The sequence below is a fragment of the Halomicrobium mukohataei DSM 12286 genome, from assembly GCF_000023965.1.
GTDB lineage: Archaea > Halobacteriota > Halobacteria > Halobacteriales > Haloarculaceae > Halomicrobium > Halomicrobium mukohataei.
Genome location: NC_013202.1, coordinates 612012 through 725042 on the forward strand (window position 1 = coordinate 612012; position 113031 = coordinate 725042).

The 113031-nt window shown below is 66.4% G+C and carries 101 protein-coding genes, 3 tRNA genes, 3 rRNA genes and 1 pseudogene (2 of these 108 running past the window's edge); 42 read left to right on the forward strand and 66 right to left on the reverse strand.

What is annotated here, in order from left to right; translation table 11 throughout:
- Positions 1-138: the 3' end of an ATP-grasp domain-containing protein gene (locus tag HMUK_RS03105; RefSeq protein WP_015761637.1), read on the forward strand. 729 nt of this gene lie to the left of the window's left edge; only the last 138 of its 867 coding nucleotides appear in the window; its start codon lies beyond the left edge, outside the window; its stop codon occupies positions 136-138.
- A gap of 9 nt (positions 139-147) precedes the next feature.
- On the opposite strand, the gene HMUK_RS03110 is transcribed toward HMUK_RS03105, so the two are convergent.
- Entirely contained in the window at positions 148-540 is a 393-nt protein-coding gene (locus HMUK_RS03110) for an Hsp20/alpha crystallin family protein (protein WP_015761638.1), read from the reverse strand.
- Between the two features lie 939 nt (positions 541-1479).
- Here HMUK_RS03110 and gap point away from each other — a divergent pair.
- On the forward strand, positions 1480-2487 hold the full coding sequence (gap, locus tag HMUK_RS03115; protein ID WP_015761639.1) for a type I glyceraldehyde-3-phosphate dehydrogenase: 1008 nt from the start codon (positions 1480-1482) through the stop codon (positions 2485-2487).
- Positions 2488-2603: 116 nt separating this feature from the next.
- Here the strand turns inward: gap and HMUK_RS03120 are convergent.
- From HMUK_RS03120 to HMUK_RS03145, 6 genes are all read right to left on the reverse strand, one after another.
- Positions 2604-2679, reverse strand: a tRNA-Cys gene (locus HMUK_RS03120).
- A 244-nt stretch (positions 2680-2923) separates the two neighbouring features.
- Positions 2924-3045: ribosomal RNA gene (gene rrf, locus HMUK_RS03125) — 5S ribosomal RNA — on the reverse strand.
- Positions 3046-3154: 109 nt separating this feature from the next.
- Positions 3155-6077: ribosomal RNA gene (locus HMUK_RS03130) — 23S ribosomal RNA — on the reverse strand.
- 207 nt (positions 6078-6284) lie between these two features.
- A tRNA-Ala gene (locus HMUK_RS03135) sits at positions 6285-6356 on the reverse strand.
- A 109-nt stretch (positions 6357-6465) separates the two neighbouring features.
- Positions 6466-7938: ribosomal RNA gene (locus tag HMUK_RS03140) — 16S ribosomal RNA — on the reverse strand.
- Together the 16S, 23S and 5S rRNA genes with 2 tRNA genes alongside form the textbook arrangement of a ribosomal RNA operon.
- A 798-nt stretch (positions 7939-8736) precedes the next feature.
- Complete coding sequence (locus HMUK_RS03145) at positions 8737-9048, reverse strand: non-histone chromosomal MC1 family protein (RefSeq protein ID WP_015761640.1); 312 nt, start codon at positions 9046-9048, stop codon at positions 8737-8739.
- Positions 9049-9272: 224 nt separating this feature from the next.
- Between HMUK_RS03145 and HMUK_RS03150 the strand changes: the two genes are divergently transcribed.
- Positions 9273-9470, forward strand: a complete 198-nt coding sequence (locus HMUK_RS03150) for a hypothetical protein (protein ID WP_015761641.1) — start codon at positions 9273-9275, stop codon at positions 9468-9470.
- A gap of 55 nt (positions 9471-9525) precedes the next feature.
- Entirely contained in the window at positions 9526-10578 is a 1053-nt protein-coding gene (locus tag HMUK_RS03155) for a quinone-dependent dihydroorotate dehydrogenase (protein ID WP_015761642.1), read from the forward strand.
- A gap of 100 nt (positions 10579-10678) precedes the next feature.
- Here the strand turns inward: HMUK_RS03155 and pheT are convergent, their stop codons facing one another.
- The 8 genes from pheT to HMUK_RS03190 form a co-directional block, all read right to left on the reverse strand.
- Positions 10679-12490, reverse strand: coding sequence for a phenylalanine--tRNA ligase subunit beta (gene pheT / locus HMUK_RS03160; RefSeq protein ID WP_015761643.1), 1812 nt, complete (start codon positions 12488-12490; stop codon positions 10679-10681).
- Positions 12490-13998, reverse strand: coding sequence for a phenylalanine--tRNA ligase subunit alpha (gene pheS, locus HMUK_RS03165; protein ID WP_015761644.1), 1509 nt, complete (start codon positions 13996-13998; stop codon positions 12490-12492). Before pheS ends, pheT begins: the two co-directional genes overlap by 1 nt.
- Positions 13999-14040: 42 nt before the next feature.
- Complete coding sequence (locus HMUK_RS17460) at positions 14041-14181, reverse strand: hypothetical protein (RefSeq protein ID WP_164731984.1); 141 nt, start codon at positions 14179-14181, stop codon at positions 14041-14043.
- A gap of 105 nt (positions 14182-14286) precedes the next feature.
- Positions 14287-15909 carry a tryptophan--tRNA ligase gene (locus tag HMUK_RS03170; protein WP_015761645.1) on the reverse strand — a complete coding sequence of 541 codons (1623 nt, stop codon included), beginning with the start codon at positions 15907-15909 and terminating at the stop codon, positions 14287-14289.
- Positions 15910-15988: 79 nt separating this feature from the next.
- Entirely contained in the window at positions 15989-16999 is a 1011-nt protein-coding gene (gene endA / locus HMUK_RS03175) for a tRNA-intron lyase (protein ID WP_015761646.1), read from the reverse strand.
- Between the two features lie 57 nt (positions 17000-17056).
- Positions 17057-17824 (reverse strand): topoisomerase DNA-binding C4 zinc finger domain-containing protein, encoded by a 768-nt coding sequence (locus HMUK_RS03180; protein WP_015761647.1) that lies wholly within the window; start codon positions 17822-17824, stop codon positions 17057-17059.
- Positions 17825-17924: 100 nt separating this feature from the next.
- Complete coding sequence (locus tag HMUK_RS03185; protein WP_223270970.1) at positions 17925-18164, reverse strand: hypothetical protein; 240 nt, start codon at positions 18162-18164, stop codon at positions 17925-17927.
- A gap of 182 nt (positions 18165-18346) precedes the next feature.
- Positions 18347-18601: a hypothetical protein gene (locus tag HMUK_RS03190; protein ID WP_015761649.1), complete on the reverse strand. Its 255-nt coding sequence runs from the start codon at positions 18599-18601 to the stop codon at positions 18347-18349.
- 275 nt (positions 18602-18876) lie between these two features.
- Between HMUK_RS03190 and HMUK_RS03195 the strand changes: the two genes are divergently transcribed.
- Positions 18877-19521: an HAD family hydrolase gene (locus HMUK_RS03195; protein WP_015761650.1), complete on the forward strand. Its 645-nt coding sequence runs from the start codon at positions 18877-18879 to the stop codon at positions 19519-19521.
- Positions 19522-19524: 3 nt separating this feature from the next.
- Here HMUK_RS03195 and HMUK_RS03200 read toward each other — a convergent pair whose 3' ends face one another.
- Entirely contained in the window at positions 19525-21909 is a 2385-nt protein-coding gene (locus HMUK_RS03200; RefSeq protein WP_049940726.1) for a DEAD/DEAH box helicase, read from the reverse strand.
- A gap of 144 nt (positions 21910-22053) precedes the next feature.
- On the opposite strand from HMUK_RS03200, the gene lipA reads away from it, so the two are divergent.
- The 9 genes and pseudogenes from lipA to HMUK_RS03240 all read left to right on the forward strand — a co-directional run bounded on the left by lipA (position 22054) and on the right by HMUK_RS03240 (position 31841).
- On the forward strand, positions 22054-22980 hold the full coding sequence (lipA, locus tag HMUK_RS03205) for a lipoyl synthase (protein ID WP_015761652.1): 927 nt from the start codon (positions 22054-22056) through the stop codon (positions 22978-22980).
- 58 nt (positions 22981-23038) lie between these two features.
- Positions 23039-23620 carry a zinc ribbon domain-containing protein gene (locus HMUK_RS03210; protein ID WP_015761653.1) on the forward strand — a complete coding sequence of 194 codons (582 nt, stop codon included), beginning with the start codon at positions 23039-23041 and terminating at the stop codon, positions 23618-23620.
- Between the two features lie 131 nt (positions 23621-23751).
- Positions 23752-24858 (forward strand): pyruvate dehydrogenase (acetyl-transferring) E1 component subunit alpha, encoded by a 1107-nt coding sequence (gene pdhA / locus HMUK_RS03215; RefSeq protein WP_049940865.1) that lies wholly within the window; start codon positions 23752-23754, stop codon positions 24856-24858.
- Positions 24855-25838, forward strand: coding sequence for an alpha-ketoacid dehydrogenase subunit beta (locus HMUK_RS03220; protein ID WP_015761655.1), 984 nt, complete (start codon positions 24855-24857; stop codon positions 25836-25838). The genes pdhA and HMUK_RS03220 overlap by 4 nt, the downstream gene beginning before the upstream one ends.
- A 3-nt stretch (positions 25839-25841) precedes the next feature.
- Positions 25842-27464, forward strand: a complete 1623-nt coding sequence (locus tag HMUK_RS03225) for a 2-oxo acid dehydrogenase subunit E2 (RefSeq protein ID WP_015761656.1) — start codon at positions 25842-25844, stop codon at positions 27462-27464.
- 345 nt (positions 27465-27809) lie between these two features.
- A complete protein-coding gene (locus HMUK_RS03230; RefSeq protein ID WP_223270971.1) occupies positions 27810-29075 on the forward strand; it encodes an outer membrane protein assembly factor BamB family protein in 1266 nt (421 codons plus the stop codon).
- A pseudogene (locus HMUK_RS17840) lies at positions 29072-29389 on the forward strand (2-oxo acid dehydrogenase subunit E2); the annotation flags it as partial. The gene HMUK_RS03230 and the pseudogene HMUK_RS17840, both read left to right, overlap by 4 nt.
- A 114-nt stretch (positions 29390-29503) precedes the next feature.
- A complete protein-coding gene (locus tag HMUK_RS03235) occupies positions 29504-30265 on the forward strand; it encodes an ABC transporter ATP-binding protein (protein ID WP_015761658.1) in 762 nt (253 codons plus the stop codon).
- Positions 30252-31841 carry a hypothetical protein gene (locus tag HMUK_RS03240; protein WP_015761659.1) on the forward strand — a complete coding sequence of 530 codons (1590 nt, stop codon included), beginning with the start codon at positions 30252-30254 and terminating at the stop codon, positions 31839-31841. Before HMUK_RS03235 ends, HMUK_RS03240 begins: the two co-directional genes overlap by 14 nt.
- Here the strand turns inward: HMUK_RS03240 and HMUK_RS03245 are convergent.
- Positions 31838-33199 (reverse strand): oxidoreductase, encoded by a 1362-nt coding sequence (locus tag HMUK_RS03245; protein WP_015761660.1) that lies wholly within the window; start codon positions 33197-33199, stop codon positions 31838-31840. The genes HMUK_RS03240 and HMUK_RS03245 overlap by 4 nt on opposite strands.
- A 142-nt stretch (positions 33200-33341) precedes the next feature.
- On the opposite strand from HMUK_RS03245, the gene leuS reads away from it, so the two are divergent.
- Together leuS and HMUK_RS03255 are read left to right on the forward strand one after the other, a co-directional pair.
- Positions 33342-36134 (forward strand): leucine--tRNA ligase, encoded by a 2793-nt coding sequence (gene leuS / locus HMUK_RS03250; RefSeq protein ID WP_015761661.1) that lies wholly within the window; start codon positions 33342-33344, stop codon positions 36132-36134.
- An 80-nt stretch (positions 36135-36214) separates the two neighbouring features.
- The gene (locus HMUK_RS03255) at positions 36215-38467 is read left to right on the forward strand and encodes a bacterio-opsin activator domain-containing protein (protein ID WP_015761662.1); all 2253 of its coding nucleotides are present in this window, start codon (positions 36215-36217) and stop codon (positions 38465-38467) included.
- Positions 38468-38604: 137 nt separating this feature from the next.
- Here HMUK_RS03255 and HMUK_RS03260 read toward each other — a convergent pair whose 3' ends face one another.
- From HMUK_RS03260 to HMUK_RS03280, 6 genes are all read right to left on the reverse strand, one after another.
- A complete protein-coding gene (locus HMUK_RS03260; RefSeq protein WP_015761663.1) occupies positions 38605-39399 on the reverse strand; it encodes an NAD-dependent epimerase/dehydratase family protein in 795 nt (264 codons plus the stop codon).
- A 41-nt stretch (positions 39400-39440) separates the two neighbouring features.
- A complete protein-coding gene (locus HMUK_RS03265) occupies positions 39441-40226 on the reverse strand; it encodes a DUF7089 family protein (protein ID WP_015761664.1) in 786 nt (261 codons plus the stop codon).
- A complete protein-coding gene (locus HMUK_RS18210) occupies positions 40227-40316 on the reverse strand; it encodes a hypothetical protein (protein WP_018256810.1) in 90 nt (29 codons plus the stop codon). It lies immediately after the preceding gene.
- 39 nt (positions 40317-40355) lie between these two features.
- Positions 40356-41852 carry an MATE family efflux transporter gene (locus HMUK_RS03270; RefSeq protein ID WP_015761665.1) on the reverse strand — a complete coding sequence of 499 codons (1497 nt, stop codon included), beginning with the start codon at positions 41850-41852 and terminating at the stop codon, positions 40356-40358.
- An 81-nt stretch (positions 41853-41933) separates the two neighbouring features.
- Complete coding sequence (locus HMUK_RS03275; RefSeq protein WP_015761666.1) at positions 41934-43322, reverse strand: FAD-dependent oxidoreductase; 1389 nt, start codon at positions 43320-43322, stop codon at positions 41934-41936.
- 190 nt (positions 43323-43512) lie between these two features.
- Positions 43513-43758, reverse strand: coding sequence for a ferredoxin (locus HMUK_RS03280; RefSeq protein WP_015761667.1), 246 nt, complete (start codon positions 43756-43758; stop codon positions 43513-43515).
- Between the two features lie 101 nt (positions 43759-43859).
- Here HMUK_RS03280 and HMUK_RS03285 point away from each other — a divergent pair, with 101 nt between their 5' ends.
- The 3 genes from HMUK_RS03285 (at position 43860) to HMUK_RS03295 (ending at position 47866) form a co-directional block, all read left to right on the forward strand.
- Positions 43860-46286: an ATP-dependent DNA helicase gene (locus HMUK_RS03285; RefSeq protein WP_015761668.1), complete on the forward strand. Its 2427-nt coding sequence runs from the start codon at positions 43860-43862 to the stop codon at positions 46284-46286.
- Positions 46286-46786, forward strand: coding sequence for a KEOPS complex subunit Cgi121 (gene cgi121, locus HMUK_RS03290; RefSeq protein WP_015761669.1), 501 nt, complete (start codon positions 46286-46288; stop codon positions 46784-46786). The genes HMUK_RS03285 and cgi121 overlap by 1 nt, the downstream gene beginning before the upstream one ends.
- A 129-nt stretch (positions 46787-46915) precedes the next feature.
- Positions 46916-47866, forward strand: a complete 951-nt coding sequence (locus HMUK_RS03295) for a hypothetical protein (protein ID WP_015761670.1) — start codon at positions 46916-46918, stop codon at positions 47864-47866.
- Between the two features lie 29 nt (positions 47867-47895).
- On the opposite strand, the gene HMUK_RS03300 is transcribed toward HMUK_RS03295, so the two are convergent.
- The 3 genes from HMUK_RS03300 to HMUK_RS03310 form a co-directional block, all read right to left on the reverse strand.
- Entirely contained in the window at positions 47896-49299 is a 1404-nt protein-coding gene (locus tag HMUK_RS03300) for an adenylosuccinate synthase (RefSeq protein WP_015761671.1), read from the reverse strand.
- Between the two features lie 68 nt (positions 49300-49367).
- Positions 49368-49910, reverse strand: a complete 543-nt coding sequence (locus HMUK_RS03305; RefSeq protein WP_015761672.1) for a DUF1684 domain-containing protein — start codon at positions 49908-49910, stop codon at positions 49368-49370.
- A gap of 90 nt (positions 49911-50000) precedes the next feature.
- Positions 50001-50071, reverse strand: a tRNA-Gly gene (locus HMUK_RS03310).
- 253 nt (positions 50072-50324) lie between these two features.
- Here HMUK_RS03310 and HMUK_RS03315 point away from each other — a divergent pair.
- Positions 50325-50768 (forward strand): reverse transcriptase-like protein, encoded by a 444-nt coding sequence (locus HMUK_RS03315; protein WP_015761673.1) that lies wholly within the window; start codon positions 50325-50327, stop codon positions 50766-50768.
- 15 nt (positions 50769-50783) lie between these two features.
- Here HMUK_RS03315 and HMUK_RS03320 read toward each other — a convergent pair whose 3' ends face one another.
- The 3 genes from HMUK_RS03320 to HMUK_RS03330 form a co-directional block, all read right to left on the reverse strand.
- The gene (locus HMUK_RS03320; RefSeq protein ID WP_015761674.1) at positions 50784-51452 is read right to left on the reverse strand and encodes a cell surface protein; all 669 of its coding nucleotides are present in this window, start codon (positions 51450-51452) and stop codon (positions 50784-50786) included.
- A gap of 10 nt (positions 51453-51462) precedes the next feature.
- Positions 51463-54153 (reverse strand): alkaline phosphatase PhoX, encoded by a 2691-nt coding sequence (locus tag HMUK_RS03325; protein ID WP_049940727.1) that lies wholly within the window; start codon positions 54151-54153, stop codon positions 51463-51465.
- A 238-nt stretch (positions 54154-54391) separates the two neighbouring features.
- Positions 54392-54805, reverse strand: a complete 414-nt coding sequence (locus tag HMUK_RS03330) for a hypothetical protein (RefSeq protein WP_015761676.1) — start codon at positions 54803-54805, stop codon at positions 54392-54394.
- A 162-nt stretch (positions 54806-54967) separates the two neighbouring features.
- Between HMUK_RS03330 and HMUK_RS03335 the strand changes: the two genes are divergently transcribed.
- Positions 54968-55288: a cupin domain-containing protein gene (locus tag HMUK_RS03335; RefSeq protein WP_015761677.1), complete on the forward strand. Its 321-nt coding sequence runs from the start codon at positions 54968-54970 to the stop codon at positions 55286-55288.
- Between the two features lie 1211 nt (positions 55289-56499).
- Here HMUK_RS03335 and thsA read toward each other — a convergent pair.
- The 4 genes from thsA to eif1A all read right to left on the reverse strand — a co-directional run bounded on the left by thsA (position 56500) and on the right by eif1A (position 60244).
- Positions 56500-58176, reverse strand: a complete 1677-nt coding sequence (gene thsA, locus HMUK_RS03340) for a thermosome subunit alpha (RefSeq protein WP_015761678.1) — start codon at positions 58174-58176, stop codon at positions 56500-56502.
- Positions 58177-58386: 210 nt separating this feature from the next.
- Positions 58387-58935, reverse strand: coding sequence for a KH domain-containing protein (locus HMUK_RS03345; RefSeq protein WP_015761679.1), 549 nt, complete (start codon positions 58933-58935; stop codon positions 58387-58389).
- A 55-nt stretch (positions 58936-58990) separates the two neighbouring features.
- Entirely contained in the window at positions 58991-59911 is a 921-nt protein-coding gene (rio1, locus tag HMUK_RS03350; protein ID WP_015761680.1) for a serine/threonine-protein kinase Rio1, read from the reverse strand.
- A gap of 45 nt (positions 59912-59956) precedes the next feature.
- Entirely contained in the window at positions 59957-60244 is a 288-nt protein-coding gene (gene eif1A, locus HMUK_RS03355; protein WP_015761681.1) for a translation initiation factor eIF-1A, read from the reverse strand.
- 107 nt (positions 60245-60351) lie between these two features.
- Between eif1A and HMUK_RS03360 the strand changes: the two genes are divergently transcribed.
- The gene (locus HMUK_RS03360) at positions 60352-60762 is read left to right on the forward strand and encodes an SCP2 sterol-binding domain-containing protein (RefSeq protein WP_015761682.1); all 411 of its coding nucleotides are present in this window, start codon (positions 60352-60354) and stop codon (positions 60760-60762) included.
- A 573-nt stretch (positions 60763-61335) separates the two neighbouring features.
- On the opposite strand, the gene HMUK_RS16600 is transcribed toward HMUK_RS03360, so the two are convergent.
- The gene (locus HMUK_RS16600; RefSeq protein WP_079979639.1) at positions 61336-62109 is read right to left on the reverse strand and encodes a hypothetical protein; all 774 of its coding nucleotides are present in this window, start codon (positions 62107-62109) and stop codon (positions 61336-61338) included.
- A gap of 244 nt (positions 62110-62353) precedes the next feature.
- On the opposite strand from HMUK_RS16600, the gene HMUK_RS03370 reads away from it, so the two are divergent.
- A complete protein-coding gene (locus HMUK_RS03370; protein WP_015761684.1) occupies positions 62354-62554 on the forward strand; it encodes a DUF7470 family protein in 201 nt (66 codons plus the stop codon).
- Here the strand turns inward: HMUK_RS03370 and HMUK_RS03375 are convergent.
- The 3 genes from HMUK_RS03375 to lrp form a co-directional block, all read right to left on the reverse strand.
- Positions 62551-64527 (reverse strand): DUF460 domain-containing protein, encoded by a 1977-nt coding sequence (locus tag HMUK_RS03375; protein WP_015761685.1) that lies wholly within the window; start codon positions 64525-64527, stop codon positions 62551-62553. The two genes, HMUK_RS03370 and HMUK_RS03375, sit on opposite strands and share 4 nt — an antisense overlap.
- A 167-nt stretch (positions 64528-64694) precedes the next feature.
- On the reverse strand, positions 64695-66251 hold the full coding sequence (locus HMUK_RS03380) for an MATE family efflux transporter (protein WP_015761686.1): 1557 nt from the start codon (positions 66249-66251) through the stop codon (positions 64695-64697).
- Between the two features lie 154 nt (positions 66252-66405).
- Positions 66406-66864, reverse strand: coding sequence for an HTH-type transcriptional regulator Lrp (gene lrp / locus HMUK_RS03385; protein ID WP_015761687.1), 459 nt, complete (start codon positions 66862-66864; stop codon positions 66406-66408).
- Between the two features lie 126 nt (positions 66865-66990).
- Between lrp and glnA the strand changes: the two genes are divergently transcribed.
- Positions 66991-68340 (forward strand): type I glutamate--ammonia ligase, encoded by a 1350-nt coding sequence (gene glnA, locus HMUK_RS03390; protein ID WP_015761688.1) that lies wholly within the window; start codon positions 66991-66993, stop codon positions 68338-68340.
- A 54-nt stretch (positions 68341-68394) separates the two neighbouring features.
- On the opposite strand, the gene HMUK_RS03395 is transcribed toward glnA, so the two are convergent.
- Positions 68395-69294, reverse strand: coding sequence for a phosphatase PAP2 family protein (locus HMUK_RS03395; RefSeq protein WP_015761689.1), 900 nt, complete (start codon positions 69292-69294; stop codon positions 68395-68397).
- Between the two features lie 2 nt (positions 69295-69296).
- A complete protein-coding gene (locus tag HMUK_RS18115; protein ID WP_015761690.1) occupies positions 69297-69872 on the reverse strand; it encodes a hypothetical protein in 576 nt (191 codons plus the stop codon).
- A 27-nt stretch (positions 69873-69899) separates the two neighbouring features.
- Between HMUK_RS18115 and HMUK_RS03405 the strand changes: the two genes are divergently transcribed.
- Positions 69900-70295 (forward strand): hypothetical protein, encoded by a 396-nt coding sequence (locus HMUK_RS03405; RefSeq protein WP_015761691.1) that lies wholly within the window; start codon positions 69900-69902, stop codon positions 70293-70295.
- Here the strand turns inward: HMUK_RS03405 and HMUK_RS03410 are convergent.
- Positions 70292-71401 (reverse strand): tRNA (guanine(26)-N(2))-dimethyltransferase, encoded by a 1110-nt coding sequence (locus tag HMUK_RS03410; RefSeq protein ID WP_015761692.1) that lies wholly within the window; start codon positions 71399-71401, stop codon positions 70292-70294. The genes HMUK_RS03405 and HMUK_RS03410 overlap by 4 nt on opposite strands.
- Before the next feature lie 87 nt (positions 71402-71488).
- Here HMUK_RS03410 and HMUK_RS03415 point away from each other — a divergent pair, with 87 nt between their 5' ends.
- The gene (locus HMUK_RS03415; RefSeq protein WP_015761693.1) at positions 71489-71836 is read left to right on the forward strand and encodes a hypothetical protein; all 348 of its coding nucleotides are present in this window, start codon (positions 71489-71491) and stop codon (positions 71834-71836) included.
- 59 nt (positions 71837-71895) lie between these two features.
- Positions 71896-73752 carry a histidine kinase N-terminal 7TM domain-containing protein gene (locus tag HMUK_RS03420; RefSeq protein WP_015761694.1) on the forward strand — a complete coding sequence of 619 codons (1857 nt, stop codon included), beginning with the start codon at positions 71896-71898 and terminating at the stop codon, positions 73750-73752.
- 9 nt (positions 73753-73761) lie between these two features.
- Here HMUK_RS03420 and hisH read toward each other — a convergent pair whose 3' ends face one another.
- The 6 genes from hisH to HMUK_RS03445 form a co-directional block, all read right to left on the reverse strand.
- Positions 73762-74463 (reverse strand): imidazole glycerol phosphate synthase subunit HisH, encoded by a 702-nt coding sequence (hisH, locus tag HMUK_RS03425; RefSeq protein WP_015761695.1) that lies wholly within the window; start codon positions 74461-74463, stop codon positions 73762-73764.
- A gap of 162 nt (positions 74464-74625) precedes the next feature.
- Positions 74626-75213, reverse strand: coding sequence for a uracil-DNA glycosylase (locus tag HMUK_RS03430; RefSeq protein WP_015761696.1), 588 nt, complete (start codon positions 75211-75213; stop codon positions 74626-74628).
- A gap of 39 nt (positions 75214-75252) precedes the next feature.
- Positions 75253-75696: a DUF3592 domain-containing protein gene (locus tag HMUK_RS03435; protein WP_015761697.1), complete on the reverse strand. Its 444-nt coding sequence runs from the start codon at positions 75694-75696 to the stop codon at positions 75253-75255.
- Between the two features lie 63 nt (positions 75697-75759).
- Positions 75760-75909, reverse strand: coding sequence for a 50S ribosomal protein L40e (locus HMUK_RS16605; RefSeq protein ID WP_015761698.1), 150 nt, complete (start codon positions 75907-75909; stop codon positions 75760-75762).
- Between the two features lie 74 nt (positions 75910-75983).
- Positions 75984-76355, reverse strand: coding sequence for a DUF7473 family protein (locus HMUK_RS03440; protein ID WP_015761699.1), 372 nt, complete (start codon positions 76353-76355; stop codon positions 75984-75986).
- Between the two features lie 78 nt (positions 76356-76433).
- Entirely contained in the window at positions 76434-76994 is a 561-nt protein-coding gene (locus HMUK_RS03445) for a TATA-box-binding protein (RefSeq protein WP_015761700.1), read from the reverse strand.
- Between the two features lie 232 nt (positions 76995-77226).
- On the opposite strand from HMUK_RS03445, the gene HMUK_RS03450 reads away from it, so the two are divergent.
- Positions 77227-78231, forward strand: a complete 1005-nt coding sequence (locus HMUK_RS03450) for a methyltransferase domain-containing protein (protein ID WP_015761701.1) — start codon at positions 77227-77229, stop codon at positions 78229-78231.
- A 108-nt stretch (positions 78232-78339) separates the two neighbouring features.
- Here the strand turns inward: HMUK_RS03450 and HMUK_RS03455 are convergent, their stop codons facing one another.
- On the reverse strand, positions 78340-78696 hold the full coding sequence (locus HMUK_RS03455; RefSeq protein ID WP_126967145.1) for a hypothetical protein: 357 nt from the start codon (positions 78694-78696) through the stop codon (positions 78340-78342).
- A 110-nt stretch (positions 78697-78806) separates the two neighbouring features.
- The gene (locus HMUK_RS17005; RefSeq protein WP_126967146.1) at positions 78807-79811 is read right to left on the reverse strand and encodes a hypothetical protein; all 1005 of its coding nucleotides are present in this window, start codon (positions 79809-79811) and stop codon (positions 78807-78809) included.
- A 269-nt stretch (positions 79812-80080) separates the two neighbouring features.
- On the opposite strand from HMUK_RS17005, the gene HMUK_RS17010 reads away from it, so the two are divergent.
- Positions 80081-80230, forward strand: coding sequence for a rubrerythrin-like domain-containing protein (locus HMUK_RS17010; protein ID WP_015761704.1), 150 nt, complete (start codon positions 80081-80083; stop codon positions 80228-80230).
- A gap of 9 nt (positions 80231-80239) precedes the next feature.
- Here the strand turns inward: HMUK_RS17010 and HMUK_RS03460 are convergent, their stop codons facing one another.
- From HMUK_RS03460 to HMUK_RS03485, 6 genes are all read right to left on the reverse strand, one after another.
- Entirely contained in the window at positions 80240-80776 is a 537-nt protein-coding gene (locus tag HMUK_RS03460; RefSeq protein WP_015761705.1) for a GTP-dependent dephospho-CoA kinase family protein, read from the reverse strand.
- Position 80777: 1 nt separating this feature from the next.
- On the reverse strand, positions 80778-80975 hold the full coding sequence (gene spt4 / locus HMUK_RS03465; protein ID WP_015761706.1) for a transcription elongation factor subunit Spt4: 198 nt from the start codon (positions 80973-80975) through the stop codon (positions 80778-80780).
- The gene (locus HMUK_RS03470) at positions 80975-81553 is read right to left on the reverse strand and encodes a DNA-directed RNA polymerase (protein ID WP_015761707.1); all 579 of its coding nucleotides are present in this window, start codon (positions 81551-81553) and stop codon (positions 80975-80977) included. The genes spt4 and HMUK_RS03470 overlap by 1 nt, the downstream gene beginning before the upstream one ends.
- A gap of 1 nt (position 81554) precedes the next feature.
- Complete coding sequence (locus HMUK_RS03475; protein ID WP_015761708.1) at positions 81555-81932, reverse strand: DUF188 domain-containing protein; 378 nt, start codon at positions 81930-81932, stop codon at positions 81555-81557.
- Positions 81929-83161 carry a translation initiation factor IF-2 subunit gamma gene (locus tag HMUK_RS03480; protein ID WP_015761709.1) on the reverse strand — a complete coding sequence of 411 codons (1233 nt, stop codon included), beginning with the start codon at positions 83159-83161 and terminating at the stop codon, positions 81929-81931. The genes HMUK_RS03475 and HMUK_RS03480 overlap by 4 nt, the downstream gene beginning before the upstream one ends.
- A gap of 110 nt (positions 83162-83271) precedes the next feature.
- Positions 83272-83685: a response regulator gene (locus HMUK_RS03485; protein WP_015761710.1), complete on the reverse strand. Its 414-nt coding sequence runs from the start codon at positions 83683-83685 to the stop codon at positions 83272-83274.
- Positions 83686-83779: 94 nt separating this feature from the next.
- Here HMUK_RS03485 and HMUK_RS03490 point away from each other — a divergent pair, with 94 nt between their 5' ends.
- The gene (locus tag HMUK_RS03490; protein WP_049940866.1) at positions 83780-84727 is read left to right on the forward strand and encodes a DUF5787 family protein; all 948 of its coding nucleotides are present in this window, start codon (positions 83780-83782) and stop codon (positions 84725-84727) included.
- A 16-nt stretch (positions 84728-84743) separates the two neighbouring features.
- Here HMUK_RS03490 and HMUK_RS03495 read toward each other — a convergent pair whose 3' ends face one another.
- From HMUK_RS03495 to HMUK_RS03505, 3 genes are read right to left on the reverse strand one after another with little or no spacing between them, the layout of a single operon-like run.
- The gene (locus HMUK_RS03495) at positions 84744-85940 is read right to left on the reverse strand and encodes a DUF418 domain-containing protein (protein ID WP_015761712.1); all 1197 of its coding nucleotides are present in this window, start codon (positions 85938-85940) and stop codon (positions 84744-84746) included.
- On the reverse strand, positions 85937-86773 hold the full coding sequence (locus HMUK_RS03500) for an MBL fold metallo-hydrolase (protein ID WP_015761713.1): 837 nt from the start codon (positions 86771-86773) through the stop codon (positions 85937-85939). Before HMUK_RS03500 ends, HMUK_RS03495 begins: the two co-directional genes overlap by 4 nt.
- 39 nt (positions 86774-86812) lie before the next feature.
- The gene (locus HMUK_RS03505) at positions 86813-88192 is read right to left on the reverse strand and encodes an ATP-binding protein (protein ID WP_015761714.1); all 1380 of its coding nucleotides are present in this window, start codon (positions 88190-88192) and stop codon (positions 86813-86815) included.
- A 137-nt stretch (positions 88193-88329) separates the two neighbouring features.
- Here HMUK_RS03505 and HMUK_RS03510 point away from each other — a divergent pair, with 137 nt between their 5' ends.
- Together HMUK_RS03510 and HMUK_RS03515 are read left to right on the forward strand one after the other, a co-directional pair.
- The gene (locus HMUK_RS03510) at positions 88330-89469 is read left to right on the forward strand and encodes a thiolase family protein (protein ID WP_015761715.1); all 1140 of its coding nucleotides are present in this window, start codon (positions 88330-88332) and stop codon (positions 89467-89469) included.
- Positions 89470-89826: 357 nt separating this feature from the next.
- Positions 89827-90291, forward strand: a complete 465-nt coding sequence (locus HMUK_RS03515; RefSeq protein WP_015761716.1) for a PaaI family thioesterase — start codon at positions 89827-89829, stop codon at positions 90289-90291.
- 27 nt (positions 90292-90318) lie between these two features.
- Here the strand turns inward: HMUK_RS03515 and HMUK_RS03520 are convergent, their stop codons facing one another.
- The 3 genes from HMUK_RS03520 to HMUK_RS03530 all read right to left on the reverse strand — a co-directional run bounded on the left by HMUK_RS03520 (position 90319) and on the right by HMUK_RS03530 (position 94538).
- Positions 90319-91566, reverse strand: coding sequence for an ArsR/SmtB family transcription factor (locus HMUK_RS03520; protein WP_015761717.1), 1248 nt, complete (start codon positions 91564-91566; stop codon positions 90319-90321).
- 88 nt (positions 91567-91654) lie between these two features.
- The gene (locus HMUK_RS03525; RefSeq protein WP_015761718.1) at positions 91655-93547 is read right to left on the reverse strand and encodes a cation:proton antiporter domain-containing protein; all 1893 of its coding nucleotides are present in this window, start codon (positions 93545-93547) and stop codon (positions 91655-91657) included.
- Between the two features lie 76 nt (positions 93548-93623).
- The gene (locus tag HMUK_RS03530; protein ID WP_015761719.1) at positions 93624-94538 is read right to left on the reverse strand and encodes an MBL fold metallo-hydrolase; all 915 of its coding nucleotides are present in this window, start codon (positions 94536-94538) and stop codon (positions 93624-93626) included.
- A 95-nt stretch (positions 94539-94633) separates the two neighbouring features.
- Here HMUK_RS03530 and katG point away from each other — a divergent pair, with 95 nt between their 5' ends.
- Both katG and HMUK_RS03540 read left to right on the forward strand, forming a co-directional pair.
- On the forward strand, positions 94634-96835 hold the full coding sequence (gene katG / locus HMUK_RS03535) for a catalase/peroxidase HPI (protein ID WP_015761720.1): 2202 nt from the start codon (positions 94634-94636) through the stop codon (positions 96833-96835).
- Between the two features lie 186 nt (positions 96836-97021).
- Positions 97022-97297, forward strand: coding sequence for a DUF7571 family protein (locus HMUK_RS03540; protein WP_015761721.1), 276 nt, complete (start codon positions 97022-97024; stop codon positions 97295-97297).
- A 38-nt stretch (positions 97298-97335) separates the two neighbouring features.
- On the opposite strand, the gene HMUK_RS03545 is transcribed toward HMUK_RS03540, so the two are convergent.
- Positions 97336-98184, reverse strand: a complete 849-nt coding sequence (locus tag HMUK_RS03545) for an alpha/beta fold hydrolase (protein ID WP_015761722.1) — start codon at positions 98182-98184, stop codon at positions 97336-97338.
- A gap of 408 nt (positions 98185-98592) precedes the next feature.
- Between HMUK_RS03545 and serS the strand changes: the two genes are divergently transcribed.
- The 3 genes from serS (at position 98593) to HMUK_RS03560 (ending at position 103042) form a co-directional block, all read left to right on the forward strand.
- Positions 98593-99978, forward strand: coding sequence for a serine--tRNA ligase (gene serS, locus HMUK_RS03550; protein WP_015761723.1), 1386 nt, complete (start codon positions 98593-98595; stop codon positions 99976-99978).
- A gap of 137 nt (positions 99979-100115) precedes the next feature.
- The gene (locus HMUK_RS03555; protein ID WP_015761724.1) at positions 100116-100595 is read left to right on the forward strand and encodes an Lrp/AsnC family transcriptional regulator; all 480 of its coding nucleotides are present in this window, start codon (positions 100116-100118) and stop codon (positions 100593-100595) included.
- Positions 100596-100891: 296 nt separating this feature from the next.
- Positions 100892-103042: an amino acid transporter gene (locus HMUK_RS03560; RefSeq protein WP_015761725.1), complete on the forward strand. Its 2151-nt coding sequence runs from the start codon at positions 100892-100894 to the stop codon at positions 103040-103042.
- An 83-nt stretch (positions 103043-103125) separates the two neighbouring features.
- Here the strand turns inward: HMUK_RS03560 and HMUK_RS03565 are convergent, their stop codons facing one another.
- Together HMUK_RS03565 and HMUK_RS03570 are read right to left on the reverse strand one after the other, a co-directional pair.
- Positions 103126-103458: a nuclear transport factor 2 family protein gene (locus tag HMUK_RS03565; protein WP_015761726.1), complete on the reverse strand. Its 333-nt coding sequence runs from the start codon at positions 103456-103458 to the stop codon at positions 103126-103128.
- 123 nt (positions 103459-103581) lie between these two features.
- Positions 103582-105135, reverse strand: a complete 1554-nt coding sequence (locus HMUK_RS03570; protein ID WP_015761727.1) for a redoxin domain-containing protein — start codon at positions 105133-105135, stop codon at positions 103582-103584.
- An 89-nt stretch (positions 105136-105224) separates the two neighbouring features.
- On the opposite strand from HMUK_RS03570, the gene HMUK_RS03575 reads away from it, so the two are divergent.
- Positions 105225-105734, forward strand: a complete 510-nt coding sequence (locus tag HMUK_RS03575; protein ID WP_049940867.1) for a DUF367 family protein — start codon at positions 105225-105227, stop codon at positions 105732-105734.
- A gap of 67 nt (positions 105735-105801) precedes the next feature.
- Here HMUK_RS03575 and HMUK_RS03580 read toward each other — a convergent pair whose 3' ends face one another.
- Positions 105802-106845, reverse strand: a complete 1044-nt coding sequence (locus HMUK_RS03580; RefSeq protein WP_015761729.1) for an enolase-like domain-containing protein — start codon at positions 106843-106845, stop codon at positions 105802-105804.
- An 86-nt stretch (positions 106846-106931) separates the two neighbouring features.
- Here HMUK_RS03580 and HMUK_RS03585 point away from each other — a divergent pair, with 86 nt between their 5' ends.
- Complete coding sequence (locus HMUK_RS03585) at positions 106932-108074, forward strand: matrixin family metalloprotease (RefSeq protein ID WP_126967147.1); 1143 nt, start codon at positions 106932-106934, stop codon at positions 108072-108074.
- Positions 108075-108322: 248 nt separating this feature from the next.
- Here HMUK_RS03585 and hisG read toward each other — a convergent pair whose 3' ends face one another.
- Together hisG and HMUK_RS03595 are read right to left on the reverse strand one after the other, a co-directional pair.
- Positions 108323-109171: an ATP phosphoribosyltransferase gene (gene hisG, locus HMUK_RS03590; RefSeq protein WP_015761731.1), complete on the reverse strand. Its 849-nt coding sequence runs from the start codon at positions 109169-109171 to the stop codon at positions 108323-108325.
- 100 nt (positions 109172-109271) lie between these two features.
- The gene (locus HMUK_RS03595; protein ID WP_015761732.1) at positions 109272-109802 is read right to left on the reverse strand and encodes a hypothetical protein; all 531 of its coding nucleotides are present in this window, start codon (positions 109800-109802) and stop codon (positions 109272-109274) included.
- A gap of 158 nt (positions 109803-109960) precedes the next feature.
- On the opposite strand from HMUK_RS03595, the gene HMUK_RS03600 reads away from it, so the two are divergent.
- The 3 genes from HMUK_RS03600 to HMUK_RS03610 all read left to right on the forward strand — a co-directional run.
- Positions 109961-111259, forward strand: a complete 1299-nt coding sequence (locus HMUK_RS03600) for an amidohydrolase (protein ID WP_015761733.1) — start codon at positions 109961-109963, stop codon at positions 111257-111259.
- 138 nt (positions 111260-111397) lie between these two features.
- Positions 111398-112213 carry an ICP22 family protein gene (locus HMUK_RS03605; protein ID WP_126967148.1) on the forward strand — a complete coding sequence of 272 codons (816 nt, stop codon included), beginning with the start codon at positions 111398-111400 and terminating at the stop codon, positions 112211-112213.
- 45 nt (positions 112214-112258) lie between these two features.
- Positions 112259-113031, forward strand: partial view of an adenosylhomocysteinase gene (locus HMUK_RS03610; RefSeq protein WP_015761735.1) — the 5' portion only. 505 nt of this gene lie beyond the right edge of the window; the window shows 773 of its 1278 coding nt (coding positions 1-773); the start codon lies at positions 112259-112261; the stop codon falls past the right edge of the window.

The window sequence follows — 113031 nt, forward strand, 5'->3', positions numbered from 1 at the left end:
GATCTGCTCGTGACCGACGACCGCACGGTCGTCAACGAGACCAACGCGCGCCCGACGATCGACAGCGCCACGAAATACGAAGACGGGTTCTGGGACGACGTAGCAGCGCTGATCGAAGCGACGGCAGCGAGTCAGTAGCCCAGCGATTCAGTTCAGACTGATGTCGCTGGGATCTTCTGCACGGTCGAACGTAACTTCGAGAACACCGTTGTTGTACGTCGCGTTCGCGGAGTGCTCGTCGACGCGGGCGGGCAGCGTGATCTGGTCGTCGTAGTCGCGGTGGGTTCCGGCCGCCTCGATCGTCAAGACCGTTCCGTCACACTTCAGATCGATATCGTCCTTGTCGACGCCCGGCACGTCGGCGACGACCCGGAGCTGATCGTCCGTCTCGTGTACGTCGAGGTGCATATCTGTGCCTCTCGAACCGCCGCCACCCTGTTCGATGTGGACGTCGCCCTCCGGTCCCATCACGTCGTTCATCATCCGCTCCAGCTCGCGGAAGAACTCGTCGAAGGGGTCGTCGCGGTCGTCGCGTCTCATCCTACCTACCCTAGACGGACGTTGGGGAATAAACCTTCGGCCCACCCGTCGAGTAGTGTTCAGATAAGCAACTGCGTCAGTGGACTTGTAGACACCGAAAGCCCTCGTGCAGTTGCGGTCCCGGGACCCACGCTGCGCTCCAGTAGGTGCTTGCGGGGTCCGGGTTCCCGCAAGGGCCGGCCGGTGGAACCGGCCGGCTATAACGTGACGGCTCCGCCGTCACGCAGCACTCGCCCTTTCATCCGCCAGGGCTCAGACGATCAGATAGCCGATACCTGGCGGATGAAAGGGCGAGGCGCGGTCGGCGGTTCTGCGGCGGCACTATCCGAGCGGAGTGAGGATATCCGCCACAGAACCGCCGAGCGGGCCGAGGGCTTTCGGTGCTTCACTTCCGCCACTCTCGATCTCTTATCTGAACACCGTCACCCGTCGGGAACCCGAACGCCAGTCTACAACGAGCACGATCGAGAGCCACGGTGAGCGCCCGTGTACGCAGAGACGCTGATGGGCACCACATCGATGGCCGTACTGTCGGGACGGTGTCCGAACAGACTATCCAGCTATCGACACCGAAACGCACACCGTAGACATCGACGCGACGAGTGTGAACGAAACGGTCCGGTTACGATTGTTTGAGATCGATTCTGATTGGGATATATCGGCCAGACAACGTTCAGAGACGCAGCCACGAACTCACTCCGTGAATAGCAGTATAACGTCGACACGCCTCGCAGATGAAACCCCATTGCCGGCGGAGAACAGATTTATAATACCAAATGAACTATCTTGCACCCATATATTGACAATCCGAATAGAATACCGGCTATTTCAGTGAGAACAGCGACCAGTTGCGGTGCCAGACGTTGACAACAAGAGGTAACAGTACCGAATCACGTCTACTTCGAAAACCATTTACTGACGGTGGACGGGCTATGTACCATGAGCGAAGAAACCGTTCGCGTCGGAGTCAACGGCTTCGGCCGCATCGGTCGCAACGTGTTCCGCGCATCGCTGGACAACGACGCCATCGAGATCGTCGGCATCAACGACGTGATGGAAGACGAGGAGATGGAGTATCTCGCCAAGTACGACTCCGTCATGGGACGACTCGACGGTGCCAGCCTCGACGACGGAACTCTGACCGTCGAGGGGACCGACTTCGAGGCGGGCGTCTTCCACGAAACCGATCCAACCCAGCTCCCCTGGGAGGAACTGGACGTCGACATCACCTTCGAGTCGACCGGCATCTTCCGCAGCCACGAAGACGCGAGCCAACACCTCGACGCGGGTGCCGACAAAGTCGTCATCTCTGCACCGCCGAAGGGCGACACGCCGGTCAAACAACTCGTCTACGGCGTCAACCACGACGAGTACGACGGCGAAGACGTCGTCTCGAACGCCTCCTGTACGACAAACTCCATCACCCCGGTCGCGAAGGTACTGCAAGACGAATTCGGAATCGAGTCGGGACAGTTGACGACGGTCCACGCCTACACGGGCACCCAGAACCTCGTCGACGGCCCCAACAGCAAGCCCCGCCGTCGCCGCGCTGCGGCCGAGAACATCATCCCGACGACGACGGGCGCTGCCCAGGCCGCGACCGAAGTCCTCCCCGAACTCGAAGGGAAACTCGACGGGATGGCAATGCGCGTCCCAGTCCCCGACGGTTCGATCACCGAGTTCGTCTGTACACTCGAAACGGACGCCACCGAGAGCGACATCAACGCCGCCTTCGAGGCCGCCGCCGACGGAGAACTCGAAGGCGTACTGGGCGTCAGTGACGACCCGATCGTCTCTCGGGACGTGCTGGGCCAGCCCTACTCGACGATGGTCGACCTCGAGAACACGAACGTCGTCGGCGACCTCGTCAAAGTGCTGACCTGGTACGACAACGAGTTCGGCTTCGCCAACCGCATGCTCGACCTCGCAGCGTTCGTCGCCGAGTAATTCCCCTTTCCAGCTGATTCTACCGTCTTCCCGATCAACTGCACTGACTCGTCACTGAGAGCTCTTGAGCAGATAGTCGAGATTCGAACGACTCTCTCCGTCCGTGCGTCGTAGAAAGCCAAGGGTCGGATTTGAACCGACGATGGGCGGCTCTGCAGGCCGCTGCGTTAGGCCGAACTCTGCCACCTTGGCGCAGTTTCAGGTAACGGGGTGGTTCGCTTAAGCGTAGCGGTCTCGGTTCGACTCTCCTCCGTCGACCCTCGTTCGATCAACGAAACCGCAACCGCTGCCGTGGCGTGTCTACGATCACAGAGCTGCGCCGAAGCTGCTGATCGACACAGTGTCACCACTTCTCGGCTCGAAGCGAGCACTGCCGCTATCGATCGACATGAAAAAAGCCCGCAGCCACGGTGGCTGCGGGCTCTGTAGTATGAATGGCAGGCGGCGAACCGGCTTTCCCAGGGGTTCGCACACCCCAGTACTCACCGCAACGCTGGCAGGCTTAACGTCCGTGTTCGGGATGGGTACGGGTGTTTCCCTGCCGCTATGGCCGCCTTTACGCCGAGTCGTGGAATCGAACCACGAGGATACCTGTCTCGGTCTCCGCGTCTACGTGCGATCCAGTGAACGCCTGGACTCGTGCAACGCAATGAGTCACAGTGCAATGAGTGTGTGGCTTCGGTCGATTAGTGCTCGCGGGCTCAACGTCTCGTTGCCTCGACGCGTACACCCCGAGTCTATCTATCTCGTCTTCTACGAGTGACCTCGGTGGAATCTCTTTTCCAGGTGGGTTTCGAGCTTAGATGCATTCAGCTCTTACCCCGTGTGACGTGGCTGCCCGGCACGTGCCCTCTCGGACAACCGGTACACCAGTGGTCACCAATCGGAGTTCCTCTCGTACTATACGATCGTTCCCGTCAGATTCCGTTACACCCCCAATAGATAGCAGCCGACCTGTCTCACGACGGTCTAAACCCAGCTCACGACCTCCTTTAATAGGCGAACAACCTCACCCTTGCCCGCTGCTGCACGGGCAGGATGGAGGGAACCGACATCGAGGTAGCAAGCCACCGGGTCGATATGTGCTCTTGCCGGTGACGACTCTGTTATCCCTAGGGTAGCTTTTCTGTCGTAGATCGGCCCGCATCAAGCAGGCGCATCCGTTCGCTAGACCACGCTTTCGCGTCAGCGTCACCGTGTTGGTAGTGACACTGTCAAGCTATCTTTTGCTCTTGCGCTCTTCGCCGCGTCTCTGTCACGGCTGAGATAGCCTTAGGGCGCGCTCGATATTCTTTCGAGCGCGTACCGCCCCAGTCAAACTGCCCGGCTATTGGTGTCCTCCGCCAGGAGTGAGGGTCACAGTCACTACCGGGTAGTGTTTCATGTGTGTCTCGGTGGTCCGCTAGCGCGGATACCTGTGTAACGACTCCTACCTACCCTGCACAGTAGCGACCATGTCCCAGCAACAGCCTGCAGTAAAGCTCCATAGGGTCTTCGCTTCCCCTTGGGGGTCTCCAGACTCCGCACTGGAACGTACAGTTCACCGGGCCCAACGTTGGGACAGTGACGCTCTCGTTAATCCATTCATGCAAGCCGCTACTGAAGCGGCAAGGTACTACGCTACCTTAAGAGGGTCATAGTTACCCCCGCCGTTGACGGGTCCTTCGTCCTATTGTACTAGGTGTTCAGATACCCGCACTGGGCAGGATTCAGTGACCGTACGAGTCCTTGCGGATTTGCGGTCACCTATGTTGTTACTAGACAGTCGGAGCGTCCGAGTCACTGCGACCTGCTCCTGTCAGGAGCAGGCATCCCTTATTCCGAAGGTACGGGACTAACTTGCCGAATTCCCTAACGTCGGTTGTTCCCGACAGGCCTTGGCTTTCGCCGCCACGAGCACCTGTGTCGGATCTCGGTACGGATCGTATGCTCCCTTTTCACGGGCCCCAGGTTGAACCGGTTTTCACTATCTCACCGTTCGTCCGCTTCCTGCCATTACGGCTTCCACGGATTTGGATGATTTGACTGGGCGAAGGCCCAGCTCGGTCGACCCCGAGGCGTCGGTTTCGTTGCATACGAGCGCTGGAATATTAACCAGCTTCCCATGTCGTCCCCTTCGAATTACGGGGGGACTTAGGACCGGCTAACCCTCAGTTGACGAACAGTGCTGAGGAACCCTTGCTCGTTCGGCCGTCGGAATTCTCACCCGACTATCGCTGCTACTATGGCCAGAATTGTCGTCACCGATCGGTCCACAGGAGTTCTCACCCCTGCTTCCATCCAATCGGAGCGCCAACCTACTCGATCTCCCTTTCACGGGAGCGGCCAGGTCTCGGTGGTGGATTTGAGTCCCGATCATTTTCAGCGCCTCAAACCTCGGCCGGTAAGCTGTTACGCTATTCTTAGAGGGTAGCTGCTTCTAAGCTCACCTCCCGGCTGTCTAGGGCTTGAGACCACTTTCGATCACACTTAATCCACACTTTGGGACCTTAACCCGGCGCTGGGTTGTCTCCCTTACGGTACACAGGCTTACCCCGCATACCGGACTGCCCGCGTCGACAGCGTTCGTAGGTTCGGAGTTTGACAGAAGTGTTCACTTCTCTCGAAGTGAAGCACCTCAATCGGTCGCTCTACCCCACGAACTACCTCGGCGGACGTCATGCTTCGACATGTTTTGGTTGGAACCAGCTGTTTCCGGGTTCGATGGGCCTTTCACCCCTACACGTAGGTCACGGGAGGGTATTGTAGGACACCATCCCTAACGGGCCTCCACGTGCCTTTCGGCACGCTTCACCCTGCCCACGCGTAGATCACCCGGTTTCGGGTCGTGCTCGTTTGACTCCCCGCCCTTGAAGACGGCGGCCCTTGCGCAAAGCGCTGCGGCCATGTCGGTTTCCCTATGCCTTCCCCGATTATCGGGTTAGACTCGCCAAACAGGCACACTCTCTGGCTCGTTTTTCAAAACGCACGACGGAACTTCGGCTTCCTGTAAGTCCTACTGACGGCTCGCGCCGCTCTCGTTTGTTACAGGACCTTGTAAGCCCCGTCGCTCGATCGCCACCTGATTTCAAGCCCTATTGCAACCCCCGTCTGAGGGTGCTTTTCAGCGTTCGCTCACGCTACTTGTTCACTATCGGTCTCGGAGAGTATTTAGCCTTGGCAGTCGATGCCTGCCGTCTTGACGAGGGATTTCCAACCCCCGCTACTCTGGAGTTACCACACGACGTACTGACCTTCACTACGGGGTTGTCACCCTGTATCACGCTTCGTTCCAGAAGACTTCGTGAAGATGGTCGGCCGATGAAAGGTAGTCCGTACACCACATTGCCCGTGAGGGCTTCGGTTTGGGCTGTGTCGCGTTCACTCGCGGTTAGTAACGACATCGCATTGCGCTTTCTGTTCCTCTCGATACTAAGATGTTTCAATTCTCGAGGTTCCCCATTGCGCGAAGCAATTGTAAGAGGGATTCCCATTCGGAGATCCATGGTTCTTCGCCTCCGTGCGGCTCCCCATGGCTTTTCGCAGCTTGGCACGTCCGTCATCGGCTTCCGAGCCGAGCTATCCACCAGGCGGCACAGTAGCCAACGTCAAATTTGGTTGTGACTCGATGAAATTGCACGAGTCCAGTGGACGCCTGGATCGCACGTACACGCGGTGTCATCAGTACAGCCGGTGCGACCCGGTCTGTACATCGACCCTTCCTACCCACGCTTGCACGGAGTAGTGCACTGGTCTGCCGTACATCGTTCGAGCGCCGTCCCACACTTAAGGGGCACGGTTCGAACACGTACGGGGTATGGACCCACTGGGATTTGAACCCAGGGCTTCCTCCTTGCAAAGGAGGTGCTCTGCCGCTGAGCTATGGGCCCGACGCCTCGTCCGCAACGTTAGCCCTAGTAGTTCATAGGTGCCCGGTCGACGGGTGTCGGTGGACGCTGCCAAAGGTGGGCCAGGCTCGTCGGCCTGGTCCCGATCGTTAGGAGGTGATCCAGCCGCAGATTCCCCTACGGCTACCTTGTTACGACTTAAGCCCCCTTGCGAAGCCCAGATTCGACCATCGCATGATGGCCTCATCCGGACCTCACTCGGGTGCTTTGACGGGCGGTGTGTGCAAGGAGCAGGGACGTATTCACCGCGCGCTTCTGACACGCGATTACTACCGAATCCAGCTTCATGTGGGCGAGTTTCAGCCCACAATCCGAACTACGACCGAGTTTAGGGGATTAGCTCCACCTCTCGGTGCCGCATCCCACTGTCTCGACCATTGTAGCCCGCGTGTTGCCCAGTCCATTCGGGGCATACTGACCTACCGTTGCCCGTTCCTTCCTCCAACTTAGCGTTGGCAGTCCTCCTAGTGTACCCAACTACCACAAGGGTATTGCTGGCAACTAGGAGTGCGGGTCTCGCTCGTTGCCTGACTTAACAGGACGCCTCACGGTACGAGCTGACGGCGGCCATGCACCTCCTCTCAGCAGCGTCGGGTAAAGTCGTCAACCTGACCGTCATTACTGCTGTCGGGACTGGTGAGATGTCCGGCGTTGAGTCCAATTAAACCGCAGGCTCCTCCGGTTGTAGTGCTCCCCCGCCAATTCCTTTAAGTTTCATCCTTGCAGACGTACTTCCCAGGCGGCTCGCTTCTCGGCTTCCCTACGGCACAGCGCAGGCTCGTAGCCTGCGGCACACCTAGCGAGCATCGTTTACAGCTAGGACTACCCGGGTATCTAATCCGGTTCGAGACCCTAGCTTTCGTTCCTCACCGTCGGGTCCGTCTTTCTGAGGCGCTTTCGCTACCGGTGGTCCGTCCAGGATTACGGGATTTCACTCCTACCCCGGACGTACCCCTCAGATCTTCCGGCCCCAAGCCAGTCAGTTTCCGCTGGACGCCGACGCGTTGAGCGCGTCGATTTCCCAACAGACTTGACCGGCCGGCTACGAACGCTTTAGGCCCAATAATAGCGGCCATCACTCGTGCTGCCGGTATTACCGCGGCGGCTGGCACCGGTCTTGCCCAGCACTTGTTCCTGTACCACCTTACGGTACAGAAAAGCGAGGGCTATATGCCCTCGCACTCGGAGTCCCCCTATCGCACTGTCGTGCAGTGTAAAGGTTTCGCGCCTGCTGCGCCCCGTAGGGCCCGGTATCTTGTCTCAGATACCGTCTCCGGGTTCTTGCTCTCACAACCCGTACCGATTATAGGCACGGTGGGCCGTTACCCCACCGTCTACCTAATCGGCCGCAGCCACATCCTATGGCGCCGGAGCGTTTCCAGCTCTCGACACTCCAGTCTGAGAGCTGTATCGGGGATTAGCCTCAGTTTCCCGAGGTTATTCCCGTCCATAGGGTAGTTTGGCCACGTGTTACTGAGCTATCTGCCGCGGGTCTAAACCCGCGCGACTAGCATGGCTAAATCGGACTCCGATAGCAATGGCCTCCGGCAGGATCAACCGGAATGTCCCCTGCAGAGCAGGGGGGTTAGGCGGGATCACACCCATAAGGGTGTGGTCGCTATCGAAGAGCGTCCGACGACACTCGTCGACCGAGTGTCACCGAACTACTAGGGCTAACATCAGATCCCATCTTGACGGCGGACCGCAGGGGTGGAATCCTCATTCTTCCGGACTTGGATATACTCCCGAAGGCATCATAAAGCCTTCGAGTCGTGTCCGGCGAGAGGGACTCGCCGTGTGGTCCGTGTGGCCAGGGGTTCGTCCCTAGCCAAGCATCGATTGCGTCCAAGCCGAACACCCTGTTACACTTAAGGGCGTCGGATGAGCGCGAGGCCCGGCAAGGGCGATCTGCCCTGCACCGCTTCGTATTACATCCGAGGAGCAGGGATAACTTAAGGGCGTCGAACGAACCCCGCTACGGCATGCGATTACATGGGTACGTCGGGGTCGTACGGTAGTACACCGATACTGCCGGCTGTAACTGTCTCAGGATATTCGCGACCACGGGGTCGCGAAATTCTGTACAGACGTACGGTCGCTGATATGAAAGCGGCCAGCAGGTCGACGAACAGAGAGACCGGCGACTGCACTGTGTCGGGATAGTCCCTCACCACGGACGACGGAACGCACCAGAGACGGACGGCAAACTGTGTGAGTATCGCGCGGCTGGAGGTCAGCCGGTCATCCCGCGCAGCGTGCGTCGGTCGGACCGAGTGTGGCCGCGCACGTGTACGTGAGCGCCCGGGTTGTAAATGTCTCTCGACACGGACCGATCGGCGCAAAAATAGCGGGGCTCGAACGGCTAGATCTCGTCGAGGTGCTCTACGCCCTCTTTGGAGACGTTCCCTTTCGTGATGTCACCCGGCATCCAGCCGGGCTTGTCGTCGGGAGCCTCCTCTTCCCAGGCCCATCCCTCGTAGATGTGGACCTTGTGGGTTCCCTTCTCGCGGAGCCGAATCTCTTCGGGATCTGCGTCGTCTTCGCTGTCGGCGGGATCGAGACGCCGGGCGGCCTTCAGTGCCGCCTGACGTGGTGTTCCACCCGAGAAGACGCTCGTTTCGTCACCGTCCTGTGTTCGGAGCGCAAAATTGCGCTTGTCCTTGTCGCGTGCCATGGTTCTCACCGCTCCATGTCAATGGAACACATGGCTCAACATAAATATACCCCCAAATCGACCGCTCCCGCCACGGTACATTTATATGTGATAACGAACGGAACCCCGAAACAGGGTACAAAAGCGGCCGTGTCCCGTGCTCGCGCGCGGTGACGCGTGAACGATACGCCTCGCACGGTAGACTTAAGTATATCCTACGGCGATGCACGGAGTAGGATAGCGCGATGGTGCGAAAGAAGAAGCTCAGCCCAAGTGGCGCCAAAGACGACGATGGCGAGTACCACAACGTTCACATCAACATCCACGAGGACGAACTCGCAGTCGCTGGGATGGAGATCGGTGACGAAGTGTTCGTCCGCGTCCGGGACAACAAGATCATCATTCAGAAAGCAGACCCAGAGGACGTCGAACACGAGTTTTAGCAGCACCATCACGGCGGATCGCGGTTCACTGAACCGCGACTGCCAGACGAGACACATGAACCTCTACGACATCGCACGACCGCTGTTGTTTCAGTTGCCGGCAGAGACCGCCCACCGAACGGTACACCGACTGCTCGAAGTGGCCGACGAGACGCCTGTGACGGAGTTGCTCGAACGACGGTACCGGGTCGACGACGACAGACTCGCCGTCGACGCGTTCGGCCAGCAGTTCGACAGTCCGGTCGGCGTCGCGGCGGGGTTCGACAAGAACGCCGAGATCCCCGGCGCGCTCGGTGCGCTGGGATTTGGCTTCGTCGAGGTCGGGGGCGTCACGGCCGAGCCACAGACCGGGAACGCCCGCCCCCGGATGTTCCGTCTGCGCGAAGACGAGGCGATCATCAACAGGATGGGGTTGAACAACCACGGCGCAGACGCCGTCGGCGAGCGGCTGACGGCGACGGACGCCGCGGTGCCCGTCGGCGTCAACATCGCCAAGAGCGAGCACGTCGGCACCGACGACGCACCGGACGACTACCGCTACACCTACGAGCGGGTGGCCGACGGCGGCGATTTCTTCGTCGTCAACGTCTCCTGTCCGAACTCACAGGGGTTCGAAGAGCTCCAGAACAGGGAGTCGATGGCGGCGATTCTCGGCGAGCTGAAAGACGCTGGCGCGGCTCCGATACTGGTCAAACTCGCGCCCGACCTTCCGGAGCCGGCGATCGAGGACGCGCTGGCGATCGTTCGCGAACTGGATCTCGACGGCGTCGTGGCGACTAACACCTCCACCGAGCGGCCCGCATCTCTGCAGAGCGGGCACCGCGTCGAGACCGGTGGCCTCTCGGGCAAGCCCATCGAGGATCGGGCGACGCAGATGGTCAAGTTCGTCGCCGAGCGCGTCGACGTACCGGTCGTCGGCGTGGGCGGCGTCTCCAGCGCGGAGGGTGCCTATCGGAAGATACGGGCCGGCGCGACGCTGGTCGAGCTGTACACGGCGCTGGTCTACGAGGGACCGACGCTGGCCCGAGAGATCAACGAGGGGCTGGTGGCGCTGCTCGAAGCGGACGGGTTCGAGACGATCGAGGACGCCGTCGGCGCAGATCTGTAGAGTATAGTCGGAGCGGGCAGCCAAGTTTTGCCGTCGGCTCACTCTGCTCACGGCTCGTTCCTCACCGTTCGGCTTCGAGGCCCGCCGAGAGCGCGCCTCGCTACTCCAGAGCGTCCAGACGGAACTCGAAGGCGGCCACCGGTACTTCGAGGTCGTGTTCGACGAGCACGGCCGGGTCGACCTCACCGACGACGCCCACGGCCTCGCCGTCGAGTTCGACCGCCGCGGTCCGGCCGTCGATGAACGTCGGGTGGTCGATCGGCGGCGTCGCGAGTTCTGTGTCGAAGTTGGCGGCGATGGCCTGCAGGCGCGTCTTGGCGTCCTCGTAGGAGGCGTCGTGACGCGCGACCGCGGCCGCGACCGTGCGGTGCTCGGCGACGTTGGTGTTGGTCGATTCGTCGACCTCGACAGCCAGACCGATCTCTGCGAGGTCCTGTGGGTACGAGCGATGCGTGTTGTTCTCGAGGACGAGCATGATGGAGGGCAGCGCCCACGACCGCAACATCGTGTAGTCCTCGCTGTAGGGCTCCTGGATCGTCACGGGATCGCCGCCGCCGACGACGTCGCTGCCGGGAGTCACCTGCAGGCGCTCGTAGTTCGCTTCCTCGCTGATCATGTAGAAGTTCAGCAGGTCCTCGAAGCCCAGACCGACCAGCACGTCTCGGGTCGCCCGTTCGAGCTTCGAGCGGTCGTGACGGCCCCCAACCGTCGACACGTCGGGGTACCGCGGCTCCAGCGTGTTGAAGCCGTAGGCTCGACCGAGGTCGTCGATCACGTCGATCGGGTGGAGCACGTCGACGCGGTAGGGCGGGATCTCGAACTCGTAGACGCCGTCGGTGTCGGTCTCGCTGGCGTCGAGACCGGCCCGGTCGGCGAGATCGCCGATCTCGCGCTTGTCGAGGTCGACGCCCAGAATCGTCTCGATGCGGTCGTGGGCCACGGTCTTGGTCTTGGTCCCGAGATCCGGGCGGAGGAACGACTGACCCGCGTACTCGCCGGGCGCGCCGTCCGTGTACTCGACGGCGACCTCCTCGACGGTGCCACCGCGAGCGTCGAGCGCGTAACAGACGATCGACAGCATGTGGTCGATCGTCCACTGGTCGGTGCCGGTCATCTCGATGAAGAGGTCCCGCGAGCCGGTGTCGACTTCGGTCCGCTTGCCGTTGATGACCGGCGGGAACGAGAACAGCCCGATCGAGTCGTAGATCGCCGGGACGCGATCCATCTCGGCGACGAGGTCGGCGTACTCGACGCCGATATGGTGGGTTTCGGTCACCTCGGCGGGGGTCATCGCACGGTCGCCTTCGAGGGGGACGAACTCCTCGCTGTCGGGGTCGATGCCCGTGTAAGTGATCGTCTTCGTGACCGAGTCGGCGTCAGCACCCTCACCGGTCGGGTCGGCGTCCGGGCGGGCGAGATCGTCTACCGCCCCGTCCTGTGGCGGTGAGGCGGTGACGTTCGCCGCGCCGCCCTTCAGCATCGTCAGGTCGTGGACGCCGATCGCGCCCTTGGCGCGCTTGCGCCCCATCGTGGCGTGGAGCTTCTCCTGGAGCTGGATCAGCGAGTCCAGCGACGACTGGTCGAGGTCAAGCCCGCGGACGATCGCGCCGGTGACGTAGGGACGTTCCGGCGGCGTGTCTTCGACCTCGATGGTCCACTCGGCGTCGTTGGTGCTCGGGACGTACACGCCGCGGTCGTCGCCGTAGTCGTAGCGCAGCGAGCGGGCGATCCCCTCGACGGAGAGTCTGTCCAGCCGGTCGGGGGCGAACTCCAGTTCGAAGTGGCCCTCGTCGGTCTCGCCCTCGTACTCCAGGCCCAGCGAGAACAGGTCGTCTCGGAGTTCGTCGTCGCTCTTGTCGCCGTGGCCGGTCAGTTCGCGCAGTTCGTCGGGGTCGATGTCGACAGTTGGCATCAGTAGAGCACCTCCTCGGATCGCAGGAAGTCGAGATCGACGAGCGTCCCGTGGACGTCTCGGATGTCCTCGGCACCGGTCACGAGCATCAGCAGCCGTTCCAGGGCCAGCCCCCAGGCCATCACGTCACAGTCGACGCCGAGCGGTTCGAGCATCTCCGGTCGGAAGATTCCGGAGTTGCCGATCTCGATCAGTTCGCCCGTCTCGGGGTGGCGACCGAACAGCTCGAAGCTCGGTTCCGTGTAGGGGTTGTAGTGGGGCTTGAACTGGACGTCGGTGATGCCGAACTGCTCGTAGAACTCGGTGAACGTCCCCATCAGGTCCCGGACCGACAGCTCCTCGGCCATCACCCATCCCTCGATCTGGAAGAACTCCAGCAGGTGGGTCGCGTCCAGCGTGTCGTTGCGGTAGGCCTTCTCGATCGAGAAGAACCGCTGGGGCGGCTCCAGCTCGCCGAGCGCTTCGCCCGAGAGGTGGCGAGCAGTCAGAGACGTGGTGTGACCCCGCAGGGCCAGGGCCTTGGCGAAGTCCAGATCCCACGGCGAGTGGTACCCCTCGCCGTCGGGACCGACGCCCTCTCGGTGGGCCGACTCGACGCGCTCGACGAGGGCCGCCGGCAGCTCGTCGATCTGTGCCGGCTGGTCCAGCGCGAAGCGGTCCCAGTGGTTGCGCGCGGGGTGGTCCTGTGGCATGAACAGGCAGTCGTTGATCCAGAAGTCCGCGTCGACCGTCGGACCCTGCATCTCCTGGAAGCCCATGCCGACGAGCGTGTCTTTGACGTTCTCGGCCTGCCGGCGGAGGACGTGGGTCTTGCCGGTCCGGACCTCGTCGGCGTCGGCCTCGACGTTGTACTCGGCGAACTCCACGTCACGCCACTCCCCGGAAGTCAGCAGCTCCGGGGTGACCTGTCCGACCGTTTCCGCGACTTCGACGCCGGCCATCAGCGTCGTCACACCGTCGTCAGTGAGCCGCGCGGAGCGGACCGTGGTCTCGGAGATCTCGACAAGTCCGCGGCGGTCGAGCTGTGCGAGCACGTCCTCGTCGGCGACCGACTCGCCGTCCGCCAGCGCGGCCAGCGCCGCGGCCTCCGGGTCGCTGTCGGGATCGGCCCCGGGGTCGGCCGACACGGCACCGCTGTCGATCTTGCCGTACCCCTTGCGCGCGAAGTTCGAGAGCGCGATGTCGACGGCCGCGCCGTCGAGGCCGGCCGCGCCGATGACCGGTCCCATCTCCGCGGGCTCGTCGTCCGCACCGGCGTCGATCGCACCGCGGTAGAAGCGAACTTCCGGGAGCCCCTCGTCGAGGTACGCACGGCCTTCGTCGGTCAGTGTGGCGGACTCGACGGTCTCCTCGGCGAGTGCGAGCAGTCCCTCGTCTTCGAGTGCGAAGGCGGCACCGGTCGCCGTCTCCGGTTTCAGGCCGGCCTCGTCGGCCAGCGCGTCGATACGTCTGGCGTCGTCTGCGTCGGCAGCCTCCAGCAGGGCCACCTGCGCGTGTGGTAGTCGCATGTTCGTTGTCGGATACACGGCGGGTTCGTCAGTTAACGGTTCTCACTTGCCGCGGACGGTTTCGTCGGGGCCGGCCTCTCGACGCGCCCCGAATCCGCCGCCCGGCGAGGCGAAAACGGAGTCGAATCCCATCGGCGTCGCTGACTGGCGAGCGGATCTTCCGGTCTGGGATTCGGATGCCATGTGCGAACGGATAGCGTGGCCAGTCAAAAGCGTTGCGGGACCTCGTCGGGTCGTGTTCGGGCGAGAGCGTCCCGTGAGACGGGGGATCGAGGAGTGAGCGAGCGATCAGCGCTTGCGATCGCTGTCGAGGTCGATGTCGAGCTCGTCGAGTTTCGCTTCCCACTCGGCGCGTTTCTCCTGGTGGTCTTCGAGGAACGACTCCATCAGTTCGGCGGCCTGTTCCTTGCAGCCCCCACAGAGCCGTTCGCCCCCGACGCACTCGTCGTAGACCTCCTTGGCGAACTCGTCGTCGTCACCGGCGAGCAGGTAGGCGTACAGCTCGTAGACCGGGCACTCGTCGGCCTTGCCGCCCTTCTCGCGCTGTTCCTCGGCGGTCGATCGGCCGCCGGTCGTCGCCGACTTCACCTTGTCGTAGCCGTCTTCGGGGTCGTCCAGCAGCGAGATGTGTGAGGCGGGAATCGAGGAGGACATCTTGCCGCCGGTCAACCCCGTCATGAAGCGGTGGTAGATCGACGACGGTGCGCGAAAGCCGTAGCCGCCGTGGTCGATCGCGATCTCGCGGGCCAGTTCCGTGGCGGCCTCGCGGTCCATGTCGAAGGCGTCGACGTGCTCGTCGTAGACGCGCTTCTCGCCCTCGACCGCCTCGATCAGCGCCTCGAAGGCCTCGTCGGTGGCGTTGCGATCGAGGAAGCGAGTCCGAGGGCGAAGTGGTTCCTTGCCCGCAGCGCGGAGCTTCTCGACGGTGCGCTGGCGCACGTCGTCGGGCGCGATTTCGGCCTCGATCCAGTCGGCGGCCGCTTCACAGCGGACGCGCTCGTCGGCCGAACGGTCGGCCTGCAGGGCCTCGTGGGCGGCACCGAGCAGCTCCCGCTCGGCGTCGTCGACCTCGAAGCTCGCGTACGCGCGAGTGACGCCGAAATAGCCCATCCGGGCCGCCAGGTCGCGGGCGAGTCGCATGTGTGGGTCCTGGTCGGGACCGACCGGGATCACCGTCGGCTTCGGCCCGTCGAGTTGCGGGTAGAGGATGTCGGCCATCTGGGTGACGACCGACTGCATGTGACTCACGTCGGTCTCGCCGTCGAAGTCGTAGATCGCCTGGAGCTCCGAGAAGTTCGCCTCGGCACCGAGTTCGAAGGCGAGATCCTGTACGTCGCGGTTCTCGGACTGGCGGTACAGCTCTCCGTCCTCGGGATCGAAGCCCAGCGCCAGCAGCGAGAGAACGTAGTTCCTCGCGTGCTCGTCGATCTCCTCCCAGGTCAGGCCGCGGGCGCTGTGGGCCTCCAGGTCGGCGATCAGTCCGTACGCGTCGCCGCCCCGCTCCTGGTGCCAGATGATCTCGTCGAAGACGAGTTTGTGACCGATGTGAGGGTCGCCCGTCGGCATGAACCCCGACAGCGCGGCGAACGGCTCGCCCTCGCGCATCGCGCGAGCCACGGGGCGGTAGTCGCGGTGCCCGAAGATGACGCCCCGTCGCATCAGGTAGTGGGGCTCCGGGACCTCGGGCAGGACCTCGTCGAAGGACTCGATGCCGAACTGGTCGAACAGCTTCCGGTAGTCCGAGACCGTCGAGGAGCCCCACGGATCGAGAGCGACAGCATCGGGGCCTTCTGCCTCCGTTCCACCGTCCGTTCGGACGGAGGTCCCCGAGCGCTCGCGCCAGTCCGAACCCGACGCGGCGCTGTGGTCGTCGGGCGATCCCTCGTCGCGGGTGCGATCTGGGTCACTCATGGTCGAACTGACTGGCGCGAGCCAATCTATTCATGCGTAGGCAGTCGTCGGCGCAAAAAGGGTTCGTTTCGGGCCGCGGTCAGGGCGTCAGCCGCTCGACGGCCAGCCAGTCGATCCCCTCGTCGCCGACGAACGCGTAGGCCATCGTCTTGCGCACGCCGTGGGCTAGGCGCACGTCCAGTGCGAGATCTCGGGGCTCGAAGACGTGGCCGGCGTCGAACGCCCGCACGAGCAGTTCGGAGTGGCCCAGGTCCGCGACGCTCTCGACGTCCGCGTAGGTCCGGAAGTCAGCGCCGAACTTGAAGCCCGTTTTGGGCGCGACACCCTGCTCTCGAAGCCGTTCGTACACCGCGAGCCGGCGGTCGAACCGATCGCCCTCGACGGCGCGACCGCGTTCGATCACCGCGTCGGCATCGCCCTCGACGTGGAGGGTGCCCGTCCCGGCGAGGTACGCGGCCTCGACCAGCGAGAGCTGGATCGCCTGTGCGTCCTGCTCGTCGAGCGGTTGCCCGTAGAAGGCCGCTTCGTACAGTTCGGCGGGCGGGTCCCAGCAGACGACCCTGTCTGCGAGCAGATCGCCGTCGGTTTCGGGGACGGACGACCGACTCGTCCCGGTCACGTCCGGACGGTGGGTCTCGAAGTAGCTGATCTCGCTCTCCTCGTCGACGACGGCCAGCGCACACGCCCCCAGATCGGCTGCCGGGACCGTCTCGCGCTCGCTGACGACCCGGATCCGGTGGGCGACGGCGTCGTCCCACGGCCCCTTGCCCCGTGGATAGACGACGAAGTCACAGCCGTCGGGGTCCGCGACGCGCTCCGAGCGGGCCGGCGAGCAGTAGAACCCCCGGTCGCGCAGGTCCTTGTAGACGAAGAAGTCGACCTCCGACAGCAACGCGGAGTTCAGTAGCTCCCGAAGTCCCATCCCGTCGACACCGTCGAGGTCACCGCGATACAGCAGGTGTGCCGCCTCGACGGGTGCCAGTTCGAGCTTCCCGGCGTCGACCGGCCGACCGTACCCGCTGGAGTCGTAGAACTGCTCGCGGGCCTGCTTGCCGGCCCGGACGACCCCATCGGAGAGCGTCGCATCCATACTCCTGCCTGCGCGTGGGCGAGTAAAGCCCCTGCGGGTCGTATCGGAGACGGAGCGTCAGGGTCCGGAGTACGTCGCCGGCTCGCTCACCTGCGCCTGCGAGCACGTCGCGTCGAGACAGCGACGACCTCCGGCGGTCTCGAACAGCGGGAGTCCGCAGGCACAGGTGTCGACGACCACACCCGTGGGGATGGCGAAGGCGGCCTCGCAGTCGGGGTGGTGCTCGCAGCCGGCGAACAGCCCGCCCTTCCGGACGATGCGGAGGTCGCCGTCACACTCCGGACACGCCCACTCGCGGTCGAAGGCGTCGATGACGCGGTCGTCCAGCGATTCACACTCCCGGTCCAGACACAGTTCGAACGCTCGGCCCCGTTCGGTGCGGATGGTGGGGAGGCGACAGTCCCGGCAGCGACCGCCGGTGATCGTCGCGTCCGCGGGGAGGCCGTAGCGCTCCGCACAGTTCGAGCACCGGACCGCGCCGTTCGACCGGACCAGCGTGCCCGCACACGCCGGGCAGTCGCCGACGGGGATACCGGCCTCCGAGACCGGGTAGCTGGCACTGCCGTGCTCGTCGTGGGTGACCACGCGCAGGAGGTCGTCGCCGTCGCGGGCGACCACGGTCCCGCCATCGATGGTGACGCTGTCGGGCCGCGTGAGCCACGCGACCGGCTGGTAGCCGTCGGCGTCGTGGACGAGAACGGTGTTGTCGGGTTTGACCACCACGAGGACCTCGCCGCGTTGCTCGCGGGTCCGCTGTGTCTGTGCGCCGGTCGTCTCGAACAGCGTGGTACAGTCGCCGGCCAGCACGCGAGTGTCGTCGTGCATGGGCGGGGCTGGTCGCGTCTCGGTACTTGAACGCTCGGACGGGCAGCAGGGACCAGAGGGGAGGAAAGCGGGACCGCGGGGAGTCGGGCGGCCGGCGGGATCAGTCGTCCCGGCCGTGTCCCCGGCCGAGACGGAGAGCGGCGACGTGGAGCGCGAGCGTCGCCACGAGGAGGAACAGCTCCTGTCCGCCGAGTCCACCGAACATGAGGGCGGGGTAGACCAGCGGGAGCGCCACAGCGGTCCAGAACGCCGTCGCTTCGACGGGACGGAAGGCGAGCGTTCGGATGGACTGTGCGTCGAGGGCGACCGTGTCGGAGTCGAAGGGCGGTGCGATGGACATTGGAGCGTTCTCCTCGCTCGTCGCTATGTCCGACACCAGCATATAATGGGCCGACGGTTGGGTAGAATTTAGCTCGTTTCAGCGGAGGTAGTCGGTATTTTACACCGCCGCGGCGGTGTTTCACGCGTTTCGAGACCGGTCGAGAGCGCCGGAGAAAATTTATCGGCGCTGTTAACACTGTATCAGCCGTTCGGGTCGTAGCCACTGCCGGCGAGGACCGTGAGCACGTGCGCGACGAGCAGCGCCGACACGGCGAGAGTGGGCCAGTGACCGTCGACGAACAGGAGCGGAACGTAGACCACTGGCAGGACGACGGCCAGCCAGAACGCCAGTCGGCGAGCGATCAGGACGGAGCTACGCAGGACCGTCCGCACCCGACAGACGAGCGCGGGTGCGCGGTCGACCCCACGCCGCTCGGTGGTTTCGGGTTCCGACATCGTGGACGATCACATATTGTCTGTCCAACCATTTAACAGTGAGGTGTGATAGCAATAGACATGCAAAAGTGATCGACGCCGTCAGGAGTTGGGAAGTAAATTGCAGTGGCCGAACCAGTGTCGGGCCACCAGACGACCGATACTGCCGGCGACGACTTCGTGAGGAGAGTCGCCGCCCCCGAGGCGGCGAGGCCGTTCACGCCGACAGCCGGTAGTGGGACGGACACGCAGGCGCGAACGCTACGCATTTGTCACTGCGAGAGAACCAGACGAGCATGGACGCCGCGTGTTTCGACATGGACGGAGTGCTGGTGAACTCGGAGGACTACTGGATCGAACTGGAGCGCGAGGAGATCCTGCCGACGGCGGTCCCCGACCAGGAGGTGCCGGTCGAGGAAGTGACCGGGATCTTCTACGAGGAGCAGTACGACGTGCTCGACGAGAGCTACGACCTGGCCGTCGACTACGAGGCGTTCGTCTCGCTGTACGAGGGAGCGGCCGACGAAATCTACGGCGACCAGGTCGAACTCACGCCCGGCGTGCGAGCGCTGCTGACGGAGCTGCGCGAGGCCGGCGTGCCCGTCGCCATGGTGACGGCCTCGCCGCCCGAGTGGTACGAGATCGTCCTCGAACGGTTCGACCTCGGGGAGCTGTTCGACACCGTCGTCAGCTCCGCGGACCTCGACGGCCCCGGGAAGCCCGAGCCGACGATCTACGAGCGCGCCGCCGCCGAGCTGGGCGTCGATCCAGCGACCGCGCTGGCCGTCGAGGACTCCCACCACGGGACGACCGCGGCCCACCGTGCGGGGATGACCGTCGTCAGCTTCGGCGTCGGTGCGGCCGCAGGTGCGACCGAGAACGCCGACCTCGTCGCCGAAACGCCCGCGGAGATGGCCGAGATCGTCCGATCTCGACTCTGAGCGTCATCGTTCGACACTGACGGTCCGAGATTCCCTGACCGGCGGGATCGGCAACTCGGGGAAGGTGACCTCGATCGCGAAGGTGAGTTCGTCGGCGTCACCGCCGAACGCGGCGACCGGGACCGTCGCCTGACCGAGGTACGACGGTTTGGTGGTCATCTCGTGGCCGTTGACAGTCACGCGGATGCCGGCGCGGGCGCTGCCGGCGACCGAGCGGACCGTCACCTCGTGGAGTTCGCGCTCCCCGGCCGCGATCTGGTCCGGGAACTCGCCCCACTCGACGACGACGTTTGGCAGGTCGGTCGCGTTGTCGCGGACGCGCTCGGCGACGCTCTCGGAGAGCCCGGCCGCGACGAGTCCGGCGACGCCAGCGTCGACGACATCCGCAGGGGTGCGAAAGCCCTCGGCGGCGAGCGTGCGCGCCCGCCCGGGGCCGACCCCGTCGATCGCCGTGAGGCCCGCCGCGTCCGCGCTGACGCCGTTCTCGACGCGCGCCTCGACGCGGCGTGCGAGGTTCGCGCCGCGAGCGCCGGCAAAGCGGTCGAGGAAGGCCCGCAGCGCGGCGAGCATGCGGAGCGCGTTCTGCTTGATCACCCAGGCGTCGCTCTGGAGCTCTGACGGCGTCGTTCCGGACATCGAGGAGCGGAGGATCGCGAGCACCTTCCGCTGGCCGGCGGTCAGCTCCTCGCCGCGAGAGCCGATCACCGCCGCGACGGCGTCTTCCTCGTCGCTGCGGGCGCTGACGCTGTCGAACTCCGTCGCACCGGCGACCGTCGAGAGGATCGCGTCCTCGTCGAAGCCGTCCGGGTCGGTCGCCGCCCGGTCGGCGCAGTCCTTGAACCGACGGGCCGTCGCCAGCCGGAGGTAGAACTTCGAGGCCAGTCGACCGAGCGGGGTCCCCTCGACCGAGAGGTCGTCCATCTCGACGAAGCCGTCGGCGACGAGGTCTCCGAGCGTGTCCGAGACCCGCTCGCGGAGGTCGGTGCCGGCGGTGTACCGCTCGGGAGCGCGCTGGGCGCGCCGGTAGTAGAACGTGGTTTCGAGCCAGTCCATCACGTCCTCGATGTCGCCCAGCGTCCCCAGCGCGATCTCGGCGTTGAGGTGTGCGTCGAGGTCGTCGGCGAGTCTGGACTCGATCTCCTTGCCCTCCCGCAGGAGAGTGCGGTACTTGTCGGCGTCGGCCCGATCACAGACGATCCAGGCGTAGCCCATGTCGTCGTACCCCGGCCGACCCGCGCGCCCGAGCATCTGGAGCACGTCCAGCGGACTCATGTCGACCTCGCCCTCCAGGGGGTCGTGGAGCTTCGTGTCTCGAATGACGACACAGCGGGCCGGGAGGTTCACGCCCCAGGCGAGCGTCGAGGTCGAGAACAGCAGCTGGATGAGCCCCCGTTTGAACCACTCCTCGACGCGGTCCTTGTCCTCGCGCGAGAGACCGGCGTGGTGGAAGCCGACGCCGTCCAGCACCGACTGCCGGAGCGTGTCGTTGTCGAGTTCGGCGGCTTCGGTGTGGAAATCGTACTCCCCGCGAGCCCCCATTGGCACGTCGCGCTCGACGATCTCGTCGCGGGCCTTCTTCGCGGCCTGGACGGTGTCCTGTCGAGAGGAGACGAACACGAGGGCCTGGCCCTCCTCGCGAATGTGTGGCTCGGCCAGATCCAGCGCCCGGTAGAGCCGCCGGTACTTGTCGGCGAAGGCGTTCTCGCCGTGGCTGTAGGTCTTCACGTCCGCGTTGAGTGGAACGGGTCGGTAGTCGTCGCCGAACTGGAACGTGGTCGCATCGGGCGCGTCGAGCCACGCCGCCACGTCGTCGACGTTCTCCATCGTCGCCGACAGCGCGACGACGCGGGGATCACACAGTCGACGGAGCCGCGAGATAGTCACCTCGAGTACCGATCCACGTCGGTCCGAGTCCAGCAGGTGGACCTCGTCGATGATACAGCAGTCGACATCGGTGATAAAGCCGTAGCGCCGCGAGTCGTGCTTGCGGGTGGCCGAATCGGCCTTCTCGGGGGTCATCACCAGCACGTCGGCCCGCTCGGCGCGTCGGGGGTTGAGGTCGCGCTCGCCGGTGACGACGTACACGGAATACCCCAGGTCCTCGAAGCGCTCCCACTCGCTCTCTTTCTCGTTCGTCAGCGCTCGCAGCGGGGCCAGAAAGAGCGCGGTCCCGCCCGCCTGCAGGGTCTTGCAGATCGCGATCTCGGCCAGCGCGGTCTTGCCACTCGCCGTCGGCGCACTGACGACGACGTTGTCGTCGCGATTCAGGAGCGCCGGGAGCGTCTCCGACTGCATCCGGTTGAACTCCTCGAACGGAAAGGCGTCGGCGAACTCGGGGAGCACGTCCGCGACCGCGACGGCTGGCTCCCCGTCGGCGCTCGGTGACACGTCAGATGGCGGGGGCCGTGTGCTCAAAGGCGTTTCCATACTCGTGATCGCGGTGACCCACTCGGTCCCCGGTCGGTACCCGAGAGCGACGCGAGTGGACGGTCGTTCCGTACGTTTTTGCCCGCCCGTGCCTAATCTCCGTCAATGAGTCGCGCCCGCAAGCCCGACTGGCTCAAGAGCCGGCCGCCGTCGGGACGGCGTTTCACGGAGATCAAACAGTCGTTGCGCGAGCGGGACCTCCACACGGTCTGTGAGGAGGCCAACTGTCCGAACATGGGCGAGTGCTGGAGTGGCGAGGACGGGCCGGGGACGGCGACGTTCATGCTGATGGGCGATCGCTGTTCGCGCGGGTGTAACTTCTGTGACGTGGAGACCGGCGGGATGGAGCCGCTCGATCCCGACGAGCCCGAAAACGTCGCCGACGCGGTCGCGGACATCGGGCTGGACTACGTCGTGCTCACGAGCGTCGACCGCGACGACCTGCCCGACCAGGGCGCGGGCCACTTCGCCGAGACGATCCGGGCGATCAAAGAGCGTGACCCGTCGATTCTCGTCGAGTGTCTGATTCCGGACTTCCGGGGCGAGGAGCGGCTCGTCGAGCAGATAATCGACGCCGGCCCGGACGTGATCGCTCACAACGTCGAGACCGTCCAGCGCCTCCAGTGGCCAGTGCGAGACCGCCGGGCCGGCTACGAGCAGTCGCTGTCGGTGCTCGGCCAGGTCGACCGGGAGTCGGACATCTACACGAAGACGAGCCTGATGCTCGGCGTCGGCGAGTACGCCCACGAGATCTACCAGACGCTCTCGGACCTGCGGGAAGTGGGGGTCGACGTGGTGACGCTGGGCCAGTACCTCCAGCCCTCCCGCTCGCACCTGGAGGTCTCGGAGTACGTCCACCCCGATGCCTTCGACACCTGGCGACGGGTCGCCGAGGAGGAACTGGGGTTTGCCTACTGCGCCTCGGGACCGATGGTCCGCTCGTCCTATCGCGCCGGTGAGCTGTTCGTCGAAGCGGTGCTCGCGGGCAACGACCCCGCGATCGCACGGCGGCGAGCACGGGCCGAGGAGTGAGCCCGCCGAACCGGCCGAGTGACAGCGCTACTATACGTGCGGAGCCGGAGGGTCCCGTATGAGAGTGCCACCCGTTCGTCGTGACCGCCGCGTCGTCCGAACGGACGGCGGCGAGGACCGCCCGGAGTCCGAACAGACCGACGCCGCCACAGTCGAGACGGTCCTGCGCGAGGCGAACGTCCTCGAACCGACGGCCGACGGCACCGACCTCCGGCTCGCCGAAGGGTTCGCCGAGGCCTGGCACGAGCGGATGGACCAGATGCGCGGGGGCGACCGGGCGCTGCGCTGGCTGGCAGCCAGCGAGGGGCTCGACGCAGACGCCCTCGACGTGACCGAGGCGGACGATCGGTACGTCGTCGCGCACGGAGACGAAACGGTGGGCGCGTGGCACTCCAGAGCGGGGTTTCTCGCCGCGATCGTCGCCGAACCGACGATCAGAGAGTGGGTCGACGAGGCCCGACTGGCACGGCTCCCGGACGCGCCCCGCGAAGAGCTGGCAGCGCGACTCGTCATGTGTCTCGAACGGTGTCCGACGTGTGACTCGGCGCTCGCCTTCGAAGACCGCCGCGACGGCGAGAGCGGCGTCGCACTCCGGTGTCGCGGCTGTGGGGCGACAGTCGCGGTCAGTTCGATCGCGTGAGGGAGCACGCCGTGATAGTACCCACGTAGGAATTACCTTCGATAATACCACCGAGAGAGATATTCGTCCGCACAAACCATAAGCCGACCCCGCGACAACGTGTATCGTATGTCACACGGAAGGTGGTCCCACTGAGCGTCCTCCACCGCGACCCGACAGACCAGGTACAGGTACTCGACGAGAACGGCGAGGTGCGGGACGGCGCGACGGTTCCCGACCTCGCGGACGAGGAACTCGTCGCGATCTACCGCGAGATGAAGCTGGCTCGTCACTTCGACCAGCGGGCGGTGAGCCTCCAGCGACAGGGTCGGATGGGGACGTACCCGCCGATGGCCGGCCAGGAGGGCGCACAGGTCGCGAGCGCCCACGCGCTGTCCGACGGTGACTGGGTGTTTCCGAGCTACCGGGAACACGCCGCGCTGCACGCACACGGGTGGCCACTCGACCAGATCCTCCTGTACTGGATGGGGTCGGAGGCCGGTAGCGACCCGCCGGACGGCGTCGCCGCGTTCACGCTGGCCGTCCCGATCGCGACGCAGATCCCCCACGCAACGGGCGCGTCGTGGGCCGCAAAGCTACGGGGGCAAGACGAAGTCCACCTGGCGTACTTCGGCGACGGCGCGACCAGCGAGGGAGACTTCCACGAGGGACTGAACTTCGCTGGCGTGTTCGACACCCCGACGGTGTTTTTCTGTAACAACAACCAGTGGGCCATCTCGGTCCCCCGAGAGCGCCAGACCGCCAGCGCGACGCTGGCCCAGAAGGCCAGCGCCTACGGCTTCGAGGGAATCCAGGTCGACGGGATGGACCCGCTGGCCGTCTATCAGGTCACCAGCGAAGCCGTCGAGAAGGCCCGGGACCCGGCCGGCGAGGACCCGCGCCCGACCATGATCGAGGCGGTCCAGTACCGCTTTGGCGCACACACGACCGCCGACGATCCCTCCGTCTACCGGAGCGACGAGGAAGTCGAGCGCTGGCGGCGCAAAGATCCGATCCCGCGCATGGAGGCGTTCCTGCGGGATCGCGGACTCCTCGACGACGAGTCCGTCGAGGCCATCGAGTCGTCGATCGCCGACGAAGTCGCCGACGCCATCGAGACGGCCGAGAGCTACGAGCGGCCAGCGCCCGAGGAGATGTTCGCACACGTCTACGCCGAGATGCCACAGCGGCTGCGAGACCAACTCGACTACCTCGAAGCGCTGCGCGAGCGCCACGGCGACGAGGTGTTGCTGGAATGAGCACCGACACGCAGGACCTGACCCTCGTCCAGTCGGTCCGGGACGGACTCTACGGCGAGATGGACCGCGACGAGGACGTGCTCGTGCTGGGCGAGGACGTGGGCGAGAACGGCGGCGTCTTCCGGGCCACACAGGGCCTGATCGAGGAGTTCCCCGACCGCGTGATCGACACGCCGCTGGCCGAGGCCGGCATCGTCGGCACCGCCATCGGAATGGCCGCCCACGGCCTGCGCCCGGTCCCGGAGATGCAGTTCTCCGGGTTCATGTACCCGGCCTTCGACCAGTTGGTGTCTCACGCCGCGCGACTGCGAACTCGCAGCCGCGGGCGCTTCACCTGTCCGATGGTCGTCCGCGCGCCCTACGGCGGCGGCATCCGCGCGCCCGAGCACCACTCCGAGTCGAAGGAGGCCTTCTACGCTCACGAACCCGGCCTGAAGGTCGTCGTCCCCTCGACACCCGCCGACGCCAAGGGGCTGCTCGCGGCGTCGATCCGCGATCCCGACCCCGTCGTCTTCCTCGAACCGAAGCTGATCTACCGGGCCTTCCGCGAGCCCGTCGACGCCGAGTCCTACACCGTCCCGCTTGGCGAGGCCGCCGTCCGCCGAGAAGGGTCGGACGTGACCGTCGTGACCTGGGGCGCGATGACGCGCCCGACCGTCGAGGCGGCCGAGGAACTCGCGCCGGAGATCGACGCCGAGGTGATCGATCTGCGGACCCTCTCGCCGATGGACACGGACACCGTCGTCGAGAGCTTCAAGCGGACCGGTCGGGCCGTCGTCGTCCACGAGGCCCCCAAGACGGGCGGGCTGGCCGGCGAGGTGGTCGCGACGATCCAGGAGGAGGCGCTGCTCTACCAGGAGGCCCCCATCCAGCGCGTGACCGGCTTCGACACGCCGTTCCCGCTGTACGCCCTGGAGGACTACTACCTCCCCGAATCCGCCCGGATCAAAGACGGTATCACAGACGCCTGTGAGTTCTAATTCATGTTCGAGTTCGAACTCCCCGACCTCGGGGAAGGCGTCGCCGAGGGGGAGATCCTCGCGTGGCACGTCGAGCCGGGCGACCGCGTCGAAGAGGATCAGGTACTCGCGGAGGTAGAGACCGACAAGGCCGCCGTCGACGTGCCCTCGCCGGTCGCTGGCGTCGTCCGCGAACTGCACTACGAGCCCGGCGATATGGTCGAGACCGGTGCCGTCGTCGTGTCGATCGCGACGGACGAGGCCGACGACGAGACAGACGACGAGACAGACGAGGAAGCGGCGACGACGGCTGTCACCGACGAGTCGGCGGACAGCGAGCCGTCGGCCACGGGCGGCCGCGTGTTCGCGCCGCCGAACGTCCGTCGGCTCGCCCGCGAACTGGGCGTCGAGATCACTGCCGTCGACGGCAGCGGTCCGAGCGGCCGGATCACCGAGAGCGACGTGCGAGCGGCCGGCGAAGACGCGGCGTCCGCGGACGACGCCGAGGTCGAATCCGCCGTCAGCCGTGTCGACGACGGTGACGGCAGCGGCGTGAAGTCGGCCGTCAGACGGGTCGACGACGGCGACGAGGCCGACGACGAGCCAGTCGTGAACTCGGCCGTTGCCGCTGTCGACAGCGACGCCGAGCGGGACCGCTCGCTCGCGACACCGGCGACCCGCAAGCTCGCGAGCGACCTCGGGGTCGACATCGATGCCGTCCCGACCGACGAGAGCCGCGACGGCGAGCCCTACGTCGACGAGGCGGCGGTCCGGGCCTTCGCCGCGTCGGCCGACGAGACCGAGCGAGAGCGAGCCGCTGGGTCCACGGGACGGGCCGGGGAGCCGTCGACCGCGGACGGTGCGAGCGGTGAAGCCGCGAGCGCCGAGGGCCAACGCCGCGAGCCCTACCAGGGAGTTCGGCGGACGATCGGCCAGCGGATGGCCGAGTCCCGCCGGGAGATCCCACACGCGACCCACCACGACCGGGCCGTCGTCGCGGGACTGGTCGACGCCCACGAGCGCCTCGAACCGCTGGCCGAGGAGCGCGGCGTGGACCTGACCTACACCCCGCTGCTGCTGAAGTGCGTTGCCGCGGCGCTCCGGGAGCATCCGATCCTGAACAGCGAACTCGACGCGGAAGCCGAGGAGATCGTCTACCACGACCGGGTCGACCTCGGCGTCGCCGCGGCGACCGACCACGGCCTCGTCGTCCCCGTCGTCGAGCGCGTCGACGAGAAGGGACTGCTGGCCATCGCCCGCGAAGTGAACGACCTCGTCGCCCGCGCACGCGACCGCGACCTCGCCCGCGAGGAGATGCAGGGCGGGACCTTCACCGTCACCAACTTCGGCGCGATCGGCGGCGAGTACGCCGACCCGATCATCAACGCACCCCAGACGGCGATTCTCGGAACGGGCGCGCTGAAAGAGCGGCCGGTCGCAGAGGACGGGGAGACGCGAGCACAGCGAGGGTCTCCGAACGGCGAGCGGGGAGCACAGCGACCCGCGAGCGGCGAGGTCGTCGCGAGGGCGACCCTCCCGCTGTCGCTCGCGATCGACCACCGCGTGATCGACGGGGCCGACGCTGCCCGCTTCGTCAACACGCTCAAGGAGTACCTCGCCGAGCCCAGTCTGCTGTTGCTGGAGTGAAGACAATTCGATCGGCGGACTCTCTCAGAGTCGCTGTCTGCTCGCGCGCATTTCGAGTCTTCGAGAGATGGAACCTTCGCAAACGTAGATCTCAAGACGAGATACGACGCATCTCTTCGATATAACATCAACAAGAGTATCGACTTTAGCTGGTAAATAGAGCGACAAATCACTATTTTTTATTATAAATAATTATATGAATATTTTTATTATTTGTCGTATTACGTACTGGCAATAGAATAATTGGAAATAGTCTTTAGAGAGCGAGAATAATAGAATATGGGCAGACAGACAAAGAAGTCATCACAAATACGTATGAGAGAATTCGCTACCACCCGCCGTGAGATGATTCACAGCGGGTGCTCGTTGACTGGAGCCCTTCTCGGAACAGAAACTGTATCGTCTGCCCCGGGAGGCGATGAGTGGCAGGAGTTCGGTTTCGATACAGCTAACAGCGGTAACGGCCGGGAGAACCGAGGGCCGTCTACGGACATCGGAACCAGTTGGTCGTTCCAAACAGACGACCAGATCACGTCGTCTCCCGCGGTCGTCGACGGGACCGTCTTCGTCGGCAGTCACGACGGAGCCCTCTACGCATTCGATGAGACAGACGGGACACTCGTTTGGCAGTTCGAAATGACCGAGCGCGTCCTCTCTTCGCCAGCCGTCGTCGACGGGACTGTCTTCGTCGGTAGCAACGGTCCAGACCGCGCCGTGTACGCCCTCGATACGGAGACGGGCGACGAGGTGTGGAACTACGAGGCGTCGAACTGGATTACAGCGTCGCCGACGGTGGTCGACGGTCACGTCTACGTCGTCGACGACAACCAATGGGTGTACGCAATCGACGCTGCCGACGGATCGGAGCGATGGACCTTCGCCGGGACCGATTCGGTCCAACCACCACTCAAGACTGCCGGCGTGGCTGTCGCCAACGAGACGGTGTACTTCGGCAGTCGGGACAGCACCGTGTACGCACTCGACGCGAACGATGGAACAGAACGGTGGTCGTCGTCGACCGACGGTCAGATCGGGTCTCCGCCAGCCGTTGTAGATGGGTCGGTGTACGTGGGCAGCGACGACAATCACGTGTATGCCTTCGACGCCGAAGACGGACGTGAGCGCTGGCGATACGAAACCGGCTACTGGGTGGAAGCGTCACCTGCCGTCGTCGATGGAACGGTGTACGTCGGCAGCTTCGACGGAACGCTGTACGCCCTCTCGGCTGCCGACGGAACTGTCGAGTGGACGCGAAACGTCGGTGACGAGCTGGAATCGTCGCCGGCTGTGGTCGATGGCACGGTCTTCGTTGGCTCCGACGACACGAAACTCCACGCGATTGACGCCGAGAACGGAACCCATCGCTGGGCGTTCCGAACCGGCGGACGCGTCGAGTCTTCCCCCGCAGTAGTAAACGAACGGGTCTATGTCGGAAGCAACGACGGAAACGTCTACGCGCTCAGTGGCGATGCACGGTCTGACTCGTCGATACCGGAACTGTCGATACGGAATCTGGGGATCGCTTCGGCCGCTGGCCTGCTCGGCGTGGGGTACCTCCTGCGTAGTCTAAAAACGGATACCGCTGAGACTGACACCAGCAACAGCGAGTAGACAGAGATCGACGTCGTCGAAGCTTGCTGGCTGGACTAATACTACCGGCTGTAAATCTGTCACAGATTTCGCCACCCCGGGGTGGCGAATATCTGAACGAAGTTACAGCCGGCAGTATAAATCAAGGGATACCGATCATCAACGTCCGACAAACCGCCATTCTCGGAACGGGCGCGCTGAAAGAGCGGCCGGTCGCAGAGGACGGGGAGACGCGAGCACAGCGAGGGTCTCCGAACGGCGAGCGGGGACCACAGCGACCCGCGAGCGGCGAAGTCGTCGCGAGGGCGACCCTCCCGCTGTCGCTCGCGATCGACCTCAGCACGACGAGTCAACATGCGCTGTCGGGCGAACTGGCAGTCGAGGACGCCCCGGCACCCGGCGACTGATCGACCCGAAGACATTCCTCGGTGACACCCCACGGACCGACAATGACAGTGTCCCCGGCAATCGCCACGGACGGACTGAGCAAGCGGTACGGCTCGACGACGGCCGTCGCCGACCTCGATCTGACGGTCCCCTCCGGCGTCGTGTACGGCTTTCTCGGCCCCAACGGCGCGGGCAAGACGACGACGATGCGGATGCTGACCGGACTGGTCGAACCGAGCGAGGGGACGGCCACGGTCGCTGGCGTCCCGAGCGACGACCGCCGACAGCTCGTCGACCGGATCGGTCTGTTACCGGAGGAGCCGCCGCTGTACGAGGAACTGACCGGGCGGGAACAGCTGGAGTTTGCCGCCGACCTCCGTCGCGTTCCCTTCGAGCAGATCGCCGATCGAGCGCTGGGGCTGTGCGACCGACTGGGGCTGGGCGAGGACCTCGATCGCCGCGTCGACGGCTACTCGAAGGGGATGCGCCAGAAGACCGCCTTCGTCCAGGCCGTCCAGCACGATCCGAGCGTCGTCTTCCTCGACGAGCCCACCTCCGGGCTCGACCCCCGCGCGGCCAAGACCCTGCGGGAGCTGATCGTCGAGCTCGCGGCCGACGACACCACCGTCTTCCTCTCGACGCACATCCTCCCGGTCGTCGAGGAGATCGCCGATCGGGTGGGCGTCCTCCACGACGGCCGCCTCGTCGCGGAGGGACCGCCGGGAGAGCTGATCGGATCGGTCGAGACGGAGGGGGGCGCGGACCTCGAAGACGCCTTCCTCGCGCTGACCGGCGACGCCAGCGAGGCCTATGCGACGGAGTGACCTGCGGGACGGCGCGGTGCTTGCACGCACCGAACTGCGGGCGCAGGTGCGCCGAATCGCGGGCAACCGCCGCCAGCTGGTCGGCGTCGTCGTCGGACTGCTCTCCTTTGGCCTGTTCTTCCCGCTGACCTTCCTGTCGCAGGTGCTCACCTTCGCCGAGGGGCTCGCAAGCGGGGCTCCGCCGCTGGCTCGCTTCGGGACGATCCTCGTGAGTGTCCTCACAGTCGGAGTGTACTTCGGGGCCGCGACGGCGATCAACCAGACCCGCGTGGGGGCGATCGGCCCGCTCGTGCGCACGTCGATCCCGCCGGAGGGGGTCGTCATCGGACGATTCGCCAGCGAGACCCTCCAGGCGACGGCCTTCGCCGTCGTTCCGGGGGTCGTCCTGCTGGTCGTGCTGGTGGTCGGCGCTGGGACGCCCCTGCCCGCACTGCTCGTGCTCGCCGCCAGCCTCCCGCTGCTGGTGGCCGGTCTCGTCGCCGGGCGGACGATCGGCGCGACGGTCCGCTATCTCGGCTTGCTCTCGCGACTCTCGGCGTGGGGGAAGGCGGTCGTCCTCGTCGTCCTCGCCGGCACCGCCTTCGTCGGACTCCAGACGGCCATCCCGGCGGTGATGGGCGACGACGGCGCGCCGTCGGTGTCGGCGCTGCTCCCCGGACAGCCGCTCCAGGCCTACGCCAGCGTCGTCGCCGCACCGCTGGGCGCGACACCGCGACCGCTGGGCGTGGCAGTGGCCGCGGTGGTGCTGGCCGCGGTTCCGGTCGGGCTGGCGGCGGCGCTGCGCATCGAGAGCGCGCTGCTGTTCGACGACCGCGGCGACCAGTCGGGCGACCAGCGGACGACGAGCCGATCGGTGCCCCGCGTGCTCGCGGCGACGCCCGCGACGCGCATCGCCTGGCGATACCTCCTGCGGACGCGCCGGAATCCGAAGCTCGTCTCGCACCTCTCGATGGTGCTTTTCGGCGCGCTCGCCTTCGCGGGGAGCCTCGTCAGCCAGCCGGAGCTGCTGATGGACCTGGGCCCCGGGGCCGCCGTCGTCGCCGGGAGCGTCCTCGCGGGCGCGACTTTCTGTCTGAATCCGATGGGCGACGACCGCGAGCAGCTCCCGCTGTTGCTGACGAGCACGGCCTCGACGAGACACCTCCTGCGGGGTCGAGTGGTGGGCGGACTGGTCGTCGGCGGGACCGTGGCACTGGGCGTCGGGCTCCCGCTGGGACTGGTGAGCGATCCACCCCTGCGCGTGCTCGGACGGACGCTCCTGACGCCCGTGGTCCTGCTCGCGGCGGCCGGGACGGCGCTCGGCGTCGGGGCCGTCGTCCCGAAGTTCGAGCGCAGCGAGTACATGAACGTCGAGCGCGCCCACCCCTCGACGCTCGGGACGCTCACCTACTTCTTCGGGACGCTGGTAGTGGTGGGCATCGGCCTCGCGCTCGTCTGGCTCTCGGTCGACGGGGGCGGTGGCCCGCTGCTGGTCGGGGCCTGGATCGTCTATCTGGCCGTCCTCGCGGCGACCGGCGTCGGCGGCTACCGCTACGCCGTCGGGAAGTTCGATCGGCTGACGATAGACGACGTCTAGTCGCCGGACGGCCCCGACTCGTCGGTGGCGTCGCCGGGACGGTCGTAGGCACCCCGAGCGGCGAGTCGGGCGCGCTCGCGGACGATCGCTGGCGTCCGGCACCGACCCGGCTCGCCGGCCACCTGCGGGACGGTACAGTTGTTGCAACTGGCACACAGCGCGTCCGCACCGGCGAGCAGGCGCGCGCCGAGTCGCGGCTCGGCGTAGAACGGCCGCCCCATCCCGACCAGATCCGCGGCCGGCGGCCGGTCGGCCCCACCGAGCAGTCGGTCACAGGTCGCTCGCTCGCGGATCCCGCCCTCGCACAGCACGGGCGCGTCGACCCGTTCACGGACCGCTCGACAGAGGTCGGCGTTCCAGCCGGGCTCGCGGTCGAACTGTCGGGCCTGCAAGCGGTTGAGGAGCGAAACGGCGCGGGCTCGAAGCGGGCCGCCAAAGGCCGCCGCGTACTCCCCTCGCAGGTCCGCTGCCGACCACGCCCGGTCGGGATAGGCCCCACGGACGATGCTCATGTCCCAGAACGTCGACACCGCGACCGGGACCACGGCGTCGTAGCCCGCCGCGACGAGATCGCTCGCGAGGCCGACGGCGTCGTCGAACGAGAGGTGTCGGCGGACGAAGGCCGGCGCGGCGGTCTCGGCCGGCACCTTCGTCACCAGCGCCACGTCGTCGGCGTGCTCGCGGACGGCGTCGTGGATCGCTTCGAGGAACCGCCGCCCGCCCGCCGCCGGCTCGCCGGGGTCGGGACCGAACTCGTCGTCTCGCCGATTGAAGAGGGGCGAACAGAACTGCTGGAGCAGGCTCATGTTCGCCCCCGAGAGGTGGATGCCGTCGTAGCCGGCGTCGGCGGCGTACCCCGCAACGCGGCCGAACTGGGCGGCCAGCTCGTACACCTCGCTGGTGTCGAGGACGCGCGGAGAGAGGTCGATCAGCCCCGCGCGGTCGAGGACCCGGAGCTGCCACGGCGGACGCGAGACGGCCAGTTGTTCGAGCTGTGGATTCTGGCTGCGGTAGCCGGCGTGCCACACCGCCATGCTGCGCAGCCCGCCCTGTGCGAGCTGGAGGAAGATCCGGCCGCCGTGGTCGTGGATCGCGCCGGTGAGCCGTTCGAGCCCGGCGACGAACTCGGGGTCGTGGACCCGCGTCATGTTCGGCGCGGCACAGCCGCCCTCTCCGGTGACGACCGACGCGCCCTGGAAGACGAGGCCGACGCCCGAGGCGGCGGTCGGTTCGAGTTCGTCGATCAGGGTCTCGACCGCGCCTTCGCCGTTGCCGGCACACTCCAGCAGCGGCGCACGATACAGTCTGTTGGGCACGGTGACGCCGCCGATGTCGACCGGCTCGTCGAGGCGCGCCATCGTCCGGTCGTCGGACCGAACGATCGTAAGTGTGCGGGTCGTTGGCAGTCGTCCCGGAAGCGGTCGGAGCCGTCGGGAGGGCCACGCGCGGCCGAACCAGCTACTCATTTAGTCCCCGGGATTCATGGGGTCAACAAGAACGATGTCAGACAGTTCGAGCGGGTACGATCCGAGCGCGATCGAACCCAAGTGGCAGGCCGAGTGGGACGACGCCGAGGTGTTCCGGACCCCCGACAGCGCCGAGGACGTGGAGTACGTCCTGGCGATGTTCCCCTACACCTCCGGCAACCTCCACATGGGTCACGTCCGCAACTACACGATCACGGACGCCTACTCCCGGTACAGGCGCATGCAGGGCGAGGACGTGCTCCACCCGATGGGGTGGGACTCGTTCGGACTGCCCGCCGAGAACGCCGCCGAAGAGCGGGACACGAGCCCCGAGGAGTGGACCCGCAAGTGCATCGAGTCGATGAAGGCCCAGATGAGCGAGATGGGCTTTGGCTACGACTGGGACCGGGAGGTCACGACCTGCGATCCGGAGTACTACCGGTGGAACCAGTGGCTGTTCAAGCGCTTCCACGAGGAGGGCCTCGTCGAGCGCAAGGGGTCGGAGGTCAACTGGTGTCCCTCCTGTGAGACGGTGCTTGCAGACGAGCAGGTCGAGGGCGAGGCAGAGCTGTGCTGGCGCTGTGACACGCCCGTCACCCAGCGCGACCTCGACCAGTGGTTCCTGACGATCACCGACTACGCCGACGAGCTGGTCGACGACATCGACGAGCTGGCGGGGTGGCCCGAGAGCGTGCGAGCGATGCAGCGAGACTGGATCGGCCGCCAGCACGGCGCGCGAGTCCCCTTCGAGGTGGAGGGGTACGGCGAGGTCGAGATCTTCACGACGCGGCTGGACACGATCCACGGGGCGACCTTCTTCGCGGTGGCTCCGGACAGCGAGATCGCACAGGATCTCGCAAAAGAGGACGAGGACGTGGCCCACTTCGTCGAGGAGGTCGCCGACCCCGACGGCGACGAGCCAAACGGCGTCGCCACCGACCTGACGGCGACCAACCCCGCGACGGGCGAGGACATCCCCGTCTTCGTCGCGGACTTCGTCCTCTCGGACGTGGGGACGGGCGCGCTGATGGCGGTGCCCGCCCACGACGAACGCGACCACGCCTTCGCGAGCAAGAAGGACGTGCCGATCCGGCCGGTGATCCGCCCGGAGGACAGCGAGGACGACCAGCGGGAGTCCTCGGGACAGGCGAGCGGGGACGACGGACCCGCGAGCGAGGGCGACCTCCCCGATGTCGAGGAGACTGCCTTCACCGAGGACGGCGTCGTCGATCACAGTGCGGTGCCCGAGGACGCGGCCGGCGTCGGCGGCTCCGATCCGGCCGACTACGACGGTCTCGCGAGCGAGCAGGCCCGCAGCCAGCTCGAAGACGACCTGCCGGGTGCCGCTCACGACAAGCAGTACCGCCTGCGCGACTGGGGGATCTCCCGGCAGCGCTACTGGGGGACGCCGATCCCGATGGTCCACTGCGAGGAGTGTGGCGCGGTACCGGTGCCCGACGAGGACCTCCCCGTCGAGCTCCCCGAGTTCGTCCAGACCACGGGGAACCCGCTGGACGAGGTCGACGAGTTCGTCCAGACGACCTGTCCCGACTGTGGCGGCCCCGCCGAACGCGAGACCGACACCATGGACACCTTCGTCGACTCCTCCTGGTACTTCCTGCGCTACACCTCGCCGGACCGCGAGGACGCGCCGTTCGACACCGCTCGCGCGAACGACTGGCTGCCGGTCGATCAGTACGTCGGCGGCATCGAACACGCCGTGATGCACCTGCTGTACGCTCGCTTCGTCACGAAGGCCATCTCGGATCTGGAGCTGCTCGACCACCGCGAGCCGTTCCAGAACCTCGTCACCCAGGGGATGGTCCAGCTCGACGGCGAGAAGATGTCCAAGTCGAAGGGCAACGTCGTCTCCCCGCAGAACATCGTCGAGGAGTACGGGGCCGACACCGCGCGGCTGTTCATGATGCAGGCCGCCCGCCCCGAGCGGGACTTCGACTGGAAAGACGAGGGCGTCGAATCGAGTCACCGCTTCCTGACGCGGCTGTACGACGCCGTCGAGGCTCACGTCGGCTCCCCGCCCGCTGGCGAGGCCGGCGACGTGACCGACTACGTCCGCCACGAGATCGATCGGGTCACCGCCATCGCCGACGAGAGCTACGAGCAGCTGACGTTCACCGAAGCGCTGCGCGAGACCAGGGAGTTGCTCTCCCTGCTGGATCGCTACGCCGAGGCCACCGAGCCCCACGCCGAGACCGTCGAGGCAGCGCTGTCGACGATCGTTCGCCTGCTCGCGCCGGTCGCACCCCACGTCACGGAAGAGCTGTGGTCGGAGCTCGGTCGCGCGGACGACCAGCGGGAGTCCGCGGAACGAGCGAGCGGTGAAACCGCGAGCGACGAGGGCTTCGTCATCGAGGCCGAGTGGCCGACCGCCGACGGCGATCTCGACCGGCACCAGCTGGAGCGCCAGCTGGTCGAGGACACCCGCGAGGACGTGCGCCAGATCGTCGACGTGGCCGACATCGAGGACCCGAGCCACGTCGAGATCGCCGTCGCGCCCGAGTGGAAGTTCGAGGCCCACGCGATCGCTCGCGAGTTCGACGGTAACAACCTCGTCGGCGAGATCATGAGCGACGAGCGGTTCCGCGGCGAGGACGGCGCACCGGACTACGCGAAGGACCTGCAGGCGGAGCTGCAGACCCTGACCGAGACACTCGACGCCGCGACCGAGGCCGAGGTGCTCGCGCGCGCTCGCTGGCTGATCGCCGAGGAGTTCGACGCCGAGGTGACCGTGCGGGCCGGCGAGGACGCCGACGCCGATCTGGTCCGGAAAGCCGAGCCGGGACGGCCGGCGATCAACATCGAGTGAGCGATTCCGAACGGGGGCGTCGCTGGACCGCGGGCTGTCGGGGATCCGCTTAAGTACTCGAACACACTAACGTATTAGGTATGAGGCCGGACGAAGAGGCGGCAGACGCCGCCGACGGCGAGACCGTGGGGAAGAGTGACGCCGACGCCGGGGGGCGAGGCGAGCAACCGATCGAACGCGCGACGGAGGCGCGGGTCGTGACCGACGGCGGCGTCGATGCCGCCATCGAGGGCGCGAGCGTCGAGCAGTACGCGGGTATCGTCGGGGCGCTGGAGGACGGCGTCTACGTCCTCGACGAGGACGGTCACTTCACGTTCGTCAACGAGGCGATGGTCGAGCTGACCGGCTACGACGAGACGGAGCTCCGGGGCGAACCCGTCACCAGGATCAAGGACCGGGAGACCGGCGAACGGACCGAGACGGCGCTGGCGGCGCTGCGCGACGGAGAGACAGAGGACCTCGACCGGACCTTCGGCCTCTCGGTACAGCCCAAGCGAGGCGAGCCCATCGCCTGCGAAGAGCACGTGACGGCGCTGTTCGACGACGGGCAGTTCCGCGGCGTCGTCGGAATCGTCCGGGACATCTCCGATCGACGGCGGCACCGAGAGCTGATATCACAGCTACAGGAGACCTCGCGATCGCTCATGCAGGCTCCGAGCCGGGAGTCGGTCGCGGACATCGTCGCGAACGCGGCCCGGCAGGTGCTCGGCTTCGAGCTGAGTGCCGTCCGGCTGTACGACGCCGACGAGCGCGTGTTGCGACCGACGGCGACGACCGACGCCACCGACGACCAGCTCCCCGAGCGGCCGGTGTACGCCCTCGACGAGGGCCAGCCCGGCACCGTCTTCGCGTCGGGAGAACCCGCAGTCTACGACGACGTGCGAACGATCGAGGACCCCGACGGGGAGTTCGGGCCGGTCCGCTCGGCCATGTACTTCCCGATCGGCGTCCACGGGACCCTGACCGTCGCCTCGACGACGGTGGGTGCCTTCGACGAGAACGACCGACAGGTGGCCGCGCTGCTGGCGATCAACGCCGCCGCGGCGTGCAACCGCGCCAAGCGCGAACAGGAGGTGCGAGAGGCCCGCGAGCGCATCGAGACGATCCTCGAACGGATCAACGGGCTGATCCAGAACACCGTCGAGGTGCTGGTCGAGGCCACCACGCGCGAGCAGGTCGAGGCCGGCGTCTGCGAGCAGCTCGTCGCCGTCGAACCCTACACCTTCGCGTGGCTCGGTCGGCCGGACGTGCGCGCCGAGACGATCAGCGCCCGCGAGTGGGCCGGCAGTCAGCCCAGCGGCGCGGCCACCGCCTCGGACGGCGAGCGAGACGGACCCGCCGGAGCGCCACCCATCGACGTCGCGGACGTGGCCGAACCGATCGACGGCGACACGCCGGGTGCGCAGGCCCTCGAATCCGAGGGGCCGAAGGTACTGGAGGGAGACGCGCTCGAAGACGCCGGTGGCTGGTTCCGGTCGGCCGCCGAGAACGGCGTCCGGTCGGTGATGGCGATTCCGCTGTCGTACACGGACTCGAACTACGGCGTGTTGTACGTCTGTGCCGACCAGACCGACGCGTTCGACCAACGGGAGAAGGTCGTCCTGCAGGCGCTGGGTCGGGCCGTCGCGAACGCGATCAACGCCATCGAGAGCGGCCGAATCCTCAGTGCCAACAAGGTGATCGAGCTTGAGTTCACCGTCGACGACCGGGACCTGCTACTGTCGCGCCTCTCCGGTCGAGCCGGCGGAACGATCGCCTCCGCCGGGACCGTGACACAAGAAGACGGGTCGCTGCGGCTGTATCTCACCACCCAGGACGCCGACACCGACGAGGTGATGGCCGTGCTGGACGCCGACGACGCCGTCGAGTCCGCGAGCCGGGTGGCCGAACACGACGACGAGGCGCTGTTCGACGTGACCGTCACGGAGTCGCTGATCGCGACGCTCGTCGACCACGGGGCCGTCCCGAAGTCGATCGTCAGCGAGAACGGGATCGCCCGCTACAACATCGAACTCCCCTACGAGGCGGAGGCCCGCGAGGTGTTCGGGCTCGTCGAAGACAACTACGACTCGACGGACCTGGTCGGCTACCACGAGCACGAGCGTCCCGTCCAGACCCAACAGGAGTTCCGCGCCGCGCTGGCCGACCGGTTCACCGACCGACAGGAGACGGCGCTCCGGACGGCGTACCTCGGCGGCTTCTTCGAGTGGCCCCGCGAGGTCGACGGCGACGAACTCGCCGGTGGGATGGACATCTCCCGACCGACCTACCACCAGCACCTCCGGGCCGCCCAGCACAAGGTCTTCGAAGAGCTGTTCGAAGGCGGCTACTAGGGCGCTGGAGTTCGTCGCTGTCACAGAGACGAACACCTCGAAAGCCCTCTGTGCGCCCTTTCATCCGCCAGGGCGTGGTCGGTTGAGCAGGCTACGGGAGCGGCGGACGGAAGCGATGCGCGCCAGCGAGAGCGCAATCACTCCATCGCGGCCCGGATCTGGGAGCGCAGCGACGCCTCGATGGGTGTCGGGTCCCGAAGGCGGATGTCGTCGGCCGAGAGCTCCATCGGCGATGGAGGAGTGCGGTCGACGATCGACAGCGCGGGCTCGGTGCCGGTCTCCTCGGCGACGATCGACTGGATCGACTCGCCGACCGCGGCGTTCGTGAAGGTGTACGACGAGACCGCAGCGGGGGTCTCGACGGCGAACGAGCCGGTCCCGAGTTCGCGGAGGAAGGCACAGAGATCGCCCACGTCGACGTAGGGGCGAACGATCTCGCCGTCTCCCCAGACCTCGATCTCGCCGTCGAGGGCCTGTTCGATCATGTCCTGGGCCTGTCCCCGCGGGGCGGGACCGCCGACGACGTTGGGAAACCGGACGGTCGTGACCCCGTCGTACTCGCTGACGGCCCCCTCCGCGAGGTGCTTGGAGTGGCCGTAGCGGTTGACCTGGTCGGCGGCGGCGATGCTGGAGGCGAACACCACCGGAACGTCGCGTTCGCGGGCGACGCCGACGACGGTCGCCGTCCCCATGACGTTGTTCTCGACGAGGTGTCGCCAGTCGTCGGTCCACACGTCGGCGTCGGCCGCGAGGTGGTAGACCGCGTCGAAGTCGTGTGCCTCGAACAGCGCCTCGACGCGGTCGGCGTCCCGGATGTCGTCGGCCGGATCGGCCGCGTTGTCGAAGCCGACGACCTCGTGGCCGGCCGCCGAGAGCTGGTCTGTCAGCACACCGCCGATGTACCCCGCGTGTCCGGTGACGAGCGCGTTCATTGCTCGTAGTTGCGCTGGCGGTTATTTGAATCCGGTGAAGATCAGGACAGCTCCGAGAGCGTCTTCTCCGCCCACGTGACGGCGTATTCCGGGCCGTACTCGCCGTACGCGCTGGTGTCGAGGGCTGCGAACGGAGCCGGGACCTCGACGCCGTGTTTGATCGCCGAGCAAGCCAGCTCCGCGGCCGCGGGGAACTTCGTCCGCCCCATCGCGACCTCTCCGGAGAGGTCGCCCAGGCGCGGTTCGAGGCGCTCGCCCGCGTCGACCCACGCGTCGAACAGCGCCGGCAGGTCGCCCTCCCAGTCGGCGAACACCGGACGCGTCTGCAAGCCGACGAAGGCGTCGAAGACCGCCGCCGCGAGCTGGTAGGTACCGGCCGGCGAGAGGTGGGCGTCGGTCGCCGCCGCGAACGCCCGGTACCGCTCCTCGAAGAAGCCGAGGAACTGTTCGGGAACGCCCAGCCCGGTGGCGACCAGCGCCTCGGCCAACAGAAAGTCGACGAAGTCGTCCGGCGAGCCCGCCAGCCGAGGCTTGACCAGCACGACCGGCGGATCGGTCTGACGAGTCCAGGCGACGCCGCCGTCGCCGGGCATACCGACGGTGAAGTCACTCGACGCGAACGCGTGGAGCTCTGCGGGCGCGTCGTCGGGCACCCACTCGTCGGGAGAGGACAGCGGAGCCACGTCGTCGGTGACCAGCAGGAGCTCCTCGGCAACAGCCGGATCCAGCGTCTCGAAGTCCCGCTCGCAGTCCAGCACGAGGGCGTCGGGCGCGTGGCGCTCGCGGACGGCCGCCAGCTCCCCGTCGAGGGAGCGCTCGCTGAACATCTACGCGAGCGCGAGGTTCGCGATCAGTGCCAGCGACAGCAGCGCCGAGACGGCGATGGTCCCGAGGACGATCTTCGTTGGGTTGCTCATACCGGTTGCTGGGTCGGGTTCGGCATTAAAGCTTCAGTTCTAGTCGTCGGCCCCCACGCCGGAGGCCCGCGCGACGGCGCGCCACTTTCCCGTCCAGAAGCGACCGGTGTTGACCGCGGCCTTGACGTAGTAGTCGCCGACGATGGCCGCGAAGATGGCGGGCAGTCCCCAGCCCATGCCGGGCGTGAGGGTGATCCCGAGGACGGGGACCGTCACGGCGAAGCCAACGGGGAGCGCGAGGACGGCGACGGGGATGCGATAGAGGTAGGAGCCGACGAAGGTGCCATAGAGGGGCCAGCGGGTGTCCCCAGCGCCCCGGAGGCTGCCACGCATCGTCCGAGAGACGCTGAAGCCGGCGACCGCCAGCGCGAACACGCGGATGAACGTGACCGTCAAGTCCGGGTACTCCGTCCCGAAGAGCAGCGAGATGGGACGGGCAAAGACCACCAGCACGGCGGCGATCAGCAGCTGCGTGACCAGCGCGATCCGCAGCGTCTGCCAGCCGTACTCCCCGGCGTCGGTGTCGTCGCCGGCCCCGACGTACTGGCCCACGAGCGTGCTGGCGGCCGTCGAGTACCCCCAGGCGGGCATCAGCGCGAGCAACATCACGCGGCGACCGATCGCGAAGGCGGCGACCGTCGGCGTCCCGAGCACGCCCAGCACGAACAGGAACGGGAAGCGAGCGAACGTCTGGAGCAGGCGCATCCCCGAAAGCGGGAGCGCGACGCGGACGATCTCGGTCAACAGACCGAGATCCAGCTGGCGGCCGCCGAGTCGGAGCGTCACGACGTAGCGCCCGGACGCCAGCAGCGCGAAGAAGACGGCCGCCGCGAGCGTGTTGGCGACGGCGGTCCCGATGGCGGCACCGGCGATCCCCAGCCGCGGCGCGGGGCCGAGCCCGAAGATCAGGACCGCGTTGAGGACGACGTTGGTCGGCAGCGTCAGCAGGCGGACGTACATCGGCGTCCGGGTGTCCGCGCTGCCGGCGAGCGCCCGCGCCGCGACCATGCTCCAGAACCGCGGGGCCAGCGACAGCATCACGATCGAGAGGTAGAGCCCGCCGAAACGGATCGCGTCGGGGTCGCCCGTGAGAAGTCCCACCAGCGGCTCGGCGTACAGCCACGAGACGGCCGTCAGGGGCACCGAGATCAGGAGCGCGAGCCACAGCGACTGCTTGACCGCGAGGTCCGCGCGCTCGGGCTCGCCAGCGCCCTGGAGCCGGGAGACGACGCTGATCGTCCCCGACGTGACCGCAAGCGACAGCCCGAAGCCGATGAAGTAGTACTGGAAACCGAGCTCCAGCCCGGCGATCGCGGCGTCGCCAAGCGCGAGTCCGACCATCGCGAAGTCGGCGATTCGCAGGAAGATCCGGAGGCCGCCGGTGACCATCACGGGCGCGGCCAGGTCGAGCGCCTCCGTCGACTTCTCCCGGTCGACGAGCCCGTACTGCGCCAGCAGCGCCGGGAAACCGTCGATGAACCGGCCGGGGAGTGCGGAGAGCCAGGCGACCAGCCGAGCGAGCAGGCGACGGGCCATCGAGACGAAATGGAGACCGAACGCTACTGAGGGTTTCGCTGGCGATAGACGAACCGTCGAAATCGAACGCGAAGGCGGCCGTCAGTCGTCCTGTGCGGGCGCTTTCGCCTGCTCCTCGTCTTCGTCGGCGATCTCGGCGCGCGGGAAGTTCTCGATGGTCGCCGAGCGGAACCCGTCCTTGTCGAACTCGTAGTCGTCGCCCAGCGCCTCGACGAGGTGCTCGGTGTCGCGCATGGCGTTTTTCAGGCTCGTGGAGGCACCCGGCGAGGGCGTGATGTTGAAGATCACGTCGTCGTCGGTGATCTTGGCCTCGCCCATGTCCAGGGTCTTGTTGTCGGTGTCGACGATCTGTGGACGGACGCCGCCGTACCCCTTCGCGCGGTCGATGTCGTCCAGTTCGGCGGTCGGAACGACCTTCTGGACGTGGGGCAGGAAGGCCCGCTTGCCGACCTCGGGCAGGTCGTAGACGAGGTTCTTCAGCACGTAGGGCAGCAGGATGCGATCGGCGAGGATGTTGGCGTAGCTCAGGAACGAGTGGACGTTCAGGCCGAACACGTCGAAGAAGTCACTGACGGTCGAGAGTTCGCCCCGTTCGAGCGCGGGGACGAGCTTGGCCGTCGGTCCGAAGCGCGTGACCGAGTCGTCGTGTACGTCGGCGTCGCCGTGGACCGCCGCGAAGGGCAGCTTCTTCATCTGGAGGGTGTACACCTTGCCGTTGAGGAAGTCGTCGGCCAGGAAGAAACTGCCCGCGACGGGCAATAGCGACATCCCCTCGCCGTAGCCCATCTCCTTGGCGATCTGGAGGCTGTGAGAGCCCGCGGCGACGACGGCCGCGTCGGACTCGAACCAGCCCGCGTCGGTCTGGAAGATGTAGCCGTCCTCGGTGTCGTCCATCTGGGTGACCTCGGTGCCGGTGAACACGTCGACGCCGTCGATCTCCTCGGCGTCCTCGACGAACGAGTGGGAAACGTCGCCGTAGTCGACGACGTAGCCGTCCGGGGTCTGGAGCGCGAGCATCTCCTCGGTCGGGTCTCGGCCCTCGACGACCTTCGGCTCGATCTCGGCGATCTCGTCGCGGTCGATGGCGTCGAGTTTGGGGAACAGGTCGCCAAAGCCCTCCTCGTAGTAGCGGTCTTCGAGGCTCTGGACCTCCTCGTCCCCGACGGCCAGCACCATCTTCGAGCGCTTGCTGTGCATCTCGCGGTCCGGGTCCACGTTTTCGAGATAGCCCGCGAGCATCTCCGCGCCCTCCTTGACCTGCTCGGCTTTTTCGAGCGTGTAGTTGGTCTCGATGTCGCCGAAGTGTAAGGTCTGGGAGTTGTTCGTGTGATGCGAGTTGATCGCCGCAATCTCCGATTCCTTCTCGACGAGCGCGATTTTCTCGATGTCGGTGAAGTTCGCGACCGTGTAGAGAAGCGATGCGCCACTGATCCCACCGCCGACGATAACGAGGTCGTATTGCTCTGTCATGATTAGTTCCTAGCCACCGCAGTGCGAACTGCTCACACCCCGAATGTACGATCTGTGCTATTTAAGCCTCTCCACTCGCCAATCTGTGTATAAGATGATACGTTTGCGCTGTCAGTGTGTCTCGTTTAGACGGTAACACCACCGTCGCAGGTACCACATCGCTCGAAGACTCTCTCTCGTGACCGACCGCTCACGGAATCAGTTGCTCGCCGTCGTCGTCGTAGACGGCGATGGCGTCGACGGGACAGGAGCGGGCCGCGAACTTCGCGTCGAGTTCCGCTCCGTCGGGGACCTCTCGGACGAAGACGCCGTCGTCGGTCTCCTCGCTGTCGGCCAGGACGGCCTTGCCGGCGTCCTCGTCGCGTTCGAACTCGTCCCACTCGGCGACGCACTGGAACATCCCGATACAGGTGTCCCGGTCGTACTCGATTCGCATACCCGCGCTTGCGGCCTCTCGGGCAAAGTGCTGTCGCCATCGACCACGATCGCGACGCGAGGGCGACAGTTTAAACCACCGGAGGAGCCAAGCGAGGCGTAATGGACGTTGCGGACCTGCCAGGTGTTCCGTCGTGGCTGCCAGAGCACCTGCAGTCGGCGGGGATCGAGGCACTGTACCCACCGCAGGCCGAGGCCGTCGAGGCCGGCGTCACGCGGGGCGAGAACCTCGTCGCCAGCATCCCGACCGCCAGCGGCAAGACTCTGATCGCCCAGCTGGCGATGCTGTCGGCGATCACGGACGCCGCGGGAGCGAGCGAGCGGGAGCGAAGCGACCCGGAGACGCCTCCTGCAGACGGCGACGGCACCGCCCTCGGCGGCACGGCGCTGTACATCGTCCCACTGCGGGCGCTTGCCAGCGAGAAGCAGGCCGAGTTCGAGGAGTTCGAGCAGTACGGGCTCGACGTGGGCGTCTCGACGGGCAACTACGAATCCGACGGCGGGTGGCTCGCCGACAAGGACATCGTCGTCGCTACCAGCGAGAAAGTCGACTCGCTGGTGCGCAACGACGCGCCGTGGCTCGACGACCTGGCCTGTGTCGTCAGCGACGAGGTCCACCTCGTCGACGACGCCGAACGCGGACCGACGCTGGAGGTGACCCTCGCGAAGCTCCGTCGGATCAACCCCGACATGCAGACGGTGGCGCTGTCGGCGACGATCGGCAACGCCGACGTGCTCGCCGAGTGGCTCGACGCCGAACTCGTCGACTCGGACTGGCGGCCCATCAGCCTGAAGAAGGGGGTCCACTTCGGACAGGCGCTCCACCTCGAAGACGGCAGCCAGTCGGAGCTGCCGGTCCGCAACAGCGAGAAGCAGACCGCCGCCATCGTCCGGGACACCCTCGACGACGACGGCTCGACGCTGGTGTTCGTCAACTCCCGGCGCAACGCGGAGGCCGCCGCGGGACGGCTGGCCAGCGTCACACGCGAGGCCCTGACTCCGGCGGAGCGAGAGCAACTCGCGGACGTGGCCGCGGAGATCAGAGACGTGAGCGACACCGAGACGAGCGACGACCTGGCCGACGCCGTCGCCGACGGAGCCGCCTTCCACCACGCCGGGATCGCGAGCGGGCACAGAGAACTCGTCGAGGACGCCTTCCGCGACCGCCTGCTGAAGGTCGTCAGCGCCACCCCGACGCTGGCGGCGGGAGTCAACACGCCCAGCCGCCGGGTCGTGGTCCGGGACTGGCGACGCTACGACGGCACCGCTGGCGGAATGCAGCCCCTCTCGGTGCTCGAAGTCCACCAGATGATGGGGCGGGCCGGCCGTCCGGGGCTTGACCCCTACGGCGAGGCGATCATCCCCGCCGCGAGCCACGACGAACTCGACGAGCTGTTCGACCGGTACGTCTGGGCCGACCCGGAGCCGGTCCAGTCGAAGCTGGCCGCCGAGCCGGCGCTGCGGACTCACCTGCTGGCGACGGTCGCGAGCGGCTTCGCCCGCTCTCGGGACGGGCTGCTGGAGTTTCTCGAACGCACTCTCTACGCGACACAGACCGACGAGAGCGGGCGGCTGGCACGAGTCGTCGACGAGGTGCTGGGCTACCTGCAGCGCAACGACTTTCTGGAGCGTGACGGCGAGGAACTCTCGGCGACCTCGCTCGGACACACCGTGTCCCGGCTCTACCTCGATCCGATGAGCGCCGCCGAGATCATCGACGGTCTGCGGTCGGGCGGTGGATCTGCCGCCAACGGCGACGACGCGAGCGAGGAACCGGCCGGATTCACGACCGCGAGCGACCTCGCCGACGAGGCGGGCGGCGACGAAGCGAAGGACCCGACCGCGATGGGACTGTACCACCTCGTCGCGCGCACCCCGGACATGTACGAGCTGTACCTCCGTTCTGGCGACGAGGAGGAGTACAGCCAGATCGCCTTCGAGCGTGAGGCGGAGTTCCTCGGGCGCATGCCGTCGGAGTTCGAAGACGACCGCTTCGAGGACTGGCTCGCCGCGCTCAAGACCGCACGCTTGCTGGAAGACTGGGCCAGCGAGGTCGACGAGGACGAGATCACCGACCGCTACGGCGTCGGCCCCGGCGACATCCGCGGCAAGGTCGAGTCCGCCCAGTGGCTGCTGGGGGCCGCCGAGTCGCTGGCGAGCGAACTCGGGCTCGACGCCGCGCCGGCCATCCGGCGCGCCCGGACCCGAGTCGAGCACGGCGTCCGCGAGGAGCTGGTCGATCTGGCTGGCGTCCGCGGCGTCGGGCGCAAGCGCGCACGCCGGCTGTTCGACGCCGGCATCGAGAGCCGTGCCGACCTCCGGGACGCCGAGAAGTCGGTCGTGCTGGCGGCGCTGCGAGGCAGAGCCAAGACCGCCGAGAACGTCCTGGAGAACGCCGGCCACCGCGATCCGTCGATGGACGGCATCGAGCCCTCCGAGGAAGTGTCCTACGAGCGAAGCGACAGCGACGGTCGAGCGTCGGACGGCGAGGAGGCGACAGACGACCAGACCAGCCTGGGTGATTTCTGATGCAGCTGATCGAAGGCACTGCGACCGTCGACGACGTGGACGAGTTCGTCGAACGGCTCGGATCGCTGGGCGAGGACCACGGCGTCGTCGTCCAGGCGTTCGACGCCCGCTACGTCGTCGACCGACGGCACCTCGAACGGGCGGTCGAGTTGGCCGATCGCGCGTTCGACCGCGGCGAGTCGATCGCCCGCGACCGGGCCGTCGAGATCCTGCTGTACGCCGCCGGTCGCCGCCAGATCAACCGCGCGCTGGCGATGGGCGTCGGAGACGGCAGCCAGCCCGCCGTCGTCGTGGTCCACGACCCCACGGGCGAGGGCAGCGAGGCCGCGGCCGCCGACGCCGTCAGCGCCCTGCTCGAACCGGGCGAGACGCTCGGCGACTACGACGAGGGGGTCGTGCGGGAGTTCTTCGACGTGAGTGAGGCCGAGCTGGCGGCGACCAGTGGCACGCTCTCGGATCTCGTCGCCGAGCGGGTCGCCCTGTTGACCGTCGAGCGATGACGCCGCGGTCGCCGACGGCAGCGTCCGTGTCGCGGGTGCGAGACGTGTCCGCCTCTCGTCACGTATGACGATCCCCCCAGAACGGTATTAAGAAGCTATAACACCGCCTGTGGCGGGATTTTGGGTACGATGATGTACTTCGAGGGAGCCGGACTCTTGATCGGTGCGATCGCACTCGGGGCGATCCACGGCATCGAGCCGGGACACGGCTGGCCCGTGGCCGCCTCCTACGCCCTGGACCAGACGAACAAGTGGGCGTACGGCTTCGCCGCGAGCCTGATCCTCGGCGTCGGCCACCTCGTCAGCAGCATCGCGATGGTCGGCGCGTTCTTCTACGCCAAGGAGTATTTCAGCCTCACGCAGGTCAACGAGCCGATAACGGTGGTCGGCGGCCTCCAGATTGGCGGCCCCGTCAGTCTCGTGGCCGGCGTCCTGCTGATCGCGCTCGGGCTCCGAGAGTACCTGTCGGGCCACACGCACGGCACCAGTACCGGCCACGACCACGGTCACACACACGGCACGGACGACGGCCACGGGGGGCATCACCACACGGGCACCGACGATCACGGGCACGGAGACGGCAGTCACGAGCACCACAGTGAAGCCGACGAGCACGCCCAGTCGCGCGAGCGAGCGGACCGCAGCCTCGTCGATCGACTGATACTACCGGCTGTAAATCTGTCACGGATTTCGCCACCCTGGGGTGGCGAATATCTGAACGAAGTTACAGCCGGCAGTATGAAGACGGTGGTGCCGTTCGTCGGCGGCGGGCACGCGCACGGAGAGATGGACACCGACCGTGGCCTCCTGGGAATCGCGTGGTTTGCGTTCGTCCTGGGGTTCGCACACGAAGAGGAGTTCGAGATCATCGCACTCTGTGCCGGTTCGGACGCGTGTCTCGAACTCATGGGTGCGTACGCGCTGACGGTCGTCGTCGGCATCGTCGGGCTGACGATGCTGTTGATCGCGGGCTACGAGCGCTGTGAGGAGCGAGTCGAGCAGTACACGCCGTATCTCCCCGTGTTCTCTGCACTGGTCCTCGTCGTCATGGGGATCGGATTCGTCACCGGCATCTTCTGAGGCAGACGGTCGTCAGTCCGTGAACCGGGCTACGTCGTCGGGTTCTCCAGGACGATGGTCTGGTCGCGGCCGGGGCCGACGCCGATGGCGTATAGCGGCGTGTCCAGCTCCGACTCGACGAAGTCGAGGTAGTCGCGGGCGTTGTCCGGAAGCGCGTCGTAGCCCTCGCTGGCGACGGCGTCCCAGTCGACCTCGGGCCAGCCGTCGAACGTGCGGTAGTTCACCGAGCAGCGACCCCACTCCTCGGTCGTCGGCGGGACGGTGTCGATCTCGGTGCCGTCGAGATCGTAGCTGACGCCGACCTGAACCTCGTCGAGGCCGGCCAGCACGTCGATGTGGCCGACGACGACGCCGGTGAACCCGCTGGCCCGCGTCGCGTGGCGAAGCACCGGGAGGTCGAGCCAGCCGACACGGCGCGGCCGGCCGGTGACGGTGCCGTACTCACCGCCCTCGTCGCGGATGTAGGTCGCGAGTTCCTCCTCGCGCTCTCCGGCATCACTCAGCGGCTGCGCCGCTTCGTGGTCCGAGGCGCGCTGCGCCTCGCTGCCCTCGTAGCCCGGCGTGTCGCCCTCGACGCCGGCAAGCTCGGTCGGCAGCGGGCCGCTCCCGACGCGCGTGGTGTAGCCTTTGACGATCCCGACGATCTCGCCCTGTCCGATCTCGGTCGGGCCGAGGCCGGTGCCGGTACAGGCCCCGCCAGCGGTCGGGTTCGACGAGGTGACGAAGGGATAGTTTCCGTGGTCGATGTCGATGAGCGTCCCCTGTGCGCCCTCCAGCAGCACCTCGTCGCCGTCGTCGATGCGAGACTGGAGGTAGTCGCCGCAGTTGACGGTCATCTCTTCGTCGGCGAGTCGCTCGCCGTAGCCGCTGTAGGTCTCGAAGAGCGCCGTCAGATCGAGTTCCTCGCCGGCCTGCTTGTCGTAGACCTCCTCGACGACGGCACGCTTCTGGGGGACGACGTACTCCAGTCGCGTCCGCAACACCTCGTCGTCGAGCAGGTCGCCGACCCTGATTCCTCGCCGACCGGCCTTGTCCTCGTAGGTCGGGCCGATGCCCCGGCCCGTCGTCCCGACCTCCTCGTCTTTGTCCTCCTCTTCGATCCCGTCCAGTCGCCGGTGGTACGGGAAGATGACGTGGGCGCGCTCTGCGACGCGCACGTCCGGATCGAGGCCGCGCTCGCGGAGAGCGTCGAGTTCGTCGAACAGCGTCTCGGGGTTGACGACACAGCCGTTGCCGATGACGCAGGTCTTCCCCCGAACGACGCCGGAGGGCAGCAAGGAGAGTTCGTAGGTCTCGTCGCCGACGACGACGGTGTGGCCGGCGTTGTCGCCGCCCTGATAGCGAACGACGACGTCGGCACCCTCGCCGTAGAGATCGACGGTGCCGCCCTTCCCCTCGTCGCCCAGCTGCGAACCGATGATCGTGACGGTCATACCGCCCCGGTATTTTTACCCTCGCTACAAATCGGTGCCGGTTTGACCGGGCGGTCGGGGCCGACCCGTCAGTACTCCCGCTCGCCGGCTTCGATCGTGGTGTCGAGCCAGTTGGCTTCGGGTGGGAGCGGACAGGAGAACGTCTCGCTGTAGGCACAGAACGGCGAGTACGCGAGGTTGAAATCGAGCACGACCTCGTCGCCGTCGGCGAGGGTCTCGTCGGGCTCCAGTTCCATGTAGCGCCCGCCGGAGTAGGTCTGCTGGCCGGTCGTCTTGTCGCGGAAGGGGACGAAGATCGCGTCGTCGGCGTCCTGACGGTAGCCCGCGAGTTCGTACGCCGCACCGTCGATCTCGAAGTCGAACGTGACGACGCGCCGGTAGCGGACCGTCCGGCCGTCGCTGGTCTCCATCTCGACCGGCTCGGGCGCGTCGGCGACGGTGACCGTCGCAGTCACCCGGTAGGTCGGATCGGGATCGAAGTAGTCCAGCCCCTCGAAGTCGTCCCGTTCCTCGGGCGGGATCGGCGACTGACGGTGTTCGTCGAAGAAGGCGTCTTTCTCCTCGCGACTCGCTCGCAGTTCGTCGGCCCATCCGTCGGGTACGTCGCTCATGGGACGGGCTACGCCGCGGGGATGTTTATACTGCCGGCTGTCGGGCGCGAGCGAGACACGACAGGCTCGGCGACGAGAGTCACGAGAGAATGCGCCGTCCGGGAATTGAACCCGGGCTATTAGCTTGGGAAGCTAATGTCCTACCACTGGACCAACGGCGCTCGCTTCGCTCGCCCCGAGGATCGCAGTTCCTGCAGAACTGCTCACCAACGGCGCTCGCTTCGCTCGCCCCGAGGATCGCAGTTCCTGCAGAACTGCTCACCAACGGCGCTCGCTTCGCTCGCCCCGTGGCTCGCGAACAGGCACGTTCGCTCACCAACGGCGCGCTCGTTCCAACGTAGTACGTCGGGTCCACTTGAACGTAGCGCTTCGCCGGGCGACATCGCTTTGTCCGTCGCGTCCCCAGCAGCGGTCGTGTCCGATCGGCTGCCACCCTCGCTCCTGCTGTACTTCGACGCGAGCGTCCGCTACGGCGAGGACAACGCGACGCCGACATCCGCGGCGGTGGGGTTCGTCGTCGAAGACGGGACGGAGACGATCATAGAGGGATCGCTCCCCGTCCGAACGTTCGTCTCCAGCGCACACTTGGAGTACCGCGCGCTGTTAGAGAGCGTACAGGCGGTCGCGGGCCTGAACGGTCGGATCGCCTCGTTACACGTCCACGGCGACGCCGACGCGGTGATCGACGCGGTGGATCCGACCACCGACGCGACGCCGGGCGACCGGATCATGCGCCAGCGCGTCGCGGCCATCCGGGCGGCCGTCGAGGAGATCCCGACGGTCACCTACCGCGCCGTCGGGCGGGGGCGAAACGAGCGCGCCCACGCGCTCGCGCAGTCGGGCCACGCGACGGAGTAGGCCGCACCGCTGGGATTAGCAGCGGCGTCCCAGCAGGGCGGCGATCGCGAGTGCGAGCGCCGCAGCCAGACCGCCGAAGCCGGGACCGGTGCCCGTCGTCGTCACTGCACCGCCGCCCGAGGCGTCGGTCTCGGGTGGCTCGCCGCCGGACGCGGCGTCGGTCGTCGGCCGCCGGTCCGTCTCCGTCGGGGTCGCCGTCGGCGCGTCGACCGCGATGGTGCCCGCCGCCGTCCCCAGGTCGACGCGACCGCCGTCGTCGTCGTCGATCTGGGCAGCCTCGACGGCGAGGAGCGCGGTGCCCGTTCCGTTGGCCTCGACGGTGACCGTCGCGAGGGTCACGTTCGTGGTACCCGGGCCGACTGCGGACTCTAAGTCTGCGGCCTCGATCGTGATTTCCCGGCCGTCGGGACCGACGTCGGGGTCGGTCGTCGGTCGGAACCGGTCGGGGTACTCGGCACCGCCGACGGTCGCGACGCCAGAGCGGAGCGCGAGCCGGACCTCGAATCCGGCGAGTCCGTTCGGAGCCGAGTCGAGTGCCACGCGAACCGTCGTCGAGCCGTCCGGTTCCAGCGTCGCGTCGGCGATCGTGAGCGTCGGCTCGCTCTGGACGCCCCCAGCGGGCGCGACCGCCAGACAGGCCGCCAGGACGACGACGCAAGCGAGGACGAGCGGTCGAGTGGTCATCGGTCGACGATCAGATCTCCTCGTAGAGCTCGACGACGTCGTCGAAGTCGATCTGGCCGTTGTCGTTGAAGTCGTAGGCCTCCGGATTCAGGCGGACAGCGTCGGAGTCGATCGTCTCGAACAGCAAGACCACGTCGTCGTAGTCGACCCGGCCGTTGCCGTTGACGTCCTCGTAGCGCCCGTCGCTGTCGGGGTCTTCCGGGACAGCGCCGCCGCCGGCCGCGGGAGGTCCGGTGATGACGAGACCGCGGCGAGTTTCGACGCCGATCTCGACGCCCGCCTCGTCGTCGATCGTTTCGACGGACACCGCGAGGTCCGTCGTGCCGGGAGCACTGCCGGTGACTTCGACGCCGGCCAGCGTCACGTCGAGTGAGCCGGGCTGGATCGAGCGCTCGATGTCGCCGACTCGAATCGTCGCGCTCGAACCGTCGTCGGCGACGCTGACCTTCTGCAGGCCGATCGCGTCGGGGAAGGTCACGTCGGAGATCGCCGCGACCTCGGGATCGGTGAGCGAGACGGTGAACTCCCCACCGGCGAATCCACCCGGCGCGGCGTTCATCGTGAGATCGACGGTGCCGGTCGACTCCGGGGAGACGGCGACGGCCGAGGCGTCGAGGATCGCGTCGGGCTGGTAGACGTACAGCCCGTCGTTGGGGTACGAACGGGCGGGGCCGCCGAAGCCGTCCTCACAGCAGAGCACGCGCCCGTCGTCCATCACGTAGACGTTGTCGATGTTGCGCAAGGCGTCGTCGGCGTCGGCGGCCGGATCGGTGAAGTCGGGGCCAACGATCACCGGCTCAAGCGTCGAGACGTTGTAGTCTCGTTCGAGCTGGCCACGGTAGACGACGCCGCCGTCGACGCGGTCCATCTGGACGTCGCCCTCGTCGTCCGCGAGAGCGTCGTTGAACTCCGCGATGCCGAAGTAGACGAAGTCACCGGGGCTAACACCTTCCCGGCTACTGACGCCTTCGGCCTTGTTGAACTCGATGGAAGCACCGATCTCCTTCGCCGCGGCGCGCGTTTCGAGGAAGGGCACCCGCCGGAGTTCTTCGTCGACGTTCTCCGGGCCGTTCTGTTCGTACTGGTCGGCCCACTCGACGATCTCGTCGTTCGTGATGTAGTTCTGGTTGCCGTCCTCGACGACGGCTTTGTCGGCCTCTTCGAGCGCGGTCGCCAGGTCGTCGGTCCAGTCGGTCTCGGCGTGGGCTTCGAGGTACTCTTCCTGGGTCACGTCGTCGTACTCGGCGATCCAGGACTCGATTTCGGCGTTGCTGGCGTGACCGAGCTCCAGCCACTCGATCTCCAGAGAGACGGCCGCCGGAGAGTCGCGCTCGCCGCCGTCGGCGACCGATGCCGCGTCGTTGGTGATCTTCGGCGCGTACAGGGTCCCCTCGACGTCCATCGGGTTCTCGTAGCTCGGGATCGGCTCGTCGGCGACGAACTTGTAGATGCCCTTGCTGTCGCCGTCCGAGCAGCCGTAAACGGTTCGCTCGTCGGGTAACACGTCCGGTGCCTCCCAAGCGGTCCGTCCCATCACGTAGTACTTGATCGGCTCTGGGGTCTCCGCGGCCGGCTCCCGGAAGTCGACGTGGTAGCCGTAGCGGTAGGGGTTGGGGTACACGTCGCCGATCGGATTCGTCGTGTTGTTCTCGTTGTCGCCGGTCTGGTCGACCTGTTCCGCACCGAGGTAGTACGCGAGGAACTCGACGCCGTCCAGCGCCCAGTACCCCTGGACGAACCACGAGTCGTCGCCGTAGTAATCGTCGATCGCGCTCTGGATGCCCACCGGGTTCGGCCGGTTCCAGAATGCCGCGCCGCCGACGAGACCCTTGCCGGTGCCGGCCGCCTCGATGTCGCCAACCGTGCCGGTCAGGGACACTCGCGTATGGGCGTAGTTCTCCTCGGAGGAGAGCATCGTGTTCCACGGGCTGCGGTCGCCGTAGCAGTTGATCCGCGTCCCGCCGAGTTCGCGGAGCGGTTCCGTGTTCGCCAGGTTCGTGGCGTTCTCCAGGTCCGCCTCCCACTCGCCTTCCTCGGTCCGGCTGACGGGCAGGCGAGTGACGTTCCCCGGACTGTTCTCCCAGTTCGTGTAGAGATACCCCTCCGTCCCGTCGTCGTTCGTCGGGATGAACTGGTTGCAGTCGGGGTTGGTCGCGGCCGCGCCGTACTGGGTCCCCGCGAAGTTGTCCTGCGTGATCTCGGTGCCGTCGGGGGTCTGGACGACGCCGAACCGCTCGTCGCCGCCCTGAATCTCTTCCCGAGCGTGCGCGAGGAAGACGTACTCGCCCTCGGAAGAACGGATCCGTCCCTGTTCGTCGACCGTCGAGGGAACCGACAGCTCGGAGAAGTCGTCGTTGTCGCCGTCCAGTTCGAACGTGAAGCCACTGAAGTAACCCACCCCGGCCCGGTCGAAGGGCGCTTCGTTGGCCTTCACGTCCGAGTTTTCGAAGTCGCCGCCACGGTCACCCGTCGCGGGGTGTTGGTTGCTGTAGAGGAGACTGCCGTCCTGAAAGACGAACGGTCCAGTCACTTCCGCGCCGAAGGAGGTCGTCGAGAACCGCTTCAACGACCCGTTCACGCCGGGCGCACCCGGCGTGTCCGATTCACCCACTTCGTCACCACTCGCGACACCCGCGACGCTCGCACCGAGCGCCGCTGCCACCGAACTCGCCATTAGATTCCGTCGATTGAGATCTACCATCTGCGGGTGGATCCGGGGAACCGCTGGTAAAGCTCGTTTATATGAGGGGTCCGTGCGTCGACGTACCGCTGTGACCGAAATTACTAGATGGCCCTAATCAAAACTATCTCGATTGCTATTGAGAAATACGTTCACACAGCGTCGGGAGAACCCCGGACTTTCGACAGAGTCCGAGGGCGGACCGCCTCGTCGCGGCTGTGAGACGGGCGGTGTTCGGGTGCCGGACCGGTTCAGAGAGTCACCGACGGTCGGCGATGCCCTCGCGGATCTCACTGGCGCGCTTGCGGACCCGCGAGACGTAGCGTTCGGCCCGTTCGGGCTTGTGGCCGTAGAAGGAAGCGACCCACTGGGCGTCGACGCCCGGAATCGTCACGAAGTACGCCGCCAGCGTGTCCCGGCCGGCCTGGACGATCTCCGGCGGGATACCCCGACCGCCGGTCCCGGCCTCCGCGAAGCCGTTGACGTCGAAGTACACGTCGGCGTACAGCAGCGCGCTCTCCTCGTCGTCGAAGGTCTTCCCACAGTGGTCCGGCGCTTCGAACAGATACCGTGGCTCGCCGCAATCCTCCGAAGAGAGTTCGACGACCGAAACGTCCAGCGGATACGAGGCACAGACTCGTTCGCTCTCCTGTCGTTCCCGTGACTGGGACATGCCTGATCGCTCGGACGGGGACCACATCAACGTGTGTAAGAGTAGTACGGAGCGGTCCCACGGCCTCCTGTGTAAACAGTTCTCACAGATATCGACGGGTCGGAGACCGGCGACAGCACCGCGGGTCAAATCCTTTGAGGGTGGCAGCCGACGTATCGAGTGATGTCCCACACGCTGGTCAACTACGAGGACGTGGAACCGCGCGCCGAGAGCATGCACTTCCTGCGGGACGCGCTGGAGACCGATCAGCTCGGTCTGACGGTACTGGACTGCGAGCCCGGCTGGAGCGGCATGGAACACGACCACGCCGACGAGGACCACGAGGAGGTGTACTTCCTCGCTGAGGGCACGGCGACGGTCACCGTCGACGGCGAGGCCGTCGAGATGGAGTCCGGCGACGCGCTCCGAGTGTCGCCCGACGCCACACGCAGTATCGAGAACGGCGACACCGAGAGCACGTTCGTGCTCGTGGGTGCGCCGTAGCGCGGTCGCTGGCGGGTTGTAGCGAAAGAAGCGCGGTCGAACTGCGGTGCGGGCGAAAGCGGATGAAGTATGTGGAGTGAATGAGCAACGACTGCAACCGCCACCCTCGCGGGTCACCAGGTTTCCTGTTCGTTGGTCCAGAGGTCACTCTCCGGTTGCTCTCCCATATCGTGGCGCACGGACTACCGTGGAGCTCCTTCCTAAGCGAAAATGGAGAATAGTTTGGGATCTGGATAATAAAGCGAACCGCGATCCAATCATAAACTCTGAGCCTCGTCTTTGCCAACTGCAAAAATAATATACTCATAGAATCCCAGATAATAAAATTAAATCTGCTACAAAACCATAAACAACTAAGTGTCTATGAAAATGTAGGTTAGAATGGTTTAGTATAAATACAATAGTGGCAGTTGTCCGAATGGTGTTGGAGATTATAAAATAGATCCAACAGGTAATAACAACAAATGAAGATAAACAGAAATTGGAAGACTATCGCGATAGATCCGAGAAGATCGCTCGTCCCAGCAACCATCGTCCTCATTACCGGCGGTTTTCTATCGTTCGCCACGCACACGAATACCATCTCTATTCCTAGCTCATTACGAATACTAAATATAACCTCTATTGTTGCGTTCCCGGTCATCGTTGGAACTCTCTCCTACACGTATTTCCGAACTGAGGTGTCGCTGTGGGAGATCCCAGTAGTATTCTTGTGGGGGTACATTAGTAACAACATTGTTTTGTTTATTTTGTTCTTCGCGACACTCGATTCAGCGGTATCATCAACCGCATCGCCTGGCAGTGTCGGTGTCTCCCGAGGGCTTTGGTATCTCAAATTTTTCGCACTTAGTTCCGCTACGTACTCGCTGTTATATGGATTCGCGGCAGCGCGTCACCGCATCCTCCGCATTCTATTCTTTATTTTCACACCTATTTTGTACTGTATTATTATGATCGCTCTCTTAGTTATATAAATACTCTTTCTACCGGGATCGATCGTCCGACAGTACTTGCAGTAACAAGCATCCCATAGCGCGGCAGGTGTCTGTGTTCTCGTCGGCGCTGTCTGCACGCTGTCGGCTGGACGGACGTTCGAGTCGAAACGATGGGGCAACCGCTATTCGATCGAAAACGGAGAGAAACCGCGTTTTGCGGACGATCCGGGGGTCAGAGTACGGCCCTTGGGGTGATGTGTTGTTCTAGACCGAACTTCACATCATGCCGCCCATGCCGCCGCCCATGCCGCCCATGCCGCCGCCCATTCCGCCGGGCGCGCCGCCGGGGCCGCCGGGTGCGTCGTCCTCGTCGTCGTCGCTGCCGCCACCCTTGAGGTCGCCGGCAGCGATCACGTCGTCGATGCGCAGGATCATCACGGCCGCCTCGGTGGCGGACTCGATGGCCTGGGTCTTGACGCGGAGCGGCTCGACGACGCCGTCCTCGGTCATGTCGACGACTTCGCCGGTGTAGGCGTCGAGACCGGCGGTGTTGTCGCCGCCGTCGTGCTTGCTGCGCAGGTCGACCAGCGAGTCGATCGGGTCGAGACCCGCGTTCTCGGCGAGGGTGCGCGGGACGACATCGATGGCGTCGGCGAAGGCCTCGACGGCCAGCTGCTCGCGGCCACCGACGGAGTCGGCGTGGTCGCGCAGACCGAGTGCGAGCTGTGTCTCGGGGGCACCGCCGCCGGGCAGGACCTTGCCGTCCTCGAGCGTGGCGGCGACGACGCCGAGCGAGTCCTCGATGGCGCGCTCGACCTCGTCGGCGACGTGTTCGGTGCCACCGCGGAGGATCATCGTGACGGACTTGGCCTCGTCGACGTCCTCGACGAAGATGCGCTCGTCGCCGGCAACGTCCTTCTGGGCGACCGAGCCGGCGAAGCCGAGGTCGTCCTCGGTCACGTCGGCGATGTTCGAGACGATGCGAGCGCCGGTCGAGCGCGAGAGGGCCTTGATGGTGGACTTCTTCGCACGGCGGACGGCGAGGATGCCCTCCTGTGCGAGGTAGTGCTGGGCCATGTCGTCGATGCCCTTCTGGGTCACGACGACATCGGCACCGGCCGCTTTGAGGTCATCGACCATCTCCTTGAGCTGCTCCTCTTCCTGGTCGAGGAACTGCTGGAGCTGGTCCGGGTCAGTGACGTTGACTTCGGTGTCGAGTTCGGTCTCGGGGACCTCGATCGCGGTGTCGAGCAGCGCGATGTTGGCGTCCTCGACGGCGTAGGGCATGTTGTCGTGGACGCGCTCCTTGTCGATGATGACGCCCTCGACGAGCTCTGACTCGTCGGTGGAGCCACCGACGACGACCTCGAGCTGGATGTTGTCGGTGTCGACCTCGCCGTCGTCGGCGACGGACTGTGCGGCGCGAACGACGAGTTCGGCGAGGACGTCCTTGGAGGATTCCGCGCCCTTGCCGGTCATCGCCGTCGCGGCGACCTTCTTGAGCATCTCGGTGTCCTCGGGGCCGACCTCGATGGCCTGCTCTTCGAGGATCTCCTTTGCCTTCTCGGCGGCCTGGCGGTACCCCTGTGCCAGGATGGAGGCGTGGATGTCCTGGTCGATGAGGTCCTCGGCTTCCGAGAGGAGTTCGCCGGAGATGACGACCGCGGTCGTCGTGCCGTCGCCGACCTCGTCTTCCTGGGTCTGGGCGACTTCGACGATCATGTTGGCCGCGGGGTGCTCGATGTCCATCTCGTCGAGGATGGTGACACCGTCGTTGGTGACGACGACGCCGCCGGAGTCGTCGACGAGCATCTTGTCCATGCCCTTCGGGCCGAGTGTCGTCCGTACGGCCTCCGCGACGGCCTGTGCGGCCGTGATGTTCATCGACTGTGCGTCCTTTCCGGAGGTTCGCTGGGAGTCCTCTCCCAGCACGATCATGGGCTGACCCTGCATCTGGCGCTGACTCATACGTCCGATTGATTGAATGTGCTTCTATATAAAGATTGTGGACCCGGAAGCCAGACCGCCGGAAAGACAGCCCAGCCCGCATTTGACAAGGGTTGTCACAGTGGTTTTAAATACGATATCGCGAGCGGCCACGAGCGCGCCTCGTGACGGCGCTGTGGCTGGGCTCAGTCGAGACCGACGGAAGCGGCGCGGGGGTCACCCGTGGAACTGGTGGTAGTTCAGTCCCTTCTGTTTCATCTCGTTGTGCTTGCGTTCGAGGAAGGAGTAGACCGAGCCGTGGGGTGCGCCTTCGAGCAGCATCTCGGCGGCCTCACGGACGGCATCGACCTGTTCCGGACCACCGATGATCCCCAGCGTCGAGCCGTAGATCACGACAGACGCACCCGTGAGTTCCTCCATGAGCTCCCGGGTCCGACCGCCCTCGCCGATGAGGCGTCCCTTCTGTCGAGTGAAGTCGTTCTGGTTGCGAGAGGCGGCGTCGATGTCGACCACGTCGAACATCATCATCTCGTCGTCCAGCAACGCGAGCGCGTCCTCCGGGTTGAAGCCGCGACCGATCGCCTTCACGATGTCGGGGCCTTTCAGTCCCGTGATCGGGTCGCCGACGGACTCGACACCCACCGAGCCGGATTCGGAGTCGATATCGAGGCGAACTTCGGCTCGGTCCTCGATCTCGCGCATGGTCTCACCCCCTTCGCCGATGAGTACGCCGATGCGGTCCTGCGGAATCTTCACGTGTTGCATAATATGTTGCGAGCTACTGTATCCGGACAGTTAAGCGTTCGTCTGTGGCCGTCAGCTACCCGTCGGCTGCCTCGTCGGCCCGCGTGACCGTTGCGAGCAGGTCCTCGGCGGTCACGTCCACGCCCTGTCGTGCGAAGAAGTTCGCGACGTTCTCACAGTCCCGTTCGAGGTAGTCTCGCGCATTGCCGTGGTGGACCGTCACGGCCTGGCCCAGGTCGATGACGACGAGCTGGCCCTCGTGGAACACGATGTTGTACTCCGAGAGGTCGCCGTGGACGAGTCCCGCGTCGTAGAGGCGGCGCATGTACTCCCTGACGACCTCGAAGGCCGTCTCGGGGTTCTCGATGTGGACTTCGTTGAGCCGCTTGGCACGGCCGTCCTCGGTCGCGATGTACTCCATGACGAGAACGTTGCGCTGGACGGCGATCGGATTCGGCACGCGGACGCCCGCTTTCTGGGCCCGCTGGAGGTTGGCGAACTCCTTGCGAACCCACGCGGTGACGACCTTCTTCTTGTCCGAGCCGATTCCCTCGAAGCGCGGGTCACCGTCGAGATACCCCCGCATGTCGCGGAAGTCCGAGGCGTTGATCCGGTAGACCTTGACCGCGACCTCCTCGTCCCGTGGCTCTCCGTCGCCGCCCGACTGTCCCGAGGCGCTGCGCGCCTCGCTGTCGCCGGCCAGTGCGGTGTAGACGTTCGCCTCCTTGCCCGTCGAGATGGGACCGCCGAAGGCGTCGATGTGTCCGTCCTGAACCAGTTTGTACAGCGCGCCGTACGTGGCGTCGTCGAACACCGACGCCGTCACTTTGAACTGCTCGGTGTTCTTGATCCGCTTGCGAAACTCGCTGAACTCGCGGTCGCGCGTCCGCGCGATCTCGTCTGCCTCGGTGTCAGAAACGTCGATCGACTCCCACTCGTCACCGACGCCGTCGGCCTCCTCGGTGTCGACGAGCCCGAAGTCGCCGTCGTCGCTCATCGGTCGCCCCCGAACGGTGGCGGCGTCATGTGTGCGTGGCCATCGTTACTCCTGGATGTGGCCCTCTTCTTTGAGCTGGTCGGCCTCCTGCTTGTCGTAGCGCCAGGTGATGTCGGCCTTCTCGTCTTGCCAGTCCCACGGTTCGACGAGGACAACGTCGTCTTCGCGGATCCAGATGCGCTTTTGCATCTTCCCGGGGATGCGAGCGGTGCGTTCGACGCCGTCCATACAGCGTACTTTGACGCGGTTGGCTCCGAGCATGTTCGTGACGATGGCGAACACCTCGTCGTCTTCGGGCATCCGGAGGTTCTTGCGGCCTTCGTTGTCGCTCATACGCCACCTTTTGATGGCGAACGGTTTAAGGCTTGTACGGTTTTGACCGAATCGACTCGTCCAGCGAGTGGCAACGCCCAAGTTCCCCTTGGGCCTACGACCGGGCGATGAGTACGACGCTGCCCGAGGAAGCCGACGAGTGGGTCGCCGAGTGGCACGGTGCGCTGGCCGACCGGCCGGCCTTCGCCGAGGCGGCCGCCGACTTCGCCGCGACCTTCCGCTTCGAGATCACGCCGGACGACGCGTACGACGGCGATCCGATCGTCGTCCGACTGGTCGTCGACGACGGGGCGTGTCCCGTCGCCGAACTCGCAACGGAGTTCGACTACGACTTCGCGCTCCGTGGTCCCTACGAGGCCTGGAAGGCGATGTTGCGGGGCGAACTCGACGCGGCCGAGGCCGTCATGGACGGCCCCTTCAGAGTCGAGGGGAACACGATCGAGTTGCTCCAGCATCAAGAGGCCGTCGCGGAGCTCGTGCGGGCAGCCCGAGACGTGGACACGACGTTCGCGCACTGAGAGTCGTCGTTTCGCTCGCTCGATCGGCTATGTTCAAATAAGTGGCCACAGGACAGGCGTACAGGCAGGGGAACACTCGCTTTGCTCATCTCTCGACACTGCTTCGCTGACCGCAGTATCTTGTTGGACCACCGCAACGACGACGACAGCACTACGAACGCATCCTGGCTGTTATCACAGATACTGATATATCCCCCAGAATAATAGAGCGACTCCCAAGAAAAAGAACGCTGCCGTTGGAATATCGTACGTGATTATATCTAGCAACCGCAAAACACCGTACGCGAGTAAGAGTACACCAAAAACAAAGACAGAGATCGTCACCAGGCTAGTCTTTTTATCTGAATTTTGAGTCATTAATTAGTGAATTTCAGTAGATCTACATAAAGGTCCCGCTTTATTTTTCATCCCGTGCACAGAAAGCCCGGTTCTATTCGAAGGTGGATGCTGTAAGTTGGGCGGCGATGCCCTCTGTAGCGTTGCTGGAACAGTTCGGAATGAAACAGTCCGTCTGTCTACTTCACGAACGACAGGGTGAATACGACCCACTCTCTGCGCCTTCGCGTCTAAAGGTTACTCTGACTGTGAGTGGACCGTCGGCGTTGCTGTAATAGGTGCAGCAATGACAGCAGGGGTGATCCGCGACTTCACAACGACTCCGCAACCGTTATTCTGCAAATTAATAGTTCCAATATATATTGCGACTATCCCGCCAAGAGCGACGGTAAGCGGGTTGGACATCGAGCCAATCACACCTGCACTTTTCAGGGTTGCAGCAACGACTGCTGCCGAACCACTCCCGATCGACCCGAGAGCATTGAGATCGTCGATAGTGGAATCACTCATGTACAGTTCGACATCCTTTCGAGTTCCGCCCCACTTCGTGTCGACGTTCGAGTCGTCTCTATTACATCCCAGAGCGGTGATCTCCGATGTCTCACCCAGATCTGCCGACTCAAGAGAGGTTGTAGAGGGGCTCTCGACGGAGTCTACCGCTTTAGCTATTTCCGACGGCTCAGAATGGACCTCAAAATCACCTCCTTGGTCTGCCGAGTCGGCCGTGAGAGTTTCCTGTTCGCTTGTCGTGAAGGTTATGTGTCCTGCTTCGATCGCCAAATTAAAGCTCTTGACAACGTGTGTGAACTGTTTGTGTAGTTCACGCCCGATATCTTCAGGCTCGGCGTCGAGTACAACTTTCCCATCTTCGATCACGATCCAGTCGATTGCGGGATCTTCTGTGGTAGTCGATGTGGACTCTGCTCCCCCAAGACCACTGCTAACTATTCCGCCAAGCGTTGAACCGGTGAGAGCCATCATAGCCCGCCGATTGAGATGTCTTTTTGACATCACTTCCATTCAAAATCAATAGATTAAAATAGTTTTTGGTTTTTACTTTTTGAGATATGATTATAGAACAGATATAGGAGTGAAGTAGCCTCTCAGTGGTCCGCCAGTATCTTGCTCTGGTCAATTGCAGACACAGAAAGAAATCGGAGACTGCTCTTCGAAAACGGGTTCGAATCAGATCGAAGAGACGCAGCTGTCGCCGCGGACCACAGCCCTTACCTCCCTCCCTCGCACCAGTCGGAGTATGTTCGACAAACTCGGGATCGCCGGTCTCCTCGGCGTGGTCGTCATGCTTGGCGGCATCGCGCTGGTCGCGTGGCAGGCACCTATCGTCGCCGCCGGCATCGCCTTCGTCGTCGCCGGCCTCGGACTGATCGTCTACGGGATGGTCACGAACCTGATGAGCGCCTTCGGCCTCGGCGGCGGCATGGGCGGGATGCCCTAGCTCTCGGGCCGGTCGGCGCGGTGCTCGCTGATGATCTGGTCGACCATCTCCGCGTTTTGCTCCCGTTTCCGTTCCTCGGCGCGCTCCTCCCAGTCCTCGATGGCAGCCTCGACCTCGTGGTCGCGAGCCACCGCGAGTTCGTCGACCTCCTGGACGGTCACCATCTCCGCGGGCGCGACGGGAATCCCGTGGTCGAAGAGAATCTCGTCGGCCACATCTGAAAGGCCGCCGTTTCGCAGGACGATCCGCGGGTTCACGTCCGCGAGGCGCTGGGCAGTCGAGCGGCCCGCGCCCGAGGCGTCCCGCAGCAGGATCACGTCGTCCTCGACGAGACCGACCGCCTCGTCGGCGCTCTCGATGGCACCGGAGGTGAACTGTTCGATCACTTTCACCGACACCAGTCCCTCCTGTTTCTCCGACACGTCCGCGAAGTTCGAGTGATCGAGCTTCCACAGCCCCTTGAGCCGTTCGAGCTTCGCTTCGAGGGCCTCGCGGTCCTCGCGTTCGGCTTCGAGTTCGCGTTCGAGACGCTCGTTTTCCCGCTGGAGGCGCGTGACCTCGCGGTCCTTGCGCACTTCGCGGCGTTCCTCGCTGCGGGCCTGTGAGAGTTCCCGCTCTTTCTCCGCGAGCCGGTCGTCTTTCTGCTGGATCGTCGCCTCCAGATCGTCGACGTGGCCCTCCAGGCGCTCGACGCGGGCTCGCAGCCGTTTGATCTCCTTCTCCTCTTCGGTGAGTTCGCGGGGCGTGTGTTCGGTCTGTTCGTCGCCGTCGTCACCGTCGTCTGAGAGATCGTCGAGGACGCTCTCGACGGACTCCTCGCCAGCGACGACACGGGCGGTCACCTCGCCCACGTCCTCGCGGGGCGGGACCTTCTCGGCGATGCGCTCGAACTGGTCGGCGTGGTCGTCGTAGGCCCCCAGCGCTGCCGCCATCGCGTCGCGCTCGTGGTCGTTGTCGTACCCCTCCTCGCGAGTGCGGTGTTGTTTCACGTCGATCGCGAGGTCGCTGTCTGGCGTCCACCCCGCAGCGCTGAACGAGCGGCGCAGCTTCTCGACGGTCTCCGGCATCGGCGTCACGTCCGCCGCGACGACGATGGGCCGGCCCCGCTCGACGATCCACTCGGTGACGCCCGCGGCGTCGACGGTCCGCGAGGAGTACACGTCCAGGACCTCGCCGTCGAGCCCCACGATCGCGACGGCCGTCGTCGTCCCGGGATCGACGCCGACGACGACGTGGTCGCGCCGCTTGGCCAGCGGTCGGAACTCGATCCCGTCGCGGCGCTCGCGCTCGATCTCGACGCGCACGTCGCCCGAGCGCATCCGCGAGACGGGGATGTCCTGGGGCCGGGCAGAGACCGTAAAGAGCGCCTGCGAGAAGCCGCCGTACTTCTCGGTGACCTCGCGCTCGTAGTCGAGGCCGGCGTCGTCCAGTTCCGACTCGACCGAGCGAGCGCGCTGCTTGACCGAGCCGTGGATCCGGCGAGTGTAGCGGTCCTCGGACCAGCCGCCACCGCCGCCCGTCGAGCGACCGCGAGCGACCTTCACCTCGGTCGTGTCGGTGAAGGCCGACACCTCCTGCCCGACGTTGGCCGCGGCGAGCCGTGCGGCCGCTTCCGCCTCTTTCATCGGCTCCTTGCCGTAGGGGACTCCGTGACGAGAGGCCACCCGAGAGAGGGGTTCGGGCTGCTCGGCACCGGTCACCTGGACGAGCTTGGTCTCGTCGGGGAGGCTGCCCAGGAAGTGGACGAGCGCGTCCTTGTCCGCCGCGAGTTCGTACATGTTGTCCGTCGCGACGATCGACGGCTCCACGTCGTCGATCAGCCGCCGGAGCTTGCGCAGGCTCACCACGTCGCGCTCGATCTCCTCGCCGTCGAACACGACCAGCGCGTAGGAGGGTGCGTCCCCGCGCACGTCGCCACTCTGGATGTCGACACCGAAGACAACCGCGTCGAGCGCCCCGGTACGCGTGTTCACGGCCGTGCGTTAGTGACCTGTGACTATAATCCCCACGCCGGCTAGGAAGAGTGATTTGGAAGACCGACTCGACTACGGACCACACCGCGAAAGACCCCGGCCGAGGGCTTTCGAGGAGGTGACCACGGTCGCCGCAGTAGCGGTCACAGAACCGAGAGCAGCCGTCCCTAGTCGTCGGCCACGGCGGCGGTGGGCTCGTCGGTGAGGTCGGCCTCGCGCCAGGTGCCCCGCGAGAACCACGCCCACGCGAGGACGGCGGCCAGCACGTTCGAGACGGCGAAGCCGAGCCAGATCCCGCGAGAGCCGAGCGAGTACGCGAAGGCGTCGGCCACCGGCGTCCCCGCGAGGATGTCGGTCGCGAGCGTGCCGACTCCGGGCACCGAAAGCGAAACGGTCGAAACGTCGACGACGCGGGACGCGACCCACGACACCGGCAGGCGGATGAACCCGAGCATCAGGATCGCCAGCGCGGCGGCGGTGAGCGTCTTGCCCGAACCACGGAAGCCGCCGGAGTAGGCCCGGACGACGCCGATGAATCCGAAGGTCGGGGCGACCCAGCGGAGGAACTCCGCCCCGATGCGGACGACCTCCTGGTCGGGGCTGAACACGTTGACGATCGTCGGCGCGGTGAAGAAGACGACGACGCCGACCGCGGCGAGGATGAGGAAGGAGGCTTTCGCGGCGAAGTGGTTGGCGGTGTTGGCCCGGTCGGGCTTGTCCGCGCCGATGTTCTGGCCGGTCATCGTTTCGACGCCGCGGTCGACGGCGATGGCGGGCATGAAGATCAGCGAGAAGATCCGGGTGCCGACGCCGAAGGCGGCGACGACCGGCGTCGAGAACGTCCCGACGACGATCAGCATGAGGTTGACCGAGATCGAGCGGCCGGTCCCCTCGATGGAGGCGGGGACGCCGATGCGCAACAGCTTGCGGACGTAGGCGGGGTCGGGGACCATCTCGCCGGGGGAGATCTTGACGCCGCGGGCCCCCGAGAGCATGATGGCGAGGCCGACGGCCATCGCGACCCCACGCGAGAAGATCGTCGCGATCGCCGCGCCCTGCACGCCCAGTTCCGGGAAGGCGATCGTCCCGACCACCGGTGCCGACTCGACCAGCGTCCAGCCGAAGATGAGGAAGGGGTCGAGGACGACGTTCAGGACGACCGTCCCGAACATCACGAGCATCGGCGTCACGGTGTCGCCAGCGCCCCGCATCAGCGAGATGAACACGAGGAAGCCAAAGAGGAAAGCCAGTCCCAGCGCCATCACCTGCAGGTACGCCGTCGCGCCGGGCAGCACCGACTCCGAGGCCCCGACGAACCGCAGGAAGTCCTCGACGAAGAAGTAGCCGGTGACGCCGAAGAAGACCGACGCCAGCACGGCGAAGGTCACGGTCTGGGAAGCGGCGTACTGGGCCTTCTCGGGCTCGCCAGCGCCGGTGTACTGGGCCACGAGGACGCTGCCGGCCACGGAGATCCCCATGGCCAGCGAGATGAGGAAAAAGACCATCGGGAAGGCGAAGGAGATCGCCGCCAGCGCCTCGGTGCTGTACTGGCCGAGCCAGAAGGTATCGGCGAGGTTGTACGCGACCTGCAGGAGGTTCGTGATGATGATCGGCAAGGAGAGGAAAAAGAGCGGCGTCCCGATCGAGCCGCTGGTCAGCTCCAGCTCTTCCGGGCCCCGAAAGACCACGGAGAAGGCGCGTCGCAGTTCGTCGAGTAGCGTCACTCCCCGATCACCTCTCGTCTGGGTCGCGTCGCGGACCGCGATGGAGGGGCCGGTGGCTGGGCGGAAGCGCTCATTACCAGTGTTAACTGACTATTCAGTCAAGAATGTTTGGATATCGATTTCCCGGAGGCCGGGCCACGACGGCGACGGTCGATTACTCTTCGAGTTCGAGGTCGAACTGCTCGTGTTCGCTGGCGGCGTTGAGCACGACGCTGGTGTTGGACTCCTTGATCTCGGGGTCGGTCAGCAGCTCCTTGATCTGGGCGTTCATGCCGTCGGTGTCGGAGAACTTCCCGACGGCGATGATGTCGTAGTCGCCGGTAACCTCGTAGACCGAGATCATCTGTTTGTGCTCGCGCAGCGACTCCGTGACCTCCGGCAGCGAGGAGCCCTCGACCTTGAGCTGGACGATGGCGGTCACGTCGTAGCCCAGTTCGTCGTAGTCGACTTTCGGCGTGTACCCCTGGATGATCCCCTGTTCTTCCAGATCGGAGAGGTGGTTGGAGACGGTGGTGACCGAGACGTCGAGGTCCTCGGCGAGGCTCCGCAGGCTGGCTCGTCCGTCGCCCAGAAGTTCATTCACTAGCTTCCGGTCCAAATTTTCGTACGTCATTACATCGTGGAACGATCCCCAGGGATTAGAATTTTACGAATATACAATTCCATCCCGTAGGCCCGGAAGCTTTGCGCAAAGCAGCAGGATTTTAGTGATAGCAGTGTTCCTCTCGGGTGTCCAAAAATGACAAGCGAACTCTCGGCGGACGCACAAGACGTACTGGAAGAGATCGAAGAGAAGAACGTCGACTTCCTTCGTCTGCAGTTTACAGACATTCTGGGGACGATCAAGAACGTCTCCGTGCCGGCCGACCAGGCAGAGAAGGCCTTCACCGAGGGGATCTACTTCGACGGTTCCTCGATCAACGGCTTCGTCCGCATTCAGGAGTCGGACATGCGCCTGGACCCGGACCCGGAGACGTTCTCCGTGCTCCCGTGGCGCAACGACGGCGAGAGCGCCGCCGCGCGCCTCATCTGTGACGTCATCGACACCTCGACGGGCGAGCCCTTCGCCGGTGACCCGCGTGGCGTCCTCAAGCGCGCCATCCAGCGCGCCGAGGAGATGGGCTACACGGTCAACGCGGCTCCCGAGCCGGAGTTCTTCCTGTTCGAGGAAGACGAGGAGGGTCGCGCGACGACCAAGACCAACGACGCCGGTGGCTACTTCGACCTCGCGCCGAAGGACCTCGCCTCCGACGTGCGCCGTGACATCATCTTCGGCCTCGAAGAGATGGGCTTCGACATCGAGGCCTCCCACCACGAGGTCGCCCAGGGCCAGCACGAGATCAACTTCACTTACGACGACGCGCTGAGCACGGCCGACAACGTCGCCACCTTCCGCGCGGTCGTCCGCGCCATCGCGGCCGAACACGACCTGCACGCGACGTTCATGCCCAAGCCGATCCCGAAGATCAACGGCTCGGGGATGCACACGCACTTCTCGCTGTTCGAGGACGGCGAGAACGCGTTCCACGACGAGGACGACGAGTTCGACCTCTCGGAGACGGCAAAGCAGTTCACCGCCGGGATCCTCGAACACGCAGAGGCCATCGCCGCGGTGTCGAACCCGACCGTCAACTCCTACAAGCGACTGGTGCCGGGCTACGAGGCACCCGTCTACGTCGCCTGGTCCGACCGCAACCGCTCGGCACTGATCCGCAAGCCCGCGGCCCGCACGCCCGCAGCCAGCCGGATCGAGGCCCGCTTCCCCGACCCGTCCTGTAACCCGTATCTCGCCTTCGCGGCGCTCATCCACGCCGGACTGGACGGCATCGAGAAGGAACTGGACTGCGACGACCCCGTCCGCGAGAACATCTACGAGTTCGACGAGGCAAAGCGCGAGGAGTACGGCATCACCACGCTGCCGTCGAACCTCGGCGAGGCCGTCGACGCCCTCGAAGCGGACGAGGTCATTCAGGACGCGCTGGGCCAGCACGTCTACGAGAACTTCGTCGACGCCAAGACCCAGGAGTACGACGAGTTCCGCGTCGACGTCTCCGACTGGGAGCTCGACCGCTACCTCGAGAAGTTCTGAGGCCACGGAACCCAGTCGTCTCGCCGTCAGGAATAGGCCAGCGACGACCGCCGACTACGCGCTCTTTTTTGTGAGGCCGTGACCTGAAAGCGGTGCCGCCACGATGACGACGCCACCGACCAGTCCGCCCGCCAGCGCGAGCGGGACCGACGAGGCCAGCAGGCCGGTCACCGCGAGCGCCGGCCCCGCGACCGCCAGTCCGAGGAGCGTGGCGAGGACACCGCTGCGGCGGGTGTCCGAAAGCGCCAGGAGGCGATCGCCAGCGACCAGCCAGGCCGCCGTCCCGCCGACACACAGCCCGACGGTGGCGACCAGTTCCGGGTGGGGACCCACGATCGGGAGACCGACCACCGCCACTGCCGTCGCGAGGCCGAAGGCCCGCCGTGGCGTCCCCAGGACGCCAACTACGACGAGGAGATACGCGAGGCCCAGCCCCGCCCCGGCGAGCACGTCGACGAGGTAGTGGACACCGAGTGCGAGCCGAGAGAGGGAGACGAGCGCGACGAGACCGGCGGCGAGCGCGACGCGTCGCCGGAGGGGGCCGGCGCGGACGGCCCACGCGAGCCCGCCGAAGACGACAGTCGTCCCCAGCGCGTGGCCGCTGGGGAAGCCGAAGCCGTCGCCGGTCGCGAGCCACGCGTACACCCCCTCCAGAGCCGCCGGAACGAGAGCGGCCTGCGGAGCCACGCCCGCGTCCGGCGGCCGGGCCAGGCCGAACAGCGGCTTGAGCGTCGTGAGCAACGCGACAGTCCCGAACAGGAGCGCCACGACCGTCGCCGTCCGCTCGCGGTCGACGCCCGCGCCGATCCGGGGCGTGGACCGACCGAGCCAGTAGAGCAGCCCTACGACGACTGTGAGAAACCAGAGGTCACCGAGCTGGGTCACCAGGGCGAAGGGAACGGCCGCAGAACTGAGAGTCTCCCCGAGCCACTCGGTGACGCCGATCGCGCGCACGGTCAGCCCCGCAGCCGATCGAGCAGGCGTCGCGGGATACCCGCGGCACCGATCCCCAGACCGGCGACGATCATCACGACGTAGAGCCCGAGCGTCGAGAGCCAGACGACGACCATCGCCAGCACGGCCCACAGCCCCTGGTCCTGGAGGTAGTAGAACGCACCGAGCGTCATGGCGGTGCCGTACAGCAAGACGAGATACGGCCCCCAGCCGCGGGCGTGGCCCCGCCGGAGTTCGCGGCGAACGTACCGGCGGAGGTCGTCTTTGACCTCGTCGCGATGGAGCGTCCGGTCCTCGACGTCCTCTCGGAACGACTCCAGTTCGGCGCGCAGTTCGTCGAGTTCTTCCTGTGTCGGATTGTCCCGCCGTGCGGGTTCGTCGGGCGGGGGCGTCTCGCCGCCGCTACCAGCCGCCTGGCGCTCGCTCGACGGCGTGCTGTCGGCGTCGTCCCCGTCACCCGCGTCCGGTGGGGGCGTCTCCCCGTCCTCGGCTGTCATCGTTGGACCGATGTGAGCGGCGGCCTGTTGTAGCTGCCGGTCCAGATCCTCGCGGCCGCCGGTCCGGGAGGCGGAACCCATATTGTGGGGGCCCTCCTTCGGCCGGACATGCAACGCGTGTTCGACGAGCGAGCGATGGAGGCGACTGCGCTCTTGCTCGTCGCCAGCGTGCTCCTGATCGGAGCCAGCCTCGCCGGAATCGGCGGTGGCGTCCCGCTCGTGGCGGTGCTGGCGCTGATCGCCGTCACGCTCGCCGCGGGCAGAGAGCGCCTCCCCCGTCCCGGTCGGCGACTCGGGCAGGACCTCGACCGCTACGTTCGGGACCTCTGGGTCGCGCCGGCACTGGCAGCGGCCGCGAGCGCGTTCGTCTTCGGGGCGACGCCCGCGGAGATCCAGACGGTCGGCGGCCTGCTCGGGTTCGTCGGCATGGTCAACTACTTCCTCCGGCCGGTGTACCACGCCGGCTACTCCCTCGCCGGTCGGCTCGTCGAGACGCTCGCCTAGGACGAGTCGACCGTCGCGTCCCTGATCTCGGTCACGTCGGCGGCGGTCTTGAACGTCGTGCCGCCGTAGTGGGTCCGAGAGGACTCGTGTCCGGCCGCCCGCAACGCGTCGAGAAAGTCGTCCATCGCGGGCGCGCCGACGCCCCAGCGCTTGCACAGGCGGTGCTGGTCGTAGTGGGTCGGCGTCGGGAGTTCCGCGCCCAGCGTCGCCAGCAGCTCGGCCGCCCGGTCGGCCGTCCCCATGTCCTCGGTGAGGTGCTCCGTCACGGCCGCGGCGAAGTCGGGCTCGCAGGTCCCGCCCAGCCAGAGCGGGCCGGCAGTCTGGAGGTGCTGGCCGCAGTTCGGGCAGGCGTCGGGCGCGTCGGCGTGGAGCCCCGCCTCGTGGCTCCGGTAGAGACACTGTTGGCAGTGGTAGACGTGGCCGAGTTCGTCGACGGCGGCGTTGGCCACGGTCGCGCCGTGGTCCAGTTCGAGGTACGTCCGGGCGTAGTGCTTGGTCGCGTGGCTGAGGATCGGACGAGCGGCCACGTCGTAGCGGGCGGCGGTCCGGACCATCGCACCGAGCAGGATCCGCATCCCCATCTCGGCGTGGTACTCGGTGTTGCGCGGGATCGCGCTGTAGCTCCTGACGCCGCTCTCGAAGTGTGCGCCACACAGCGGCGCGGTGTCGGTCGCAGTCACGCAGACGAGGTCGCGGGTCCCCTGAAAGGCCGCGTCGGCGAAGGGGATCGGCGTCCCGAAGGGGTCGATGTCGACCACGTCCCAGGGGTCGCTGTGCATCGCCACGTTGGCGTCCTCGTGGCGGACGGTCCCCGAGAGACCGTTGCGTTCGAGGTTCCGTTCACAGAGGGCGACCGCGTCGGGATCGACATCGCACAGCGTCGCCTCCCAGCCGTCGGCGGCGGCCCGGACGCCGCGGACGCCACTGGCCGCCGTCGCGTCGAGGTAGCGCTCGGCGCGGGGCTCGCGCTCGCGGACGGCCCGCAGCGTGGCGATCGTCAGGTCGCGGTTCAGCTCCTGAACGGGGTTGAAAAAGACGTTCTCGCCCTTGCCGGCGTCGGCCTGCTCCGGTACCTCGACGGTGACCTGCCCCTCTGTGACGCGCATACCGCTACTGGAGGGCGGGGAGCGAAAAGCGCCACGCATCGCGCGCTCACCGACGGTGTTTTCACCCGTCTCACGCAAGTGGGGCCAATGAGCGCGGTCGAGGAGTGGGTGTCGATGCTCGAAGCCGCGGGAGCGTTGACCCCCGACGCCGTCGACCGCATCGTCTCGGTCCACGGCGACCGCGGCCAGCAGGCCATCGAAGCCGTCGGCGAGCAGCGTGTCAAGGAGTACCGAGACTTCACGGTCGTGGTGGGCCACGACGACGAGTACGTCGTCGAAGACGGCGGCTGTACCTGCGCGGACAGCGAGTACAACCTCGACGCCACGGATCCCGACGAACTGTGCTGGCACGCCATCGCGGTCCGGATCGCCCGGGCCATCGACGCCACCGACGAACACGACATGTGGTACTCCGACGTGCGCGATTTCCTCTGATACGGGCGGGTGTCGGACGACCAGCACCGGTAAGTGGCTCGCTACCCACCAGTCAGTAGATGATCGCCGGCAGCTGGATCGTCGTCGCGTCGCTGGCCTCGGGTGCCGGAACGCTGTTGCTGATCTGGCGGCTCTGGCGCTACCGCGAGAAGCCGGGCGCGACGTGGTTCCTGCTGTCACTGGTCTGCCAGGCGCTGTGGAGCGTGAGCTACGCCGTCTCGCTGCTGGTGTTCGACGAGACGATCCGGCTGGCCCTGGAGGTGCTCGGCTGGGCGTTGCTGGCCGGAATCGCGGTGTACTTTCTCGCGTTCGCGCTGGCCTACACCGGGCGCGACCACGTCGTCGAGACGCCGTGGTATCGGGCGCTGCTGACGCTGCCGGCCGTCGCCGTCGTCCTGCTGGGCACGAACCCGTGGCACGGGCTCGTCTGGGACGACTTCTCCGTCGTGGCGGTGGCGGGACTGGCGGGAACGGCCTACGAGCTGGAGCTGTGGGCAGTGGCGGTGGCCACCGGCGGCGTGCTGATCGCGCTACTGGGCAGTCTGGTGCTGTTCGACACCGTCGTCAGCTACGGGCGACTGTACCGCCGAGAGGCGATCGCCGTCGGCGTGAGCACGGTCCCGCCGCTGTCGGCGGTCGTCCTCTGGCTCTACGGCGTCGGCCCGGTCCCCGAGCTGAACTTCGCGACAGTGCTTTTCCTGCCCCACATCGCGCTCGACGCCTACGCGTTCGTCCGCAGCGACATGTTCGAGTTCCACCCGGCGACCCGACGGGAGGGCGAGCGTGCCGCCATCGAGGACCTCGGGAACCCCGTCGTCGTCGTCGACGAGCACGACCGGATCGTGACGCTCAACGCCGCTGCCGAGGCGGTCCTGAGCGTCGAGAAGGCGCGGGCACTGACCGAGCCACTGGCCGCGTTCCTGACCGACGAGACGTTTGCGGGCCCCGACACGACCGATCGCGTGACGATCGAGACGGGGAACCGCCGACGGACCTACAGCCTCGCGACGACCCCGCTGACCGGCAGCGGTGATCGGCTCGGCTCGACGATCGTCCTGCAGGACATCACCGAAGAGATCGAGCGCGAGCAGCGCCTGCAGGTGCTCAACCGCGTCGTCCGGCACAATCTCCGCAACGACATGACGGTCGTCCGCGGGTTCGCCGAGGCCGCGAACGAGGCGACCGACGACGCGGAGGTCTCGGAGCTGCTCGACACCGTCGAGGGGAAGGCCGACGACCTCGTCGATCTGGGCGAGAAGGCGCGCGCCATCGAAGGCATTCTCGGCGCGGATCGACGGGCGACCACCGTCGAGCTATCGGCGCTGCTGGCCGACGCCGTCGACGAGGTCGACGCCGACGTACCCATCGCGGTCGACGCCCCCGACACGGCCGTGACGATCGACGCCGACACGCTCCGGGTGCTGTGTGTCGCGCTCGTGGAGAACGCCGTGGAGCATGGCTCCACGAGCCCCGAGTCCGAAACTCCTCGGGACGCCGTGGAACACGGTCCCACGAGCCCTGACTCGCCTACTCCTCGGGACGCCGTGGAACACGGTCCCACGAGCCCTGACTCGCCTACTCGTCAGGACGCCGTGGAGCATGGCTCCACGAGCCAAGACGGTCGGTACCCCGATGGGACCGACGCGACCGCGCCCGTCCGGGTCACCGCAACGGCGCACGACGGCGGCATCGAGATCGCCGTCGCCGACGACGGGCCGGGAATCCCCGACCACGAACTCGACGTGCTGGCAGCCGGCGAGGAGACCGATCTGGAACACTCCACCGGACTGGGGCTGTGGCTCGCCTCGTGGGCGACCCGGCGGCTGGGCGGAGATCTCGACTTCGCGGTCGACGACGGCACGACCGCGCGGCTGTGGCTCCCGGTCGAAGAAGCCCGCGAGCAGTCGGCCGCCTAACGGCCCACCTCACTCCGCGCAGATGTCGACGAAGTTCCGCAGAATCCGGAGGCCCGTCTCCCCCGACTTTTCGGGGTGGAACTGGGTGCCAAAGACGTTGCCGGCCTCGTTGGCGACGATGCTGGCGAAGTCGGTGCCGTAGTCGGTCGTCGCGACGACGGCGGCATCGTCGTCCGGCGCGGCGTAGTACGAGTGTACGAAGTAAGCGTACTCGCCGTCGACGGACCCGCCCTTCGCGGGTCCGTCTGCTCGTGGCAGCTCCGATCCCACACTGTCGACGCCCTCGACGAGCGGGTGGTCGCGCTGGACGTCCAGCTCGTTCCAGCCCATGTGCGGGACGGTCTGGTCGCTCCGAAAGCGGACGTTCTTCCCGGGGATCAGGTCGAGCCCCTCGGCGTCGCCCTGGCCCTCGTGGTCCGCCTCCTCGCTCGTCGTCAGGAGCATCTGCATCCCGAGACAGATGCCAAAGAGCGGCGTCCCGGCCTCGGCTTCCTCGACCAGTGCCTCGCGGAACGGACCGGCGTTGTCCATCCCTTCGCTGAACGCGCCGACGCCCGGCAGAACGATGCCGTCGGCCGCGGCGAACTCGGCGGGGTCCTCCGAGAGGAGCACGTCCGCACCGGCCCGTTCGAGCCCGCGGGTGACACTCCGGAGGTTCCCCAGCCCGTAGTCGACGACGACCACCTCGGCGGCGGTCTGTTTCGTGGCCATACGTAGCCTTCGCGAGACGCTCCTAAGTCGCTTCCTGTTCCACCGAACGTTGCCCGCGATCACGAGACCCACCCTCCTTCGTTCTCCGCCGCCGCTCGCGGTTCCGTCCCTCACCGCTCGCGTTTCGAGGGCCACCCCTCACTTCGTTCGGGCTGCCCCTCGCTAGAAATCACCGAGCCGCCGTTGTCCACTGTCCTCGTCCGTGTAGTCGGCGGCCGTCGCGATGGCGTCGTCGAAGGTGTCTGCCTGACTCCGGTCGTACAGCGTCGCCGCCGGATGGACCGAGACCAGCAGTTCGCGGCGCTGGCCGCCGATCTCGGGGTCGAACACGTCGCCGGCCTCGCTCGTGACGGCCACGTCTCGTTCCAGCAGATGCTCGGCCGGCACCTTCCCCAGGGTCACGATCAGCTCCGGGTCGACCAGTTCGATCTCGCGTTCGAGATAGGGGCGGCAGTTGGCCAGCTCCGCCTGCCGGGGGTCGCGGTTGTCGGGCGGGCGACAGCGCACGCAGTTGGTGATGCGTACGTCGCCCCGATCGAGCCCCGCCTCGCGCAGGGCGTCGTCCAGTACGTCGCCGCTGCGACCGACGAACGGCTCGCCGTCGGCGTCTTCCTGCGCGCCGGGGGCCTCGCCGACGAACAGGAGGTCTGCCTCCGGCGGTCCGGTGCCGTCGACGATCCGAGATCGGGAGTCGACGAGGTCGCCACAGCGCTCACAGTCGGTCACCTGAAGCCCGTCCATCTGCTCCATACTCGACTCTGTGGCGGGACGGACAAAAGCGCTCGTCGTTCAGACGCCCGCCACACCGAGAGCGGCGGCGACGATGGCCACGAGAGAGCCGGCCACGGCTAGCACGAGCCAGGACCCGCCGCCCTCGGGCGGGACGAGGACCGCCCGCTCGGGGTCGGCGGCGTCGTAGTGGACCGTCACCTCGGCGTCCTCGTGGAACTCGCCGAGCAACACGGTGCCGCCGCGGCGCGAGAGCGGATCGGTGTTGGCTCGCACGCGGTCGTGTCGGTAAGTCACCCCGTCGACCACGTACTCGTAGCTGACCGCGGGCGTGTAGTCCCCGCGCCGGGCACTCGTCTCGGCGTCGAGGTCCGACTCGACGACCGTGCCGATCGCCGTCGCGTCGTAGGGGTCGCGTAGCGCACGTCGAGAGTACCGGACCAGTCCGTACCCGGCGACGGCGACTCCCGCGGTAAAGAGTAGCAACAACGGAACCGGTGTCATACGAGACTGTCGGTCGGGACGGCGGTATGACTACCGATCGGCAAAAACGGAGTGAAGAGCCGATCAGGCCGAGCGGGGTTCGCTGGCCTTCGGTCGGAGCTTCTTGTAGCCACACTTGCGGCACTTCTCTGTGCGGGCTGGGTTGCGAGCGTTACACCGCATGCAGATCTGCTTGTTGAGGAGTCGCTCGGACGCTTCTTCGAACTTAGCCATACGCGTCCATTCCCGTCGGCGCGGTTAAGCGTTTCCGAATCGGCTCGCGTGCGTCCCGACGACGGCCGCGCGTATCAGACCAGCCCGAAGATGTTGTTGAACGCGAACCCGAGCACTCCGGCGAAGGCAAAGTGGAGAGCAACGAGGGGCATCGCGGAGCGCCACTTGAGCCGGTAGACGTAGCTGATCGAGAACAGATCGGTCGCGAGCGTGGCGGCGATGGTCACCAGGACGAGCAGGCCAGTGCCGGTGTACTGCTGGAGGAGCAGGGAGACGACCGCCGGTGCGATCGCCGCGTAGGCAGCCCGCTGGCTCGGGACCTCGCCGATGAAGAACACGGCCGCCAGGTGGAGGGTCACGCCGTAGAACAGCCAGGTCACGAGCAGCGTCACGGCGATCGCTACCAGCCCGCCGCCAGCGATACCCGTCTGCAGGAGGCCGAACATAGCAGACGGTACGGCTGGCCCGCTAAAGGATGCATCGAAGGCGCGCCGGCCAGAGAGAAGACGAGAGGCGTCGTCGCGCTATTCCAGCAGGCCGAGGTCTTCGAGTCGGGAGACGATCTTGTCGACGGCCTCCTTGGCGTCGTCGGGCTCTTTCCCGCCCGTGATGACGAGTTTCCCCGAACCGAACAGCAGGGCGACCACGTCGGGGTCGTCGAGGCGGTAGACCAGCCCCGGGAACTGCTCGGGCTCGTACTCGATGTTCTCCAGCCCCAGCCCGATCGCGATCGCGTTGAGGTTCAGCGTCCGACCGAGGTCGGCCGACGTGACGATGTTCTGGACGACGATCTCCGGGTCGTCGTCGACCTGGATGTTCAGATCGCGGAGCTTGTCGAAGACGATGCGTAGACTCTGGTGGACGTCGTCGGTGCTTTTCGCACCGGTACAGACGATCTTACCCGATCGGAAGATCAGCGCTGCCGACTTGGGGTCCTGCGTCCGATAGACCAGCCCCGGGAACTGCTCGGGATCGTAGTCCGCCCCTTCCAGGTCCATCGCCACGCTCTGGAGGTCGAGTTCTTGCCCAATGCCAGTCGAGGCGACGACGTTTTCGATATTGATGGTTTCCTTGGGGTCAACCATGTCTCGACTTAAAACACGTATTTAAGACTTATAAAGGTTGATGGCATGGACTGACAGATCCCACACTGATACGGAACGTTGTCGTTGCGTACCGGTGAGCGTCTACCCGTCCTAACGCTCACCGGTACATCGCTACAACCGTCCGTATGGAGCGGTCACACGGCCGTCTCGTCGTCGCTTCGAAGGCGAACGGATCGGCACCCTGAAACCCCACTGGCCCCCACCGTCGGGCGTGTACGTCCTCGAACTCGCCGGCCAGGACGATCGCTTCGCAGCCAGGGAAGCGGCCAGCGCGGCGACCGACGTGAGCCTGCTCGCGCCCGGACTGGCGACCGCACGCGGGATCACCGACCGGGTGCGCACCCTCGCGTTCACGCGGCGGGCCAGCGAGCTGCTCGCCACCTGCGAGCCGACCGTCGACAGCGCCAGCGCGACCCTCGACGCCGCAAACGTCGACCGCGCCGGCAGCGTCGCCGTCCGCGCGGTCGACGTTCGGTCGACGACCGGGATCGACACCGAGCGCGCCGAGCGCGAACTCGGACAGCGACTGGTCGATCGGGGCTTCACGGTCGACCTCGACGATCCGGACCACGAACTCCGGGCGCTGTTCTCGGCGGGCCACCAGCAGGCCACCGACGCCAGCGAAGTCGCCGACGACGCCGACGGCGTCTGTGCGCTTGGCTGGCTGGCGGCCACCTCCCGCCGAGACTACGGCGAGCGCGCGCCGATGGACCGACCCTTCACCCAGCCCGGCAGCATGGACCCGATGGAGGCCCGCGCGATCGTCAACATCGCGGGCGCACGTCCCGGTCGCCGCGTCGTCGACCCGATGTGTGGCACCGGCGGCGTCCTCATCGAGGCCGGCCTGGCGGGGGCCGACGTGGTCGGGACCGACGCACAGGAAAAGATGGTCCGCGGCGCGCGCGAGAACCTCGACACGTTCCTCGACGACTTCGCCGTCGCCCGTGCCGACGCCACCGCTCTCCCGCTCCGGGACGACGCCGCCGACGCCGTCGTCTTCGACGCCCCCTACGGCCGCCAGTCGAAGATCGAAGGCGAACTGGACGCCGTCGTTTCGGGTGCGCTGGCGGAGGCCCGCCGGATCGCTCCGCGGGCGGTGGTCGTCGCCGACCGGTCGTGGGAAGCAGCCGCCGAGGAAGCCGGCTGGACGGTCGAGGACCGCTTCGAACGGCGGGTGCATCGCTCGCTCGTGCGCCACGTCCACGTGCTTGAGTAAGCGAGCAGCCCGACGATACGATCGGGCTGTTTGGGCCAACCGTCAACAGCGAGTCCCGCTTTCGGAACGTCCCCGCCAGCGCGAGCACCAATTTGTGGAACCGTCCGCTCAGTCACCTTGGAAGAGATTTACTAGAGTGGTCCCAGCCCACCACAGAGAAACGAGAGCGACCAGACCGCCAAACCAAGCAGGGATGTCGGTGCTGATGAACATAACGGCTCCTCCGGCGATCCCGATGGCGAAGATCCCCAGCTGAACGTACCGTATGTCGTTATTCGTGGTATCGACCGTCGCGAAGGCCAGGAAAACGAGCGTGACGACTACAGGGCCGATAACTGACGTGAAAACATCTCCCGTTGTCAGATACAGAACGATCGCGACTGCCGGGATAATCATCACTTCCTTCAGTTCTACTCGCTGAACGAGTCTTCCGATAGCAGATTTTACCATATCGATCGTTCTCACCCAACATAAATATCATTTTCGGGATAAATGCTATCTGTCATTTATTACTGATTCTCTTTTTTGTCCGGGGTATGAAAAATAATCCGGTCAGTGGTCGATAATGCTACCTGTCAGCAGCCGAACGCAGCTTCGCAAATAATTACTGGCGCCGCTGCACAGAGGGCCGCTCCTTGGACAGTGGTCACGTAGCGACAGAATACGCCACAGGCTGCTGCCAGTACTGGATAGGTCGACGTGAGCGGTAGACACCGAGTCGCACAACCGTAGAACCCAAGCTGGCCAACGCCAGCGCAGATCGCGGGAATGACCGCCTTGCAAGTTGTACAGCCAATTTCTCCGTGGATGCTCTGTGGGCTGACATGGTTGTGATCTCGGTAGCTCTCAACCACCTCGGGCGTGACGCTGGCTGGGAGGTCCGTACTCTGAGCACTTATTGTATCGACTGACGGAGCCTCGGGCAGTTGTCCGGTTCGTTGACTCTGGACGATTCCGTTACCCTCTTGATGGCTGAAAAACTCATATGCAACTCGGCTCTCCGAGTCGTCGTCGGGTCGCCCACTTTTGGATGAACGGCTGACACTCGTTGGATCATCGTGAAGGGTGACCGCACTGGCAGAGACTGGGACTCGACCGGTTCCGTCGCTGGACTGGACTGAGAGGCCCGAGTCGATCTCGGTGTCCGGTTCGTCAACCACCCCAGCGAAGAGAACACCGAGATCCTTCGGAGTGGTATTCTCCCATGAGGCGTCGGGTTCCTTCAGGAGTGAGACAGCTAGTGACGGATTAAGTGAGTTCATCCTTTTGTGCTGGCTCTCAATTTCGATCGACAGGGGGAGCACGTCTTCCACTGTCCGTCCCGTCTTTTCACTCACCGTCTGGCGGAGTTCGCTAAGCGCGTCAGAGTTCTTGATGACGGAGAGATCGTCGTGAGCCGCCGAACGAAGCTTAAATTTGGAGCCTGCGAATTCCTCACTAGCCTTGCCGGGCCCAGATGAGCCTCGGTCCGCTGTGGCGATACCGACACCACCGAACAGACTAGCACCGGCTGCAACTCCCCGAAGCATTTTCCGCCGATTCATGTCACTGCTAGCACCGATTTCATTGTCAAACGGCATGCGTTCATATGTTATACACCCGCTATTTAAAAATGTTGGTTCAAAATATTAAGTATAATTAATAATCTCTATCTGCTATTTATCATTATCTTATTCTGTACAGAATATATTTATACAAGTGCGTACGTGTTGGCCAAAAATTTCGTTGCAATGTCTGTTACTTGTCGTTCCTCTCCTGCTGCTTGTTTGTAGTTCGTCAACTCCCGGTTCAAACGGCGCAGGTGCGTCCGTCAAATCTTTGAATATTCGCGCGCTAGAGACCACCACACATGCCACTCTGGTCGACACCACACGACGACGGCGACCACGTCTACGAGTGTCGCCGCTGTGATCGGCGCGTCCACACGGAACACGCACCGCAGGAGTGTGAGGGGTGTGGCGGGGCGATGCGGGCCGTCCACGCGGCGAACGCGGAGTAGCGACGACGGTCAGGACAGCGCCGCCAGCAGCTCGTCGGCGGGCCCGTCCATCCGTCCGATGAGGTCCCGGCAGCGCTCGCGGGCGGCCGCGTCGGCGGTCACCAGCACCATCCCCTCGTCGGGCTGGCCGTAGACGACGCTCGCGCCTTCTGGAACGGCGAGCACCGCCGGCAGCGCCGCCAGATCCTCCTCGCCGTCGACCCGGATCAGCGTCGTCCCGTCCTCGCCGAGCCCCCGGCTGAGCGCGCCGATCAGGGGGCCGGTGATCGTCCCAGCCGGGTTGTCGACGGTCCAGCAGTGGTCGAACCCGCCGACGGCGTCTCGAACCTCCGGATCGACCGCGGCGCGCTTGGTGCGATCGTCGACGAGCGCGACGGCGGGCGTGTAGCCGGCCTCCAGCAGGTGGTAGGTGACGATGTCGCCGACGGCGACGACCGGCTCCGTGGCGTCGGCGAGCAGCGCGTCGGCGTCGGTGTAGATCGGGCCCAGCGGCTCTTTGAGTTCGTGGCGCAACGACGACGGGAGGTCGAGGCGGAGCGAAGACACGTTAGCGGACTTTCAGTGCGTACTGGCCGGACTCGGTCACTTCCATCTCCTCGGCGATCTCGGAGGTCTCGGGGTGGGCGATGACGACGTAGCCGGCCCAGTCTTCCGTCAGCGAGGTCGAGCCACAGATCTCGCAGGACTCTTCGGCTTCGGAGGGCTGGACGCGGTGACAGTCACGACAGACGAGGCGATCAGCCATCAGCTATCACCGGCTTCCGCCTCGGCGGCGCGTTTCTCCCGTTCCTCCTGAAGCCAGCCGTGCTTGCCCAGTCCGACCTGCTTGGCCGTGAGGCCGATCTTGGAGTCGCGGGGGTTGCGCTCGTCGATGCTCTTGGTGACGATGCGTGCGCGGACGGCGTCGCCGGTCCCCAGGGTCCGGTTGGACTCGCGGGAGGCGAGTGCCTGTCCCTCCTCGTCGTAGGCCAGATACTCATCAGAGATCTGGGAGACGTGGAGCAGGCCGTCGACCGGCCCGATGCCGACGAAGGCACCGAAGTTGACCACTTCGACGACCTCGCCGTCGACGACTTCCTGCATCTGTGGGTCGAAGGTGAGCGCGTCGAACTCTGCCTCGTAGTAGACACCGGGCTTGTTCGGGAGCACTGCCCCTTCACCGATGTCCTTGACGTCGATGACGGAGACGATAGAACCCACGTCTTCGTCCATTCGTCCTTCGAGCTTGTCCTGCAGGAGCTTCTTGACCAGATCCGGAGACACGTCTGCGAGGTGCCGCGGGGGCACTTCGACCGTGTCGCGGAGTCGAACCCGTTTGTACATGTTATGGTTGAGTAATGGCGAGTTTGTTCCGGCCCCTTAAACTAATTACTGGAACGCCACGGTCCAGCAACCGTCGTTTGAGGGGTGCGTCGTTCGTCACGGCGTGTGTCACGTCGTCGTCGCCGGCCAGTTCGACCACCGCGTCGTCCGCGTAGTCGGCCGCCGCCTCCCGGACCGAACAGCGGTCCGCGAGATCCCGGCCCACGCTGGCCGCGGTCGCTTCCGCCCCCGCGCCCGCCGAGAGTTTGTCGAGTTCGGCGAGGACGGACCGAGGGACGAGACAGTCGGTCTCGTCGAATCCGAGGCGATCGAGTTCCGCGAACAGACGGACGTTGCATTCGACCGGCATCATGAGTGCGTTCGTGTCTAGGAGGATCATTCCCGGAGCGTGCCGACGCCGATGAGCCGCCATCGAGCACCGACACGTCGGTTGATCGCGATCTTCGCGCCGGCCTCGGCACAGACCGGCCGCTTGAGTGCGACTTCGCACTCGCCGCCGCGAGCGCTCGTGACCGAGCCGACCGTCGTCGCGGTCCCGATCGTCAACATGAGCGGTTCGCCGGTCGAGATCGCTTCGACCTCGCCGCCGTCCTCGCCGACGATGCGTTCGAGCAGGTCGACGTCCATCTCGAAGCGCTCGTGGGTCGGCGGGAGCGTGCCGGGCGGTCCGGCCACGCGGCCGGCCAGCGCGTCACCTTTGGTGATCGACGGATCGAGTCCGGTACCGACGCCCAGCAGCCCGCCGGGGGTGGCGGCGTCGACAGACTCGCCGCCGGCCTGGAGCGATCGCACGTCGGTCGTCACCGGCTGCCACTCGCTCTGGCCGCCCTCCTCGACCTCGCGGCCGGGGCGGAGTTCGATCTCGTCGTCGGCTTCGAGCTGGCCGCCGACCAGCGAGCCACCGAGGACGCCGCCCTTGAGGTTCTCCCAGGTCGTTCCCGGACGGTTGATGTCGAAGCTCCGTGCGACGAGCATCCGCGCGTCGGCGTCGGGGTCGCGCTCCGGCGTCGGAATCTCGCGTTCGATCGCGTCGATGAGCAGGTCGAGGTTCACCTCCTGGCCCGCGCTGATCGGGACGATCGGTGCGTCTTCGGCGACGGTGCCGGAGACGAACTCTTTGATCTGCTCGTAGTTGTCCTGGGCGCGCTCGCGGTCGACCAGGTCGACCTTGTTCTGAGCGATGACGATGTTGTCGATGCCGATGATGTCCAGTGCCATCAGGTGCTCTTCGGTCTGTGCCTGTGGCACGTCCTCGGTCGCGGAGACGACGAGGACGGCACCGTCCATGATGGCAGCACCCGAAAGCATCGTCGCCATCAGCGTCTCGTGACCCGGCGCGTCGACGAAAGAGACCGTTCGCAACGGCTCCGTGTCGACGCCGTGTTCTTCACAGTGCTCGGCCGCGGTGAACGCATCGGGTTCGTCGGCATCGGGACAGCGACGGAACGTGGCGTCCGCGTAGCCCAGACGGATAGAGATACCGCGCTTCATCTCCTCTGAGTGCTGGTCCGTCCATTCGCCTGAGAGAGCCTGGACCAGCGTCGTCTTCCCGTGGTCGACGTGGCCGACGAGTCCGATGTTCACCTCCGGTTGGTTGTGCGATGTCATCTCGGGAGTAATCTTGGTAGAGGTTCGCCCCCTGCGAGTGATAAACCTACTGTTTCGGCCACACAGCGGTCGCGTGGGAGCACGACGCACGATTCGACCGGACGCGGCTGTCAGACGGAGTCGGCGGCCGTGCGCCGACGGATGTGTGTGGCCATCGCCGCGTACTGTTTGGTCGAGACCTGCTTGTGGACGTAGTCGACGTCCGCGTCGCGCGCCTCGATCATCAGTTCGGCGTCGCCGTCGCTCGTATAGAGGATTCGGACGGCGTCGGGGACCCGATCGCGGACGCGTTCGAGGAAGGTCAGCCCGTCCATCTGTGGCATGTGGTAGTCACTGACCACGCAGTCGAAAGGGTCGTCCAGCGCGTCGAGCCCCTGGCCGACGCTGGTCGCCGTCGCTACCTGGAGGTCGTCGCCGGTCCGTTCGAGATAGGTCCCGACCAGCTCTGCCATCTGTGGCTCGTCGTCGACCACCAGTACGTCGATCGCTCTCGCGTTCCCACCGCCGTCACCCACGGATGCCATCTCCCCCCAACTATTCCCCGCCACGGTATAAAATACCATGCTATTCGGAGTGGTCGCCGCGCCGTTTTTGACCGTCGCCGCCCTGGACGACGGTGTGCGCGAGTTTGCTTTCGAGGTCGGGCTCTGTCGAGCGATCGAGCGCGACGGGATCGTGGCCCGCCAGCTCGGGGCGAGCGTCCACGGCCGCCGCGTGCTCGACGTCGTCCAGATCGAGCCCGGTCCGGCGTTCGAAGAGCGCGCGGCGATCACGCCCGAACGCCTCCCGATCGCGGCCGTCGAGGCCGACGTGGGGCCGGGCCGGGCCCGCTACTGGAAAGACGCCTTCGACTGCCACCCGGAGCGGGCCGAGCGCGCCCTCGAACTGGCGAGCGAGCGCGGCTTCTTCGAGCGCGAGCGACGCAACGGTCGCACGTACGTCCGCCAGACGACGCGCTATCCCGACTGGTTCGACCGCCTCGTCGCCGTCGAGAACAAGCCCGACCTCGATCGGCCGGGCGATCTGGAGCGCCAGTTGCGAACCGACGTGTCGCTGGCGGCCGTCGACGCGGTCGTCCTCGCGACGGCCTCACACGTCACCCGCGCCCACCTCAACCGGCTGCCAGCGGAAGTCGGCGTCTGGCGGTTCGATCCCGAGACCGGCGACCGCGAGGTGCGCCGCGAGCCCGCCCAGCTCCCGGTCGACGAGCCCGGCGTCGAACTCGTCGCCCAGGAGCCCGGACGGACCGAGATCCGGATCGTCAGCGCCCAAGAGAAGGCGCGACTCCGCCGCCGCATCGCCGAGCGGGCCTACGGGAAGGGGTGGCGATCCTACGACCTGCCGCCGTGTGAGCGCTGTTCGCCCGACGACGACGGCCTGCCCTACTGCGAGTGGAAGGAGCGACCGGTCCAGGCCAACAGCGAGTGCGACAGCGAGTGTGGCGGGTTCGAGCCCGCCGAGCCCCCCGAGGTCGACGCCGATCGGCTGCGGGCCGAGCGGACGCCCTGGGACCCCGATCCGGAAGGGAGAGCGCGCCGACAGTCGGGACTCGACCGGTTCTTGTGACGACGGAGGCGCGGAGTCAGCGCCACACGGGCTGGCGCTCGCCGTAGGTCAGGGTCCGCCAGCACCACTCGACCGGACCGAAGCGGAAGAATCGGAGCCACGCGACCGACAGCCCGATCTGGACGGCCCAGATCGCGACGACCACGCCCAGCAGTTCGACGCGATCGAGCCGCCCGAACAGCCCCAGCCCGTGGCCGTAGAAGATCGACGTGGCCAGGACCGTCTGGAACAGGTAGTTCGTGAAGGCGGTGCGACCGACGGCCGCCAGCGTCCGGGTGACGATCCCCGTCGGCCGCCAGCGCGCGTACAGCGTCACCGCGCCGACGTAGCCACCGGCCACGAGCAGGCTCCCCCAGTGGTTGAACTGTCGCCAGTACATCGCGGCCCCGGCCGACCAGTCGTTGGCCTCGACGTACCAGACGCCGGCCAGCACGACCAGGAGGCCGACGACGCCGACGGCGACGAGCCGGCGGTAGAACCGCGTCGAGCGCTCGCCGGTCAGCACGCCCCAGCGATAGAGCGCCATCCCGAGGAACATCGAGCCGCCGGCACGCCACAGCGTCGACCCGACGAAGCCGGAGGTCTGTCGCCGAAACGCCGTCGGGACGCGATGGTCCATCTGTGCGAGCCACCCCGAGCGGTAGGTCGCGACCTCCTGCTGGAGGGTCGCCGCCGGGGGCTGCCACTGCTGGGCGATCACCGACGGCCCCTGAGCGATGGCGGCGAACAGCTCGGTGGCGAACGGTGCCAGCAAGAAGAGCACGCCGAGGCGAGCGAGCACCACAGGCTCGCGGTTGCGAAACGAGACGAGCAAGAGCCCACAGAGGGCGTAGGCGACCAGCACGTCGCCGTACCACAGGAGGTAGGCGTGGCCGAGCCCCGCGAGGAGGAGCAAGCCGATCCGGCGGTAGTACAGCCCCATCGCCGCCTCGCCGTCCCGGCGCTTGCTGTCGGTAAACAACAGGATGCCAGCGCCGAACAGCGCCGAGAACAGCGTGATGAACTTCGACTTCGCGAAGACGTGGGCGGCCAGCCACGCCCAGTAGTTCGCGCCGGTGAGATCGCCGTACGTCTGTGGGTTGAGCAGCACCGACTCGGGCATCGCGAACACCCAGACGTTGATGAGGAGGATGCCGAGCACCGCCAGCCCGCGGATGGCGTCGAGGCTCACGATCCGGTCCGATGGCGGCGTGGGCGTTGCGGCGTCGCTCATCGCTTCGCCCCCGCGAGCTCGAAGCGCTGGCCGTCGACCGCGACGTCGTCGCGAAAGGCCTGCTCGGGCGGCACGAAGTGGGCGGTGTGGACGATCCGATACCGGTCGGCCGCGAGGTCGTCGGCCAGCGCGCGGGCACCGGTCAGCGTCATGTGTTTGGTCCCGAACGTCCGGGGTCGGCCGGCGTCGTCGTAGTGATCGCCGCCGGCCGGGTGATGCGAGCAGAGGTCGGCGTGGACGATCCCCTCGACGAGCGCGAGGTCCGCGCCCCGTAACACCTCGCGGGCGTTCTCGTCGATCGCGTAGCTCGTGTCGCCCGAGATCGCGAGGCTCGCGCCGCTGTCGGGATCGTCGACGCGGAGGCCGTACGAGACGAGCGGCGGGTGGACGACCGGCACCAGCGTCACCTCGAAGCCCGCCGCCTCGAAGCGCTGGAACGGAGTCCGTCCGCGGACGGAGATCCGATCGAGGTAGTGATAGCGGTCCCGGATCGTCCCGACGACGCTCGTACCGGTCTGGGGGTCCGTCTCGTCGGCGGCGTACACCGGCAGCGAGTCGACCAGCCGGTAGACGTTGCCCAGCCCGTCGAGGTGATCGAAGTGGACGTGCGTAACCACTGCGGCGTCGGGCAGCGGGACCGACTCGCGGAGGAACTGCTGGCGGAAGTCGGGACTGAAGTCGATCAGGAGCGAGTCGCCGTTCACGCGTTCGACGTGGACCGAAAAGCGAGTTCGCTCGACGCCGCGGTCGCGGGCGCGCTCGCAGGTGGCACAGTCACACCCGACCGTCGGCGTCCCCGTCGTGTCCCCCGTGCCCAGCAGCGTGACCTGCATCGTCCCCGGATGAGTCCCTCGCAGACAAAGGCGTGGCGGTCAGTGGTCGTGGTCGTGATCGTGATCGTGACCGCCGTCCGGGGTCGCGCTCTCCGCGTTCTCGTCGGAATCCGCACCGGAAATATCGCCCCCGGCGACGAGCGCGTCGTGATCGCCGTCGATCATGTCCATGTTCTTGAGGTTGTCCCGCTCCTCGAAGTCGGTGACGGCGTCACGGAGGTCCTGCTGGGTGAGCGTCGTCCGCTCCTCGGTCAGCGCTTCCAGCACTGCCTCGCGGAGGACGAGCCGGAGGTCGCTGCCGGTCAGCCCCTCGGTGAGTTCGGCCAGTTCGTCCGGTTCGAAGTCGGCGATGTCCATCTCCTGGGTGACGACCCGGAGGATGTCCGAGCGCATGTCGCGGTCGGGCTTGGGGAAGTTGACGATCTCGTCGAAGCGCCGCCAGGCCGCGGCGTCGAGCTGGTCCGGGTGGTTGGTCGCGCCGATCAGGAGCACGTCGTCCTGGATGAGGCTGACCTCGTCGATCGACTTCAGGAGGGTGTTGACCGCGCGCTTGATCGCCGCGTGCTCGTCCGACGAGCGGGTCTTGGCGACGAAGTCGAACTCGTCCATAAAGAGGATACACGGCGAGAGTCGCTTGGCCACCTCGAAGGTCTTCTCGACGTTCTTGGCGGTCTCGCCGAGATACTGGGAGGTGATCATCGACAGCTTCACCTCGACGAAGGGGAGGTCGAGGTCCTGTGCGAGCGCGCGGGCGACGCTCGTCTTCCCGGTGCCCGGCGGCCCGACAAAGAGGAGCTTCCCGATCTCGCGCAGCCCGATCTGGGCGAGGTAGTCGCGGTGCTCGATGGCCTTGACGATCTTGTGGATCTCGGCCTCCTGGTCGGGCGTGAGGACGAGCTGGTCCATCGTCATGTCGACCTCCTCGGGTGCCCGGACCTCGACGAGGTCGAGCATCCCCTCCTCTTCCTCTTCCTCGTCGAAGGCTTCGTCCAGCAAGGCGTCGATCAGCGCCCGGTCGGCGCGGGCGGGGCGGTTCTGCTGGCGCGCGCTCTCGTAGTCGACGCCGTCGACGCGGTCCTCGAAGGCCGCGGCCATGACCGGATTGCGCTGGAGGCGCTCGGCGTCGGTGCGCTTCTCGTACCACTCCTCGGCCATCTCCCGGTCGGTAAAGGAGATCGCGCCGGAGAACTCGTCGCGATCGGTAAACATCAGTCCCGAGACGGCTTCCCAGGGTCGTTCGATGCCGGTGGCGGTCGTGGCCGCGCTGCTGGTCGGCGTCAACGGTCGCTCGATCTCCCCGTCGGTCCAGAACGCGGCCCGGTATCCCGACGGGAGATCGTCGGGTTCCAGATCACGCTGTTCGGTGTAGATCTTCGTCGTCAGCAAGAACTCGACGATATCTAGCTCCGGATCACTCATTCCCAGCCACGTACGCCGGGCACGGGGATAAGTGAATCGAACCGGAGCGTCCGTGGGAGGTCCTCGCGAGGGTAAACGGACGACACCGGCCTCCGAGTTTGTGAGATTTTAACACGGCTGCGCTCCACGGTGGGTGTATGACACGGACACCAGTCGTCGTCGACGCGGTACGGACGCCCCAGGGCAAAGAAGACGGCGTGTACGCCGACACGCGGAGCGAAGACCTCTCTGTGCCGCTGATCAACCAGATGCTCGCGAGCACGGGCGTCGAGTCCGCGCAGGTCGACGACCTCGTGTGGGGGTGTGCCCAGCAACGGGGCGAGCAGGGCAACAACCTCGCACGCGTGATCGCGCTGCTCTCGGACCTCGGCGAGTCGGTGCCGGGGACGACGGTCAACCGCTGGTGTGCCTCCTCGGCACAGGCGATCACGACCGCCGCAGACGCCATCGCCGCCGGACAGCGCGAGTGCGTGATCGCTGGCGGCGTCGAGTCGATGTCCCGGGTCAAGATGGGCGAGAACACCCACAACGTCCACCCGAAGCTCGCCGAACTCTACAACATCGGCGAGCTTCAGATGGGGATGACCGCCGAGAAGGTCGCCGACGAGTACGACGTGGCCCGACGGGAACAGGACGAGTACGCCCTGCGGAGCCAGCAACGCGCCGCCGAGGCCACCGAGTCCGGTCGGTTCGACGACGAGATCGTCCCGATCGAGACCGACGACGGCCCCGTCGACGCCGACGAGGGCATTCGTCCCGACACCACGCTGGAGAAGCTGGGCGAACTCCCCACCGTCTTCAAGTCCGACGGCTCCATCACGCCCGGCAACGCCTCGCAGGTGTCCGACGGCGCTGCCGGCCTCCTGCTCACCTCGGAGGCCTTCGCCGAGGAACACGGGCTCGACGTGCTGGCGGAAGTCGGCGACCACTCGGTGGCCGGCGTCGACCCGACAGTCATGGGCATCGGTCCGGTCCCGGCCGTCGAGTCGCTGTGTGAGCGGACCGGTCGCGACCCCGAGGAGTACGATCTGGTCGAACTCAACGAGGCCTTCGCCAGCCAGACGCTGTACTGCCAGCGCGAACTGGGCTTCGACGACGACAGCTTCAACGTCAACGGCGGGGCCATCGCGATCGGCCACCCGCTGGGAGCCAGCGGCGCACGCCTGCCGGTGACGCTGATCCACGAGATGAACAAACGGGACGCGGAACTCGGGCTGGCGACCGAGTGTGTCGGCTTCGGGCAGGGCCAGGCCATCGAGTTCCGTCTGCCCCAGTAGCACCGGCGTCCGGCGACCGCGTCGCCGGTTCTCCGAACGCGAGCCGATAGCTCGCGTTCGGCCTTTTTCGCCCACGTTTTTGCGCAAGTGGTTCCCGCAGTGAGCGGTGCGAGGCGCGCCGAAGGTGGGCCTCGAGGCGAACGGGGAGGGACGACCCGTGAGCAAAGCGAACGAGGGAACCCGCAGCGGAAAAAGGTGGAGGGCCAGGCCATCGAGTTCCGTCTGCCCCAGTAGCACCGGCGGCCGCCGAGCGAGCGGTCCGGCGGAGCCGGCAGGTCGCCGATCAGTGAGAGACCACAGAGCGCCAGTTTCGGGGCGTTCTCGCAGGTTTATCTGTTCGGCGACGCTGAGAGTGGTATGGAAATCGGAGCGATGTTCGAGCGGATCCCGTTCGCCGCGGAGCTGGGTATCGAATTCGACGAGGTGGCGGACGGCCACGCCGAGGGCCGCCTGCCGCTGCGCGAGGAGCACTCCTCGAACCCGGGCCGGCAGATCGCCCACGGCGGCGTCACGTTCTCGCTGGCCGACACCGTCGGCGGCGCGGCCGTCGTCTCGAAGTCCGAGTCCGTCTCGCCGACGATCGACATGCGGATCGACTACCTCGCGCCAGCGACCGCGGACTTGCGGGCCGTCGCCGACGTGGTCCGTGCAGGTGAGAGCGTGACGGCCGTCGACATCGAGGTGTACGACGCCGACGACCACCACGTGGCCAGCGCGCGCGGCGTCTACAAGACCGGCGGCCAGGGCGAGGAGACACCCTGGACCGACGGGACCGACGTCGAGCCAGCCAGCGACGGCGCGGAACAGCGATCCGAGGAGTAAGGCTTGCGAGGGTGACAGCCAGCAGCGTCAGTCCCAGATGTCCCCGAACGCGTCCGACACGACTCGATCGCCGACGAGCGCGGCAGTCTCGTTGGTGAACGCCCCGGCGCTACTGTTCGTACGCTTGATCGTGGTGAGCGGCGACGCCGTCCCACCGGCCCGTTCGAAGACGAACGCACCGCCAGCGGCCTGCCCGGTCGTGTTCTGCGGGAAGTCGGCCCCACCACGGAACGAGCGCTGCTTGCTGGCGACGATCCGTTCGGCCGCTGCCCCGTCGCCCGATTCGACGTAGGCGAACTGCGTCGTGACGTTTGCGTCCCGCGAGAGACCGCCGGGATCGAACGTCGTCGTCTCGAAGCGGACGACCAGGAGACTGCCGGAGACGGCTCCGACCTCGTCGCGGTGTTCGACGGTGGCACCCCGGTCTCGAAGCGTCGCGGAAAGTCGCTCGGTGAGTGGGGCCGCCAGCGCGTCGTTGTCGCCGGTGACGACGAGGTGGACGGTCTGGTTCGGGAGGTCCGGGACACCGGCGTCGGCCGGCGTCGCGGAGACCGACGCCGCCGAAGTGTGGTGGAAGTAGTCGTTCGAAACGGCTGGACTGTACGCCAGGGCGACCGGTGTCGTACACACGCCGACGAGGAGTATGCACGACGCGAGGAGTGTTCGTCGTTGCATCGTGTTGAACTGAGAGAGCCGGCGGGGGTCGAACGGGAAGCTGCGTTCGCCGTCGGTGGAAACGTACGTCACGATGAGAGTCGTGACAGCCCCCGTCGCCGGAACGAGTATCGTCTTCGGGTTCGAGGCCCCCGACACGGCCGACTGCTCGATACCGCCGACCAGTTCCGTCACTGTCTCGAACAGTGCATACAGGAGCCCGAAGGCGAGGAAGCCACCGAGAAATCGTTTGAGTTTCGCGATGAGACCCTGTTTGCGGTCGTCGGTGCCGAGGAACACGACGGCCGGGTTCTCACACGGGCCGTACACCGCCATCTCTTTGCCCCGAGCGGAGTACCGCGTCTCGGTGACCCGGACGAGATCCACCGCTTCGAGCTTCTCGATGTGATACATGACGTTCTGGATCGTCGTGTCCGCTCGCTCTGCGAGTTCCGCGGGCGTACCCGGCGTGCGGTGGATCTCCGCCAGCACCGTCCGCGTCGTCTGCGAGGAGAGCGCGTCGAAGACCGCGTCGGCTTCCTCGTCGTCGACATCGAGCAACCGCAGCGGTCCGTCCTGGGACGACTCGGTCTCCGAGCGCGAGGAGGGCAACAGCGACATACTGGTCGTACGAAGCAGGGAGCCGTGTGCATTTAGTGATACCTCTGTGTTCAACGGCGATTGAACACAGGACGACGAGGGAGAAGTGTCAGTCGGCCGGCGAGTCGACCATCTGCATCCCTTCGCGAACGGATTCGCGACGGCCCAGCAGCGTGATCATGTCGCCTTTCTCGATGACGAAGTCGGCTGTGGGCACCGTCGTCTCGCCGTCCCGAGTGACCAGCGCGATCAGGCAGGCCTCGGGCAGCATGGAACCGATCTCGTTGATCGGTTTCCCGACGAACGTCCCGCCACAGACCTCGACTTCCTGTACGTCGCCCTCGTGGCCGATGTCGGTCATCCAGTTGGCGATCGCCGGGCGTTCGATCTGGTTGTCCATCGCCCAGGCCGTCGCCATCGACGAGGAGATGGTCCGAACGCCCAGATCCTCGAACGCCTCGACGTTGTCGGGGTTGTTGGCCCGTGCGATGACTCTCTCCACGTCGAACTTCGAGGACGCCAGCTGTGACACGAGCAGGTTCACGTCGTCGTCACCGGTGGCGGCGGCGACGATCTTGGCGTTGTCGGCCCCGGCGGCACGTAACGTGTCCGTGTCGGCTCCGTCGCCGTACTCGACGGTGTAGCCGGCGTTGCGCGCCGATTCGACGACTGATTGATTCTTCTCGATGATGACGATGTTCTCGCCGCGGTCTTCGAGGCGTTCGGCGAGCGACCGGCCCACCTTACCGCCTCCGACGATGATGACTCGCATTGGTATCACGTCCAGGTATTCGGCGATGTAGCGCGCGAGGCCACCTTCGAAGATGGCCGTCAGCAGGATCGCGAGGAAGACGACCCCCAGCAGGAGACTGGCCTCCTCTGGGAGCCCTTCGGATCGGAGTTGGACGGCAAACAGCGTCGCGACCGACGCGGGAATGATCCCGCGGGGACCGACGAGGCTCATGAACGTCCGCTCCTGTAGCGTGAAGCGGTCGCCGACGGTCGAGATGAAGATCAGGAGCGGGCGCAAGACGAGCGCGATGATCACGACGACGGCGACGCCCGCGAGCCCGACCGTCCGGAGGGTCGAAAATTCGAGCAGCGCCGCCAGCGTGATGAAGACAAAGGAGAGGACGATGAGCGTGATGTCGCCCTTGAAGTCCTCGATGTCCTCCTCGTAGGGGATGTCGGCGTTGCCAAGCAGGAAGCCGGCGGTCGCGACGGCGGCGACGCCGGCCTCACTCGCGACCGAGTTGGCCGAGGCGTAGGCGACCAGCGCTCCCGCGAGGACGAGCAGTCGAGCGTTTCGCGGTGCGTCCCCGGGTGCGAGATCCACGTACCGGACGAGGTAGTACAGCACACCGGCGACGACGACCCCGAAGAAGAGCCCGATTCCGAGTCGTCCCGCGAACCCGTGCAAGAGCCCTTCGAAGTCGTCTGCGGGGTTGACGATCTCGAAGAAGACGACGGCCAGAATGGCGGCGCTCACGTCGTTGACGATCCCCTCGGTCTCCAGCGTGGCCGCGACCCGGTCACGGACCGGGACGATGTCGAGGATCGGCGTGACGACGGTGGGCCCCGTCGCGGTCAACAGCGCGCCGATCGTCAGCGAGAGCGCCCAGGAAGCGCCGAGGGCGAACCGAACCGCGATAGCGGTCCCGAGCAGCGCGATGAGCGCGCCGACCGTGACGACGCGCAACGCCGCTGCCGGTGCTTCTCTGATGCGTTCGACCCTGAGGTGAAACGCCCCCTCGAAGACGATGATCGCGACCGACAGACCGACGATCGCCGGCAGGGCGTCACCGAACGACGCCGGGTCGATGATCCGGCCACCGAGGAAGGGGAGAGAGTCGGCCAGATACCCCGAGATGGGGCCTAGCAAGAGGCCGGCACCGATGTAGAAGATGATGGTCGGGATCTGGAGACGGTCCGCGAGCAGCTGAGCGAGGACGCCGATCGCAGTGATCCCTGCGACGAGAAGTATCAGTTCAGTAGCCGCCATCTACACGAATGCACGGAGTCGGCCCGTATAAACGCACTCACTCGCAGCAGTGTCACATCACACACCAGTCTGGCGATTACGCGTCCTCGCCGTGGCGGTCCAGATACGTCAGGACGCCGCGAACGTTCATGGCGACCTCGGCCCGCGCCTTGTGGTCGCTCCAGACGGCGGGCGTCTCGACGGTCTCGACGAAGTGCTCGACGACCGCCTCGTCGTCGCTGCGGTCCGCTCGCGCGGTCTCGACTGCCTCGACCCACGTTTCGAGGGTCGTGGCGTACTCGTCGAGGCGGGCGTCGGTCCGGGCCGGGCCGTAGTGTGCGTAGCAGAGCCACGTCCGATCGAGGTCGGCGAGCATCGCCACGTCGTCGAGGGCACCGTCGAGATCGAAGTTCGGCGGCGGGCTCGTCACGTGGACCTCGTCGGTCGAGGGCGTGTAGATGCCGGCCGCGTCGGCGGTGAAGACGGCGTCCAGTTCCGGCGCGTCGAAGACGACCTGATGGGGTGCGTGGCCGGGCGCGTGACGGGCACGGAGACGGTGGTCGCCGAGGTCGATCGCGTCGCCGTCGGTCAGTGTCTCGATACGCGACTCGGGTATCGGCGTCGGCTCGGTGTAGTAGTCGATCTGGTCGCCGACGGCCTGTTTCGTGCCGGCCCAGAGGCGAGCGGGATCGACGAGGTGGCGCGCCCCCGACTCGTGGACGAACACGGTCGCGTTCGGGCACGCCTCCACGAGGGGACCCGCGCCGCCAGCGTGATCGAGGTGGACGTGCGTGAGCGCGATCACGTCGAGCGCCTCGGGAGCGACGCCGGCCGCTTCGAGGAGATCGAGGACGCGCTCGACGTTGGTTCCCAGACCCGTGTCCACCAGCGCCGGCCGGTCGCCGTCGACGAGGTAGACGGAGCCGTACTCCTCGACATCGTACATGCCGGTGTCGACGTACCAGCAGTCGTCGTGTACCGCTCGTGCTCGAACGGCGTCGCCGATTGCCATACGACGAGTGGGGAGCGGCGACGCGTTAAAGCCACCGCCACTTTGGCATATGCCAAAACAACTGTTTTTGAGGAGGCTCTGCACGGGACTAATAGATGGCAGACAACAGTCCCACATCCGGAACAGAACTGAGTACGAGCGGATCGACCGCCTGGCCCGAGCGAACGTCGAACGACGAGTGGTGGCCCGAGCGGCTGAGCCTGGAGATTCTCGACCAGAACGTCCGCGACGCGGACCCGCTGGGCGAGGACTTCGACTACGCCGAGGAGTTCCAGAAGCTCGACCTCGAAGCAGTGAAAGCGGACATCGAGGACGTGCTCACGGACTCGAAAGACTGGTGGCCGGCCGACTACGGCCACTACGGTCCGTTCATGATCCGGATGGCCTGGCACAGCGCCGGGACCTACCGGTCCTACGACGGCCGCGGCGGCGCGGCAGGCGGACGACAGCGCTTCGCCCCGATCAACAGCTGGCCCGACAACGCCAACCTCGACAAGGCCCGACGCCTGCTGTGGCCCGTCAAGCAGAAGTACGGCAAGCGCCTCTCGTGGTCTGATCTGATCGTGCTGGCGGGCAACGTCGCCATCGAGTCGATGGGCTTCAAGACCTTCGGCTTCGGCGGCGGCCGCGAGGACGCCTTCGACACAGACAAGGCGGTCAACTGGGGTCCCGAAGAGGAGATGGAGACCAACGAACGCTTCGAGGAGCCCGGCGAGATCCAGGAAGGGCTCGGGGCCTCCGTCATGGGGCTCATCTACGTGAATCCCGAAGGCCCGGACGGTAACCCCGACCCCGAGGCGTCGGCCAAGAACATCCGACAGACGTTCTCGCGGATGGCGATGACCGACAAGCAGACGGCGGCGCTGATCGCCGGTGGCCACACGTTCGGGAAGGTCCACGGCGCGGACGATCCCGACGAGAACCTCGGTCCCGAGCCGGAAGCCGCCCCCATCGAACAGCAGGGCCTCGGCTGGAAAAACGAGAGCGGCTCCAAGGGCGGCGAGATGATCACCAGCGGGATCGAAGGCCCCTGGACGCAGGACCCGACCTGGTGGGACATGGGCTACGTCGACAACCTGCTCGACTACGAGTGGGAGCCCGAGCGCGGCCCCGGCGGCGCGTGGCAGTGGGCACCGAAAGGCGAGGAGCTGGAAGACAGCGTGCCCGACGCGCACGACCCGGACGAGACCCAGACCCCCATGATGCTGACGACCGACATCGCGCTCAAGCGCGACCCCGACTACCGGGAGATCATGGAGGAGTTCCAGGAGAGCCCCATGGAGTTCGGGATGGCCTTCGCGAAGGCCTGGTACAAGCTGACCCACCGCGACATGGGTCCGCCCGAGCGGCTGCTGGGCCCGGAAGTGCCCGACGAGACGATGGTCTGGCAGGACCCGATCCCGGAGGTCGATCACGAACTGATCGGGGACGCCGAGATTGCCGACCTCAAAGGAGAGATCCTCGACTCGGACCTCTCGACCGCTCAGCTGGTCACGACCGCCTGGGCGTCGGCCTCGACCTACCGCGACAGCGACAAGCGCGGCGGCGCGAACGGTGCCCGACTCCGTCTCGAACCCCAGCGTAGCTGGGAGGTCAACCAGCCCGAGGAACTCGAAGCGATCCTCGAAACCTACGAGGAGATCCAGGCGGAGTTCAACGAGGGCCGATCCGACGACGTGCGCGTCTCGCTGGCGGACCTGATCGTCCTCGGTGGCAACGCGGCCGTCGAGGAGGCCGCGGCCGCGGCCGGCTACGAGGTCGACGTGCCGTTCGAGCCGGGCCGGACCGACGCCACCGCCGAACAGACTGACGCCGACTCCTTCGAGGCGCTGAAGCCGAAGGTCGACGGGTTCCGTAACTACATCCGGGACGGCCTCGAACAGCCGGCCGAGACGCTGCTGGTCGACAAGGCCGACCTCCTGAATCTGGGTCCCGACGAGATGACCGCGCTGGTCGGCGGCATGCGCACGCTCGGCGCGACGTACGACGGCTCGGATCTGGGCGTCTTCACCGACGAACCGGGGACGCTGGACAACGACTTCTTCGCGAACCTGCTCAGCATGGACACCGAGTGGGAGGAGGCCAGCGAGGGCACCCAGGTCTACGAGGGGTACGACCGCGACACGGGCGAACACAAGTGGACTGGCACCCGCGCGGACCTGATCTTCGGGTCCCAGTCCCGACTGCGGGCGATCGCCGAAGTGTACGCGGCCGACGACGGCGAGGAACAGCTCGTCGAGGACTTCGTCGAGGCCTGGACGAAGGTCATGCAGGCCGACCGCTTCGACCTCGAATAGAGCCCCCGTCCGTGCCCGCCTGCCGAGACACGGGCCGGAGCGCGATCGGACGGACGATACCCACTTTTCGCAGTCGCCGGAACACCGGAGTGACACTTCGAGTTCGTTTCACGACAGGTCGCTGGCAGAACTCACTGCAGGCGGTAGGACTATGTGTCGGTATCACATGGTGTGCAGTGGATCGCTATGCAACCGTGCCACAACTGCCAGGCGGCTATCGACGAGTACCTCTTGGACAAACACCTCGAACCCCTGCGCGAGCTGACGGTCGACGACTTCAATCTCTGTGTCGACTGTACGACAGTGGTCGAGGACGCGTGCGTGGAGTGTGGCGGCGCGGTCTACGTTCCGAGAAGCGAGTCCACGGTGCCGGACTACTGTCCGGCGTGTCGGTCCGAGCACATCGCGGAGACCGGCGAAGATCCCGGCTGGACGGTCGACGCCCAGTCGAAACGCGTCTAGCCGAGCGTCCCGTTTTGCCGTCGAATCGACCGGCAGTATCACTCGACCGCGTCCAGCAGAATCGCCTCGAAGTGCTCGACCAGCGTCGAGTAGTGGCCCGCGTCGACGACGCTCACGTCGGTGTCGGGCAGTCGGCTGGCGACGGCCTGGGCGACCCGGAGCGGGACTCGCTCGTCCTGACGGCCGTGCCACAGCGACAGCGTCCGGGCGCAGTCGGCGGGATCAAACCCCCAGGGATCGCCCAGCATCGGGAACTCGTGGGCCGGGCCGCGCCCGCCCTGATCGAACGCCTCGGCGGCGTCGGCCACGACGACGGTGCCGTCGGGAGCGGCAAACAGCTCGCGGTCGGCGTCGGACGCGCCGCTCTCGATGGTCTCGCGAAACTGTCCGAACCAGTGGCGCGCCAGCCAGCCCGTCAGCCCGAACAGCCCCCGCGAGAGCCCCGGGACCGATCTGGTGGCGGCCGTCAGCCGACGGTTCGCCGCCGTGGCGTACTTCCGGGTCTCCGGCGGACCGGGACTGCTGACGAGGACGGCCCGCTCGACGCGGTCGAGTTCGTGAGCACAGGCGGCCGCGTGGGGACCGCCGGCCGAGAAGCCGACGACGGAGAGGGTGTCGAGATCGAGCATCTTGGCCAGCGTCCGCACGTCGTCGGCCCAGTCCAGCAGGTCCCGGTCGGGCCGGAAGTCGGACGCGCCAAAGCCCGGCCGGTCCGGCGCGATCAGGCGGGCGTCGTGGTGCTGGGCCGTCTCGTCGAACAGCGACCACAGCAGCCGGGAACCGGGGTTGCCGTGGAGACACACAACCGGCCGCCCGTCGGCGCGGCCGTACTCCTCGTAGGCCAGCCGCCGCCCGTCGCCGACGACGACCGTCTCCGGCTCGGTCATTGGCGGCTGTTCTTGGCGGTCGGTCTTATAGGCGGGCGGTCCCAACAGTAGTACCTGGTGTCGCTAGGGGTCGACGGGACAGTGATCGGCGGTGCCAACGAGTACCGAAAGCCCTCACCCCACTCGTCTGTCGAGCCATTCGCTCGCCAGTGGCTCGCGAAGACCTCTCACAGTGCCGTCGCTCGACGGAGCGAGCGACAGCGCGCGCCACGTCGTTGCTGTGAGCATCCGGGCGACCGAGCGGTCCGAAGGACCCGGAAGGTCGCCCGGTTCACCGCGAGCGCGCCGAAGGCGCGACTCGCGGCCTTTTTCGCCCACGTTTTTGCGCAAGCGGTGCGCCGGAGGCGCACCCGCAGCGGAAAAAGGTGGATCGGAATGATTAGGGCCGGGCGTGGACAACCGCCGTCCATGTTGAGCAGACAGTTCGTCCGTGAGAACGCCGAGATGGTCCGAGAGGCCATCGAGCAGAAGGGCGTCACGGGCGTCGACCTCGACGAGATCCTGCGGATCGACGCGGAGTGGCGCGAGCTGAAGGCGGAGGGCGACGACCTGCGCCACCAGCGCAACGAGGTCTCCAGCGAGATCGGCGAGTACAAGCGCGAGGGCGAGGAGGAGAAGGCCCAGGACGCCATCGAGCGCTCGAGCGAGCTGAAAGCGGAGCTCCAGCGCGTCGAGGACCGCGCCGACGAACTCGAAGCGAAGCTGGAGGCGCGCCTGCTGGAGATCCCCAACGTCCCTCACGAGTCGGTGCCGGTCGGCGAGGGCGAGGACGACAACGTCGAGCGCTACCGCGAGGGGTTCGACGACCTGCGGACCCTGCCCGAGGACGTGGTCCCTCACTACGAGCTGGGCGAGCGACTCGACATTCTGGACTTCGAGCGCGGCGCGAAGGTTTCGGGCGGCGGCTTCCAGTTCGTCAAGGGCGAGGGCGCACGGCTGGAGTACGCGCTGATCCAGTTCATGCTCGACGTACACCGCGAGCAGGAGTACATCGACGTGTTCCCGCCGCTGCCGGTCAACAGCGAGTCGATGCGTGGGACCGGCCAGCTGCCGAAGTTCGCCGAGGACGCCTACCGCATCGAAGCCCGACAGGACGACGAGTACGACGACGACGACCTGTGGCTGCTCCCGACCGCGGAGGTGCCGGTGACCAACATGTACCGCGATGAGATCCTGCTGGACGACGACCTCCCGATCAAACACCAGGCGTTCTCGCCGAACTTCCGGCGCGAGGCCGGCGAACACGGGACCGAGACCCGCGGGTACGTCCGCGTCCACCAGTTCAACAAGGTCGAACTCGTGAACTTCGTCCGGCCGGAGAACAGCTACGAGCGTCTCGAAGGACTGCTCTCCGAGGCCGAGGAAGTGCTCGACCGCCTGGACCTGCCCTACCGCGTGCTGGACATGTGTACCGGCGACATGGGGTTCACCCAGGCCAAGAAGTACGACATCGAGGTGTGGGCACCCGGCGACGACATGGACGACGGCCCCGAGGAGGGCGGGCGCTGGCTGGAGGTGTCCTCGATCTCGAACTTCGAGGACTTTCAGGCCCGGCGCGCGGGCATCCACTACCGGCCCGAGCGCCACGAATCGGCGGAGTACCTCCACACGCTCAACGGCAGCGGCGTCGCCGTCCCGCGGGTGATGGTCGCAATCATGGAGTACTACCAGAACGACGACGGCACGATCACCGTCCCCGAACCGCTCCGGCCGTACATGGGCGGTCAGGAAGTCATCGAAGGCCACGAGCCCGTCGGGGAGAGCGCCGTCGGCGAAGGCGACGGCGACGACTGAGGCGGTCGTCCGAGCGTCCGGTAGGGGAGGCCGGCGACGAGCGAGCCCGCTGGCGGCGTCGAGTGGGAGTCGGGATCGGAAGCTGACGCCGCTGTGACGGGGAATGCCTATTTGTATCCGGTCCGTGACCGAAACGCATGACGCTCGAAGGACTCGACGAGCTGGACAAAAAGATCATCCACGAACTACAGACCGACGCGCGTCACACGTCTTCCGGAACGATCGCCGACGCGGCCGACGTCTCGGCCAGCACGGTCCGAAACAGGATCCAGCGACTGGAACAACAGGGCCTCATCAGCGGGTACCACGCCGACGTGGAGTACGAGAGCGCCGGCTACCAGCTGTACACGCTGATCATCTGTACCGCGCCGGTCCCCCGGCGAGAGGAGCTGGCCGAAGCGGCCCTGGAAGTGCCGGGCGTCGTTCGCGTGACGGAGGTCATGACCGGCGAGGAGAACGTCCACGTCAGCGTCGTCGGGGCGGACGGCGACGATCTCAGCCGCATCGGCCGGGACCTCGACGAACTCGGGCTGGAAGTCGCCGACGAGGACCTCATCCGAAACGAACACGTGGACGCGTTCGACGGGTTCGACGCCGACTGTGAGGACAGGTCGTAAACATAGATACAGTAAATCTATCGAATCGTCAATTACATCGGCTAGCTTATTGGCGTCCGTCTGTAACGGCCGGATAACGTGGACACCCGGAGGGACAGGGTGTCGATACAGTAACACATGATTCGACAGTCACCACCCAGTCACACTCGCACAGCAGTCGCGCTCGAACCGTCGGCCCCCGTCGACGGTCGGTCACTTGTCGCGCGGGCCGAGGCGACCGATCCCCCGCCGGGAGTCCGGACGGCCGGCATCGCGGAGTCCGACCGAGCGCGCAATGGCGGGACACGACGAGACAGATGAAACAGCTGGAACGGGACCTCGGACTCCCGACCGTCCTGGCGATCAGCGTCGGCGCGATGATCGGCAGCGGGATCTTCATTCTCCCGGCGCTGGCGCTCAAGACGGCCGGTCCCTCGGTCGTGCTCGCCTACCTGCTCGCGGGGATCCTCGTCGTGCCGGCGGCGCTGTCGAAGTCGGAGATGGCGACGGCGATGCCAGAGGCCGGCGGGACCTACCTCTACATCGAGCGCGGGATGGGGCCGCTGTTCGGAACGGTCGCGGGCGTCGGCACGTGGTTCTCGCTGGCGTTCAAGGGCGGGCTCGCGCTGGTCGGCGGCGTCCCCTACCTCCTGATCCTGTTCGACCTCCCAGTCAAGCCCGTCGCGCTGGGGCTCGCGGCAGTCCTGATCCTGGTGAACCTCCTCGGAGCGAAACAGACCGGCCGCCTGCAGGTCGCGATCGTCGTGGTGATGCTGGCGGCACTGTCGTGGTTCGTCGTCGGCAGCGGAGGGAGCGTCCAGCAGGCCAACTTCCAGCCGTTCTACGCCGACGGACTGTCCGGTCTGCTGGCCGCGACGGGGCTGGTGTTCGTCTCCTACGCTGGCGTCACAAAGGTCGCCAGCGTCGCCGAGGAAGTCGAGAACCCGGACCGAAACATTCCGCTCGGCATCCTGGGTTCGCTGGCGTTCACGACGCTGCTGTACGTCCTGATCGTGGCGATCATCGTCGGCGTCACCGACGCGGGCGTGGTCGCCGGCTCGGCCACGCCGGTCGCCGAGGCCGCGGCAGCGACGCTCGGTGAGTGGGGGGTCTGGGCCGTGGTGCTGGCGGCGATCCTCGCGCTGATCTCGACGGCCAACGCCGGCATCCTCTCGTCGTCTCGGTACCCCTTCGCGATGGCCCGTGACGGCCTCGTACCGACCTCGCTGGCGGAGGTCAGCGAGCGCTTTGGTACGCCGTCGCTGTCGATCTCGCTGACCGGGATCGTCCTGCTGGCCCTGATCGCGTTCGTCCCGGTCCTCGAGATCGCGAAGCTGGCGAGCGCGTTCCAGATCCTCGTGTTCGTCCTGATCAACGTCGCGATCGTGGCCTTCCGCGAGGGCGAGGGCGACTACGAGCCGAGCTTCGAGTCGCCGCTGTACCCCTGGATGCAGGTCGCTGGCGTGCTCAGCGGCACCGTGTTGCTCACCCAGATGGGACCGGTCGCGATCGTCGGAGCCGTCGTCATCACCGTGGGGAGCGTGCTCTGGTACGTCCTCTACGCCCGGCCCAACGTCGAGCGACAGGGTGCCGCGGCCGACGCGGTCGGGCAGGGGATCGGCGACGCGCTCATCGACGAGACCGAGTCCGCGATGGAGAACGCGCCCTACGAGGTACTGGTCGCGATCACCCGAGAGATGGACCGCGAGCGCGAGGCCGCACTACTGCGGATCGCCGCCGACCTCGTGCGGCCACACGACGGCCGCGTCGTCGCCGTCTGGTTCGAGGAGGTGCCCGACCAGATGGACCTCGAAACGGCCTCCGAGACGCAGTCGCCGGCAGACGTGCAGTTCGAAGAACAGACCGACGACCTCGCTGACGACCTGAACGTCGCCGTCGACGCGGGCGAGATCGTCAGCCACGACACGAAACACGCGATCGTCAACTTCGCGCGCCACCGCGGCGTCGACGCGATCGTCGCGGAGCACGAACACCGGCGGCTCCGCTCGCGCCTGCTCGGTGATCCGGTCGACTGGGTCGTCGACCACGCGCCCTGTGACGTGTTGCTGGTGGACAACAGGGGATACGACCGACCGGAGCGCATCGCGGTCGAGGACGACGGCGGCCCCTTCCACCCCAACACCGTCGCGATCACGGACACGCTGGCCGCCGAGAACGGCGGTCGCGTCGTCTTCAGCGCAGGGGAGGGAAGCGAGAACGGCCCCGGTGTCACGTACCGAGAACAGCTGGCTGACCTGCTCTCGGTCCCGGTCTCGGAGGGCGGCACGGAGACCGCCCAGACCAGACCGGACATGCGGATCCGCCGGGGTGCCGATCATCGACTCCGGGGCTCGCTGTTCGACCGGCGACCCGACGGACCCGCCGACAGCACCGAGATCACGGTCCACGCCCACGAGTCCGAACAGCCGGGGCTGCTACGGCGACTGTTCGAGCGCATCGTGTTCTGACGCTCATACTGCCGGCTGTACGTCTGTGAAGAATTTCGCGAGCCCGTATCGCGAATCTCTTGAAACAGTGACAGCCGGCAGTATCAGGGCTCTGGCGTGTGAGTCCTGATCCGGCCGATCACGCCGTCCTCGAACGCGAACACGTCGACGAACTGCGTGATCTCCGCTCCGTCACTGTTCAGAAGCCGTCCTTCGACCGCGACGGTCGACGCACCCGTGTAGATCGTCGCTATCGGGTGGCTGGTGTCGGTCTGGGGGCGCTCCTCGCGCATGAATCGGACGAACCGCTCGCGGCCCTCGATCGTCCGGTCGGGCCTGTCGTGGACGAAATCAGGGGCGAGTACGTCCGAAAGCAGGTCGTAGTCGTGCTCGTCCAGTGCCCGGTAGTACGCGCGTGCCGTCGCCACCCGATCCATGACTGGCCTCTCGCCGGGCAGCGACGAGAAAGTGGTGGTCCGACGGTCGGACGGTTGGAGACGAGGGGTCGGTCGATCGCACGACGGCGTGTGCTCGAACCGAGAGCACTACGATCCGCCGTATCAGTACCGCTCGCCGTCGTCGTCCGCGTCGTCCTCGGCGAGTTCCTCCTCGGTCGGGATCGCGGCCATGTCCTCGTCGCTGGCCCCGTCCGGTTCGTCGAGTTCGTCCGTCTCGTCGAGGTGGTCCCGTTGGTCCGGACCGTCGTCGAGCGACGCTCCCCCGTCGTCATCGTCGAGTGCGGCCCCGTCGCCCGATCCCCCGCCGGGTTCCAGCGAGCCCGATCCCGGCGGCGGAACGTCCGCCTCGTCCGGGTCGAGCGAGGGCGTGTCGGGCGTAGAGTCCGCTCGCTCCTCGTCCGGGCCGTCCGCCCGCGAGCCCTCCCCTGCCGACTGGCCCGTCTCCAGGTCCGCTTGGAGTTCGGCCGGATCGTCGTCGCCCCCGGCGTCACCGTCGTCGGCGTCCGGGGGTGCGTCGACCATGCTCGTCGGCGTCTCCTCCAGGTCCCCACCGGTCGGGTCGTCGGGCTGGTTGGCGGTCAGCTCCGCCTCGATCTCCTGGAGTTCGTCGTCGTCGATCTCCTCCTCGCCGCCGGCCTCGTCGCTCGACCTCTCGCCAGCCGGAGTGTCGTCGAGCGACGGCGCGTCGGCCTCCGGGCCGCCGGTCGCGGCCTCGTCGATGTCGATCGCCAGCTCGACCTCCGCGTCGTCGTCCTGCGGGAGGATGCTCTGGGCGTCGTCGGCGTCGAGGTCCGGCGGCCAGTCGTCGGGATCGATCGGTTCGCCGATGTCGCGGGCGGTCTCCAGCGGTCGCTCGGCGTCGTCCCGGAGCCGCTGGCCCGCCGCGCCGGCACCGCTGGAGTACTCGCTGGCCGACTCCGAGAGCCACTCTGCGGCCTGCCAGAGCGCGGTCGCCTTCTCCTCGGCGCGCTCGTAGTACGTCGACAGGTCCGCGTCGTCGACGAACCGAACGGCGCTGTCGAAGTGGTCGGCGGCCTCCTCGAAGGCCTCCTGTGCCCGCCCGAAGTCAGACTGAGCGAGCATCCACTCCGAGTCCTGGTAGGACCCCATGGCGCTCGTGAACGCTCGCCGTCCTTCGGTGTAGTGGGCGTGACCGACGCGATAGCGGGCGAACGCGGTGTCGTCACCGCCGGTGTCGCCGATCGTGTCCTTGATGGCGTCCACGTCGGGCAGGGCCAGCGGGCTCTGTGTCGACCAGGCGTACCGGACGACGCCGTCGTGGTCGACGACGAACACCGCCCGTTCGATCAGGGCCTGGCCGACGGCGTCCTCGAAGGTGACGCCGTACTCTCTGGCGACCTCGCGGCGCGTGTCCGACAGCAGCGGGACGTGCAGGTCGTACGCCTCGGCGAAGGCGGCGTGGCTGTACAGCGTGTCCGCGCTGATTCCCAGCACGCTCACGTCTTTCTGCATCGTGAACAGGTCGAGTTCGTCCAGGTCCGACTCCTCGTCACAGGCCGGGTTGAAGTCGCCGGGATAGAACGCGAGGATGACCACGTCCTCGCCGAGGTACTCGTCGAGCGCTACCCGCCGGTGTTCGCCGTCGACGACGGCCGGCAGCTCGAACCGCGGCGCTTCGTCGCCCTCGGAAATCACTGCGGAAGAGTTTCTCGTTCGGCTACTTAACTGTATGTCCAAAATCGAAGCTCGTGGCGCTTATGTCGGCTGACGGCCTACGAGCGGCCGTGGAACTACACGTCCGGTACGAGGGCGACGACGATCCCGACAAGTGCAGCGCCCGACGGCTCGCACAGTTCGACGAGACCGAGTTGCACCGCGCGACCCGGTCGACGCCGCCGGGGATCGTGCTGAACCCCTTCGCCGACCAGGCCCTCTCACCCGCGGATCGGGCGGGCTCCGGCTCTCGCACCGACCGAGTGGTGGCACTGGACTGCTCGTGGGAGACCGCCGAGCGGGAGGCGTTCGACCTCGAAGGGCTCCACCGGTCGCTGCCGTTCCTCGTTGCCGGCAACCCGGTCAACTACGGCACCGCCTTCCAGCTCAACACGGTCGAAGCCTTCGCGGGGGCGCTCTGTATCCTCGGCGAGCGCGACCACGCCGAGCGGTTGCTCGAACACTTCAGCTGGGGCCACACCTTCCTCGAACTCAACGAGGAGCCACTGGAGCGGTACGCCGCGTGTGCGGATTCGAGCGAGGTCGTCGCCGTCCAGGACGACTACCTGGCCGAGGAGTGAGGGATCGACGGGGGGAGGCGGGTTCGGCGAGGACAGCACAGCCACACGGCCGCGACGCGTCCGATCCTCACCAGCCGAAGCCGCGACGCGCCGTCGGTTCGAGCGGGCTCGACGGGAGCCCCGCCTGTGGCTCGGGTGCGTTGTACTCGCCCGGGGCCACGTCGTTTGGTGCCCCTGGGTAGCACAGCGACGCCAGCGCCTGGATCTGCCCGCGGCCGACGCCGAGTTCGAACTGTCCGCCGCCGTACAGCTCGATGCCGCGTTGCTCGCAGTAGGCGATCGACTCCAGCAGCGACTCGACGGTACCAAAGCGGGAGGGCTTGCAGTTGAGCCACGACGGTTCGACGGGCAGCGCCTCGATGCTGGCGATGCCCGTGATCGGGTAGTCCCAGCTCAGCCGCTCCTCGCAGCCCTCGAACACCGGTCGCGTCTCGTCGGTGATCGCGGCGTCCTCGACGACGGCGTCGGGCAGCCCCTCGGCGACGCGCCGATAGAACTCGGCGTCGACCGGCGTGTCCACGTCGGTCCCCTCGTAGTAGGCCTTCAGGTCGACGACGCGGACCGCGTCGGTCGCCGCGAGCCCCTCGATCAGCGCGGTGTCCCAGTCGAGCGTGGGGTCGAGCTTGAACTCGATGTCGGGGTCGATGTCGAGCCACGCCTCGACGCGGTCGGTCGTCGGCCGTCCGTCGCCGTCCTCGCTCAGGCGCGTCGAGACCACGAATCGGACGGGATCGTACGTCCGATCGAGCGCGTCCCCGAGCGTCCGGCCGGCCTGTTTCAGCGCCAGGTCGAGCGACGCGCTCTCGAAGGCCCAGCGCCGGTAGTGACGGGCGGCGTCTCGCGTCGGCGGCTCGGGCCACAGATCGATCTCGTCCAGCCGGTCGGAGAACGAATCCAGCGTGTACTCGCCGGCCAGATCGGCCGTGAGCGCGTGCATGGAGTCGTGATCCTCGGGCTCGTAGGTCACGTCCTCCCCGCGCCCGACCTCGCCGTCGCCGTGGAGCGCGACCGTCGTCGTTCGGCGCGTGAACCCACTGGAGGTGTCGCGGCGACGATCGGCCAGCTCGTACTCGTCGACGGTCAGATCCAGGTCGGCGACCCGCTCGTACATACCACTCCTTGGTCGCGGGGCGAAATAAATGGCCGGCAGCGAGTGGCCGAGTGACTTACAAGAGCGGCGACGCAGTGGTGAATACGATGTCGCGTACAGCTGCCACCGTGGTCGTGGTCGTCCTCGTGACCCTCGCGGGCTGTAGCGGGCTGCTGGTCCCGGAGGACGCCGCGCCGACGGTGAGCGAGACGGAAACGCCGACCGCCGTCGAGTCCCAGACCGCCACGCCGACCGCAACCGAGACGGAGACGCCCGCTTCGACGCCGACAGCCACCCCATCGCCGACAGAGACGGCCACTCCATCGCCGACAGAGACGGCCACGCAAACGCCGGACGACACGCTCTCGTCGGACAACCCGTGGGGCCAGGAAGTCGTCCCGGTCCGGATCAACGACAGCGCCGACGACGGACGCAACACCACCGCGCTCACGCTCCGGACGATCGACTACTGGAACGCCAACATCGAGCGCTACACCGACTTCGAGTACCGCTTCGCGCTGGCCGAGGACCCCGACGACGCACGCGTCGAGGTCCAGTTCAGGGAGTCGATCGATCGCTGTGACGATCGGGAGACCAACGTCGCGGGCTGTGCGGCGTACCTCCACGAGGGGACGAGGGCCAGAGACCTCGAAGTCGCCGCCGTCGAGAGCCGGGGCTCGAACTCGGGGGTCCTGGCGACGACGCGCCACGAGTTCGGCCACCTCGTCGGCCTGAACCACAGCGACGAGCCCCTGGACCTGATGGCACAGCGCTACGAGGGCGACATCCGCGACGCCACCGACCGGGCGTTCCCGTGGTACGGTGACACCCTCAACGTCGCGGTCGAGCCCGACACCATCGACGGGGACCCGACGGTGGTCCGCGAGCAGGTCCGCCACGCCGTCGAGTACTACGACGACGGAGCCGACGGGACCGTGCCGACGAACGTCAGCGTCGTCGTGAGCGACGACCCCGACTTTGCCGAGGTCGTCGTCACCAACGACAGCGAGCGGGGCTGTACGGTCACCGACGGATCGGGCGGCATCCGCTCGGTCCGGAACCTCGACACCGACGAGCGCGCGGAGCTGTACACCCGAATGGTCGTCTGCGTCGGTCCCGTCGGCGAGGACGCCGTCGGCTGGCACACCGGCTACTGGCTCGGGACGGCGTTCGGGCTGGAGAGCGGCGAGCGCGCCGCGGTGTTCCAGGACGCCAGTTACAGCGAGATCAGGAGCGAGTGGTGGGAGTAGGGTTCCGAGGAGCAGCGGCCGACCAGGGACAGACACTGATACGGATTATTGTAGCGATTTACCGGTGATCGTCTACTCCGTGGCGACGATCACCGGTAAGCAACTACAAGAAACCGTATGAAAGACTCGTTGCACTCGTCTTTCACGCCCCCACTCACTTCGTTCGTCAGGACACCGAAAGGGCGAGCCGAGAGCTTTCGGTGCGTCGGTAGCAATCGCACCCCTCGCCAGAGACCTCCGAGACGAGATTACTCCACGAGCCGTTCGATCTCGGTGACCAGCACGTCGCTCGCGCCCACGTCCTTGAGCGCGGTGATCGTCTCGAACACGTCGGCGTCGTCGACGACGGCGTGGACGGCCACGTCGTCGCTGCCGGCGATGTCCATCACCGTCGGCCCGCCCATGCCGGGCAGGACGTCCTTCACGTCGTCCAGGGCCTCCTCGGGAGCGTTCATCATGAGGTAGCGCTTGCCCTCAGCGGAGATGACCGACGCGAGGGCGGTCTCGACCTGGCCGACCTTCTGGTCGTCGGCGACCTCCTCGCGGGCGAACAGGCGGACCGACGAGTCCAGCACCTCGTCGACGATCTCCAGACGGTTCATCCGCAGGGTCGTCCCCGTCGAGGTGATGTCGACGATGCCGTCGGCGATGTCGACGTGGGGCGTGAGCTCGGTCGCACCCGAGACCTCCGTGATCGAAACGTCCACGTCCATCTCCTCGAAGTACCGGCGCGTGACGTTGGGGAACTCCGTGGCGACGCGACCCCCCTCGAAGTCGTACACCGTCTCGACGGCGTCGTCTTCGGGCGCGGCAAGCACCAGCCGACACGAGCCGAAGTCCAGATCGAGCAGCTCGGTGAGGTTGTCGGGACCGGCCTCTCGGACCTGGTCGAGTCCGGTGATGCCCACGTCGGCCGCGCCGTCGGCGACGTACTCGGGGATGTCGGCGGCGCGGGCGTAGAGAATCGTCACGTCGGGATCGACCGTCTCGGCGTAGAGCTGACGGTCGGCTCCGTCGACGACGTGGAGCCCCGCCCGTTCCAGCAGGTCGACCGACGGATCGTGCAGACGGCCCTTGTTGGGGACGGCGATGCGCATACCGACACCTCGCCGGCCCGCCGCAATTGCTTTTCCCTTCGAGAGAATCGTGTGAGACGGCAGCTCACACGCGGGGAATGGGCCGCGGCGGTTCGTCGAATCACAAATCCCTCGCCAATTCGTCGATCCGGTCGGCTCGGTCATCGGCTGCGCTGTCCCGCTCGATGACTGCCGCCATCGCACGACGGGACGCCGACAGCCTGCTTTCGTCGACATCGAGTTGCTCGACGGTGTCGAGTGCCCGTTCGAGGACGTCGGCAGTCTCCGCCGGCTCCGCGGCGAGCGATCGTGCGCGTGCCGCCCAGAGTGCGTCGGGAGTACCGTCCCCAGCGCGGAGACACCACCGGCAAACGCGTTGGGACAGGGCCACCGCTTGCTGCCCGAATGCGCTGTGGATCGCCGCTTCAGCGTCAGACGGGGCCTCAGCCGTCAGTTGCTCGATTTCGTCGACCCGTGCAGCGAGGATGCTGGCCGCTTCGCGCATGTCGTCGACCGCCGGATCGTCAGTAGCGACCGATTCGAGGCGGTCCGCCAACTCCCGCAGGCGTGCAGCGAGCGTTGCGGTATCCCCTTCCGAACCAGTCTCCCGAAGGCGATCGCAGCACTGCACAACTGCGTGGCGGTCGTTCATAGCAGTGATACAGAGTCTCTCGATTGAAATCCGTTCGGGTGCGCGCACCTTCGCCAGGCCGACGAAGGCTGGCGACGTGTACTGTGACACCCTCGTTCCCGTCCCGCGTCACGAGCGAAGGCGGTGGATTCAGGCACCCGCGGACAGAAGCCCCGAGCATGAGTGAACTCCTCGTTTCCGGCGGGCGGGTCCTCCGACCGGACCTGACCGTCGAACGCGCGGACGTACTGGTCGATCAGGACAGCGGCGACGTCGCGGCCGTCGGCGAGCCCGGCGCGCTCTCCGGCGACGACGAGCTGGACGCCAGCGAGGGACTGGTCGTGCCGGGGCTGGTCAACGCCCACACGCACGTGGCGATGACGCTGTTGCGGGGGTACGCCGACGACAAGCCACTGGACGCGTGGCTGCAAGAGGACATCTGGCCAGTCGAGGCGGAGTTGACCCCGAAGGACGTGCGGGCCGGTGCCGAACTCGGCCTGGTCGAGATGATCAAATCCGGGACGACGGCGCTCTCGGACATGTACTTCCACGTCGACGAGATCGCCGGGGCCGTCGAGCAGGCCGGCCTGCGGGCCGTGCTGGGCCACACCGCGGTCACCGTCGGCAAGGACGAGGCGGACGCACGCGAGGACGTCCAGCAGAGCCTCGACGTGGCCGAGCGCCTCGACGGCGCGGCCGACGGGCGAATTCGGACGACCTTCCAGCCCCACTCGCTGACGACCGTCGGGGAGGAGCTCCTCCGGGAGTTCGTCCCCGCGGCGAACGACGCCGGCCGGCCGATCCACCTGCACGCCAACGAGACGAGCGACGAGGTCGGCCCGATCGTCGACGAGCACGGCAAGCGGCCACTGGAGTACGCCGACGACCTGGGGGTGCTGGGTCCGGACACCTGGATCGCCCACGGCGTCCACGTCGACGAGCGAGAGATCGAGTTGCTGGCCGACACCGACACCGGCGTCGCCCACTGCCCGGCCTCGAACATGAAGCTCGCCAGCGGGATGGCACCCGTCCAGGAGCTGCTCGATGCCGGGGTCACGGTCGGGCTGGGGACGGACGGCGCGGCCTCGAACAACGACCTCTCGATGTTCGACGAGATGCGCGACGCCGCGATGATCGGCAAGCTCGCCGCCGAGGACGCGAGCGCGATGGCGGCAGCGAGCGTCGTCGAGATCGCCACGGCCGGCGGGGCCGAACTGCTCGGGTTCGACAGCGGGCGGATCGAAGCGGGCGCGAACGCCGACCTCGCCGTGGTCGACCTCGACCAGCCACACCTGACGCCGGCCCACGACCTCGTGAGCCACCTCGTCTACGCCGCCAGCGGGAGCGACGTGCGCCACACCGTCTGTGACGGAACGGTCCTGATGCGCGACCGGGACGTGAAACCGTTCGACGAAGCGACTGTCGTCGAGCGTGCAGACGAGCACGCGACGGCGCTGGTCGGGCGCGCGACGGAGTAGCGGCGACCGCCGGGCGGAGTTAAACGACCAGGGGCGTTTTTAAACGTTCTCGCGCAGTCTGAGAGAGTTTCGAACGTCGCCGAACTGACTGAACCGGATTCGGGGTTTATGCCGGTGTTAGCACACGTCTCTGGTACGATGCGCACCGAACTATTCGCACTGGCGATGGCCGTCACGCTGGTCGGGGCCGCAGTCGGCCCCGGCGTCGTGGCGGCCGACGACGAGGCCGGGAACGCGGCGCTGTCGGTCAGTGTCGCACAGGACGAGGACGTGACGATCAGCGTCACGGCAAACGACAGCGCCGTCGAGAACGCCACCGTCGACGTGGGTGGCGAAGAGGGGAGTTCCTACGAGGGAATCGGGTCGTACACGACCGACGACGACGGGGAGGTAGAGCTGGACTCGCCCGAGGCCAACGTGACGATCTCGGTCACCGCGACCGCCGACAACCGGACGGCCACGACGACGGCCGACCTGCTCGGCGAGGAGTACCTCGTCGAGAATCAGACGAGCGCCTTCGGCCAGCAGGTGTCTGCCTACGTCCAGTCGCTGCTGGACGGTGATCGACGCCACATCGGTCCGCAGGTCGCCGCCTTCGTCCAGGCGAACAACCCCGGCAACGCACCCGCCCACGCGGGTCCGCCCGAACACGCCGGTCCCGACCACGAGAACGAGACCGGAGACGACAACGAGACGGCATTCGAGAACGAGACCGACGAGGACGAGCGCGGCCCGCCCGAACACGCCGGTCCCGACCGCGAGAACGAGACTGACGAAGACGAGCGCGGCCCGCCAGAGCACGCCGGTCCCGACGCGGAGGAAGACGCGACCGACGACGAAGCGTCCGAGACCGACGACGAAGCAGAAACTGAGGAGTCGGAAGACGAAGAAGACGGAGCGGAGAGTGACGACGACGGCGGTCCGCCGGACCACGCCAACGCGGGCGGCAACTGATCCCGGTTCGGTAGCGTTTTCAGCGGCCTGCTCTTTATGTAGGGTATGACTGACCCCATTACCGCGCGACTCGACGACCCGGCCACGGCCCGCGAGGAGGGCCGCCGCAAGATGGACTGGGCCGTCCAGCACATGCCGATCATGGCGTCGCTCCGGGAGTCCTTCGAGGCCGACCAGCCCTTCGCGGGCGAGCGCATCGGCATGGCGATGCACGTCGAAGCCAAGACCGCCGTCCTGGCCGAAGTGCTGGCCGCCGGTGGGGCCGAGGTGGCGATGACCGGTTGTAACCCGCTGTCGACCCACGACGACGTTTCGGCCGCGCTAGACGCCGTCGAGGGCGTCACCTGCTACGCCGAACGCGGCGTCGACGACGAGGAGTACTACGCCGCCATCGAGGCGGTCATCGACCACGAGCCGACGATCACCGTCGACGACGGGATGGACCTCGTGGCGGCGATCCACGAGGACTATCCCGAGCTGATCGACACCATCGTCGGCGGCGCAGAAGAGACGACGACCGGGGTCCACCGCCTGCGCGCGATGGACGACGACGGCGCGCTGGAGTACCCCGTCTTCGCCGTCAACGACACGCCGATGAAGCGACTGTTCGACAACGTCCACGGCACCGGCGAGTCCTCGCTCGCGTCGATCGCGATGACGACGAACCTCTCGTGGGCAGGCAAGACCGTCGTCGTCGCCGGCTACGGGAACTGCGGGAAAGGCGTCGCAAAGAAGGCCAGCGGCCAGAACGCGGACGTGATCGTCACTGAGGTCGAGCCTCGCCGCGCCCTGGAGGCCCACATGGAAGGCTACGACGT

Coding starts and splice junctions, on each gene's coding strand:
- HMUK_RS03110 (WP_015761638.1), bottom strand. CDS start 540: ATGAGACGCGACGACCGCGACGACCCCTTCGACGAGTTCTTCCGCGAG.
- gap (WP_015761639.1), top strand. CDS start 1,480: ATGAGCGAAGAAACCGTTCGCGTCGGAGTCAACGGCTTCGGCCGCATC.
- HMUK_RS03145 (WP_015761640.1), bottom strand. CDS start 9,048: ATGGCACGCGACAAGGACAAGCGCAATTTTGCGCTCCGAACACAGGAC.
- HMUK_RS03150 (WP_015761641.1), top strand. CDS start 9,273: ATGGTGCGAAAGAAGAAGCTCAGCCCAAGTGGCGCCAAAGACGACGAT.
- HMUK_RS03155 (WP_015761642.1), top strand. CDS start 9,526: ATGAACCTCTACGACATCGCACGACCGCTGTTGTTTCAGTTGCCGGCA.
- pheT (WP_015761643.1), bottom strand. CDS start 12,490: ATGCCAACTGTCGACATCGACCCCGACGAACTGCGCGAACTGACCGGC.
- pheS (WP_015761644.1), bottom strand. CDS start 13,998: ATGCGACTACCACACGCGCAGGTGGCCCTGCTGGAGGCTGCCGACGCA.
- HMUK_RS17460 (WP_164731984.1), bottom strand. CDS start 14,181: ATGGCATCCGAATCCCAGACCGGAAGATCCGCTCGCCAGTCAGCGACG.
- HMUK_RS03170 (WP_015761645.1), bottom strand. CDS start 15,909: ATGAGTGACCCAGATCGCACCCGCGACGAGGGATCGCCCGACGACCAC.
- endA (WP_015761646.1), bottom strand. CDS start 16,999: ATGGATGCGACGCTCTCCGATGGGGTCGTCCGGGCCGGCAAGCAGGCC.
- HMUK_RS03180 (WP_015761647.1), bottom strand. CDS start 17,824: ATGCACGACGACACTCGCGTGCTGGCCGGCGACTGTACCACGCTGTTC.
- HMUK_RS03185 (WP_223270970.1), bottom strand. CDS start 18,164: ATGTCCATCGCACCGCCCTTCGACTCCGACACGGTCGCCCTCGACGCA.
- HMUK_RS03190 (WP_015761649.1), bottom strand. CDS start 18,601: ATGTCGGAACCCGAAACCACCGAGCGGCGTGGGGTCGACCGCGCACCC.
- HMUK_RS03195 (WP_015761650.1), top strand. CDS start 18,877: ATGGACGCCGCGTGTTTCGACATGGACGGAGTGCTGGTGAACTCGGAG.
- lipA (WP_015761652.1), top strand. CDS start 22,054: ATGAGTCGCGCCCGCAAGCCCGACTGGCTCAAGAGCCGGCCGCCGTCG.
- HMUK_RS03210 (WP_015761653.1), top strand. CDS start 23,039: ATGAGAGTGCCACCCGTTCGTCGTGACCGCCGCGTCGTCCGAACGGAC.
- HMUK_RS03220 (WP_015761655.1), top strand. CDS start 24,855: ATGAGCACCGACACGCAGGACCTGACCCTCGTCCAGTCGGTCCGGGAC.
- HMUK_RS03225 (WP_015761656.1), top strand. CDS start 25,842: ATGTTCGAGTTCGAACTCCCCGACCTCGGGGAAGGCGTCGCCGAGGGG.
- HMUK_RS03230 (WP_223270971.1), top strand. CDS start 27,810: ATGATTCACAGCGGGTGCTCGTTGACTGGAGCCCTTCTCGGAACAGAA.
- HMUK_RS03235 (WP_015761658.1), top strand. CDS start 29,504: ATGACAGTGTCCCCGGCAATCGCCACGGACGGACTGAGCAAGCGGTAC.
- HMUK_RS03240 (WP_015761659.1), top strand. CDS start 30,252: ATGCGACGGAGTGACCTGCGGGACGGCGCGGTGCTTGCACGCACCGAA.
- HMUK_RS03245 (WP_015761660.1), bottom strand. CDS start 33,199: ATGGCGCGCCTCGACGAGCCGGTCGACATCGGCGGCGTCACCGTGCCC.
- leuS (WP_015761661.1), top strand. CDS start 33,342: ATGTCAGACAGTTCGAGCGGGTACGATCCGAGCGCGATCGAACCCAAG.
- HMUK_RS03255 (WP_015761662.1), top strand. CDS start 36,215: ATGAGGCCGGACGAAGAGGCGGCAGACGCCGCCGACGGCGAGACCGTG.
- HMUK_RS03260 (WP_015761663.1), bottom strand. CDS start 39,399: ATGAACGCGCTCGTCACCGGACACGCGGGGTACATCGGCGGTGTGCTG.
- HMUK_RS03265 (WP_015761664.1), bottom strand. CDS start 40,226: ATGTTCAGCGAGCGCTCCCTCGACGGGGAGCTGGCGGCCGTCCGCGAG.
- HMUK_RS18210 (WP_018256810.1), bottom strand. CDS start 40,316: ATGAGCAACCCAACGAAGATCGTCCTCGGGACCATCGCCGTCTCGGCG.
- HMUK_RS03270 (WP_015761665.1), bottom strand. CDS start 41,852: ATGGCCCGTCGCCTGCTCGCTCGGCTGGTCGCCTGGCTCTCCGCACTC.
- HMUK_RS03275 (WP_015761666.1), bottom strand. CDS start 43,322: ATGACAGAGCAATACGACCTCGTTATCGTCGGCGGTGGGATCAGTGGC.
- HMUK_RS03280 (WP_015761667.1), bottom strand. CDS start 43,758: ATGCGAATCGAGTACGACCGGGACACCTGTATCGGGATGTTCCAGTGC.
- HMUK_RS03285 (WP_015761668.1), top strand. CDS start 43,860: ATGGACGTTGCGGACCTGCCAGGTGTTCCGTCGTGGCTGCCAGAGCAC.
- cgi121 (WP_015761669.1), top strand. CDS start 46,286: ATGCAGCTGATCGAAGGCACTGCGACCGTCGACGACGTGGACGAGTTC.
- HMUK_RS03295 (WP_015761670.1), top strand. CDS start 46,916: ATGATGTACTTCGAGGGAGCCGGACTCTTGATCGGTGCGATCGCACTC.
- HMUK_RS03300 (WP_015761671.1), bottom strand. CDS start 49,299: ATGACCGTCACGATCATCGGTTCGCAGCTGGGCGACGAGGGGAAGGGC.
- HMUK_RS03305 (WP_015761672.1), bottom strand. CDS start 49,910: ATGAGCGACGTACCCGACGGATGGGCCGACGAACTGCGAGCGAGTCGC.
- HMUK_RS03320 (WP_015761674.1), bottom strand. CDS start 51,452: ATGACCACTCGACCGCTCGTCCTCGCTTGCGTCGTCGTCCTGGCGGCC.
- HMUK_RS03325 (WP_049940727.1), bottom strand. CDS start 54,153: ATGGTAGATCTCAATCGACGGAATCTAATGGCGAGTTCGGTGGCAGCG.
- HMUK_RS03330 (WP_015761676.1), bottom strand. CDS start 54,805: ATGTCCCAGTCACGGGAACGACAGGAGAGCGAACGAGTCTGTGCCTCG.
- HMUK_RS03335 (WP_015761677.1), top strand. CDS start 54,968: ATGTCCCACACGCTGGTCAACTACGAGGACGTGGAACCGCGCGCCGAG.
- thsA (WP_015761678.1), bottom strand. CDS start 58,176: ATGCAGGGTCAGCCCATGATCGTGCTGGGAGAGGACTCCCAGCGAACC.
- HMUK_RS03345 (WP_015761679.1), bottom strand. CDS start 58,935: ATGCAACACGTGAAGATTCCGCAGGACCGCATCGGCGTACTCATCGGC.
- rio1 (WP_015761680.1), bottom strand. CDS start 59,911: ATGAGCGACGACGGCGACTTCGGGCTCGTCGACACCGAGGAGGCCGAC.
- eif1A (WP_015761681.1), bottom strand. CDS start 60,244: ATGAGCGACAACGAAGGCCGCAAGAACCTCCGGATGCCCGAAGACGAC.
- HMUK_RS03360 (WP_015761682.1), top strand. CDS start 60,352: ATGAGTACGACGCTGCCCGAGGAAGCCGACGAGTGGGTCGCCGAGTGG.
- HMUK_RS16600 (WP_079979639.1), bottom strand. CDS start 62,109: ATGTCAAAAAGACATCTCAATCGGCGGGCTATGATGGCTCTCACCGGT.
- HMUK_RS03370 (WP_015761684.1), top strand. CDS start 62,354: ATGTTCGACAAACTCGGGATCGCCGGTCTCCTCGGCGTGGTCGTCATG.
- lrp (WP_015761687.1), bottom strand. CDS start 66,864: ATGACGTACGAAAATTTGGACCGGAAGCTAGTGAATGAACTTCTGGGC.
- glnA (WP_015761688.1), top strand. CDS start 66,991: ATGACAAGCGAACTCTCGGCGGACGCACAAGACGTACTGGAAGAGATC.
- HMUK_RS18115 (WP_015761690.1), bottom strand. CDS start 69,872: ATGGGTTCCGCCTCCCGGACCGGCGGCCGCGAGGATCTGGACCGGCAG.
- HMUK_RS03405 (WP_015761691.1), top strand. CDS start 69,900: ATGCAACGCGTGTTCGACGAGCGAGCGATGGAGGCGACTGCGCTCTTG.
- HMUK_RS03410 (WP_015761692.1), bottom strand. CDS start 71,401: ATGCGCGTCACAGAGGGGCAGGTCACCGTCGAGGTACCGGAGCAGGCC.
- HMUK_RS03415 (WP_015761693.1), top strand. CDS start 71,489: ATGAGCGCGGTCGAGGAGTGGGTGTCGATGCTCGAAGCCGCGGGAGCG.
- HMUK_RS03420 (WP_015761694.1), top strand. CDS start 71,896: ATGATCGCCGGCAGCTGGATCGTCGTCGCGTCGCTGGCCTCGGGTGCC.
- hisH (WP_015761695.1), bottom strand. CDS start 74,463: ATGGCCACGAAACAGACCGCCGCCGAGGTGGTCGTCGTCGACTACGGG.
- HMUK_RS03430 (WP_015761696.1), bottom strand. CDS start 75,213: ATGGAGCAGATGGACGGGCTTCAGGTGACCGACTGTGAGCGCTGTGGC.
- HMUK_RS03435 (WP_015761697.1), bottom strand. CDS start 75,696: ATGACACCGGTTCCGTTGTTGCTACTCTTTACCGCGGGAGTCGCCGTC.
- HMUK_RS16605 (WP_015761698.1), bottom strand. CDS start 75,909: ATGGCTAAGTTCGAAGAAGCGTCCGAGCGACTCCTCAACAAGCAGATC.
- HMUK_RS03440 (WP_015761699.1), bottom strand. CDS start 76,355: ATGTTCGGCCTCCTGCAGACGGGTATCGCTGGCGGCGGGCTGGTAGCG.
- HMUK_RS03445 (WP_015761700.1), bottom strand. CDS start 76,994: ATGGTTGACCCCAAGGAAACCATCAATATCGAAAACGTCGTCGCCTCG.
- HMUK_RS17005 (WP_126967146.1), bottom strand. CDS start 79,811: ATGCCGTTTGACAATGAAATCGGTGCTAGCAGTGACATGAATCGGCGG.
- HMUK_RS17010 (WP_015761704.1), top strand. CDS start 80,081: ATGCCACTCTGGTCGACACCACACGACGACGGCGACCACGTCTACGAG.
- spt4 (WP_015761706.1), bottom strand. CDS start 80,975: ATGGCTGATCGCCTCGTCTGTCGTGACTGTCACCGCGTCCAGCCCTCC.
- HMUK_RS03470 (WP_015761707.1), bottom strand. CDS start 81,553: ATGTACAAACGGGTTCGACTCCGCGACACGGTCGAAGTGCCCCCGCGG.
- HMUK_RS03475 (WP_015761708.1), bottom strand. CDS start 81,932: ATGATCCTCCTAGACACGAACGCACTCATGATGCCGGTCGAATGCAAC.
- HMUK_RS03480 (WP_015761709.1), bottom strand. CDS start 83,161: ATGACATCGCACAACCAACCGGAGGTGAACATCGGACTCGTCGGCCAC.
- HMUK_RS03485 (WP_015761710.1), bottom strand. CDS start 83,685: ATGGCATCCGTGGGTGACGGCGGTGGGAACGCGAGAGCGATCGACGTA.
- HMUK_RS03495 (WP_015761712.1), bottom strand. CDS start 85,940: ATGAGCGACGCCGCAACGCCCACGCCGCCATCGGACCGGATCGTGAGC.
- HMUK_RS03500 (WP_015761713.1), bottom strand. CDS start 86,773: ATGCAGGTCACGCTGCTGGGCACGGGGGACACGACGGGGACGCCGACG.
- HMUK_RS03505 (WP_015761714.1), bottom strand. CDS start 88,192: ATGAGTGATCCGGAGCTAGATATCGTCGAGTTCTTGCTGACGACGAAG.
- HMUK_RS03510 (WP_015761715.1), top strand. CDS start 88,330: ATGACACGGACACCAGTCGTCGTCGACGCGGTACGGACGCCCCAGGGC.
- HMUK_RS03515 (WP_015761716.1), top strand. CDS start 89,827: ATGGAAATCGGAGCGATGTTCGAGCGGATCCCGTTCGCCGCGGAGCTG.
- HMUK_RS03520 (WP_015761717.1), bottom strand. CDS start 91,566: ATGTCGCTGTTGCCCTCCTCGCGCTCGGAGACCGAGTCGTCCCAGGAC.
- HMUK_RS03525 (WP_015761718.1), bottom strand. CDS start 93,547: ATGGCGGCTACTGAACTGATACTTCTCGTCGCAGGGATCACTGCGATC.
- HMUK_RS03530 (WP_015761719.1), bottom strand. CDS start 94,538: ATGGCAATCGGCGACGCCGTTCGAGCACGAGCGGTACACGACGACTGC.
- katG (WP_015761720.1), top strand. CDS start 94,634: ATGGCAGACAACAGTCCCACATCCGGAACAGAACTGAGTACGAGCGGA.
- HMUK_RS03540 (WP_015761721.1), top strand. CDS start 97,022: ATGCAACCGTGCCACAACTGCCAGGCGGCTATCGACGAGTACCTCTTG.
- HMUK_RS03545 (WP_015761722.1), bottom strand. CDS start 98,184: ATGACCGAGCCGGAGACGGTCGTCGTCGGCGACGGGCGGCGGCTGGCC.
- serS (WP_015761723.1), top strand. CDS start 98,593: ATGTTGAGCAGACAGTTCGTCCGTGAGAACGCCGAGATGGTCCGAGAG.
- HMUK_RS03555 (WP_015761724.1), top strand. CDS start 100,116: ATGACGCTCGAAGGACTCGACGAGCTGGACAAAAAGATCATCCACGAA.
- HMUK_RS03560 (WP_015761725.1), top strand. CDS start 100,892: ATGAAACAGCTGGAACGGGACCTCGGACTCCCGACCGTCCTGGCGATC.
- HMUK_RS03565 (WP_015761726.1), bottom strand. CDS start 103,458: ATGGATCGGGTGGCGACGGCACGCGCGTACTACCGGGCACTGGACGAG.
- HMUK_RS03580 (WP_015761729.1), bottom strand. CDS start 106,845: ATGTACGAGCGGGTCGCCGACCTGGATCTGACCGTCGACGAGTACGAG.
- HMUK_RS03585 (WP_126967147.1), top strand. CDS start 106,932: ATGTCGCGTACAGCTGCCACCGTGGTCGTGGTCGTCCTCGTGACCCTC.
- hisG (WP_015761731.1), bottom strand. CDS start 109,171: ATGCGCATCGCCGTCCCCAACAAGGGCCGTCTGCACGATCCGTCGGTC.
- HMUK_RS03595 (WP_015761732.1), bottom strand. CDS start 109,802: ATGAACGACCGCCACGCAGTTGTGCAGTGCTGCGATCGCCTTCGGGAG.
- HMUK_RS03600 (WP_015761733.1), top strand. CDS start 109,961: ATGAGTGAACTCCTCGTTTCCGGCGGGCGGGTCCTCCGACCGGACCTG.
- HMUK_RS03605 (WP_126967148.1), top strand. CDS start 111,398: ATGCGCACCGAACTATTCGCACTGGCGATGGCCGTCACGCTGGTCGGG.